The sequence below is a fragment of the Candidatus Pseudothioglobus sp. Uisw_041 genome (assembly GCF_048087625.1).
Classification (GTDB): domain Bacteria; phylum Pseudomonadota; class Gammaproteobacteria; order PS1; family Pseudothioglobaceae; genus Pseudothioglobus.
Map to the genome: position 1 here is coordinate 1498310 of NZ_CP159805.1, position 115343 is coordinate 1613652.

Consider the following 115343-nt stretch of genomic DNA (forward strand, 5'->3'; position numbering starts at 1 on the left):
CATGGCATTTAGGTGCAGCTATGCTTTGTGTTGGTGGTTATTGGTTTTGGTTCTTTATAAGAGTTGATGTTGCGGCTGAAGGTAATAAGTGGTACAGAGTAATTAGGGCAGACTTATTTGTTCTATCGCTCTTAGCTATGTCTACTTTTGCGCTCCTATGGTCTTACATGCAGTCCAATGGAATTAATATCTGGCAAACTCTATTTTTTGGCCTATTCATTGGGGCTAGCACTGTTCTATTTGGTGGTGTCTTATGGTCAAAATTTGCCCACATGTTTTATAAGCCTGCTGCAGCTTTTCAAAAACGAGTTACTAAAGCTGACGGTTCAAGAGAGAACCTTCCAGAACCTGCTGATATGCCAAAGAAATTTGGCCTTGGAATTGAGCGCGAAGCTCCAAGACATTACTAATAATAACTAATTTTCGGAGAAAATATTATGCCAACTTTTGTATACATGACTAGATGCGATGGCTGTGGACACTGTGTAGATATCTGTCCATCTGACATTATGCACATCGACAAGACTATTCGACGTGCGGTCAATATTGAGCCAAACTTTTGCTGGGAGTGTTACTCGTGTGTTAAAGCATGCCCTCAAAATGCAATTGATGTAAGAGGTTATGCTGACTTTGCTCCAATGGGCCATAGCGTAAGAGTTCTTCGTGAAGAAGAAAAAGGAACTATCTCTTGGAAAATTAAATTTAGAGATGGTCGTGAGAAAAACTTTGTTTCTCCAATTACTACGCAACCATGGGGTGAAAAAATTCCAAAACTTGCGGACTTAGAAGTTCCTGATCAAGCAGCACTTGATTCACAACTTTTATGTTTTGAGCCAGATGCTCTTAACATTGAAACTGGATTACCCGTAATAAATAAAGATAAGCTAAAAGAGGGAGTTTACTACTAATGGCTAAGAGAAAAACTGTTTGGGAAGACTGCGATATATTAGTTGTTGGTGGTGGTATGGCTGGAACTGGTGCTTCTTATGAGGCTAGATATTGGGGCCGTGATATGAGAATTATATGTGCCGAAAAAGCAAACATTGATCGAAGTGGTGCAGTAGCTCAAGGCCTTTATGCGATCAACTGCTATATGGGAATGCAGTGGGATGAAAACCAACCCGAAGACCATGTTCGGTATGCACGTAATGACTTGATGGGATTAGTTCGTGAGGACCTTGCTTTTGATATGGCTCGACATGTTGACTCTGCCGTTCACAAATTTGAAGAATGGGGCCTACCCATTATGAGAAATGAGGAGACTGGTCGTTACCAGCGCGAAGGTAAATGGCAAATAATGATTCACGGTGAAAGCTACAAACCTATCGTTGCAGAAGCGGCACGCAAGTCAGTAGACAAAATTTATAACCGAATTATGATTACGCATCTTTTAATGGATGAGGCTAAGGAAAATAGAGTTGGTGGAGCAGTTGGCTTTAATTGCCGTACTGGTGATTATCATGTTTTCCGTGCCAAAGCAGTAATTGTAGGAGCAGGTGGTGCCTCTCATATCTTTAAGCCTCGTTCAGTAGGTGAAGGAATGGGAAGGACTTGGTATGCTCCATGGAGTAGTGGTTCAGCCTATGCGCTTCCAATTCAGGTAGGCGCTAAGATGACGCAGATGGAAAACCGTATTGTGTTAACCCGATTTAAAGATGGTTATGGGCCAGTTGGTGCATATTTTCTCCACCTCAAAACATATACTCAAAATACTTACGGTGAAGAGTACGAATCTAAGTGGTATGAACACACTAAAGCTATGGTTGGTGAATATATTGATCATACTCCGACGCCTACATGTTTACGAAATCATGCGTTTATAGAAGAAGTTAAAGCTGGTAGAGGACCAATTCACATGGTCACCATGGAAGCTTTTCAAGATCCGCATCTAGAAGTCATTGGATGGGAAAACTTCCTAGGAATGACTGTAGGTCAAGCAGTTGTTTGGGCTTCTCAAAATATTGATCCTAAATATACTAATCCTGAACTAACTACATCTGAACCTTACGTAATGGGCTCTCATGCTACTTGTTCTGGTGCATGGGTCAGTGGACCTGAAGATATTTCCCCGCCTGAGTATTTCTGGGGATACAACCGAATGCTAACTGTTGAAGGCCTCTTTGGTGCTGGTGATACTGTTGGAGGAACTGCCCATAAATTTTCCTCAGGCTCGTTTACTGAAGGCAGAATAGCTGCAAAAGCAGCCGTTAAATATATTCAAGATATGGGTGATGACAAGATTCAAGTTAGCAACAAACAGTGTGATGATCTGAAAGAGATTATTTATAAACCATTAGAAAACTATACAGTGGGTCGTAATGAAATTACTGCTGGTACAGTATCGCCAAGTTATATATTGCCTATTCAAGGACTCCAACGTCTTGAGAAAATTATGGATGAATATTGTGGTGGTATTGGTGTTAACTATATGACGAATGGAAACCTACTTACAAAATGTATTGAGCTCTTAGAAATATTGCAAGAAGATCTAGAGCATATAGGTGCTGAAGATCTTCATCAGCTTATGCGTGGATGGGAATTAAGACATCGCACAATTACTTCAGAATGTGTTGCACAGCATACGTTATTTCGTGAAGAAACGCGCTGGCCAGGTTATTACTATAGAGGCGATCACATGAAATTAGATGATGAGAATTGGCATTGCCTAACTGTTTCTAGACGTGATCCAAAAACTGCTAAATGGACTATGGAAAAAGCGCCACTTTATCATATAGTTGATTAATCAGATTTAAAGTATCTTGAAGTGGGGTCTCAATTTGTGGCCCCAATAATAATGCTATTAGATTATCATACAATCCAAACTTAAAAACTACAAGGTGAACTAAATGAATCTTCTTGAGAAAACTAATGAAGAAATACTTGAAATTGCAGATCCTTTGATGGATGAGTTAGTTACATCATCGAATAAACGAGATTACCTGGGCTTTATTAAACACTTTTCAAAAGAAATGTTGATGGGTGCAAATGAGATTGAAATGGGTAAGCAGTGGACAAAAAATAAAATGTTATCAAGCTTATCTGTTGAAAGAGAGTTCTTAGGCTGCCTTAGAAGAGGCGATCATGTTTCAATTCTATATAAGCAAACTAGTGATGAAGTTCCTGGAGAATTTTTAGGTCGACTTGTTCTAGGTATTCAGGACTCTGAAGTCAAAATATTTGGTGCAACTATTTTTTAATACTTCTTTAAATTATTGAATTCGAATCTGAATACTCAATCTATTACACTATTACAAATATGAGCGAAACAATCTCCATAAACAAATTTGTTGAACTAACTTATAGAATCATAGATCAATCTAATGGTGAAGTTATAGAACAGGTCGAAGAGCCATTAGGGTATGTTCAAGGAGATAATTCATTATTATTCAATCAGGTAACCAAAGAGCTTGAAGGCAAATGTGTTGGTGATGAAGTAGAGATTTTGCTGAAAGCAGAAGATGCCTTTGGAAAAAAGGCTGATGAACTAATTTTTACAGATGATATCAATAATGTTCCAGTGGAATATAGATTTATTGGAGCATCCGTTACTATGCAAAATGATAAAGGTGGCACTAAAGATTTCATAGTTTCAAGTATCGAAGACGGAAAACTCACAATTGATGGTAATCACCCTCTTGCAGGCAAAGATATTATTTTTTATGTGGAGATTTTATCAATTCGTGAAGCAACCGCTGATGAAATCATTGAGGGTGGAAAGTTAGATTAAGAAAAAATATCGTCATAGATATATTGCTCAATATTCCATTCTTTTTGACTTTCAATAGTCAGCGTTAGACATCTTGCAGCCCCATAATTTCGAATTTTTCCAGCAGAACCTGGATTTATAACCCAAGGTGTTTGCTGTTTATCAATAACTTGTTTGTGAGTATGTCCGTATATGATGACCTTTGAATCTGGGTAAGTAGCCCTCAAAGAATCATGACTTGGCTGAACATGTCCATGTAAATGGCCATGCTCTATTGCTATGCTGCCTCCAGGAAACTCTACTAACTCAACCTCACCAAAAGAAGATATATGCTGATCATTGTTACCCTTTACGGCAATCATTTTTTGCTTTGGGTTTAATGCAGACAAAGAACTTTCATCTATGATATCCCCTGCATGAATGACAAAGTCACAATCATTCATGAGATCTATTACTTCTGGATGGATTGCTCCGTGAGTATCTGACAGGATGCCAATTTTTATCACTATTGGAGTGACTTTAATCTCAATCGAAGCGCATTAAGTTTGATAAAGCCCTCAGCATCTTTCTGATCATATGCACCACCGTCATCTTCAAAGGTTGCAATTTTTTCACTAAATAAGCTATTATCTGATTTACGGCCAACTACTGAAGTATTACCTTTATAAAGTTTCAGTCTTACTATCCCACTAACAGTTTCTTGCGAGGCATCAATTGCTGCTTGCAGCATTTCACGCTCTGGTGCAAACCAAAAACCATTATAAATAAGCTTGGCGTACTTTGGCATTAACTCATCTTTAAGGTGTGCAGCTTCTCTGTCTAAAGTAAGTGATTCGATAGCACGATGAGCTCTTAACATAATCGTACCAGCGGGTGTTTCATAACATCCACGAGATTTCATGCCAACAAAACGATTCTCTACAATATCAAGCCTACCAATCCCATGCGCACCACCTAGTTTGTTGAGTTCTTCCATGACTTGAGCTGGCGACATTGATTCACCATTTATAGCAATGATGTCGCCTTTTTCATAAGTTAACTCAATATATTCAGCGCGATCTGGAGCCTCTTCAGGGGAGACTGTCCAGCGCCACATTTCATCCTCTGCTTCCTGCCATGGATCCTCAAGCAAGTCACCCTCATAAGAAATATGAAGTAAGTTAGCATCCATTGAGTATGGTGATTTCTTTGATTGCTTTTTATAGTCTACTTCAATATTATGCTCTTCAGCATATTTCATTAAGCTCTCACGTGAAGATAGATCCCATTCACGCCAAGGTGCAATAATTTTAATTTCTGCATTCATAGCATATGCACTTAGTTCAAACCTTACTTGATCATTGCCTTTTCCTGTTGCTCCATGAGAGATTGCATCTGCACCAACTTCTTTGGCAATTTCAACCAGCCGCTTAGAGATTAAAGGTCGTGCAATAGACGTGCCTAAAAGATACTCCCCTTCATAAATAGCATTTGCTCGAAACATTGGAAAAACAAAATCACGTGCAAACTCTTCACGTAAATCTTCGATATAAATTTCCTTTATCCCCATGGCTTTAGCTTTAAGACGAGCTGGTTCAACTTCTTCACCCTGACCAATATCTGCTGTAAAGGTTACTACTTCACAATCATATGTTTCCTGTAACCATTTAGCAATAATGCTAGTATCTAATCCACCCGAGTATGCTAATACGACTTTATTCATTATTTTTCTATGTAGTTAAATTCTTTTTTATAAAGCACTTCATTTTCAGAAGTAACGACTTCGACTATCCATTTTCCTGTCCAGGTATGCCAAAGATTTTTTGATGACCAAACCCTCCAACGAGGGCCTTTAATATCAAAAATAACATCGGCCATCACTTTATTATTATATATCCAGCGATGCTTAACACTTGTACCTTGAAGATTACGAATGTTTGTAAAAAAATAGATTTTACCCAAAGAATTGTCAAGCTCTCCAACAATATTAAAGGGCTCTCTGTCTACAATCTCTGTCGCAAATTCTGCATTAGAAATATTTTGATGTGGCCATTCATTTGCAAATACATTAGAAAATAAAAATACACTGAGCATTAATACGGTTAATTTTTTCATTTAGTCCACCCAATTTATAATATGTTCAAATAAAAGATCTTTTGAAACTTCATTATCTCTATACGTTCTTCCTCTTACAGAAATACCTGCCAAATGAACACTATTCTTATCCCCACTTATTAGTGGGTGCCACATAGGTAACTCTTTCCCTTCGTATAGAAGTCGATATGCACATGTACTTGGAAGCCAATTAAACTTTTTTCCCCAATCTGGCTTAATACTTAAGCAGTCTGGAACATATTTCTGACGGTTGTCGTAGTGTGGACAAGAGCACTCCTCTTCATCTAAATAATGACAGGCGACATCTGTAAAGTAGATCTTTCCAGAATCCTCATCTTCCAGCTTATGTAAGCAGCATCTTCCACAGCCATCACAGAGCGACTCCCACTCCTTAGAACTCATCTGAGATAAAGTTTTATTTTTCCAGAAAGGTTTATCTAAATTTTCCAAAGTTTTTTATCAATTACCATTGCTAGTCGATACAATAATTATAAACTTATTGAAGAAAATAATCTTTCAATTCCAATAGCTACGCCAGAACAATGTGGAAGGCCAACTTTTATATCTCTCAAAAACTCCTCATCAACTAATAACTTTTTCTTTTCAATCATTTTTCTTTTATATAACTCGTTATTGAATCGATCTCGATATTCATCAGCAGATTGTATTTCTTCATAACCATTAGCAATTTCAATACCATTTATATACAATTCAAAGCGATGGGCGATAGGGCCATCAATTTTTGCAAGTGCTGACTGCTCTTTAGGGTAATCATAAATAAAGCAAATAGGGATTTGACTTATCTTTGGCTCAATGAGATGCACAAAAAGAAGGGTTTGAAGATCCTCAATCCAGTCATAATCTGAATTTAAACCTAATGAATTTGCAATTTTCTTTAGGTCTTCCAGATCAGCATTTAATATATCAATATTGCCATACTCAAAAAAAGCTTGTGCGTATGATATTTTAATTGCAGCATCAGTCTTCCCAAGCATTTTTAGTAAATCTATAATTTCGTCAACCAAAGAATGCATATCGAAATCAATACGGTAGAACTCCAGCATTGTAAATTCGTTAGAGTTATTACTCCCATATTCATTATCTCTATATACTTGGCAAATTTGAAATATATCTCCGCTTCCTTTGGATAAAAGTCGCTTCATTTCTAACTCAGGAGATGTATGTAAATATAGATCAGTTGGCCTAGAGATATCACGATTAACTTTCATTTCAATGCTATCAATATAGACATCGGTTGAAGGATAGAACAAAAGGGAAGGAGTTTTTACTTCAGTGACCTTACGAGAATAAAAAAATTCCCTAATTTTTATGATTAAATCTTGATAATGAACTAGATTTTTTTTTACTTTGGACATGTCAGCCTATATTAGGCGCGACCTGAATACTCATTTGTTCTAGTATCAACTTTGACCTTATCTCCAATACCAACAAACAAAGGAACCTGAACGACCACACCGGTATTTAAGGTTGCTGGTTTACCACCAGTTCCAGCTGTATCTCCTTTAAGGCCAGGGTCTGTATCGATCACTTCTAATATAACTTGAATTGGAGGAACGACTGTAATTGGATTATTATTCCACAAGGTCACAGTACAAATATCTTGCTCCACTAAATAGTCTACAGCACTTCCCATTGACTCTTCACTCAAGTCATATTGCTCAAATGATTCAGGCTCCATAAAATGCCATTTTTCACCATCACTATAAAGGTACTGCATTTCTAACTCCATAACATCGGCGCCCTCAAGTGACTCACCTGATTTATATGTCTTCTCAAGAGTTTTACCTGTAATAAGATCTTTAAATTTAACTCGATTAAAGGCCTGTCCTTTTCCAGGCTTTACAATTTCATTATTGACAATTGAACATGGATTACCATCGAGAATCAATTTCAAACCGTTTTTAAACTGGCTAGTATTGTAATTCATATTTTTTTTAATCCTAAAGTTTTAAGGGAAAAGGCATAAATTTATAAATGAATATTTTAATAAGTTATAAAAGAAATATATTCATAATTTAAAAATTTGAAATAAAGACAACAAACGAAGAATGTTAAAATACCCTTCCACATATTTTAACCCTAATGTTTTAATTATATGCATATACATGAACACCAGGCAAAAGGCTTATTTAAGAAACATAATATTAAAGTTCCTGAATTTATTGTTGTTTCAAATAGTAATGAAACTCAATCTGCTTGTGAGAAACTTGGCGGCTCAATTTGGGTTGTTAAAGCTCAAGTTCATGCTGGAGGCAGGGGAAAAGGTGGAGGTGTTATTGTATGCAGTAAAGTGCAGGATGCAGTTGATGCCAGTAAAAAATTAATAGGTACTAATTTAATTACTCCGCAGACTGATGCAAATGGTCAACCTATTAATGAAGTCATTATTGAGGCTGGTCAAGATATTTCTAAAGAGTTGTACTTGGGACTTCTTGTTGATCGTGCTACAGAAAATATCACAATTCTCGCTTCAACAGAAGGTGGAATGGATATCGAAAAAGTTGCCTCAGAAACGCCTGATAAAATTATTAAACAAAAAATTAATCCTCTAGGTAAATTATCAGTCGAAGAATGTGTCAATGTTGCTAAAAAACTTGGGCTAGATTTATCACTTCACGATGAGTTTGCTTCGACACTTCTTGGACTTTATGCTATTTTTACTGAGCATGATGCCAACCTTATTGAAATAAACCCACTTATTATTACTGGTCAAAATGAAATCATGGCTCTTGATGGTAAAATTGATTTTGATGATAATGCTCTCTATAGAAATCAATCAATTGCTAATCTAAGAGATATTGCACAAGAAGATGAAAAAGAAAGAAGTGCTAGCGAACATCAATTAAATTATATCTCTCTAGATGGCTCTGTGGGCTGTATGGTAAATGGTGCTGGATTAGCAATGGCGACAATGGATTTGATAGAATATCATGGTGGATCACCAGCTAACTTTTTAGATGTAGGCGGAGGCACAACTGCCGATAGAGTAGCAATAGCTTTTGAAATAATTCAAAGTGAAGAAAATGTTAAATCTATTTTAGTAAATATTTTTGGTGGTATAGTGCGCTGTGATCTTATTGCAAATGGTATTTTACAAGCAATAGAGAAAGTAGGATTAACGCTTCCAATTATTGTAAGACTCGAAGGAACAAATGCACAAGAAGGCCTTCAAATTCTTAATAAAAGTAACTTTAATATCATTACTGAGGCTGACTTAACTAAGGCTGCTAAACAAGCTGTGGAGATGGCCAAATGAGTGTCCTAATTAACAAAGAAACCAAAGTAATCTGTCAAGGTTTTACTGGCAAGCAAGGTACGTTTCATTCTGAACAATCCATTGCATATGGAACAAAATTTGTCGGTGGCGTAACGCCTGGCAAAGGTGGACAAACCCACTTGGAAAAACCAGTCTTCAATTCTGTTGCACAAGCTATGGCTGAAACAGGAGCTAATGCCACAATGATTTATGTGCCGCCAAGGTTTGCATTTGCCTCTATAGTCGAAGCGATTGAAGCTGAGATGCCCGTAATTGCATGCATAACTGAAGGCATTCCTGTCCAAGATATGATTAAAATTAAAGCCATTATCGCAGGCAGTAAATCAACATTAATTGGACCAAACTGCCCAGGGGTAATAACTCCAGATGAATGTAAACTTGGCATTATGCCGGGTAATATCCACAAGAGTGGTTCAGTTGGAATTGTCTCTCGTTCAGGAACGTTAACCTATGAAGCAGTTCACCAAACTACTCTAGCAGGACTTGGTCAAAGCACTTGTATTGGTATTGGTGGTGATCCTGTTCAAGGAATGAATTTTATTGACTGCCTTAAATTGTTTGAAAAAGATGATGACACGCATTCAATTGTTATGGTCGGTGAGATTGGTGGGAATGCTGAAGAAGAGGCTGCGGAGTATATTAAGTCAAATATTTCTAAACCTGTTATATCATATATTGCTGGACTTACCGCTCCCAAAGGAAAAAGAATGGGTCATGCAGGCGCAGTAATAAGTGGTGGGTCTGGGGATGCTAAAAGTAAAATTCAAGCACTAGAAAATGCCGGAGTAAGTGTTGCACCCACCCCAGCATTAATGGGACAAACTTTGCTTGAAGCTCTCTAAAAATATAATGTCTTTTCTTTCAGTCAATTAAATGAAAGTGATTAGAAATAGTAGGTTTGCAGTTTCAGTAATTTTTGCTATTAACGGTGTTGTATTTGGAACATGGGCATCTCGAATTCCAGAAATTTCAGATTTTCATAACTTATCGCCCGCTGCTTTAGGTTTATTAATATTTCTTCTAGGTTTATCAGCTATTGTAGCATTTTCAGTTTTTGGGAGAGCTGCAGATCGTTATGGGGCATCAACTGTAACAAAGAGAACCACTTGCCTATTAATACCTCTTACGCTTATCTTTATAGCTTTTGCAAACTCAATATGGATGCTTGTAGCAGCGATCATTTTCTTTGGAGCAATCCATGGGGGTGATGATGTAGCCATGAACGCCTGGGCTGCGGAAGTTGAGCGTAAAAATAATCATCCATTAATGTCGTCTTTTCATGCAATGTGGAGCTTGGGAGCTGGCCTTGGTGCAGGTTCAGGAGTATTGACTGCTTACTATAAAATTGGAATGCCAGTGCATTTTACAATTACTTCAATTATAATTTTCTTGGTTATGCTTACTGTTGTAACTATCCCTTTCAACTCTGAAAAGAAAGAAAAAGACAGTAAAGATCCATTTATCTCTATTCCAAAGGGAGCCTTGCTTCCTGTCGCTCTTATTACTTTTTTTGCCTCATTAGGAGAGGGTATGGTTGCAGATTGGAGTGCTATTTTCCTTAGAAGTGTTGCAGATCTTTCGAATGGCAGTGCGGCTATAGGATTTACTGTTTTTTCTGTTTGTATGTTTGCAATGAGACTTATGGGTGACAAAATTGCTTTAAAGTTTGGCGCCTCTAAAACAGCACGTTATTCTGGATTATTTGCTTTAGTAGGCTCTTTAATTGTACTAACATTTAAGACACTCGTACCATTAATGATTGGCTTTGGCCTAATAGGGCTAGGCATTGCTGTTATCATTCCTCTAGCATTTTCTCGTGCTGGTAAAGACAAAGAAATATCTCAGGGCACTGCAATTGCCAGTATTGCGACGCTTGGATATGGAGGTATGCTACTTGGCCCATTATTTGTAGGCCTTATTGCTGAAGCAACTTCAATTAAAACCGGCTTTCTACTGTTACCAATTTTAGCTTTCTTAATTTTTTTGCTTTCAAAGCATCTCTCTATTAAATCACTCTGATTTTTTCTCCAAAAGCATTGCGTCGCCATAGCTAAAAAAACGATATTTTTCTTTAATAGCATGGCTATAAGTCTCAAACATTTCCTCAAAACCTATAAAAGCACTCACTAACATTAAGAGTGAAGATTTTGGTAAATGAAAATTTGTAATCATAGCATCTACTATTTGAAACTTAAATCCTGGGTAAATAAAAATATCTGTATCTCCCTTTTGGTACTTTAGGCTTCCATTAACTGAAGCTGACTCTAAGGCTCTTACAGCTGTGGTGCCAACCGCAATTATTCTCCCACCAAGCGCCTTTGCTTGCTCTATCTTATCTATTGTTTCAGTAGAAATTTCATAATACTCACTGTGCATTTTATGACTCTCAATATCCTCAACTTTAACAGGCTGAAAAGTTCCTGCCCCAACATGTAAAGTTAAAAATGTATGATTGATACCTTGATGTTCAAGGCTAGATAACAACATCTCATCAAAATGAAGTCCTGCAGTAGGAGCTGCAACTGCACCATCATTTTTAGCATATACTGTCTGATACCTGCTCTGGTCTTCTTTAGAGTCCTCTCTATTAATATATGGTGGCAAAGGGATATGCCCAATTTCATTAAGTACATTTAGAATAGAATCTGACTCAAAGTTAACCTTATAAATACCATCGTTTTTATCACATATCTTGATGCGGCTTTTATTTTCAAGGACTAAATAAGTACCAATTTTTGGAGATCTACTTGACTTAATCATTACTAACGCTTCGTGATCATTAATCAATCTCTCAACTAGAACTTCAACCTTACCTCCAGAATCTTTATGTCCAAATAATCGAGCCGCTATAACTTTTGTATCATTAAGAACTAGTAAGTCATTTGGTTTGAGAAAATTACCCAATTGAGAAAAAGTAGAGTCATCAATTATATCTCTTAGCACTAGTAACCTTGAATCAGTCCTACTTGAACTAGGGTATTGAGCAATTAAAGACTTTGGTAGGTCAAAATCAAAATCACTTAGCTTCATTGTCTACCTTTAAGGCATTAACTCGACTCATTGCTGCCTCAATTTTTTCTTTCTGAATCTTGTCTTTTGCCATTTTCTCCTTCAGAGCAATCATCCTTGCCTCCAGTAGATCAGACCTTTCCTGTTTGTTTCTTTCTAAACGCACTTCACGGAACTCAAATCTCCTTCTAGCCTTTTCTCTTTGGTCACTCTCTTGGTTTTGTTTTTTATACAGCTCATTATAGAATTGATAATAATTAACAAAAGGAATTTCAAAATTTGGCTTAATATCAATCATATCAATACAATCTACTGGGCAAACTGGTAGGCATAAATCACAGCCAGTACACTCTTCAGCAACAACTTGCGTCATAACTTTTGATGAGCCTATAAAAGCATCCACTGGACAGGCTTTAATACACAAGGTGCATCCAATGCAGACTTTTTCATCAACCAAGGCAATTTGCTTTGGCTTTGTTTCACCATGTGCTTCATTTAAAAGAAGAGCTTCAACACCTAGAAGCTCGGCTAAAGCATCAATCCCTTCCTGTCCTCCTGGAGGACATTGGTTAATTTCAGCATCACCATTTGCTATTGCCTCAGCGTATGGCCTGCAACCTTCAAAATCACACTGTGTACATTGGGTTTGAGGCAAGATAGCATCTATTTGATCAACTAACGAGCTCCCTTTGATCTTAGCAGTATATCCTAAGCCAATATTGATTAAAAAATTCTCGTTCATATGGCTGGTAATTTTAAACTAAATATAGTTTATAGTCTTTACTGACTATGAAAGTTACGCTTGAAAAAAGGAAACTTCAAAGACTTACGCAGTATATATTTTTTGCTTTCTTAACAGAACTTGAAAGGTAAAGTTTTTACTTAAAGACTGTCATTCATATTAGGCCTAATAGAGCGTGGACTCAAGATTCAACAAAAGCACGCTCAATAACGAAGTGGCCTGGCTCCACATTACGAGCCTCAATAAAGCCCTTAGATTCAAGCATATCTACTAACTCCTTAAGCATGCTAGGGCTTCCACAAATCATAAATCGATCGTCTACTAAATTGGGCTGAGGCTGCTTCAAATCTAAAAACAACTTACCACAACTCATCAGGGTAGTTAGGCGGCCATTATTTTTAAAGGGCTCACGGGTTACTGTAGGATAGTAAACCAGTTTCTCCCTTACTATTTCCCCAATATATTCATCATTTGGCAAAACATTTTCAATGTAATCAGAGTAGGCCAGCTCAGAAACTTCACGCACACCATGAGCCAAGATAACCCTGTCGAATTGGTCATAGATTTCTGGATCTTTAATGATGCTCATAAATGGCGCCAAACCTGTTCCAGTACAAAGTAAGTAAAGGTAGCGTCCAGGAAGCATATTGTCTGGAATTAAGGTTCCTGTGGACTTCTTGCCCACTAGAACTTCATCGCCTACAGCAAGGTTTTGCAGCTTGGAGGTAAGAGCGCCATCTTGTACTTTAATACTATAGAACTCAAGTTCATTCTCATAGTTAGCACTAGCAATACTATAGGCGCGCATCAATGGCTTACCATCAGAAGGAAGACCAATCATTGTAAAGTGGCCATTCTTAAAACGATAGCCTGGGTCACGAGTAGTACGAAAGCTAAATAATGTGTCATTCCAGTGATGGACATGAGTCACTCTTTCAGTTATCAATGTCGACATACATTCCCTCTTTGGCTTATTAATTGCATAGCTTTTTTGTATATAAAATTTGGGTAAATTATACTATTAATCTAGTATTTTTGCTGAAGCCCTGAATTGTTTGCAGCCTCTTGATAACAAATACTAAACCCATTGGCGTAATCTTCTTCATTCAATCCTATATAAGAGTCAAGCAATACATAACTTGTAACTCCAGATCTAATCATAAATTGCAATTGATCTAGGTGGGCATTAATACCAATAACTTCACCTAAAAATTGCCATCTCTTTCTTAATAAATAAGCCTGAGAATAGCCTCTACCATCATCAAAATTATTAAAATCAAGAACTATTAACTCTAAAGAATCAAGGTAATCTTTGATTAAAAAAACATCGTCTGAAGGCGCAATAATAACCCCTACAGAGAGTTTTGATAACTTCTCAATATTTTCAATCCATTCTTGAAAAGAAACAAGGTCAACACTTTCATAATCTTTGTTTAGTATGCTCTCTATTTGACAAGCTTCACCCATATACCTTCTCCTTAAATGGAGCAATACCTATTCTTTTAAAGACATCAGTAAATCTCTCCTGATTTGATCGATGTTTTAGGAATACATTAACAATAGTTTCTACAGCATCAACAATATTTTCACCACTTACTGATGGTCCTAGTTTCTTTCCAATAACAGTTTCATGCAGCGTCTCTCCTGCTAAAGTTATTTGATAATACTCTTCACCATTTTTTTGCATACCCAATAAGCCTATATCCGCTATATGGTGATGGGCACAGGAGTTTTCACATCCAGAGATATTAATATTTAAATCGCCAATGTCGAGTAGCTTTTTCATATCATTAAAACGCTCCTGCACTCTAGTAGCTATCGGGATAGAAACAGCCTTAGCTAAATCACAATAGTCTCTGCCAGGGCATGCTACTATCTGGGCTAGGGTGCCTTGATGCGGACTAGCTAAACCATATTTTTCAAGAGACCGCCATAAGTTATAAACCTGATCTTTTCTGACATAAGGAAAAACGATTGTTTGCCTTTTAGTCGTTCTAAGTTCACCTGAGCTGTACCTCTCAGCTAAGTCTGCAAGCTGCCTCATCTGCTCAGAGGTTGCATCACCAGGAGCTGCACCTAACTTTGTAAGCGATATATTAACAATACTGAAACCATCAACTTTATGCCTACGAACATTATTTTTCTTCCAAATACTATAATTAAAATCAACTTTTTCTTTAAAGCCGTCTAAACCTATCGGCCTAATTGGCAAAGCAAAGTCTTTTTTTAGTTGCTCTAATTCAACTAGATTTAATTTTAACTTTGAATCATTTCTAGTTTGCTGCCAGTCTTCATCAACTAACCGAGAAAACTCCTCCGCTCCAAGCTCACGAACTAAAAACTTGATTCGCAACTTTTTTTGATGATCACGGCGACCTTTTAAATTGTAAATTCTCATGGTAGATTCAAGATAACTAAGAATATCTTCAACCTCAATAAATGATGCAGTCTCTGCTGCAATCATAGCCGCCGCTCCAAGCCCGCCACCAACAAAAACACTAAAGCCCAATTGGTCTTTGCTATTTCTAACGAGCCTTAAACCAAGATCATGAATTCTTAATGCAGTTTCATCTAGTTTTGCTCCATTTATAGCAATTTTAAATTTCCCAGGTAGCCATGAAAACTCTGGATGAAGATTAAACCAGCGTCGTATTAATTCACAGTAAGGTCTTGCGTCCTCAATTTCACCCTCTGTTAAGCCAGATAAGGGGTCAGCCGTTATATTCCTTGTAGCTTTTCCACTTGTTTGGATTGCATGAAGGCCAGCATCTGAAAGCTCACGAAGTAAATTAGCAATTTCAGGAAGCTCTATCCAATTGAATTGAATATTTTGTCGGGTTGTGAAGTGTCCAAAACCTCTATCGTATTTGTCTGCCACATTGGCAAGAGACCAAAGCTGCTCAGAACTAAGAGTGCCATATGGTATAGCGACTCTAAGCATATGAGCATGAAGCTCCATATAAAGTCCATTCCTAAGCCTAAGACTTCTAAACTTAGCATCATCCAAGTCGCCAGCTAAATGGCGCTTTAATTGTTTCTCAAATTGATCAACTCGCTCAACTAGAAATTTACTGTCTTCGGTGCTATATTGGTACATTAAACTATTTCTTTAAAATATGATGGGTATTATAGTAAAATATTCTATATTCTTAAGAATTAATATACAAAAAAGAATATTATTATAAATATAATTATAAATATAGTATATTATTTTAAATAATATGAATAACAGATAAAATTATGGATACTATTGACATCAAATTACTAGAACTTCTCCAGCATAATGCAGAACTAACCATTCAGGAGCTTTCAAAGGAAGTTCACTTATCAACCACTCCATGCTGGAAAAGAATTAATCAATTAAAAAATAATGGTTACATTAATAAAACAGTCTCACTGGTAGATCGAAAAAGAGTTGGCGCCAACGTAACTGCAATGGTTTCTATCAAAGTCAACAATCACAATCAAGAAAGAATTAGTATTTTCTCCAAAACCATTCAAGATATTCCTGAAGTTATTGAGTGCTATCGTATGAGTGGTGAGACAGATTATCTTCTTAAAGTTGTGGTAAGCGACATTGAGAGTTATGACGCTTTCTATAAAAATTTAATTGAAAAAGTTCAATTTCTTAAAGTTACTTCAAATTTTGCAATCGAAGAAATTAAAAGCACCACTGAAATACCATTAACTAAACTAGGAAAGTAATCCAAAAAAAATTGATTAAAGGACTATAACTTTCAGCAGTCCAACCATACAAACTATTATAAGCACACCACCCATCCAGCGCTTAAATTTTGCATCACTTTTAATCATTCTTTCATGCATTCTAAGTCCAATAAAATGACCTAGAGCAGCTACTGGAATTAGCATTAAAGAAAACCGCCAATCTATATATACGCCAACAGCCATGAAGGCCACCATCTTTATTGAAACTAGAAAAAACCATAAAACAAACAAGGTATTTCTTAGTTTCTTCAAATCTATATGGTTCATATAAACTGCAACTAGAAGGACTCCTCCCATTAAGGAAGTGCCTGATAAATAACCACCAAAAAATAAAAGTAAATTATTTACCCAAGTCTTTTTAGAGATTATTTGGCTATTATTTATCCAAGTTAATGAATATAGAATTGTAATTAAATACACAATTAAAGTCATTACATTTGGTGGAAGACTTAAAAGACCTATCACACCAATAATTTTTGCTGGAAGTATCCATGGTAGAGATTTCTTCAGATATTGCCAGTCAACCTGTCTTAAGGAATTTGAAAGAGTGATGCTAGAAAAAAATAATAAATGAATCCCAATTATTGGCAGCCAATCTATTGGAGAGCCTCCAATGAGCATTAAAATTGGGAGGCCTAGAACAGCGCCTCCAAAACCAAGACCAGTCCTAACAAACCCAATCCAAGTAAATATTATGGCAATCATTAATAACTCTAAGGGTGAAAAGATCATTAATTTAAGAAGGAGTTAATAGAAGAAAATAATTGTAATTACAAAGTAATTACATAGATTTAATTACGTCTGCTAAGTAATTTGCAGATTCAGTTGCTAGCTCTAAATCATTGCACTCAACCATCACTCGAACTAAAGCCTCTGTCCCTGATTTTCTGATTAGAATTCGCCCCTTATCTGATAACTTAGATTCAGTCAGGTTTATTGCATCAACTAGATTAGAATTATTTTTTACATTTATATCAGTTTCAGTTTTGATATTTATAAGAACTTGAGGATACTTTGTCATCTTACTCTTAAGATCATAAAGGTTTTTTTGTGACTTGGAAACAACCTCTAATATCTGTAAAGCTGCTATTATTGCATCACCCGAAGTTGACTTATTTAAACAAATAATATGCCCAGAGCCCTCACCACCAAGAATAGCATCATTATTTATTAACTTGTCCATGACATGCCTGTCACCAACATCTGCCTCAATAAAAGTAAGTTCAAGCTCTCCCAGAGCTTTTCTCATACCTAGATTAGTCATCTTTGTCCCAACAACTGTATCGGATTTAAGTTGGCCATTGTTTTTCCAGGCATTTGCAATGATATAAACAAGTTCATCACCATCAACTTTCTCGCCTAAATGATCAACCATTATTAACCTATCACCATCGCCATCAAAAGCAATTCCAAGATCGGCATTTTGTTTTAAAACTTCTTGTTGGAGCTGATTTGTATCTGTTGCTCCACAGTTTCGATTAATGTTATAACCATCAGGATTGTTATTAATCATTATGGTTGAGGCGCCTAATTCTTTAAAAACATCTTCGGCAATATGATAAGTTGCGCCGTTGGCACAATCAATTATAATTTTTAAATTTGATAGATCACATTCTTTATCAAATGTTGATTTACAAAACTCAATATATCTACCTAGTGCTTGTCCATATCTCTTTGCTTTTCCAATTGATGCAGAATCTACACTAACCATGGGTTTCGAAATTTTCTCTTCTATTGCTTTTTGCACTTTGTCACTAAACTTTACGCCTTTACTTGAGAAGAATTTGACGCCATTATCTTGGTATGGATTATGTGATGCACTTATGACAACGCCTGCAGACGCTCCAAATGCCTGAGTCAGGTATGCAATTGCTGGAGAAGGCATAGGTCCAAGCATGCCCACATTGACTCCAGCTGATAAAAAGCCAGCTTCAAGCGCAGATTCAAATAAATATCCTGAAACCCTTGTATCTTTTCCAATAATTACACTTGCAGTACCGCCTTCAGTTTCACGCAAAACCGAGCCTACAGCCCAGCCAACTTTTAACAAAAAATCTGCAGTTATAGGGGCTACTCCAACCTCTCCTCTAATTCCATCAGTACCAAAAAAATTATTCAAAACTACTCCCTAAAATTTTGTATTTGTTCCCATACTGTGAGCGCATCCTTTGTCTCTGAAACATCATGAACTCTAATAATATCTGCACCATTCTCAGCTGCAATTAGCGCAGCAGTGACGCTTCCAATGAGTCGCGAGTCAACATCTTTATCTCCTAATAAGGCTCCAATCATTGACTTCCTTGAGAGTCCAGCTAGAATTGAAACTCCAAAATCATGGAACTCAGAAAGATTCTTTAGTAAGGCTATATTATGACCTAAGTTCTTACCAAAGCCAAACCCTGGATCAATGGTGATAGAACCTAGCTGAATTCCTGCGTTTTCACATGCCGCGATTCGCTCGTGAAAGAATTTTTTAACATCATCGACAACATTGTCATACGATGGGTTGGCTTGCATAGTCCTAGGAGTGCCTTGCATATGCATTAGACAGACATCAGCTCGCAACTCAGCTGCCATCTCGAGAGCGCCATCTGCTCTCAATGCATTAACATCATTAATGATGCTTGCTCCTGCAGAAAAGGCCTCCTTCATAACAATAGGTTTAGAGGTATCAATTGATATTGGCACATCTATACTGCCGCTCAAAGCTTCAATTACAGGCATAACCCGCTTTAATTCATCTTCAGGAGAAACTGCAGGCGCACCTGGTCTCGTTGACTCACCACCAATGTCAATAATTCCTGCGCCTTCTTCAACCATTAATTGGGCCTGAGTAACTGCACTAACTGAATCTAAGAACAAGCCTCCATCAGAAAAGGAGTCCGGTGTAATATTCAAAACGCCCATGATGATTGGCTGATTTACCATCATCACATCCTTCACTTATGCAAACTGCTCAGTACTTCCGTCGGCTTCTGGCTTCTTATCTGTAGATGGATTTGCGCTCTCAGTTTCTCCACTTCCAGTTCCAAGCTCAGATGAGGCCTCCTCTGAATCTATTACTTCGGCGGGCTCTCGCATTGGAATTCTCGCCATTAAGTCATCAATCTGATTCGTGTCAATTGTCTCAAATTCAACAAGTGCTGCAGCCATTGCATCCAGTATATCTCTGTTATCTTCAAGAATTTTGTAGGCTAAAGAGTAATTAGTATCTATTATTTTTCGTATCTCACTATCTACCTTAGTAAAAGTTTCATCTGAAATATGCTTATGTTTTGTGACTTGGCGCCCCAAAAATACTTCGCCCTCCTCTTCTCCATAAGACATTGGTCCCATGACGCTTGACATGCCCCATAACTTTACCATTTTATGAGCAATATCTGTTGCACGCTCAATATCATTACTAGCTCCAGTAGTTACCGCATCTTCTCCAAATACTATCTCTTCTGCAATACGACCACCAAACAATGATGCAACTTGGCAATTAAGCTTTCTTTTTGAAATACTATAACTATCTTTTTTAGGTAGGAACATAGTTACACCTAGAGCCCTACCTCTAGGAATAATACTTACTTTATAAACTGGATCATGCTCAGGAACTAGCCTTCCAACAATCGCGTGCCCAGCCTCATGAAAAGCTGTCATTTCCTTTTCAGAAGCATCCATAACCATTCCTTTGCGCTCTGAACCCATCATAATTTTATCTTTCGCTTTTTCAAACTCACCCATTCCTACTAATTCTTTACTCAGGCCTGCAGTAATTAGTGCAGCTTCATTTGTCAAATTAGCTAAATCAGCGCCTGAAAATCCAGGGGTACCTCTTGCAATGTCAATTGATTTAACATTTTTTGCAATTGGTAATTTTCTCATGTGTACTTTTAAAATAGCATCACGACCATTAATGTCAGGTAATCCAACAGTCACTGTTCTGTCAAACCTTCCGGGCCTTAATAAAGCTGGATCTAAAACATCAGGCCTATTAGTTGCCGCAACAACAATAATACCTTCTGATCCCTCAAAACCATCCATTTCAACCAACATTTGGTTAAGCGTTTGCTCACGTTCATCGTGTCCGCCGCCCATTCCCGCACCACGCTGACGACCTACAGCATCAATCTCATCAATAAAGATAATACAAGGTGCATTTTTTTTAGCTTGTTCAAACATATCTCGGACTCTAGAGGCTCCAACACCAACGAACATCTCCACAAAGTCAGAACCAGAAATGAAAAAGAAAGGAACATCTGCCTCACCAGCAACGGCTTTAGCTAATAATGTTTTACCGGTTCCTGGAGGGCCAACCATAAGAACACCTTTCGGGATTCTTCCGCCAACTTTAGTAAATTTTCCAGGATCAGAAAGAAAGTCAACAAGTTCGCTCACTTCTTCTTTAGCCTCTTCAACGCCAGCAACATCCTCAAAGGTGACGTGCGATTCATCTTTTGTAATTAGGCGCGCTTTAGACTTTCCAAATGACATTGGATTATTTTTTCCACCCATTGCACCACCTGCGCCTTTCATTGTGTAGATAATGACACCAATTAGTAATAGTATTGGTGCGAGTGAAATGAGTAGCTGCTTTATAAAACTTTCTCTTGCAGGAGGCGTAGCTTGAACTGAAACGCCATTATTTAGAAGGTCTCCCATTAGCCCAAGGTCCCCTGGACTGTATGTTTCAAATTTTTCACCAATTGCTGTAACACCGCTAATATTACTACCAGCTATCTTCACACTAGAAACGTTGCCTTGCTTCACATTTTGGATAAATTGAGAATAGCTTATCTCGTTTGTTTCATCCGCAACATTAAACTGACCAAAAAGAGAGGCAAGTACACTGCCTAGGACCAACCATAGTAAAATATTTTTATACATATTATTAACTTTAACCTGAATTAGAAATGTAAATATACCCTATTGATTCTTTATATATAGGTTTTGATAGCATTTTTCAAGGTTTAATCAATATATTTTATAACTATGACATAATGACAATCTGTAGGTTAAAAATTAATTAGTTACATTATTTCTTACCCTGTTTTCTTAAAAGCATGAACATTAAATCCGAACAACTCCAAAATCACCTCTCAAACCAGCCTGCATCCCTTTATTTTGCTTTTGGTGCTGAAATACTTCTAGTTGAGCAATCTCTAACGACTATAAAAAATAATGCTAAAAAGCGGGGATTTAATGAGCGCTTTAGATTTGATATTGACGGTAATTTCGCTTGGGATACTATCTTTAATTTGATTTCTAGCCCTTCACTTTTTGCAGACAAGCGGATCATCGAGTGTCGACTTACAACAGGAAAGATTGGAGTCAAAGGCTCTAAAGCACTTTCTGAACTTACCGATAACCTTCCAGAAGATATTATGCTAATCATCTCTTCTGGAAAACTAGATCTGGCGCAGCAAAAAAGTAAATGGTTTAAAGCTCTGGATAAAAAAGGGGTTATTATTCAGCATTGGGAGGTTCAAAGCGACCAACTTGTTGGCTGGATTGTTAAGCATATGTCCCAGCTTGGCCTTAGCTCAAGCAATGAAATTGCAAATGCGATAGCTTACTGTACTGAAGGAAATCTTCTTGCTACTATGCAGGAGATACAAAAGCTTCAAATTGCATATCCAGATGGAAATATAAATCTAGATGAATATTTAAGTCAAATTGATCAGCAATCTCAGTACACAGTTTTCGGAATGATTGATGCAGCACTCAAAGGTGACACGGAAAAAGTAAATAAAATTTTCAGCTTACTGGTTGATGATTCAACGCCACCAGTCATTTTAATTTCATCGCTCTACCGTGAAATAAAAAGCTTAGTTACAATGTCAATCGAACTTAAAACAAATCAAACAATCGATACAATTCTTAATAATCATAGGGTTTGGCAGAAAAGAAAGCCATTGATATCAATTGCCCTTAAAAAACATAGTTATCAGCAGCTACAAAAACTTCTTTTAGCACTCGGGCGTATTGACCGCTCTGTCAAAGGCATGGATAATCTTAAAGTTTACGATGAACTACAATCCGTAGTCATCACTTTATCGGGGAAAAATAGTGGGCTCAATAGCTAAATTAATATCTAACATAGGTCAAAAAGCCCTAATTGCTTCCAACACTCTGCGCATCGCCAACACAGATACAAAAAATAATGCATTACTTAATATTGCTGCTGCGATTCAAGAGAATAAGCAAGCTATTCTTGATGCAAATTCTTTAGATATAAAAATTGCCAAAAAAAATAATATTGACTCTGCACTTTTGGATAGGCTAATGCTTAATGATGATAGGCTTGAAAGCGTTGTGGAAGGTCTCAATCAAATCATCTTATTGAACGATCCTATTGGCGAGGTTTCTGATTTAAAGACTAGGCCAAGCGGAATTAAAATTGGAAAGATGATGGTGCCGCTTGGCGTTATAGGGATGATCTATGAGTCACGCCCTAACGTCACTATTGATGCAGCCGCTCTTTGTATTAAATCTGGAAATGCAGTCATCCTAAGAGGTGGCTCTGAAGCAATCAACTCGAACATGGCTTTTTACAATTGCATTAAACAAGGACTAAAGCAAGCTGGCCTCAACCCACACTCTGTGCAGCTCATCGAAGTCACTGATCGTGAAGCGGTTACTGAGCTTGTTAAAGCCAGCGACTATGTTGATGCTATTATTCCAAGGGGCGGTAAGGGGCTTATAAAAAATGTCAGTAGTAATGCTAGAGTCCCAGTTATTAAGCATCTTGATGGCGTTTGTCATACCTACCTAGATATTGATGCTGACCCGCAAAAAGGAATTGACATTGCATTCAACGGAAAAACACGCCGGTATGGAGTTTGCAATGCAACTGAGACACTTCTTGTGCATGAGGGATTTGATACAAAAGCACTATCAACACTCATAGAGCTCTATAACGAAAAAGAAGTTGAAATACGTGGATGTGAAAAATCACAAAAACTATACAGTGCTATCAAAAAAGCCTCAGAAGATGACTGGTATGAGGAGTATCTTGGCCCAATCCTCTCAATGAAAATTGTTGAATCGGTTGATGAGGCTATTTCTCATATCAACAAATATGGCTCAGCTCATACCGATGCGATCGTAACTGACAATGATGCAAATTCAAAAAAATTCCTCTCTGAAGTTGATTCATCCTCTGTCATGGTGAATGCATCAACTGGTTTTGCTGATGGTTTTGAATATGGACTAGGCGCAGAAATTGGAATAAGTACTGGTAAATTTCATGTCAGAGGTCCAGTCGGACTTGAGGGCCTGACATCACAAAAATATATCGTCATAGGTGACGGACAAATAAGGCCATAGAGAGCATATGCAATGACAATCAAAGAGATGCTAGCAATTATTCAACGAGGAACTGAAGAAATTCTGCCCTTAGATGAGCTAAAGAAAAAACTTGAAAAAAATAAACCATTAAGAGTCAAACTAGGAATGGACCCAACAGCTCCAGATCTTCATCTTGGGCACACAGTTGTCATTAACAAGATGAAACAACTACAGGACCTTGGTCATGAAATTATTTTCTTAATTGGTGACTTTACTGGCATGATTGGAGACCCAACTGGAAAAAATGTCACTCGGAAGGCGCTAACTAAAAGTGAAGTTTTAGAAAATGCTAAAAGTTATGAGGATCAGGTTTTTAAGATTCTTGACAAGGATAAAACAAAGATAGCCTTTAACTCTGAGTGGATGGGTAAGATGAGTTCATCAGAAATGATTTCTCTTGCATCAAAACATACTGTTGCTAGGATGCTTGAGCGTGATGACTTTTCCAAACGTTATAAATCAGGCCAACCAATTTCAATACATGAGTTTTTATATCCACTAGTTCAAGGATTTGACTCTGTTGCACTTCAGGCTGATATTGAGCTTGGGGGCTCTGATCAAAAATTTAATCTACTAGTTGGTAGAGACCTTCAAAAGCAAGCAAATATGGAGCCTCAGGTTATTCTTACTATGCCAATATTAGAGGGGCTTGACGGCGTTCAAAAGATGAGCAAATCTCTTGATAACTATATTGGTATTGACGAACCTGCAGACAGTATGTTTGGCAAATTGATGTCGATTTCAGATGAGCTCATGTGGAAATACCTCGAGCTTTTAAGCTTTGAATCAATGGAAACAATCGAATCCTGGAAACAAGAAGTTGTGGATGGTGAAAATCCAAGAAACATTAAGTTTCGCCTTGCTCAAGAAATTATTACGCGCTTTCATGATAGTAATCAAGCCAAAAAAGCACAGCAAAACTTTATTGACCGATTTGCAAAGAATCAAATTCCAGATGAGATGGATGAGTTCACTTTCTCACAAGGAACTAAGATTGCAAACCTACTTAAAGACTCTCACCTTGTATCGTCAACATCCGAAGCATTTCGAATGATTAAACAGGGCGCTGCAAAAATGGATGGTGAGAAGATAAGTGACAAAGATTTAACGCCCGTTACTGGAACATCAATCTACCAAGTAGGTAAAAGAAAGTTTGCTAGAGTTACAATTAGCTAATTTACATTAATCAAGAGTATAATATAGCTATCTGGGGATGACATGGCTTCGACGAGGAGTTGGATTTCAAGGATGCATGTCGAGGACAAAGATTGCTCGTAAAAACGTTCTTTAAATAATAGTTGCAAACGAAAACAACTACGCTTTAGCAGCATAATGCTAACCGTTACTTGAGAGTCGTCTGTACTTTTTGGATAACGGTCGCTTACAGACTCGCCACTATTATTATTTTAGGATAATAGGGTTAAAACCTAATCTAAAATCGCTTTCTACATCCCTGTTGGTCGGGTGGTAAAAAGTTAACTCAATAGACCTTTACTAAGCATGTAGACTTCTTGACTGAAAGTTTTCGGACGGGGGTTCAATTCCCCCCATCTCCACCAAACATTATATCTGCAATACTTATTAATAGTTAGCCTGGTTCAATGAACCTCTCCTGAAAGGATAAGTATTAGTATTTTATGCTCATATCCATTATTTGGAGCCAGGCTCCTTCTACTATAAAAAACGATCAATTGATAATGCTTTAATTTCAGCTAAATTTTGCTCACCTTCTATTAAGCTACATAATAAATTAGCTGATGTTGCTGCATGAGTTAATCCATAATGACCATGACCACAATTATAAAAAACCCTGTCTATTTTTAGAGATTTAGAGATAACTGGCACAGAGTCTGGAGTTGAAGGGCGACTTCCCATCCAATAATTTGCATTTTCTACATTTAGCCCTGGAAACAAATCCTGGCTAATGCGAGCAATAGAATTGAAATAATTTGGATTTGCTGGTCTACTAAGATGGGCATATTCGGCCCACCCACCAATTCGAAGTCCACTTGCTAAACTTGTTGCAACAATACCTCGATCTGCAAATACAATTGGTATGTCAATATCAATATTTGATAAAGGAATTGTTAAGTTATATCCTCGCTCTGCTGTCATTGGTAAAAAGTCACCTAAAGATTTTGCTAAAGAAACAGAATTAATGCCTGCTGCAATAACTACTGCATCATATTTACTATTTCCTTTGTCAAAATTAATTAAGATGGAATTAAATTTTTCACCAACACTATTAACTCGCTCCTGGCGAAAGGTAACTCCATTGATTTTTGCTGAATCAGCAAGACCCCGAACTATGTCTATTGGCTCACTTACTTTAGCCCAATGATGAGACAAATATGCATACTTAAATTTATCATTAATAGTTGGAGTAATTTTAGCTATTTTCTTAGCATTTAATACTTCGCTACTAAAACCTCGAGAACTTCTTTCATCCCAACTTTTGATGCTTTTATTAAAGCTCAGCTCATTATCATAGATGAATGCACATCCATTTTGCTCAATCTTTTCGGCGATATTACAATACTCTAATAATTCTTTAGTGTCTCTAATAGAGTTATGACAAAGATAGCTTAATGCATCTGTTGCCCTTTTGAAGCGATTTACATTTGAGGTAAGTAAAAACCGCCAAAACCAGGGAATTTGTGGCCAAAAATCTTTAAGTGGTACTTTTAATGGCGCATCAGAGTCCGTGAGCATTTTTAATGCCTTCCAATGAATTCCAGGTGTACTCAAAGGAAAAATATCAGAAGCTCCAATATGGCCTGCATTTGCTTTTGATGACCCACCTTCTCCTGGATAATAAGGATCAAATACAGTAACTTCGTAGCCCTTCCGATTAAGGGCACATGCACTTGCCATACCTACAACACCTGCCCCTATTATCGCCACTGAAGAGCCTGGAGATATTTGTGCGTTTGGCACTATCTATTACTAGCTAAGTAAATCAAAAGCGTCGCCCCAACAATCTGAAACTTTATAGCCTAATGGGTATGGGTCACTGGGGTCTACTCCTACCTGATGAATTCCATGAATCCAGCCCCGACCAGAGATTCTTGGAAGGATACCACTCTTTCCAGCAATAGTCTTCTTAGCAACTATCTCAACTTGGAACTCACTATCGATGATTGATCTTGCTTTAAGGCTCTGACCAACTTTAACTTGACCTCGGGCCGCCATTACAGCAAGACGAGCAGAATTACCAGTGCCGCAAGGAGAGCGATCAATTCGACCTGGTGGAAGAATTGTTGCACCCTTCATTACGCCGTCATCATCATGCCCAACAAACATTGTGTAAGAAATGTCTTTTAAGTCTTTAAGCTCAGGATGTCTTATATCCAGCTGATTATTGACCGCCCTATGAATCCTGGTCCCTATATCAACAAATTGACGGGCATTTTCTGGCAAAATTTTCAAATCAAACTGGGCAGGGTCTATTAATGCATAAAAAATACCGCCAAAAGCAATATCAACACTTACTGTACCTAATCCCTCTACTTCAATAATCACATCAAGTTGATCTGCGTATGAAGGCGTCATATCTAAAGTCACTCTCTCGCATTTTCCATTACTACATTCTGCACTTGCACGAACAAGTCCTGCAGGAGTATCAATTGTAATAATAGTCTCAGGCTCCTTCATCTCTATCATTCCAGTTTCAAGTAGAACTGTTACAAGGCAAATACTGTTTGATCCTGACATGGCATGAGCCTTGTCACCTTGCAAGATCAAAAAACCTATATCCGCTTCTTTATTTGGAGCATCAAAAATGAGATTTGTAGACATTTGAGCATAACCACGGGGCTCAAATACTAAAAAACGACGCAAACTATCGTCTACTTCATTGATATAATTCATTTTTTCCAGCATAGTGTTACCTGGAATATCTATTACCCCACTAGTAACTATTCGACCCACCTCTCCTTCTGCATGAGCCTCAACCATAGTTATAGTTTTTTTCCAGCGCATTATCTAAGGGCTTTTAATAAAAGTAATTTCATTGTTTAATTGGCCATGTATCTGAAAGGCGATATCCTCTAGGCCAAGGGTCCTCAGGATCAAGGATAAGCTGATGAGTTCCAGTAATCCAAGCCCTTCCCCGAATTGAAGGAATAATAGCCTTCTTTTTACCCACCATAGTCTCCTCAACTATACTGCAATCAAAGCGAGAATCAAGAATTGAACGACCAATCATGCGGTCTCCTTTTTGAAGCTCACCTTTTGCATAAAGAACTGCCATACGAGCAGAGCAACCAGTTCCGCAAGGTGAGCGATCTAATTTACCTGGGTCTATCACAACACTATTGCGACTAACTTTTACACCTTCTTCTTCAAATAAAGGAAGTGCAAGCTCGCAAAATGAAATATGCCTCCAGTCAGAATTAGTCGGGTGATTAAACTCAAGCTGTAGATTAGCAGCGGCAGTTATTTTTGAACCAATTTCAGCTAAATCTTTAGCCTCATCAGGCTTAATTTCAAAGCCAAGTTCAGCAGCATTTACAATAACAAAGCTATCTCCTCCATAGGCAGTATCGACCTTAAGAGAGCCCAAGCCTTCAACTTCAATATTTACATCTAGCTGGTCAGCAAAAGAAGCTACATTCTGAACCTCTATACTTTTAGCTTTCCCATTTTCACAATATGCCTTTACTGGAACTAGTCCTCCTGGAGCTTCAAGGACAAACTCAGTAATCGGCTCTCTCATCTCAATCATTCCTGTATCAAGTAAAACAGTTGAAACACAAATCGAATTTGAACCAGACATTGGTGGTGTATGTTCAGGCTCCATCACTATAAAACCTTGATGAGCATTTGGATTTTGTGCTGGCACTAATAGGTTCACATGTTTAAAAACGCCGCCCCTTGGCTCATTTAAAACAAATTGACGCAATTTTTGATCTTGATTAATCCACAGCGCCTTATCCCAAAGACTATCACCCTTAGGTGGAGCGACGCCTCCAACAATCACATTTCCTACTTCACCTTCTGCATGACAGGAAACTATATGAATCAACTTACTGCTTTTCATTAAATTTCCTCACTAATATCAATCCATAAAGTTTTAGTCTCAGTATATTGATCATGGGCCATAAGTGAATTATCACGACCACCAAACCCTGATAGCTTATAGCCACCAAAAGGGGTTGATATATCACCTTCTCCATAACAATTTACAGAAACAGTACCCGCTTGAAGAGCTCTGCCGTATTTATGAGCCTTAGTCACACTGGAAGTAAATAATGATGCTTGAAGTCCATAACATGTATCATTTGCAAGATTGATGGCTTCTTCATCACTATCAACAGTCATCATTACAAATACAGGGCCAAAAACCTCTTCTTTAGCAATTATCATTTCTGCACTAACTCCAGTAAAGAGGGTAGGCTCAATAAACAATCCTTCTCCTAAATTAATTGCATTACCGCCTTCAATTAATACAGCTCCTTCACTTTTAGCTACCTCAATGTAACCCAAAATCTTGTCGTATTGCTCTTTAGAGATTATTGCCCCCAACTGGTTGTCTGGATCTAAAGGGTCACCTGTATGCCAATCTTTCATTTTCTCTCTGACCTTTTCAAGCAATGAATCTTTCAAACTCTTATGAACTATTAGGCGAGAATTAGCAGTACAATTCTGTCCCATATTCCAAAGAGCAGCAAAAACAATATGCTCAGCAACACCATCAAGATTATTGGCATCAGAAAGAACTACAGCAGGATTTTTACCACCACACTCAAGAATAATTTTCTTTAAATTACTTTGTCCTGAAAATTCTAAAAATAATCGTCCTACTTCAGTTGACCCCGTGAAAGAAATTGCATCAATATCTAAATGTCTCCCCATTGGCTCACCAACATCTGGTCCCTCACCAGGGAGGACGTTGAGAACTCCTGGGGGAATTCCAGCTTCAGTTGCCAGTTCAGCAACTCTAAGTGCAGTCATTGATGTTTGTTCTGCTGGCTTAACAATAACGCTATTACCACCAGCGAGTGCTGGGGCAATTTTCCAAGCCAGCATCATTAAAGGAAAGTTCCAAGGTAGCACACAACCAACAACACCTAATGGCTCACGTGTAATGAGGCCAACAGCATCCACATTCGCTGGTGAGATTTGATCATACATTTTATCTATAGCCTCGGCATGCCACTGAATAGTGACTATCGTTTCAGGAAGATCAGTAAGTTCACACTCACTAATAGGCTTTCCACTTTCTAAACTTTCAAGCACTGCAAGCTCTGTTTTATTCTCCTCAATAAGTTGAGCTAACTTCAATAAAACTGCCTTACGTTCGCTAGGATATTTATTAGCCCACTCACCAGAATTAAAAGCATCTCGTGAAACTTTAACAGCATAATTAACGTCAGAATCATCACAGGCCGAAATATTAGTAATAACAGATCCAGTTGCAGGATTAATTGACTCCATAACCCTTCCAGCTTTTGATTTCTGGAATCTTCCATTTATAAATGGATCTGTTGGAAACTGTATTTTCGCAGCAATATCTATATAATCATTTTTACTAAGAAGGCTTGACATTTTTTACTCCTATTAATTTAGAATTGAGTGAAGCGAAGCACGAGTATTGTCTATTACACTAATCATATCCTTTTTAAGGGCGTCGTCAATTGGAAGCAGAGGCAATCTAACCTTTCCACCAGGACGACCCTGCTGTTCACACCCGAGCTTAACACATTGCAGGAATTTACCACCTTGCTCCAATGTCTTCATAAGAGGCATAAAAACACTCATAAGAGCTCTTCCTTTCTCAAAATCAGACTGTTTTCCAAGTATATCCATTAATTGGACACACTCTGATGGGAAAAAATTAGCTGTAGCGCATACCCAAGATTTTGCCCCCCAAGCTGCAAACTCAAGAACTTGCTCTTCACCACCAACAACTAACTCAATTGAAGGATAGTTATTCGATAATAACGGAAGCCTAGAATAGTCACCACTTGACTCTTTTATTGCAGCAACCAGAGTATTTTTTGCGACTATGGATAGAAAATCCTCACCCATCTCAACACCAGTTCTTCCAGGGTAGTTATAAAGCATAATTGGTAATTCTGTAGCTTTAGCTATTGTAATAACATGATGTGCTAACTCTTCTTCTGAAGGTAAAGAATATGGTGGAGCGGCGACTAAAAGTGATTTAGCGCCTGCATCAACTGCTGCCATAGAAATATCGAGGCACTCATCAACTCGGATATCATTCACTCCTGCCATAAATTCAACTCGATTATTAATACGCTCTGCTGCAAATTTAAATTGCTGAATACGCTCCTCTTTCGAAAGCGCATAAAACTCACCAGTTGATCCACCAACTATAACTCCAGCAACACCATTTTCAATTTGCCAATCTATTACTTCTGCGTATACATCCCAGTCAATTTCGCCATTACTTGCAAAAGGGGTAATAATAGGTGTGTAAATTCCTTCAAATCTCATTTTAGACTCTCCTTATAAATTATTTATTTTGAAAATAATATACTATATTTAACTTTAAGCGATACTTTGTAATCAATTTAAAAGTTTCAATTAAATAGAAAAATGTAAATAGAAAAATTGAACTTCCATTTTTAAATTAAAAGTGATAAGATATTGCCAGCATTGGATTACTCAGATGAGCAACTCAGTGTTATATTTAAAATTAATAGGAGAAATATATGACAATGTTTTCTAAAACATTAGTGTCGCTTACTACTGCAGCTTTGCTGCTTACAGGCGCAACTACAGCTTCTGCAGATAAACTAGATGATGTTATTGATGCTGGAGTTCTAAGATGTGGAGTAGTTCTAGACTTTCCACCAATTGGCTACCGTGATGCAAACAATGAGCCTGCGGGTTTTGATGTTGATTACTGTAAAGACCTTGCAGCTGCATTAGAGGTTGATCATGAAATTATTGCAATTACTTGGGCTGAACGTCTACCATTAATTGTTACTAATCGTGGTGACGTTGTATTTGGAGGTACTTCAGATACTTTATCTCGTGCTAAGACAGTTGGTTTTACAATCCCTTATGCTATTTATTATGCTCAAGCTATTGTTGGAGCTGACAGTGGCATTGTTACTGTCGAAGATATGTATGACAAGAAAATTGCTGCTGCTATTGGAACTGTCCCCGAACAGGAATGGTTAAAGATAGCTAAAGAACTTGGAATTGAAGGCAATTATCAAGGCTATCAATCTGAGAATGAAGTATTCTTAGCTGTGGCTCAAGGAAAAGCTCATGCTGGTATTACTACCAATACAACAGTATTACCAATAACTCAGCAATTTGATACAGTTATTGCTGGTCCTCGTATGCCATGGGGCACTGACTATACTTCTGTAGTTGGTCCGCGTATGGATGTTACTTGGCTTAACTACCTTAACCTTTTTGTAACGCAGCAAGTTCGTTCTGGTCGTTACCAAGAGCTTTGGGGTAAGTATGTTGGTGGCGAAGCGCCTGAATTACGTATTCCTGGTGTTTACTACTAATAGTTAATTTTAATATGGCCGGCTTGCCGGCCATTTTTTTTAAAGTCATTTATGGATTATAATTTCCATTGGAGACCAGTCTTCAAGACCCTTCCTGATTTATTACAATCAGCAGTATTAACTTTGGAAGTTGCAATTCTTTCAATGATTTTGGGCATATTATTTGGACTAGCACTCTCTCTCATAAGAATTAACATGACAGGACCATTAAAATGGTTTGCTGTTTCTTGGATTGAGTTAGCTCGAAATACTCCAGCACTATTACAATTATTTTTCTTTGGATTTGGACTTGGTGCATTTGGAATTCACTTTAGTCCATTCCTTATAGTATTGATGGGCTTAACATTTAATAATGCTGGTTATTTAGCTGAAAATTTTCGTGGTGGATTTAATGCTATTCCAGATACCCAAATAAAAGCCTCTCTTAGTTTAGGAATGAACAGTTTCCAAACTTATACTAGAATTATCATTCCTCAAGTTCTGCGAATTGTTTACCATCCTATGACCAACCAAATGGTTTGGGCAGTTTTAATGTCCTCCTTAGGTATGTTAGTTGGATTTCGTGAGCTATCAGGAGAAACACAATTCTTTGCATCTAAAACTTATCGAATTTTCGAATATTTTGCAGTTACTGCAGTAATTTACTACGTTCTTGTTAAAATTATTCTTGGTGTATCAAGATTAATAGCAAATCGTCTTTTTAAATACTAAGCGTCTATTAATGGAATCAGCAGCAACTTATTTTTCTGGATTCAGCCCTAATGATTTATGGTTTCTTGGTGAAGCGGCTTTAAGGACTCTATGGATTTCTTTTTGGGCAATCAGTATTGGATCTATTTTTGGAATATTTCTAGGTTTAGCTCTCAGTGTATCAAGATTATTAGCATTTACGCTTGGAACAATTCTAGATATTTTTCGCTCAGTTCCACTAATTATTCAACTAGTTTTATTTTTTAATTTTGCACCAATTATTGGCCTCAGACTTAATCCCTTTGAAGCAGGATTAATTGTTCTTACTGTATATACCTCAGCCTATGTTGCAAACGTAGCTAGAGCTGGAATTGAGGCAGTTGGAATCCCAATGAGGCGAGCAGCACGAAGTTTAGGTATGAATTATTGGCAAGATTTGCGCTATGTTGTTTGGCCAATTGGTCTTCGTGCTGTATTACCTGCTTGGGTTGGAGTTGCACTAGGGGTTTTAAAGGATAGTGCACTAGTATCAATACTTGGATATGTAGAGCTTTTAAAGGCCTCCCAAATACTTATGACTCGAACCCAAGAAGCTATCCTCGTACTATCGATTGCTGGTGCCTTCTATTTTGCTTTATCTTATCCAATTTCTTATTATGCTACTCGACTTGAACAAAGGTGGTCTGAATGATTAAAATTACTAACCTACATAAACAATACGGTGAACTTGAAGTATTAAAGGGCATTGATCTTGAAGTACCAAAAGGAGAAGTCTTAAGTGTGATAGGCTCCTCAGGCTCAGGTAAATCAACATTACTTTACTGTATTAATGGGCTTGAACCCATTCAAAAAGGGCAAATCATCGTAGATGATATTGATGTTCATGCAGGTGATACAAACCTTAACTCAGTTCGCCAAAATATGGGTATGGTGTTCCAACAATGGAACAGCTTTCCTCATTTAACAGTCCTTGAAAATGTAGCCCTAGCTCCTAAAATAGTCAGTAAGCTATCTAAATCGGATGCACTAGAAGTTGCTGAAAAGCAACTCCGTCACGTTGGTCTGGGTGATAAGCTTTCGCAATACCCTTCTGCATTATCAGGTGGGCAGCAGCAACGTCTTGCTATTGCACGAGCACTAGCAATGGAGCCTAAATGCATGTTATTTGATGAAGCAACATCTGCTCTTGACCCTGAGCTTGTTGGAGAGGTTCTTGACACTATTAGACTTCTTGCTGATGAAGGAATGACGATGATTTGTGTGACCCATGAAATGGGATTTGCTCGTGAGGTCTCTGATAGGGTAGCATTTTTTCATGAAGGTAAGATTGAAGAAATAAACCAAGCTGAAAAACTATTTGGATCTCCAAAATCTAAATATCTACAAAAGTTTCTATCAAAAGTTAAAACATAGAACTATTAACTACTTACCGGAGTTTATCGATGGAAAAACGTTCCAATAACGAGGCCATTATTTTTGTACAAAATAATGTGGAAGGTGATGTTGTAGTTTGTAATGAAGGGGTGAGTTTCTGGGGCGGAGTTGATCCTGACACAGGAGTAATTATTGATATTCATCATCCTAATTGTGGAGAGCAGCTTTCTGGAAAAATTGTATTAATGCCAACTTCTCGAGGGTCATGCAGTGGAAGTGGGGTATTGCTGCAGCTTGCGCAAAATGGAAATGCACCAGCTGCACTTATATTTAGAGAAACTGAAGATATTTTAACTCTTGGGGCAATGATTGCTGAAAGACTGTTTAACAAAAAAATTGCCATATTACGTCTGAAGCCAAACATTTATAATTTATTATCTTTACAGAAATCTGCAAAAATTGATAATCTCAAATTATATTTCTCAAGTACTTTAATTAAGTTATTTCAGCCTGATTTAAGTAGAGTCTACTTGAATAATTCAGATAAAAAAATGTTGGCTGGCAATCATGGTAAAGCCACAAAAATTGCAATGGAAATATTATGTTTGATGGCTTCTTCTCAAAATGCTGATAAATTAATCGATGTTTCTAGAGGTCATATTGATGGTTGTATCTTAGCGCATGATGCTAATCTCAATTTTGCAGAAAAAATGCTGGATATGGGTGCACGTGTTATTATTCCAACTACAATGAATGCAATCTCAGTAGATAGGGATAATTGGAAATCACAAGGTGTAGCTCCTGAACTGGGTAATAAAGCTAGCCGACTTGCTGATGCATATGTCAAAATGGGTGCTCATCCTACATTTACATGTGCGCCTTATCTTTTAAGTGAAAAACCAATTAGAGACGAAGTTATTGGATGGTCTGAGTCAAATGCTGTTGTTTATGCAAATTCTGTAATTGGAGCTCGCACCCAGAAGCATCCAGATTATTTAGATTTATTCATAGCAATGACTGGGCGTACTCCGAATACTGGTGTTTATTTAGAAGAGAATCGAAAGCCTAACTGTGAAATTAGAATATCATTACCTTCGAAATTTGATGAGTCTATCTGGCCAATGATAGGTTGGCTGGCTGGCTATAAATCACCAAATGGAATTCCAGTATTAATTGGCCTTGAAGATATTTCACTGACTAATGATGATTTAAAAGCTTTATGTGCAGCATTTGGTACAACATCTGCATCTCCAATGCTACATATTAAAGGGCATACGCCAGAAGGTGAATTGCCAAGCACTGAAGATGCTATTTCTACAACTATAATGCCTAATGATTTGTTAAATTTGTGGCAAAAATTCAATACTGGAATTAACAAGATAGATCTAGTTGCTATTGGGAGTCCGCATGCATCTTCTGCTGAGTGTATGAAGTTTTTGAAATTGTTATTGGAAAAAAATCAAACTGTTATTGTTCCAACTATTTTGACTGTTGGGCGAGAAACTCTTACAATATTAAGAGATCATGGGAGTTTAAATCAACTTTCAAAATTAGGAGTTCAGGTTGTCCCTGATATTTGTTGGTGCTCAATAACTGAACCAGTTTTCCCATCAATGACACAATCATTAATTACTAATTCTGGTAAATACGCTCACTATGGTGAGGGTTTGACAGGACGAAATATACGGTTTGGAAGTTTGAATGACTGTGCAATAGCTGCTTTAAGTGGTTTTGTTAATGATGAGCTACCTAATTGGTTGAATTCTTCCACTTAAAATGTTTTTTTGAAATCTTAAAGATCCATGTTAAGCTAAATAAGTTTTTATCAACTTGAACTAAAGTCCAAACTTCGTTTGATGTGAGAGAGGGGCTGTATAAGCAATATCTTGGTTTCTTATGAAGCAGGTTAAATTACATATGATTTTCAACGCCCAGACAATAAGTCCAATCCTCCTTAGGATAGTAACGCCTTATTAATTCATAAATATCATTCTGAGCATCAGTAATCATGTCAATGTAATCTTCAGCATTGATAATGTTTTGGTTTTAAAAAGATCATTGCACTGTTTTTTTGATGGGCGCAACTCATTATCAGCATAGACTATACCAATAAGACTAAAAGACAGTAAAAAAAGTAAGAGTAGTTTTTTTTTCATTGATTCTCTAATAGTAAAACTCTATTGTTGAGACTGAGACATCAGATGTGAAATTACGGCCATAAGCTGCAATAGCTAAGCTTCTTATATTTTTAGCATCTAACTTTGAGGCATTGTAGCGCTTACGTTCGAATGTATTAAAAGGCAAGTCAATCATTTTCCAATCAGAATCAGCTTGAAAGGTGGCAGAATAAAAGTCTCCATAATAAGCCATATCATTAGTTATTATATGGATATCATAAGTTTCACCATTGCCTCTTACGTTGAGACGAACGCCCTGAAGATTTTTGCCATCTTTTTCAGAAATTGCAAATGAAATTCCTGTGCGTAATTGAATAACGCCGCCATAATTCCTTGTACTTACATTACCTGTAAGTCTTGCATAATACATTTCTCCATCTTGCTCAAGAGTAACTTTACCAACAGAAACACCGCCCATCACTTGATCACTAATGTATTGCCAGTATCTTCCGCTATCGGCATTGAATGGATATGAAAGGTCTTCAACAGCAATCGCTTTTGAGTTAATAGTAATCATAGCTATTAAGGATAAAAAATAACTTATTTTTGAAATCTTTAACGAATTTTTAAACATATCAAATCCTAGACTAATAACGTTGACAATGAATCCACCAATAACTTTGCATTGTCCTGAGTAAAAACCAAAGGAGGTTTAATTTTAATAACATTATTATGTGGCCCATCAGTACTGAGAAGTATACCAAGTTCTTTCATTTTATCAGTAATCAACTTTGCCTTTTCTGTTGAAGGCTTCAGCGTTTTTCTGTCTTCAACCAATTCGATTCCAATAAACAATCCAGCGCCTCGAACATCACCAATCAATGAAAATTTATCTTTTAATAAAGACAACTCTGAGAACAAATAATTTCCTACATTTAGGGCATTCTGCTGCAACCTCTCCTGTTCGATTACATTGAGAACAGAGAGTCCAATTGCACAAGAAACTGGGTTGCCACCAAAAGAATTGAAATACTCCATGCCATTATTAAAGACGCTTGCTATTTCAGCCGAGGTTACAACAGCTGCTATAGGGTGCCCGTTACCCAGCGGTTTGCCAATTGTGACGATGTCTGGGATGACTTCTTGTGTCTCAAACCCCCAATAGGCAGAGCCCACTCTGCCCAAACCCACCTGAACCTCATCACTGATACAAACTCCAGAGGACGCCCTTATCCATTTATACGACTCCGCTAAAAAATCATTTGGTAACGGAATTTGCCCACCACAACCTAATATCGATTCAGCGATAAAGGTTGAACCCTCTCCCTGCTTATTAATTGCCTCCAGAACCGCATGGGCATATTGTTTTCCCGCCGTTTTTGGGTTATTAAATTCACCCCTGAATAAGTCTGGCATAGGAACAACTTCAACATGTTTTGGCTTTCCCTGCCCACCCTTACTATTAAATTTATAAGGACTGATATTGATTAAAGAGTCGGTATTTCCATGATAGGCGTTATCTAGGACAATTGTGCTATCACTGCCGGTATATGCTCTAGCCATTCTCAAAGCCAGCTCGTTCGCCTCACTACCCGAATTTACAAAATAACAAATGGCCAAGGGTTTGGGTAATTTACTGCAAAGCTTCTCAGCCAACTCAACAATATTATCATGCAGGTAGCGAGTGTTAGTATTTAATAGCTGATTCTGCTCGTGAGCCGCCTGGATAACTGCTGGATGGCAATGCCCAACATGACTAATATTATTAACACAATCCAAATACTCTTTACCTTTTTCATCATACAAATATTGCCCCTTCCCTCTGAGTATTTTTAGTGGCTCTGAATAAGCCAGAGAGAGTGACGGACCCAGGTGTTTTTTTCTCAACTTCAATGTATTTTTTTTGGATTTCATTTTTTAATATATTTTAAAATTACTTAATTCTTTGTCAGCAAAAATTTTTAGAAATGTCCATGCATATGGCTCAGTAACAGAAATATACTTGTTTTCAGGAAATAGTTTTTTTCGGTAGCTCGCTGTTACCACGGTAAAACACGCGCGTACACAAACAAGATGAATGAGTGAATCAATTTCTTCATCTCTTAATGGATAAACTGATTGAAATCCCTGCACAACTGACTTGATCTTCGTCTCAGGCTCTGTTTCTTCTAGAATAAGATAAGTGATGGCAACCGCTAATTCGCTTGCTAAAAAAGTATGCGCCATATCACCAAAATCAATAACGCCAGATATGTGGCCATTATCATTTAGGAGTACATTGTGATCATTGCCATCATTATGAATATACTGAGTGCGTAAATATTTTTCATTCGGCACAATTTTTAACTGATAATTTGCAATAAAATGACGCACTACAGCTTTATCAGACTCACTCTCAATACAGTCTAAATGACTTGTCAAAAATTCAATATTTCTAACATCCCATATCCATTTACACTTTAAATCCGGATAACTAAACTCTCGAAAAGCAACGTCTAACTTACCCATAAATGCGCCAAATTCTTCCAATAAGAAAGACTCAGGACTCTCAATGTCCTTTATAAAGTGTCCTGCTAAAAAAGATTGTAAGCGAATAAAACAGCCATTATGCCGACTAATAAATTTACCACCTACAGTCTGAATCGTACTTGGTACTTGTATGGATGAATCAAAGTTGGCGATATGCTTCAAACTAGCGACCTGTAGCTTAATGAGCTCAACATCCTCCACCGGATTTGAAATCTTTAATACAAATTCCTTGCCATCTTCACGTTTCAAATAAAAATTCTGATCTCGCTCACTATCCAAGACTTTAACTGAGACTTCAAAACCGTATAAAGTTTTTGCTATTTGGTGGGCTTCAGATGGGCTAAATCTTGATGGGGGCGAGGATATAACAGACATAAGTATTAAGTTACCAAAAAAAGTAAAACTAGTAAAGCTGAATAAAAGCTGACAATTGTATCAAACTCTAGCCATGGGCTTTATTTTTTTATAGTGCATAAAAATAGAGTCAATATTCTAAAGATTATTTTGTGTAATATAATTCTAATATGAGATTTGCACTTTTAAATAATGAACGTATTGAATCAACTAAAGGAGTCAAAGGTTTCTGCTCTTATTGTGGCTCTGAACTAATTGCAAAATGGAGTGAGATGAAATGATTAAAAAATATAACAAGGAGATGAGATTCATCACTTCTAAGGCAATTGCTCATAGCACAATAGTAGAACTAAAAAACGAACTAGAGACAGTTAAACATACTGTGGATTATTGGTTTGGTATGTTTAAGAACAGGGCGTTTGGTGAGATTAAAGATGGCAATCTTTCTTATGCAAAGTGGAGAGATATCTATTTTAAGAATGATTGGCTAGAAGTGCCAGAGTACAGATGTTTTTGTAACCCAAAAGGTGTAAGTACTTCTGATGATTGGGCGGCCTATGAACTGGATAAATCATATCTAATTATCTGGAAGAAATGGTATCAGTACCACGAGAGATGGAAGTTCAGAATAGCCAAACTAGAAAGTGAGAGGTTTGATATTCGCAGAATTGAAGAACTGACCGACACGACAATTAATGAATGTCTATTAGCCATTCTAGGACTGAGCCCATCTATTATTGGTAAGACAGGATTTGAAAAGTTTAGTTTTGGAGAGAGGTTATTTGAAATAAAAGATATCAAATATCAAGACTACAAAGGTAACAACCTTACTATCAACACCAGAATATATGCCAACAATGGTTTTGGACATATCGAATGGCGTCTCAGACAGAAGGAGGAATATGTTTTGCTTGAAAGATTAGCAACAAGAGGTCAGCCTTCAAACTTTTCAGACTTTATACGCTCGGAGAAATTTCTTAAATGGGCATATGAATATGGATATCTAATGGAAAGAGTATTAAAGATTAGAAACATTAACGACAGCCCTTGGGGAGAGGATTTTGCACTTAAACTTTATCAAGAGTTAATAAACAGTGGATATATTAAAGGTAAGTTTGAATATATGTGGGAGCGAGAAGATGGCATGTCAGAATCCTCGCTTCATTACCTTGCCAATGAGCTTTTAAACGCTGACCTTATTCCATCAAAACACCACTTTACTAGTATTGAAAAGTATATTGAATATAGCTCTCCAAAGCCTTTAAGAAAACAATATAACGAGAACAATGAAACAACGAGTTATGCTGAAAAGACTCCTTTTTTAGCAGAATCTGACTTAATTGACAAAGCTATTACAAAACTAGAATTAGACAGAGATAATAAACTAAAGGAAAAATAAACTACCGGTAAATGGACTATTGCATTTAGCCTAGCTAGAATATATTAATAATAAAACTCAACTGATGAAACTGATAAATCAGATTTGAAATCACGGCCATAAGCCACAATACCAAAGGTCTTTATATCTTTAGCTCTTATGTTTGAGTCTATATTATCTTTGAGCTTCTTAAATTTATTAAAAGGTATTTCAACTGTTTCCCAGTTTGGGCTTGTATCAAATGTAGCAATTTTATAGCTAGTAGGAAGCCTATAAAAGATAGTAGTCTGAATAAAAATATGATATTTTTCTCCATTACCTTTAACTTCTAGACGGATGCCTTTAAGTTTTTTTCCTTCTTTATTTGAATTATGAAGTAGTTTGAACATCAATGGTTTATTGGACAGTGATGTTGTGGTACGTAATTGAATAAAGCCACCATTGTTATCAGTGCGAACATTCCCAGAGAGCCTTATAAAAACCTTGTCTGCATCTTGCTCAAGTGAGACCTGACCCTCGGAGACTCCTCCCATTACTTGGTCACTATAATATCTCCAGTCGTTTACGTTGTCTGGAGTGAATGGAAAGCTAAGGACCTCCTCATTAGCAGAGGCTATTGTTGTAAAAGTAAACAACATTAGAAGTAGTAGTTTTTTCATAATTCAATTATAAAGAGCAGGAGAAGATTGGGAGTTTTTTTGATAAATATTTATGATACTAGGAAAATTCAAACTTTTTTTGATGTACTAGAGAGTTATCCAGTAGTAATCTTTTATGTTGTCTAAAATATAACTATAAATTTATATAACCTCTAAAGATTTAATGTAACACTGATGAAGATAGTCAAAAAACAAAGTATTGCAATCATTGGTGGCGGCGCAAGCGGAATTTTTGCTTCGCTTCGATGCGCAGAAGTTGCGAAAGCAGAAAAAATTAATGTTGACATTCATGTATTTGAAGGCTCCTCCAAACTTCTAAAAAAAGTTCGAATTTCTGGAGGTGGTCGTTGCAATGTAACTCACCATATATTTGAGGTTAACGATTTCTGTTTAAACTATCCACGAGGTCGTAAAGAACTACTCTCGCCTTTCCAAAATTTTCAAGCATCGGATACAGTTGATTGGTTTGAAAAAAGAGGTGTTGAACTTAAATACGAATCTGATGGCCGTATGTTTCCAGTGACAGATAACTCTGAAACTATTATTGACTGCTTTATGCAAGAAGCCAACAAACATGGAATTAAATTATTGAATAAGATGAATGTCAAAAGTCTGAAAAAACTAGACAATGGCAAAATATCCTTATTCATCAATGAGGACGAGTCTTTCATTGCTGATTCAGTATTAATTGCAACTGGCAGCATGCCAGGCGGTTACCGACTTGCTCAAAATCTTGGTCATTCAACTACAGAAATTGCGCCTTCACTTTTTACTTTTAAAATTGAAGATGCGATTCTCAAAGACATATCAGGAACCTCCTTTCCTCGAGCTTCTTTATCTCTTAAAATTGATGGCGCAAAACCGTTTAAGCAAAGTGGCCCACTTTTAATTACTCACTGGGGGCTAAGCGGTCCTGCACTACTAAAACTTTCAGCATGGGCTGCGCGAGAAATGATGCATACCAACTACAAGGCAAAGCTAATTGTCAACTGGCTCGGTATTGGCCATCATAATGATGCTGAAAAACTCCTTAGAACTATTAAGAGTAATAATACAAAGGCTTCAGTAGGTAACGCTTATCCAAATGATCTAACGAAACGGTTTTGGCTCCAACTTCTGATTAAGTGTGGAATTTCAAAAGAAAAAAACTGGTCAGAAATCAGTAAGAAAGAATTAAATCTTATTCTAAATAATTTATTTTGCTGTGAGCTTGATGTACTTGGAAAAAGCCGCTTTAAAGAAGAGTTTGTTGAGTGTGGCGGGATAAACCTAAAAGAAATTAACTTTAAAACCATGGAAAGTAAAATCTGCTCTGGGCTTTATTTTTCTGGAGAAGTTATGGATATTGATGGCATAACTGGTGGCTTTAACTTTCAAAGTGCGTGGACTTCAGGATGGATCGCTGGGAATCATATGGCTCAAACTAAGATTAAAGCTTGATCCTTTAATATCTATATCCTATTTTTTGATACAAAAGCTTCCGCGCAATCACCAATAATCTCTGAGAGAAGTGAGCAATCTTCCAGTGAAAAAGTGAGTGGCAATCGGAGATCAAAAAGGCCAGAAAGGATCTCATCAGAGCGTTCTAGACTCTGTTGTTTCACATATTTCCAACTCTTATGATTACTTGTAAATCCGTTTGGATTATCGCTGCCAAACCATTTTATCTCAACCCCACGCTCCTTATTAATTACCAGGAATCTGGCGGCATCAGCCTTCGAGATGCCAGGCAGCCTAAACTGAATTGAGCTCCCCACATAACTCTCCTCAATAGGGCGCTCAGGAAGTTCAACTCCTTTGATCTTTTTGAGGCTTCTCTCAACTAACTGGTAACGCTCATTCCAGCGCTTAATATTTTTTTCAAGAGATTTTAATTGTGGCCTAAGAATAGCAGCCCTGAGATTATCCATACGGCCTGAATAGTTTGGAGTCTGCAATCGAATATCTACAAATACTTCTTTATCAGGTGCAGCACCATGCCTCTCATAGAGCATATAAGACCCTGAAAGAATAATAGCACGCGCCATGAATTCTGCATCATTCGAAGTCAGTAATCCCCCTTCACCTGAATTTAAATGCTTATAAGTTTGGGTACTAAAACAGCCAGCAAGTCCAAAATTACCACTCCTTTTATCACCCCATTTTGCCCCCATTGTATGGGCACAATCTTCAATTAAAATCAAGCCATTATCTTCAACAATTTGCATCAATTTATTCATATCGACTAGATGCCCCCTCATATGAGATATGAGTAAAAAGCGAGCCTTACTTGATATGGCTTTCCTTGAAAGGTCCTCTAAATCAAGAACAAGATTTTCATTGATTTCTATGAAAATAGGTTCACCACCTGCATTAGAAATTGAGCCTGGAACTGGCGCAAGGGTATACATATTAGTCAAAACTTTTTCACCAGCCTTAAGTCCCGCAGCCTTAAGAGAGACGCTCATCGCATAACCACCAGATGCACAAGCAAGACAGTAACGACTTCCTTGAAAATTAGCGAAGTCTTGCTCTAATAGTGATGCTTCAGAAAACTCTTCACCAATTGAGTTGTATCGATGAAGCCTTCCCGACTTCAGAACCTCCACAGCGGCATCAATCGCCTCTTGACTAATAGGTTCTTGTTGAGTGAAGGGCCTTGAAAATACTTTTGAAGTCATTATTGCTAGTAGCCATTTGAATATTAAATAAGAAATCAAATAATATACAAAATCCTCGTCTTAAAGATAATATTTTCTAATACTTCACTAAAATAGGAGCCAAACAAACCTTATAATTTGCTATATGAAGAACACGCCCCCAGTCGTAATTGTTGCCATTATTGTTGCCATAGTCGTAATACTTGTTCAGTACTTATTTATTTACTAACTGCTAGAGGTCCGGCGTCAACGATTGCTTTATCAACATCAAACTTTTTAAAGTTTTCTGCAAATAGATTCGCGAGTTTTATAGATTCACTATCATAACTTGATTTATCTTCCCATGTATCACGGGGGTTAAGGTAAGCCTCATCAACCCCTGGAATAGATTTAGGAATATCAAGATTTAAGTAGTCGAGGTGTGTCACTTTTGATTTAAGAAGGGCGCCGCTTTGACAAGCAGAAACTATTGCGCGAGTTACAGGAATAGGGAATCTTGATCCTGAGCCTCCTGGAGCTCCTGAACCACCCGTCCATCCAGTATTAACTAAATAGACTTGTGTATCAAATTCTGCAAGTCGTTTAATTAATAAATTGGCATAACTGCTTGCATTTCGAGGCATAAATGGGGCCCCAAAACACGATGAGAATGCTGGATTAATTCCGGCCTCTGCACCAAGCTCTGTTGAGCCAACGCGCGCTGTATAACCAGACAAGAAGTGATAGGCAGCAGACTCTTTAGTTAAGATTGAAACTGGAGGAAGCACACCTGAAACATCACAAGTTAAGAAAATAACAACTTTGGGCTCGCCTGCAGCATTTTTTTCAACGCGTTTTTCAACGTGCTCTAATGGGTATGAGCAGCGACCATTTTCTGATATGGAGGTATCATCATAATCTGCATGCTTATCTGCATCTACTTTGACGTTTTCAACTATTGCGCCATGACGAATAGCATCCCAAATAATGGGTTCATTTTTCTTAGAAAGGTTGATTGTTTTCGCATAACAGCCCCCCTCAATATTAAATACTGAACCTTTAGCCCAGCCATGCTCATCGTCACCAATAAGGTAACGCTCGGGATCTGCAGAAAGGGTTGTCTTGCCAGTTCCTGAGAGGCCAAAAAATAATGCTGTATCGCCATTTTCTCCCACATTTGCTGAGCAGTGCATTGGCAGAACATCCTTTTCAGGTAGCAAATAGTTTTGCACTGAAAACATTGCTTTCTTCATTTCGCCTGCATAACGCATGCCAGCTAACAATACTTTTCTTTGTGCAAAGTTAATAATAACAACTCCGTCTGAATTGGTTCCATCACGTTCAGGATTGCACTCAAAAGATGCGACATTTAAAATCATCCAGACTGGTTTATCTTTAGGATTATATGTTTCGGGCTTAATAAACATATTTCTACCAAATAAGCCTTGCCAAGCAGTTTCAGTATTGACTTCAACTGGAAGGTAGTAGGATTCATGCGCTCCAACATGAAGGTGGGACAGAAAATGATCTTTTTGAGATAAGTGTTCACTCACTCTAGTCCATAGTTTATTGAACTTTTCTTCTGAAAAAGGCCTGTTAACATCACCCCAGTCAACTGAATTAGAAGTTGCAGAATTATCAACAATAAAACGATCATTTGGACTTCGACCAGATCGCTTGCCTGTTGTGATAAGCAAAGCTCCAGTATCTGTTAATATTCCCTCATTAAGAGATAATGATTTTTCAATCAGTTCAGATGGGGACAAGTTTTTTAGAATCATTTTATTTATTCCAGATTTGATAGTGATTACTGCTACAGTATTCAAAAAATGAATTATCACATAAAAATTATTCTAGCATTGCATAAATGTTTCACATAATGAAACTTCTTTTAACCCATTATATAGTTTATTTTAAACTTAAAAAGAACTCATCAATATGTGGGAAATTTGTACTAATTAATTCTTTCAGATTAAGGCTTAATTAAAAAATAGATAACTTTTTTATGTTTTATCCTTTAAAGATAACGTAAGTTCAAATTTAGCAACGACATCAGGAGATAGTGAAGGAACAGTAGCTTCAATATTCAATTTATAACTATGCCTCTCACCTGAACTTGCAGCAGTTTTTACCAGCTCTTTAATTGCCAAACCATCTCTGCATATAAAGTGAACATCACCCTCAGGACGTTTTAGAAAATCAGCCTTAAAATCTTTAAATATTAAAGCTATGTTTCGTCCACTTTCTTGAATTGGATCCATCGCTAAAAAGCCGCCAGTAATATCTGCACCAACTGCTAAAACACCAAAATACATACTTCCTAAGTGGTTTTTAGTTCTTCGCTTAAGAGGGATTCTAATTTCAATCTTTTCATCCGTATGCTCAATAACCTTTGGGCGACAATACCAAATCATTGGTACTTTAGTTATCCCAAATAAGCGTATTAATCGATTTGTTTTAAGTGCTCTTGAAATCATAATTGTATTAACTTTTCCTATTTATACTGTGTAGTCATCAACAATTGAGCATTGTGCACTTACCGCAGTAGCTGTTAATTTATCGACTCCTTTTGATGGCCATCTAATAATGTCAGCAAAGTAAAAACTTCCATATGAGTACTCAAAGCTGTCGCCATAAAACTGCTCACCATTATTTGAAAAATCTGTAACAACCAACTCAAGGCCCTTGAAATAGTTTTCATCCATTCCAAATTGTATAGAACTCTTCTCAGTAATTCTAAATTTAAATTTCTGAGGAATATAGTTAACAAGGCCGTCCTCTTTTAACTCAACTGCTTGAATCATCTCACAGTAGTAAAGGTCACCAGCTGCTGATAGAGCAGGAAAAGACAAACAATTAATAATCACAAACAAGATAATTTTTTTCATTTTTACTCTAATTTTTCAGCGTTGAGTTTAGCGACTACAAACCTTAACGTGATATTGTATATTTAGTTTTATATCGAAAGTAAATAATTTTTTAAGCAATATATAAAGTGAGAATTCATATATATGATATAATATATCTCTCATTAATTTTTTTCACTAAAAGATTAATTAAAAGTTTTTTTATACGTATTTCAAGGAGCAAGAATGATTCAGTTTATAGTTCATGATGAAGATGATTCCGTTGGTGTTGTTACCGTCGAAGGATTAAAAGCAAACGACACTCTAAGTGGTTGGATAATGGACCAGGATGTTTTGATAGATATCAAAATTAATCAAGATATTCCAATTGGGCATAAGTTAGCTATTAAGAATTTAAATGAGGATGACACTGTCATCAAGTATGGTGTAGATATTGGTAGAACAATTTCAAAGATTGCTGTAGGTGATCATCTTCATGTTCATAACGTAAAAACTAAGAGGTGGTAATGATAAATTTAAATCAAAAAATCTATGGATATCGTCGCGAAAACAATAGAGTAGGAATTCGTAACCACGTTATTATCTTGCCAGTTGATGATATTTCAAATGCTGCTTGTGAAGCAGTTTCTAACAATATTAAAGGCACGATAGCCCTTCCTCATCCCTACGGTAGACTTCAGTTTGGTGAAGATTTAGATCTACATTTTAGGACCATGATTGGTACGGGAGCAAATCCAAATGTTGCCGCAGTAGTGGTTATTGGAATTGAGCCAGACTGGACGCAAAAAATCGTTGATGGAATTGCTGCAACGGGTAAGCCAGTTCAAGGTTTTTCTATTGAGAAAAAAGGTGACATACAAACTATCGCTGACGCTTCAAAAGCGGCTTATGATATGGTTCATTTCGCAACAGGACTTCAAAGAGAGTCATGTGACCTAAGTGAAATCTGGGTATCAACTAAATGCGGGGAATCAGACACTACTTCGGGCTTTGGGTCAAACCCAACAGTTGGTAATGCGTTCGATAAGTTATATGAAATGGACAGTACTTTACTTTTTGGTGAAACATCTGAAATTACAGGTGGAGAACATTTAGTTAAAGCTAGATGTGCTAATGATGCTGTTGCTGAAAAATTTATGTTTATGTTTAATCGTTATCAAGATATGATTGAGCGCTTTAAGACAGATGACCTATCTGATTCACAGCCTACTAAAGGAAATATTGAAGGTGGTCTAACTACGATCGAAGAAAAGGCATTAGGCAACATACAAAAGATTGGGAAAAAATGTGTCGTTGACGGCGTTTTAGATAAAGCAGAAATGCCTACAAGTAAGGGCCTATGGTTTATGGACTCTTCTTCTGCAGCTGCAGAAATGGTTACATTATGCGCAGCCTCTGGATATGTAGCTCACCTATTCCCTACTGGACAAGGAAATATTATTGGTAATCCAATTCTCCCTGTTATTAAAGTTTGTGCAAATCCAAGAACAGTTAGAACGATGTCAGAGCATGTGGATGTTGATGTAACTGGTTTATTAAAGCGTGATATCAATATGGATCAAGCTGGCGATATGCTTCTTGAAAGCCTTATTCACACTTCAAACGGAAGAATGACTGCTGCAGAAATATTAGGGCATCAAGAGTTTGTATTAACGCGTTTATATGAAAGCGCCTAACTATTAATAAACGAGAAGAATATGATCTACTTAAAAAAAGCTGATAAATCAGCAGCATCAAATGTACTAGAAGCACAAAAAGTGGTTCATGACATGCTTGCTAATATAGATAAAGATGGGGAACAAGCAGTTAGAAACTACGCAGAAAAACTAGATGGATGGTCTGGTGAGATTTTGCTCTCAGATTCTGAAATTGATAATATTATCTCTGACGTCCCTCAAAATGTTAAGGATGATATAGATTTTGCATGTCAGCAAGTTTATGAGTTTGCAAAGGCTCAACGTGATTCTATAGAAGAGTTTCATACCAAAAATAATGGCGTTGAGGCTGGTCAAAGACTACTTCCAGTAAATGTTGCTGGATGTTATGTTCCAACCGGACGTTACGCACATATTGCATCTGCATATATGAGTATTGCTACAGCTAAAGCTGCTGGCGTGCCTTGCATTATTGCATGCTCAACACCCTATCAAGGTAAAAGTATTCATCCGTATGTTCTGTATGCAATGAAGACTGCTGGAGCTGATCATGTTATGACTTTAGGTGGTGTACAAGCAATAGCAAGTATGGCTCATGGACTATTTACTGGAAAAAAAGCTGACATCATTGTGGGCCCTGGAAATAAATTTGTAGCAGAGGCAAAAAGAACGCTCTTTGGACAAGTTGGCATTGATGTATTTGCTGGTCCATCAGAAGTTGCAGTGATTGCTGATGAGCACGCCGATGCTGATGTTGTTGCAATTGATCTTGTGGGTCAAATGGAACATGGCCACGAGTCACCGGGCTGGCTATTTACAACATCTAAAGAATTAGCTGAAAAAGTAATGGAGTTGGTACCAGAGTATATTGAAAAACTTCCACCAACTGCAAAAGATGCAGCATTCTGTGCATGGAGAGACTATGGTGAAGTTATGCTATGTGAGTCTCGTGAAGAGGTTGTAAAGATATCAGATGAATACGCAGCAGAGCACCTTGAAGTTCAGTGTGAAGATCTTGATTGGTGGCTGGACAACTTAACATGTTATGGATCTCTATTTCTAGGTGAAGAGACAACAGTGACTTTCGGAGATAAAGCTTCTGGCCCTAACCATATTCTTCCTACAAAGGCAGCTGGTCGTTATTCTGGAGGCCTTTCTGCTCATAAATTCTTAAAGGTTTTAACTTGGCAGCGTATGGACAAAGAATCTACACGTCAAATTGCCCAAGCATCTTCTAGAATCTCTCGATTAGAGGGAATGGAAGGACACGCAAGAGCCTCGGATGTTAGGCTAAGTAAATATTTTCCAGATGAAACGTTTGACCTAGGCGCACCTGTATTAGAATAGCTTTATGAACTTATCAGATTTCTCACTAGAAAATAAAGTAGCGCTAATAACTGGTGGTACAAGTGGGGTGGGAAAAATGATGGCACTTGCGCTTGCTCGTGCAGGCGCATTTGTTTGGATTGCAAGCAGTCGAAGCAATGCAGAAGAAGCCCTTCAAGAGATAAAAGATCAAGGCTGCAAAGGCGCCTTCATCCAAGCGGATGTCACATCAACTGCCGACCTTAAAAATTTGGTAACTCAAATCTCTAAAGAGTCTGGAAAAATTGACATTTTAGTAAATGCTGCTGGAATAAATCTTAGAACATCTGCTGAAGAGTTAACACTCGAAGAATGGCAGAAGACTATTGACATTAACTTAACTGCCCCTTTCTACTTAAGCAAGCTTGTTGCCGAATCAATGACTAAAAATAATTGGGGACGAATTATAAATATCGCCTCTCTTCAATCCCTTAGGGCATTTGATAACAGCATTCCATATGGTGCAAGCAAAGGTGGCATTATGCAGCTTACTCGAGCCTTAGCTCAGGCCTATTCAAAGAATGGGGTATTAGTCAATGCAATTGCTCCAGGATTTTTTAGAACAAATCTCACGGAGTCATTATTTCAAGATCCTGAGAAATTAAAGAATTTAGCAGCAAAAACAATGATGGATCGCAACGGAGAAGAAAAAGACATTTTTGGTATTAGTGTTTTCTTGTGCAGTGATGCAAACTCATATGTCACCGGTCAGACAATATTTTTAGATGGAGGGTTTTCAGCAGCATGATTAATAAAATGCAAGCGGTAGTATACACAGCGCCGAATGAAATGACTTTTTATAGTGAATACAAGCCAACGCAAATTGACCGTGATGATGATGTTTTATTGCGCATTGAGTCCGTTGGAATTTGTGGGTCTGATATGCACGCATATCATGGCAAAGACCCAAGAAGAAACCCTGGCTTAATACTGGGCCATGAATTTTGTGGCGAAATAGTTGAAGGCATTCATAAGGGTCAAAAAGTAACAGGTAATCCTTTGATTACTTGCGGAAAATGTGAATACTGCCTTCAGGGTAGAGACAACCTTTGTAGTGATAGAGATATGATTGGAATGAGTAGGCAGGGCGCTTTTGCTCAATACATGACCATACCAGATCAATGCCTAGTTCATGCGCCTAGCACTATGAATTCAAACCATGTGGCCTTAACTGAGCCCGCGGCAACTGTGGTTCATGCTGTAAATCTTGCCATAGAAAATTCATTCAAGCCTATAAGCGATTGCCACGTTTTAGTTATAGGTGCTGGTGCTATTGGCCTTTTAACAGCTCTGTTACTTAAATCCCATGGCGTTAAAATGCAGGTACTTGAAACCAACATGGCTAGGCACCCTTGCGTTAAAGACCATGTTGGCGTTATTGCCATTAACCCATTAACAGATTCAGTCAAAGACAGCGCATTCGATGTTGTAATTGACTGTGTTGGAAGTGAAAAGACAAATGCTCTTTCTATTGCCTCAGTCAAAGCAGGAGGTACTGTAGTTAATGTAGGCCTTCTTAGCTGGACTACGAATATTGACATACGAAAAATTACACTTCAAGAAGTGAAGCTAGTTGGTTGTTATACCTACAACATGGAGGACTTTAGGTCTGCCTTGAAGTCTATTGAAAATGGAGATTTTGGTGACTTATCATGGATAGAGGAGATGCCTCTGTCTGAAACTGATTTGGCATTTAAGAGTCTTCACAATGGTACAATGGCCTCAGCTAAGGTTATCCTGAAACCTCATTTTTAACAACTTACACATTTTATGAGTATTACTGATCTCCAATTTAACATAGATAGGGACAGTAAGACTCCTATGTGGCTCCAAATAAGGAATGAGTTATTTAATTGCCTTTACCGTGATGAGTTAAGGCCAGGCCAACTAATTCCAAATGAGAAAACACTTGTTGAGCTATTTAATGTTTCAATTGGAACGGTTAGAAAGGCAGTAGGTGCATTAGAAAAAGAAGGCTTCCTTATTCGAAAACAGGGTTTAGGAACTTTTGTCTTTCAGCATGATAAAAGCACTTTCCATTTTGCGTATTTTCATTTTGCATTAAATGGAACTGATGAGATATCCTACCCAGATGTAGAGTTCATTTCTTTTGAAACAAAAAAAGCCACTAAATATGAAGCAAAAATATTAAATATTTCTCCTGGGAGTAATGTTTATCAAATATTTAATAAGCTAGGTATCAACAAAAAAAATTATATTGTTGATAGAATAGTCATCTCTCAAGCTAAATTTCCAATGCTAACTGAAGAGATTTTTAAAAACCGAGCTAATACAATATACAACCTATATCAAAATAAATTCAACATATTTATAACAAACTGCTCAGAGAAATTAAAAGCAACTTCTGCAGATAAAACAGTATCCGCTCTTCTCAATGTTAAGTTGGATTCGCCCATTCTTCGGATAGAGAGAATCGGTCAAACATATCATAACGAGACTATTGAGCTAAGAATATCATTCGTTCATACCGATGACATCGACTACGTCAATACGCAAAACAGCACTTTCGGCGACACGTTCTAAGAAGAAGGAAGTCCGCAATACATAAATATTTTATGTATCAAAATTTTAGGTGCATACAATTCTATAGAGCTCTAATTACCCATAAAGGTATGTTGGTAGCCATAGAACAATTTGTGGGAATATAATAATTAATGCTAATCCAACAACCTGAATAGCCATAAATTGCATCATGCCTTTATAGATGTCTGATAAGTCCCATTCTGGCGCCACCCCCTTGAGAAAGTAGGCAGACAATGCAACAGGCGGCGAAAGCCAAGCAGTCTGAAGATTGACAGCCACAAGGATTCCAAACCAAGTTAAGTTAAATCCTAATTGCTCAATTAGAGGCAAAACAATTGGAATAATAATTAGTACAATTGGTACCCACTCTAATGGCCACGCTAATAAAAATATTAAGGCCATAACTATCAACAATATAGCTGTTGGTGGAAGATCAAGCAGCATTAATGCCTCAGTAATCATTGTTGGCGTTCCTAGTCGGGAAAAAACTGAGCCAAAGAAGTTTGAAGCACAAACTAAAATCATAATTAACGTTGTAATTTCAAGAGTCTTTAGTAAAGCCTCTTGAAAAACTTTAAAATTTAATTTTCGGTAGGCAAGTGTTAAAAATATCGCACCCACTGCTCCCATTGCAGCACCTTCTGTAGGTGTTGCTAGGCCAGCCAATATACTTCCTAAGGATGAGCCAACTAAAAGAACAGGCGGAACAAGGCCTTTAAAAAACTCAATCCACACCTCTCTCATAGAGTCAGGAATTAAATCTTCAGGAACAACTGGGCCCAATGATGGATTTAAGTGACATCTAATAAGCGTATAGCCTGTATAGAGAGCTGCCAACATTAAACCAGGCATAATTGCAGCAGCAAATAAATCGGTTACTGGAACATTTAGAATAGGTCCCATAACAACTAACATAATACTTGGCGGTATCAATATACCTAGAGTACCACCAGCAGTAATTGTACCTGCCGCCAACTGAACATCATAGCCAGCTCTATTCATCGTCTTAGCTGACATAATTCCTAAAATCGTAACTGATGCTCCCACAATTCCTGTTGCAGCTCCAAAGATTACTGAAACAAAAAGAACGGCTACAAATAAAGAGCCTTTAGTTCTAGCAAGAGCCATCTGAACTGATGAAAATAATCTTTCCATCAAGTTGGCTTTCTCCATGAGAATTCCCATAAAGGTAAATAGTGGGATTGCTGCAAGGGTTTGCTCAAGCATACTTCCAGAAAACTGGAAGGTCATTAAGTAAAAAACAAGATCTCCAAAGCCTAAATAGCCAAAGAAAACTCCTAAGAAAATTAGTGTAAATGAAATTGGGAAGCCAATAAAAATGGCAAATAGCATTGTTAAAATTAATAATATGCCTAGCACTTCTGGAGTCATGGCCATCTCCTATTTTTTACCGCATACACGCACTTAAGTGTCTCGGAAACTCCTTGAATTATTAGAAGAACAAGGCCTATAAACAAAACACTCTTGATTGGGTACAAAAGAGGCATCCAGGAAGTGTCCATACCTCTTTCCATTATCGACCAAGACTTATAAGCATATTTGTAACATGCCCATGAAGCGCCAATCAATCCAGGGAAATAAAATAATATATATAAAGTTAAGTCTATTGTTGCTTGGGTCTTAACAGACCAATTTCGATACATAAAGTCTGCTCTAATATGAATGCCCTTTGAAAGTGCATAACCAGCACCAAGCATAAACATAGCTCCTGCAAACATTCTACTAATATCGTATGCCCACATTGTTGGAGAGCCAAAGAAGTGTCTTCCCACAACCTCAATAAACATGGCAGTGAATACTGGAACAGTAAGCCAACATGCTAACTGACCAACTCTGAGACTGAAGAGATCAATACTGAGAATTATTTTTGCCATCAATTTTGGCATATCATCAGGCATCAAACCGTTATATGATCTACCCTCTGCAATCATTTCATCAGTAATATCTAATTGTCCAATATCTTCCTCTTCCGACATAATATGTACCTAATAATTTTATGAAAAAAATCTTAAACTATTCTAACAACACTAAAGAGTTTAAAAAATAAGAACTAGTTTATTAAGGCATTTGCTGGCTCAGGAAAAAGGATAGCCTGAACCAGCTAAGCCGTCTTACTTTTACAAAAAAAAGTTGCCAACAGTACTCTGTTGGCAACTTAGCTTACAAGTCTAACGATGAATCTTTACTTTAAAGTCTTCGTAAAAGCTAAACCTAACTTAGCGTTAGAAGACTGAGCTCCTGACCAGAAAGGTACAGCTTTTTCAGCAAAATCTCTCTGTGATGCCCATACTTCAGCAAAGAATGCATTTTCATCAGCATTCTTTTGAAGTTGTGCTTGCGCAGCAGCCATAAACTCTACGAAGTAGTCTTCTGGCGTATCCATTAGAATAACGCCTTGCTCTAGCAAGTCTGCCATTGCAATACCGTTTGCATAGATACGATTTGACATAGAGTCAAGTCTTGCTGCTCTTGCAGCAACATGAATAGCATGCTGGTCACGATCAGAGATCTTATCCCACACATCACCATTAATATACATATCTGCATTCACAACGTTCTGGTGAAGTCCTTGTAAGTAGTAATACTTAAGAACTTTTTGGAAACCAAAGTCTCTGTCCGGCTCTGGGCAACACCATTCTGCTGCGTCAATTACGCCTTTCTCAAGTGCAGGCAGAATATCACCACCACCCATAGCTACAGCTGCAACACCAATATCTTTATAAACTTGACCTGGGAGTCCTGGAGGCGCACGGAATCTTAATTTACGGAAGTCATCCATACTATTGATTGGCTCTTTAAACCAACCCAGCGCTTCAGGACCAACCGGTTGAAGCATCAAACCAACAACATTTAGGTCCATCTCGTCCCATAGTTGATCGTATAACTCTTTACCACCCGCACTGTGGAACCAAGAAAGCCATGCGATATTATCAATACCAAGGCCAGCTCCAGCAATTGGTGAGCCAAACAGCATTGCTGCAGGGTGCTTACCAGACCAGTAGTGAGTCCATGCAAATCCACCATCAATTAGACCGGCGTCTACAGCATCGATAAGGTCAGCATTAGGAACAACAGAACCACCTGGAAGAACTTCCATTGTTACCCTACCATCAGTCAAGGCAGCAACATCTTCAGCAAAATCTCTGACATACCCAACTTCACTTCCAGTCGAGTTCAATACAGATTGAATTTTTAAATTGACCGCCATAGCGCTTGAACTTGCAGTAAGCAATGCTATAGATGTCAAAAGTACAACTTTATTTTTAAACATAAAATCTCCTAATTTATCTAAATAAATAAAAAACTACTTTGATTTGCAATAAATATAAAACACACCTAAAGCATTTAATCAAACTTGAGTATACATCAATTGATATATATGTTTATATTCATTTTAAAAAAAAAGAAGTAAATTAAGCTATATAATTTATGCAGCAATACAACATCTCAATTCTTCTTATAATTTTAATAATTTACTAGTAATTACCAATGAATGAAAAATATGATTACATTGTTGTAGGTGCTGGTTCAGCAGGCTGCCTCTTAGCCAATAGACTTTCAGCAAACCCTAATAATAGTGTTTTATTAATTGAAGCTGGCCGCAAGGATGACAATCTTTGGCTTCATGTCCCAGTTGGTTATTTTAAAACTATGAATAATCCAAAGTTTGATTGGATGTACAAACTAGAAAAAGATAAAGGACTAAACAATAGAAGAATAGACTGGCCAAGAGGTAAAGTTCTTGGTGGCTCTAGTGCACTAAATGGATTGTTATATATTCGTGGTGATAGGCATGACTATGATAATTGGAAAGATTTAGGTAATAAAGGTTGGGGCTATGATGATGTGCTTCCATACTTTAAAAAGTTCGAATGCCAAGAAAATGGAGAAAATAAATACCATGGAGTTGATGGCGAATTAAAAGTGTCCAACCTCAGACTTAGAAGAAAAATTGCTGATCTATTCATTAAAGCATCTGAAGAAATAGGCATACCTTACAATCCTGATTGCAATGGAGAAAAGCAGGAAGGTGTCGGCTATTTTCAGCAAACCTCATTTAAGGGCTTTCGAAAAAGCTCCTACAGGTCATTTCTAAATGGAAAAATCAGAAGTAGAAAAAATTTAACAATCATCACAAATACTCAGGTTAGTAAACTTGTCTTCTCTGATAAAAAAGTAATAGGCGTTGATTGCATGCAAAGCAATGATCAACCAGATAAAACTATTAATGCTCACCATGAAGTCATTTTATCTGCTGGCGCAATTAGCTCGCCTCAAATATTACAGTTGTCAGGAATTGGAGATGAAAAAAATCTAACAAAACTTGGAGTTAAGGTTATTCACGATAACCCTGCAGTAGGTAAAAATCTTCAAGATCATTTACAAGTAAGGATGGTTTTTAAAACAAATACTAGAACCTTAAATGATGAACTAAATACATGGTGGAAAAAAGCCTTAATTGGAATGCAATATGCACTTTTTAGAACAGGGCCATTAACCCTCAGTGCCAGCCAAGTTTACATTTTTACTAATACATCCTTAGATGGATCAAGGCCAAATATACAATTTCATATGCAGCCACTAAGCGCAGATAAGCCAGGAGATGGGGTTCATCCTTTTTCTGCATTTACAATGTCTATTTGTAATCTTAGGCCTCAGAGCAGAGGTGAGGTCACTATAAATTCAAAGAATCCAGAAGATCTTCCTAAAATTATTCCAAATTATCTATCCACACAGAGTGATCAAAAAATAGCAATTGAGTCAATAAAGGTGGCCAGAAAAATTGCAAATGCCAGCCCACTTAAGCAACATATTCTTGATGAGTTTGTTCCTGGAGGCTCATTAGTTTCTGATGAAGATTTACTTGAGGCTGCAAAAAACAATAGCCAGAGTATTTATCACCCAGTTGGAACATGCAAGATGGGTAATGATAAAAACAGCGTAGTCGATGACCAGCTTAAAGTATATGGCGTTAAAGGTTTAAGAGTTGTTGATGCTTCGATTATGCCAGAGCTAGTCTCAGGGAACACTAACGCGCCCACTATGATGATTGCAGAAAAAGCAGCTGAAATGATACTTAGTGACAACAAAGTCAGTTTGACTAAGTAGGTGCATTTGTGTATTGTTAACCCTATTTTAAATTCAATATAATGCCCTCCTCATTTTCCGATTTTCGTAGAAGCGAATTATTTAAACCAGCAATTATTGTTCCAACTGTAATCATGCTGGTTTTTTCAATATTTAATCTGACAGCCCCCTCAGATCCCGCTCGAATTTCATCATCCTTCGAACTAGGTATTATTAATGAAGATGTTGGCCCTTTCCCATTAATTTCAACAAAGGCCATTAAAGGACTTTCTAAAAGCCTTCCTTTTAGAGTGACTCTTCTTAAAGATTCTGATGCCGCAAAAGATGCCCTTTTAAAAGGTAAAGTGTCTTCAGTAATTACTTTTCCTGAAGATTTTTCTCAGCTTGCTCTTAGTAATAAAAACCTATCAATCGGAGTATTAAACTCTCAGCATTTAACAATTGCAGAAACGCAAATAGCCGGTCAGCTCCCAACGATTGTCCAAATTACGCTGTCAAATTTTGTTTCAAATCTGCGTGCCTCAAAGCTAAATAACAAATCATCCAATTCAGGCATGCTAGTAACTACAAATGTAGAAACAATATTTAAAGCAAAAAGTTTAGCCTCACTCCCTGCTCCCTTTGTAATGAGCTTTACAACTTGGATGGCTTCAATGGTTGGAGCAATTCTTTTATTTCTGGGAACGCGTCAAATGGCATTTCTTAACAGGGCTTATGTACGAACTATTGTTCCAATTATGACTATGGGATTTGCCAGCTTTGCTTTAGCAACAGTTGTTACATTAACAACACTTCAATGGGAAGTATTTTTAATGGCATGGTTAAGTGTATGGCTAGTTAGTGTTTGTTTAACTTGGCTATTTCTTGGGATCTTCGAAATTATTGGGCTTTCAGCCTTGCTAATTATTCTTCCTTTAGTTCAGTATCAATCTGTACTAAGTGGATCAGTTGCGCCCGTAAGCGCAGCGCCTGACTGGCTTGAACGCATTGGAACAGCGGTACCTTTTGATGCTATCGGCGCAGCCTATAGGGCTATCATTTTTGGCTCAGATGCAAGCTTGCCATTCATATGGCTATTAAGTGCAGCTCTAATAGGTATTGTCCTCAGCTGGGGATCTGCCATCTTCAAAGGCCGAATGAGAAGGCGCTGGTAATAGCTATATACAGTTAGTTAGCTAGACTGTTAATATCGGCCTTATACCTTGCAAGTTGTGTGCGTAACTTTTGGTCTTGCTTATCGTTTCTAGAATTTAATATTGCCACTAATAGATGCTGAATTAAATCAGTATTGAAGGCATATGTCGATTGGTAATTATCAGCAACCAAGTCATCGCTATGAGTTATCTTTTTCAGCCTTTCTTCCCAGCCTTGTTCTCTTTGAAGGATTAAGCTAAGCTTTTCATTGAATGCTTTTCGACTCTGAATGCGCTCAGCATCAACCCTCCTCATTTCTTTACTTGTAATTTTTACTAAATCAAGCTGCTCTTTAGTCAGTGAACCCATAAAGCGCCTTAAGTTCTTACGGAGGCTTTTGTAACTGTCACTTTGATACACCTGATCGTTACGAACTAGCAATTTTTTTTCACTCTGAGTAGTTTTAGTTTTTAAAACTTGAATAAATTTTGTGATTTGCTCATCTGATAACTCTCTAGCAAGAGGAGTTGCCCACATGATCATTTGATCCTCTAGACGAAACCAAGACTCTTCAACATTATGAGTAATCAGGGCAATGCTCTCTAGATCTACCTCATCATTTATAGCCAGCTCTAAGTCACCAATAATTTGTGCATATTTTGGCATTTCTTCCACTCTATGCCACTGAAAAAAAGGCGTTAAAAGCTCATCTAAGTATTTTTTTTGATCACGATCAAGATCAACATAACTTTGTAGATACCATGGAAAAAGATTATCGAACTGATTATAAATAAAAGTAATTGAACTGCACCCTCCTAAAAAGAGTACCAAAATTAATGCAGCTTTTTTAAGTGTCTGTTTCATTATTTAAACTAGTTTTCCTAATTATCAAAAAAATATAATTAACCTAATTTTCCCTATCTATTTAAAAAAAATATAGATCTATGCTTAAATCACTGCTTGACAATAAATAATCGCCAATTTAAATGAGCAATAAAATTCACAATAAAAATATTGAAAGCGAAACTGTAATAACCTCGCCTATTGAATTAAAGAAAACTATTCCAGTAAGTGACAAAGGTAAAGAGAACATTTTAACTAGCAGAAAAACTGTGGACAACATTTTTTCAGGAAAAGATGAAAGACTGATGGTAATTGTTGGTCCTTGCTCGATTCATGACATTGGAGCTGCCAAGGAGTACGCCCTTAAACTCAAATCCCTTCAAGAGGAAGTTAAAGAATCAGTCTTCTTAGTCATGAGGGTATATTTTGAAAAACCAAGAACAACGGTTGGCTGGAAAGGATTAATTAGTGACCCAGATATGGACAATTCACTTGACGTTGAAAAAGGGCTCCGTCAAGGAAGAGAATTTTTAGCATGGCTAGCTGATGAAGGCATACCCTCTGCAACTGAAGCGCTTAATCCAATCACTCCTCAATATTTAGGTGATCTTATTTCTTGGTGTGCAATTGGAGCAAGAACAACTGAATCTCAAACTCATCGTGAAATGTCAAGTGGACTCTCTATGACTGTTGGTTTTAAAAATGGTACTGATGGAAATCTTAACATGGCAATCAATGCTATTAAAGCGTGCTCATCTCCTCAAAGCTTTTTAGGTATTAATGATGAAGGTCAGATTTCAACTTTTAAGGCAATGGGAAATAAATCATCTCACATTATTCTTAGGGGTGGCATTAAGCCTAATTACTATAAGGATGATGTTATTGAATGTGAAAATCTTCTTAAAGAAAGTGGCCTTGCCGCAAGGATTATGATTGACTGCTCACATGACAATTCAAATCAAGATTATAGAAATCAAGGCAAGGTAATTGAAGACATAACTAACCAAATATCTGCTGGAAATAAGTCAATTTTTGGCTTAATGCTAGAGAGCAATTTATTCTCTGGAAAACAAAAAATATTAGATAACCAAGATCAAATGCAGTATGGAGTATCAGTCACTGACGGATGTATTGACTGGCTAGAGACTTATAAAATTATTAAACAACTAGCAAAAAACTATCTTAAAAAATTAATCCTAAGTTCAACAAAATAAAATAATTTATTACTGGCCCAATAAACTGATTACTTTACTAGCGGTTGCCTTTAAATCTGGAATAACTTTTTTCATAATAGCTATTCTGTCAAAAAGCTCGGGATCTGACTCAAGTGTGGATCGCAGTGAATTGCCAAAACTCTTTCGAAGAACAGTACCCACATTGAACTTAGCAACTTGGCGCAAAGACAGCGTTTGGATGTCTTTATCTTCTAATCCACTTGTCCCATGAATTACTAATGGCAAGTTTAGCGCTTTCTCAAGCTCGTTAAAGCGCTCTAAATCTATTTCTACAGTTCCACTTTCCAAGCGGTGAACATTTCCTATTGAGATTGCAAGTGCATCTGGCTGCCCCTGTTGCTCCATCATAAGAGCATCAGTAACCTCAGTTAATGCAGATTTAATATGATCACGGCCACTTGCATAAGGAACCGACCCTACTTCAGCCTCTACTGATACTCCTTTTGGGTGAGCATAGTCAACCACATCTCGTATTAAAGAGATGTTTTCAGAGATTGGCAATTGAGATCCATCAAACATTACAGATGTAAATCCAGCATCAATTGCTTCTTTAACTGCATCAACCTCATAGGTATGATCAAGATGCAAACAAACAGGTGCCTTGGATTTTTCAGCCATAGGTCTCAACATACCAACAATCTCTTCCATTGTCATAAATTGACGCATATCAAGATTAATGGATAAAATTACAGAAGCATTACGAGCTTCTGCAGAATCAACAACCGCACGCGCATCTTCATAACCAAAGACATTGAAGCAGGCCACAGCATAGTTTTTATCTTGAGCTGGTAAAAGAATATCTTTAAGATTAGTAATCATATTTTATTTAAATTTATTAAGCATGTCTTGCATACCAGGAATAGTTTCCAACTGATAAGCATAATCTTTCTGATAATTCATATGTAATGGGCGCTGAGTTTCTCCAGCCAAAATCGTGAAATAATACATCTCAAATCCAGGAGCTGCGACGCAGGGGTGGTAGCCTTTATCAAAGATAAATGTTGAGCCATCCCGTATATGATAGACGGGGCCAAAGTCCTGCCCATCTGGGGTCAAAAACTGTGCACCAAAGCCATTAGATGGATTAAAACGAAAATTATAAACTTCATTGTGTCGACTCTCATCAGGAAGTACGTCTACTTCATGTTTATGGGGTGGAAATCCTGACCAGCCTCCTGCTCCTACTGTAAATAGCTCACTAACCAACAATTTACCGACCTTACCTGCCGGTTCTTTACCTAGAATATGTTTGATTTTGCGATGTGTCTTAGTGTCATCAGATCCATACTGAACTTTATCAATATCCTCTTGCCTTATAACAAAAGCCTCATGGGTTTGATTATGCTTTGCTCCAGAAATGAACACTTCCACTTCATTACTGATGCAAATTAACGTTGCTTCGCAGTTAACGGGGACATAAACACCTTCAGGATCACCTTCCCAAATATGATGTCGCTTGCCAACCTCTTGGAACACTTGGCCCTGAACCTGCACATCAACGCTTCCAGTAGCGGGAACAATACATGATTCATAATCAGTTAGTTGATAAGTATATGATTCTCCAGCACTCAATTTAATGATATTAAAATAGCATAGAGGGACTACTTCATTATTACAATCTACGATTGCCTTATTTTTGTTGTTATGTTGAGGGATATGCATATTTAACTCCAAATTGTTTTTGGTTTAATTGTTGTATTTTTTTGTAACAACTCAATTTCTTCCATTTTTGGCATAGCGCTGGCACAGCCTTGTTTGGATACTACCAAAGCTGCAGCAGCGCTCCCAGATTCAATAGCTAGTTGCCAGTCTCCAAAAGACATATAATTTATTATCACATTACCTAAAAAGGCATCACCAGAACCGTATGGTTTAAGCGCAGGTAAATTATAAATTCCAGCATCAAGCCGATCTTTACCAAAAAAAAGACTACAGCCACTCTTGCCCCGTTTAAGAATCATTACCTGATTGCTTGAAACACATTGTTTAACCTGTATATTTATATCTTCTTGAAGGATTTTAAATTCTTCTTCGTTGCCAACTAATACATTTGTTAATTCTGCAGCCTCTTGATAAACAAAACGGGTAGTTTTCTGATCAGGCCAGTTCCATGCCCTGTAATCTAGATCTAGCCATACTTTGCAGTCATTTTTTTGAGCATGAACCATCATTTTCAAAGTTTGTTTTCGTGAATCAGCTTCAATTAAGCTGGTGCCAGTTATTATTAGATTTTGGCTTTGAGTAATTGCAAGTTTTACATCTTCATTACAGACAATTTGTAAATCAGCAGGATTATTACGATATATTACTACTTCGCAGTCCTCTTGTCGCACTTCAGCAATTGCTAAACTAGTCCTCTCATTACCATAAGTTGTTTGCATCATCTGCAAATCAATACCTTCAATTTCAAGACGCAGCCGAACAAATTCACCAACTGGATCGTCAGACAAGGCAGAGATAAGACCTACTTTACCACCTGCACGCTTCATAGCTATTGCAATGTTCGCCCCAGAACCGCCCACATCACTAGCAAATAATTCTGCATCGCGAGTTTTACTGCCTACAGGCTGTGGATATAGATCAAGGCCGGCTCGTCCCACGACCAAGGCATCATATAATCGATTTTCTTTATATTGCATCATGTGATAGATTTATTTCAGACATCCAGCCACTTTCCAGTCATTGCAGAACGGTCAATTGCATCCATGACTTTTTCGATTTTTAAACCGTCGGCAAAGTTTGGCCATACTGGCTGACCCGTTTCAATTGAATCAAGTAAATGTTTAAGCTCACAAACCTTTACATCAATAAAGCCAAGACTGTGGCCTGCATTGGGTAAAAACGCATCATATGGTGGTTGCGCTGGGCCACTCAATATTGTTTTAAAGCCCTCCTGTCTTGGATCATCACTTCTTGTATAAAGCTTAACTTCATTTAAACGCTCTTGGTCATGACAAATCATGCCTTGAGAGCCATGTATTTCCCAACTTAATCCACATTTTCTTCCCCATGCTACTCGACTAACACGCAATGTTCCCTTGATTCCACTCTCAAAGTGAGCCAATGCGGTACAGACATCATCGTTATCAACTGGCAATGTTTGTCCTGGATTCTCTGGATCCGAACGCTCCTTATGGACTGTATCGTAATCTCCCACTAGTCGAGTTATTGAACTACCCGTCATATAGTGAGCCATACTAACCAAATGACACATAACATCAGCATTTGCACCAGAGCCAGAAGCTTCACGATTCATACGCCATGAATGAGGTCTATCTGGATCAGCTTCATTATCAACATCATAAATCCCATGAAATCCAATTACTCGCCCTATAGCGCCTTCTTCAATGAGCTCTCTAGCGCTTTGAACAGCAGGATTTTGAGTATAGTTGTAGCCTAAGATAGTTTGTGCATTGCTAGCTTCAGCAGCTGCGAGCATAGCTTCAGAGTCTGCTAAATTAGTTGACATAGGCTTTTCACACCAAACATGCTTACCAAGTTTGAGGGCAGCTACTGAAATTTCTTTATGAAGCGAATTGGGAACACATACTGAAATCAACTGGACCTTTGGATCATTGACCACATCCATCCAATCAGAGGTGCAACGAGAGAATCCCATTTCAGTTCGCATCACTTCAGCTCTTTCAGAGTTGTAATCACAAATCATCTCCAAACTAGGCCGTAAGCCATCACCAAAAACACTCCCAGCTGCTGCATAAGCAATAGAATGGGCTTTGCCCATAAAAGCAGTACCAATAACTCCTACACCAATAGTTTTCATTCTCTTTCCTCTATTTGAATTCCAAATTTTTCACAGTAACTTTTAATATTTTTATACCCCATTGTCACATAAGTTAATGGGTGGGCCTTAGCCGGGTCTTGCTCTGCCTCTACAACTACCCAGCCACTGAAGTTGGCTTCGCCCACCATTTTAAATAGCTCAGAAAAATTAAAATCACCGTCTCCAGGAACTGTATAAACCCCACTCAAAACTGAGTTTAAAAAACTTGAATCAGTATCTAGCGAGTGGTTTAATATTTCCCCTCGAACATCTTTACAGTGAATATGCATAACTCTATCGTTGTGTTTTTTATAAACTTCTAAAGGATCAGCACCAGCATAAATTAAATGACCAGTATCAAATACTAAACCAAGATCAGTAGTTGTCATAGACATTAGCTTGTCTATTTCTTCTTCAATTTGAACAACTGTTCCCATGTGATGATGATAAGCAAGCTTCATTCCATTCGACAAAGTATATTTAGCTAGCCGACTCAACTTTTCAGTCCACTCTTCCCATTGACCATCATCAAGGATAGGGCGTTTTGAGAGTGGCGAACTAATATCTCCATGAACACAAGAGTCCATTTCACAATAAACAATTACTTCCGTCCCCATATCTTTAAGAAGATTCATGTGTGGTGTTATTCTTTCTATCTCATCTTCAAGACTGTCCGCTAACAAGCCCCCACAAAACCAACTAGAAACTACGTCCATACTATATTTATCAAATAATGGTCGTAGTATTTCCGAATCCTTAGGCCACTTACCTCCTAATTCAAATCCACGATAACCGGCTTGTTTTCCCTCTGTTAAGCAATGCTCTACTGAAGTATCTTTGCCCAGTTCAGGCATATCATCGTTAGTCCATGAAATCGGACTAACACCAATTTTTACACTCATCTTACTTCTCCAAATTATTGTTAATATTATTTAATCAGCAAGTCTAAATTGCTGAAGTTCCAAAAGCTTTAAATTAAATTCCTCTAGACTAACTAAATCTAGAAGCGATTGCTTAGTAAGTTCAAACATGCTCATGCCCTGCAACTTAGAGTTTGAATTTTGATCATAGTCAAGGTTTGTAGGAAATGCATAGCCATCTGTCGCGCAAATAAGGACATTCTCAATTAGTTTTTCTGAAAGAGTTTTTTTAATTGAATGCTCCAGTAGGAATGGGTAAATATGCTTAAGAATTTTAATGTAATTTATACTCTCCATAGTCTTACCAAAAGGAGATGAAATTTGTAAAAGGTTGCCGATCCTATGAAAGTCATTTGAAGTGTTGGAACCAGCTCCATGCAATAAAGCAGGATTAAAAAAAATACCATCGCCTTTATTCATTTGATTTTGAACTGCATTCGTATTAAAAAATTCAGTACATGCATCGTCTCTCCATGCAAGGTAACCTAAGTCGAAGTGGTGCGAATAGGGCAAAACAATCGTGGGCCCAGTTTCTAAAGGCATGTCGGTGTGCGCGACCCCACCTTGGAGAGTTAAATAGTTTGAAAGACGGTGAGCTGAAATAGGAAACAGCTCAACAACTTTATTTTCTTGAAACCCTAAATGATAATCACGGTGTGGTTTTTGCATTTCACCGCCAGGTCTTACAATATTAACTTGCGCAGTCATTTGAGAATTTGGCCCACACCAGGACTCGGCAACTAACTTTAAAATATCATTTGAATAGTAACTAATAAATGCATCAGGATCCTCCAACGCAACTTTTTGAAAACTATTCCATATCCTTGTATTTGTTCCAGAAGCAAAATGATCATTGCTAGTTCCAATCTCTTTTTGAGTAATTTTCTCAAAAATCCTATTGCTCTGATCTAAAACTTCATGTTCATAAAGATTGCGAATAACAAAAACACCTGGGCCACTTTCTAAGGCATGAAATAACTCAGTTTTTAGTTCTTTTTCTTTTTCTTTATTTCCAATAAATGAAGTAAAGTTTTTTGCATCATAAACGACCACATTATTTATAACTGATTCGGATAATGGGTAGTCCTTTTTTAAAGTTTTTTGAGAGCAGACTTTCTTTAGGTCATCATAATTTATATCAGACTCACTGAAAAAAACTTGGCTATTAGTTGATTTTAAAGCTTCTTTGTTCATATTTAATAAGGCTGTTGTTTTTTCCCTTTCTTATAAGAGTTATAGACTTCATCGCCATTTTTATTTGACGAAACCTCAGGAACGGCAACCTCCCACCAGCATCCACCTTCTGGACTTATTTTATGAGAATCAGTCACTAAGCTAATAAGATAAGATTTTGAAGATAAACGGGCACGTTCCAGAGCTGAAGCTAATTCATTAATATTTTCAATATGTTCAGAGCTCGCTCCTAAAGACTGCGCATGAAGCGCAAAATTGACATTTGGATGGCCGTCATCAATACTTTCACAATCCTTCAATAAATTATTAAATGATCGGTTTCCAGTTGCATTTTGCAGTCGATTAATACAAGAAAAACCTCGATTATCTAAAACAACTACAATTATTTTTTGTCCTAACATTACGCTTGTTGCTAATTCTGAATTAAGCATCAAATATGACCCATCTCCTACAAGAACAATTACTTCTCGCTCAGGCTCAGCCATTTTTACACCCAGACCGCCAGCTATTTCATAGCCCATACAAGAAAATCCATACTCCGCATGATAGCCGCCCGTTTGCTCAGTCCTCCAAAGCTTGTGAAGTTCACCAGGAAGACTTCCTGCAGCACAAACAACTATATCTGTCGCCTTTCCATTTCGCTTTAACTCTCCCAAAACTTGGGCGTCAGTTGGCAGTGAATCCATAGTTTTAGATATGCTCTTTATTGAAGTTATTTCATCGTAATAGTTATTCCATTTACTGCTTTCTTTATTCGCTAAGTCTTTCCATTCTTGACTCGCTTTCCAATCAGATAGCTTCATATCTAATTGTTGAATTCCAAGCTTTGCATCGCCCCATAATGGCAATGCATTGTGTTTTATTGCATCAAAACGGGCTACATTTAATTGCACTATAGTTGTGCTGGAAAATAACGCTCTGGAGCCAGAATTGAAATCATTTAAGCGTGTACCAATTGCCAAAACTAAATCTGCCTGTTTAGCCATATTATTTGCTGCATTTGATCCGGTAACCCCAATAGCACCAACATAGCTAGAGTGGTCCCAAGCCAAGGCACCTTTTCCAGCAGATGTCTCTGCAACTGGTATTTGGTGTTGTTTGGCAAAATTTTGTAAGTCCTCACAGGCCTTAGCATAATGAACTCCTCCACCTGCAATTATTAAAGGTTTTTTTGATTTAATTAACAACTCTATTGCATGGTCTAATTCAGCATCATCAAGTTTAATCTGGCGAATTGAGTGAGTTTTTTGAGTAAAGAATTCTTCAGGATAATCGAATGCTTCAGCCTGCACATCTTGAGGTAAAGATAAAGTTACTGGGCCACAATTTTCTGGGTCTAGCAGTGTTTGAATTGCCACAGGTAAACTATTAATTATTTGCTCAGGCCTCATAATTCGATCAAAATATCGACTAACTGGCCTGAAGCAATCATTAACGCTAACTGTAGGGTCTGAGAAATCTTCTAGTTGTTGAAGAACAGGATCTGGAGTGCGGCTTGCAAAATAATCACCAGGCAACAATAACACTGGCAGTCTATTTACATGGGCTAATGCTGCAGATGTAATCATATTAGTTGCGCCAGGTCCAATTGAACTTGTACAAGCCATCATTCTTTGTCTATTATTAGCCTTTGCATAAGCAATTGCTGAATGAACCATTCCTTGTTCACTATGGCCACGAAATGTAGGAAGCCACTCTTCAAACTCTGACAATGCCTGACCCATTCCAGCAACATTGCCATGTCCAAAAATAGCAAAAACTCCAGCAAATAATGGATGTATTTCATCGTCAATCTCTATATATTGGGCTGATAAATATCTAACGATAGCCTGTGACATTGTTAGTCTGACTGTTTTCATGGTCTTTACTCCTCTCTATATTTTTTCCAAGATTTAATTAGTTCTATGTAATTATTGGACACTAAATCAATCAACTCTTGATCACTTATCTTTTTTTTCATCCACTGTTTGGCTGGCTCATAAAAAATTGTCCTACCAACAGTAAAACCTTTGCAAATTTTATGTTTTGAGGCATCCTCAAAAGAACTTTTTACAGCATCCATAGATGCTGATTGACCTAATAATAACACACCTTCACAGTGCGCATCATTTTGTAATATCACATCGCTCACTTGCTCCCATGACTTGTCTTTCAGTGCTGGCAATTTCCACCAATCCGGTTTGATATCAAGACCATAAAGCCTATTTAGTATTTGTGGAATAGTTGATTCATCCTCTTCCAAGTCTCCAGGTAGAATAATCTCTAATAACAATTGATGTCCACTTTGAATACAAGCAGAATTGAGCTCTATAATTTTCGATTCTTGCTTTAACCTCAATTCAATAGGATCATTGATATGATAAAACATCAGGCACTTTACAACATGCGTAAGTGGCCAAGACTGGAGTTTTGATCCAATCGATCCTCCTCCCTCAAACTCTAAAGGACAAGAGCCTGGAAGCTCCACAGGCCTTCCAATCCACCATGACTTTTCAGCAATAGAGTGAAGCGCTTCTTCACCATAAGTGTCATCGATTAAAACACCCACACTATTCTCATCAATATTGCTTCTCTTAATAGTCTCTTCAATAGAATTCAAAAATAAATTTTTTAGCTTAACTACTCGCTTAGGGCTCTCTCCACAATCAATTGCTAGGTCATAGAGCTGCTTACGATGATCAAAAGCGAAGCCAAAAATCTCAGATCGAGCAATACTTCTTGAACTAACTCTATGAAGATGATTAAGCTCTTTGTCTTGACTTGGATCTGGAATATTATGCGCATTATCTAGATAATAAAAAAGCTCTTGCTCACTTGGAATCGCTGGCGCACAACCATGTCTAGAGACTACTAAAGCTCCAGATGCATTTGCATAATTGGCACTTTTTTCAAGACTTTCATTTCTTAAATAACCACGCAAAAATCCAGACATGAAAGCATCGCCAGCACCCAGAACATTTAATATGTCTACTTTATTACCTTTGATAACTTCAAATTCACCTGAGTTATTTGGAATATCACTACTAATTACTGTGCACCCCAATGGTCCAAGTTTTAAAACAATAATAGCATCACTTACCTCTCGAACTTTCTTTAAAGCAGTGACTGTATCCTCACTTCCACCAGCAATATGTATCTCCTCTTCAGTGCCCACAATTACATCACAAGACGGTAGTATAGTTTGTATGTGCTTACTTACATCAGCGCTTGCAATAAAACGAGACTCCCCATCACCCAGTCCTGTTAAACCCCATAAAACAGGCCGATAATCGATGTCTACAATTACCTGAGTGCCCCCTGCTTTAGCGAACTCAATAGCCTTCATACTTGTCTTGTATGTATTGTCAGAAGAAAAGTGTGTCCCTGTAATTAAAAGCGCTTTACTGCTAGCGATGAATTCGGCTGAAAAGTCTTTTATGTCAACTGCCATATCGGCGCAATCGTTTCGATAAAAAATAAGCGGGAAAGTGTCTTTATTTTGTATACCTAGGATAACTAAAGCTGTTAATCGATCTTTGTCTGTGACAACATGCGAAACATCAACGCCGACACTTGCTAATTCATTCCGCACAAATCTTCCCATATGCTCATCACCAACTCTGCAGATCATTGCAGACTTTAGCCCAAGTTTTGAAGAGCCATAAGCAATATTTGCAGAAGAGCCTCCAAGATATTTTGCGAAACTTCCCATACCTTCAAGAGTAGATCCAATTTGTTGCCCGTATAAATCTACTGCAGCGCGCCCTAGGCAAATAACATCAAGTGCTTTCATTATTTATCTAACATCCATTGATGATCGGGGTGATTTTTAAAAATCCATTGACGTTTTGGGCCCGCCATTACATTTAAATAGTAAGAATCATACCCATATGGAACGCCAACAGGATGGTATCCACATGGAACTAATACAACACATTTATCTTCTACTGCCATAGTTTCATCAATAGACAAATCATCAGTATAGACACGTTGGAAAACAAAACCCTGTGATGGGTTAATCCGATGATAATAGGTTTCCTCAAGATAAGTTTCAACGGGAATGTTGTCTGAGTCATGTTTATGCGGAGGGTAGCTTGACCAATTACCAGCAGGCGTTTTAACTTCAACAACCAAAAGGCTATCAGCCTCATCTTGTTCTGGCAAGATATTACAAATAGACCTTGTATTAGCTCCTTCTCCCCGCACCTCATTAGTCATTTCTTCAGGTTTTATATGTCTTACAGGATAATTACCAAAACCAGGCGCAGCTGCAATTGCAAGTTCAATCTTAGTTAATGCTTTAATGGTTATTTTATGATTATTAGGCACGTATAACGCATGAGGTTTTTTATCTTCAAAGACGCTCATTCTATCGCCAAGATTATAAAACTCTACATCTTCTACAGTAATATCGGCCTTCCCAGATAAAATTACCAGGCATAGCTCATTATCGACTTCTGTCAAATTTAAAGTTTGCGAGGGCTCCAGCTCATAAGCTTTAAATCCAACAAAATCCCAATTTGCTGATTTTGGAGTAATGTCTTGATAACAACCATTTGAACTTAATTTAGGGCGAGATAAAAGTGACATATTTAATTTCCTTGTTGATGATAGCCAATTGATATACATATAGCCTGAACGAGACACATTGTGGCCCCTAAAGACCTAAAAGTATGAATTTCTGCCTCGTGAATGCTAAATAAAAAATCTGCTAAATGAGCAATAGGATTGAGTTCTGTATCGGTCAGCAAAATTACCTTAGCTTTTGAATTTTTTGCCTCTTTAACCGCTTCTGTTGTCATCGTATTGTAAGGATTATAAGTAATTGCAATGAATACTGTTTTGTCATCAAGCCAATTTGAAAGGTTCTCCACTTCATTTACATCATTAGCAATACGACATCGTATACCGAGATTGTTTAACATGTAATAAAAGTAATTTGCTACAGGTTGGGCTCGATTTGTACCGCACAAAATTACTTCTCTAGCATCACACAATGCCTTCACTGTTTCTTCTATTAACTGAACATCTATTTGCTCAGAAAGTAATTCTGTAGCAACAATATTGCGACTCGTAATTTCTTTAAAGATATTTGAACTATTTGTAGACACATTTGTTTCAGTAACTTTTTTCACGTCCGTGATGCGTTGTCGATAGTTAATAGGAGATTGTGAAATTTTGACCTTAAACAGATCTTGTAGTTCAGCAAAACCACTAAAACCAAAATGCTTTGCAAAGCGGACTAAGGTTGAAGGGTACACTCCAATTTCTGAAGCAATAACCGCCAAGGTATTTATTGCAAGGTTTTGTGGCTGATCAATTACATAGAAAGCAATCAACTTCATTTTTTTGCTTAATCTTGGATAGCTTTCTTGAAGCAAGCTATTTAAATCATTAATATCTTGTGGAGGCATTCTATTAAAAATCTATAAATTAATTGAGTTGCCACTTTGGAGTGACTCTTTAGCAGCTTCAGCAATTTTTAACGCAAGAACCCCATCAGAAATATTAACACTAGGCTGAGTACCAGACTGAAATGATTCCATAAAATGCACTAGTTCATTGTGGAAGGCTTTTCCATATCTTTCTAAAAAAAAGTGTTGGTTTTTGGTCTGCTTAATTCCAGATGAGTTACTTAAAATAACACTATCTTCAAGGACATTTTTTACTTGAAGCATGCCTGTCTCTCCAAAAGCTTCAATTCTCTGATCATAACCAAAGGAGGCTTGTCGACCATTAATAATAGTAACTATTGCCCCCTTATTCATATTCATTATTACACTTGCTGTATCAACATCTCCCTGCTTAGCAATATCATCATTTGCAGCATTAGCAGAAACATAGATACTTCTTGGAGTGTCATTAAGAATCCAACACGCCATATCAAAATCATGGATCATCATATCGTGAAATAAACCACCGGACCCTTCGATATAGTCCATTGAAGGTGGCTCAGGATCATGAGAAGTTATTATTAAAGACTGAATTAAACCAATTACATTTGCATCAACTTTATTTTTTAAACTAACCATATGAGGATCAAAACGTCTATTAAATCCTAACATACATACAATACCACTTTCTTCAACAGCTTTAGCGCACGCCAATGCTCTATCAAGACTTAGATCTATAGGTTTTTCACAAAAAACAGGCTTACCAACTTTCGCGCATTTTTCTATAAGGTCTGCATGGGTAGAAGTACTGCTAGCAATAATAAAAGCATCTATTTCATTATTTTCGAATGCCTCATCCATTGAAAGAGTGATAGCATTGTATTTATTCGCAAGCTTTTCGGCAGACTCTTGATGAAAATCTACAACAGAGTGGAGATTAGCGTTTTCATCACTGGCTATCGCGATAGCATGAACTGCTCCTATACGACCGGCACCAATTAGACATATTTTCATAATTAACCTCTATTTTTTTAATACTGATAATTCTTTATTACCAGACATCATGGCTTGTAATTCTTGGAAATCAATTTCACCTGCTTTAGCAGTACCTAGAGTCTCACCTCGAGATAAAACCGTAAACTTATCCCCCACTGCCAAAGCGTGGGAAACATTATGAGAAATAAATACTACCGCAACACCTTTTTCTCGAACCCTTTCAATAGTTTTTAGCACATTTGAGGTTTGATAAACTCCTAGGGCTGAAGTTGGCTCATCAAGTATCAATATTTTGGCGCCAAAAAATACAGCACGGGCAATAGCAACAGTTTGCCTTTCGCCCCCAGACAGAGTCCCAATTGATTGAGTAGGGTCACGCAATTGAATTCCCATTTTGTCCATTTCAGTCATCAAAATTGAGTTGCATTTCTCAAAATCCATGACAGTGATTGGGCCCACTTTTTTTGTCAATTCTCTACCAAGCCAAAAATTTCGAGAAACCGACATTAATGGAATTAAAGCCAAGTCTTGATAAACCGTTGCAATGCCAGCATCAATTGCATCTCGAGGGTTATTAATTTCAGTCTCTTTTCCGTTAATATTGATCTGGCCACTTGTTGGCTGATGAACGCCAGACATGATTTTAATAAATGTAGATTTTCCTGCTCCGTTATCACCCAATAAACAATGACATTCTCCAGCATTAATAGAGATTGAAACCCCTTTTAGAGCATCTACATTTCCGAAGCTCTTATGGATATCTTTAAGTTCCATTAACGGTAAATCACTCATCATTTTGCCCCAGTAATTAATTTACGAACGTGAGTATTAAGAATCACCGCTAACAATAGAAGAACACCTAAGAACACTCTAAACAAAGAACTCTCTACTCCAATAAAAAATAAGCCTTGTTGAACTACTCCAAATATGACTGCTCCTAGTGCAGCTCCAATAACTGAACCGTAGCCACCCGTTAATAAAGCGCCGCCTATAACAACTGAAATAATCGCCTCAAACTCTTTTAGAATTCCTCTATCCGCTGAAGCTGAACCAAACTCAATAACCTGGGTGGTTGCAAATACAGTCGCACAAAAAGCTGTAAAGACAAACATCAATATTTTAACTCTGTTTACTGGGACACCTATATGACGAGCAGCTTGTGCATCACCGCCTGAGGCATAGATCCAGTTACCAAACCGAGTTTTTGTTAATAAAAAATGTGCAAAAATAACGAGTCCTATAGCCCAAACCATCATCATTGGGATACCCGATACAACTGGCTGACCAGCCTTTGTGCCAGCGACAAACGTTTGAATTATGCCTTGCTCAGCAAGCCAGTCAAATACGCCTGTAAATATCTTGCCACCAAAAATTGGTGCTAACCAGTCATTTTCAGCGACCTCTGTAACTCCACCAATAATGGTTTTTTTCGTACTTATGATTGCAATAAAGATTGTCATGCCTCGCAGGATATATAAAAATGCAAGACTCACAATAAAAGAAGGTAAATTTGTTTTGACTGTAATGTAGCCAATTAATGCACCTATAGACATCGAAACAACGAATGCTATAAGGATACTAAGCCATACTGGCCAACCCCAAACTACTGAGGTCACTGCTATGACAATTCCGGCAAAACCAATCATTGACCCTACTGATAGATCAAATTCTCCAGCGATCATGAGAAGGCAAGCGCCAACAGCAATAATGATAAACTGTGAAGACACGATTCCCCAATTCATAGAGCCTTCTAATGAAAACATCCCCGTATCTCGGGCTACTAAAAAAAAGAATAGAAAAACTAATACAACTCCAACAATTGCACCTAAGTCAGGACGAAGTAATGCGACACTAAATTTGGAACGAATTAATGAAATTTTTTTTTCAATTGTAGACATGATTTGATCCTATTGGTTTATCCAAAATAGTTAAATTTGAACTTTAAACCTGATAAAGATAAAAAAAATGCTACCCACCAATTTAAGATTATGGTGGATAGCACGTTAATAAACTAAATTAACTATTAACGGTAAACGCCTGCATATTTTTCAACTAAGCTAATATTACTCTTAGTGATAAATCCAGGGCCAGAGTTAATTGCACCAGAAGGCCATACGCCATATCTTGACAAGTTAGTCAACATTACAACTGGAAGATATCCTTGTAAGTACGGCTGTTGATCAATAGCGAAAGAAATAACATCTGCTTTAACAGCAGCTGCAATCTCACCAGAAAGATCAAAAGTACCAAAATAAATATCGCCCGAACGACCCATATCATCTAAAGCTGAAAGCGTTGGATGAGCAGAAGTTGGACCTAAAGTAAGAATTGCATCTGTATCAGGATTTGATCTAAGATGAGCCATAACTTTATTTTTTATTTCTGTTGGATCTTGTCCAGAGTCAATCATTTGATTTCCAAGATCTACACCAAGAGCATCTGCATAGCCCTGGCAACGATCAACTGATACCGGGTTTGTGAAGAAGTGATTAACGCATAAAAACTTTGTTGCTCCAGCAGCTTTTGCTCTCTTACCAGCACCAAAACCAGCATCATACTCAGGCTGACCAATGTGCGCTAATGCTCCTAGCATTTCAGATTGCTCACGAGTACCAGAGTTAATTGTTACAACTGGGATTCCTTTTGCTATAGCTGAAGTAATTGGTCCTTTTAGGACGTCATAATCAGCAATCGTAACAATAATACCATCAGGGTTGCTTGCAGCAGCCTGCTCAACGATACGTGCCATATCAGCAAGATCTCCTGTAGTTGGGTTACGATAATCAACATCGACACCCATTTGCTCACCAGCAATTTCAATTGCATTTTTAATTGTATTCCACCATGAATCAGAATCTGGTGCATGGCTAATTAGTACAAACTTTTCACCATCTGCCATCGCTGCCGTACTTCCCACAGTTGTTCCGAAAAGAACAAAAACTGAAAGAAATAGACTTGAGACATATTTATTAATTTTCAACATAATTTTGTATCTCCTTTCTATAAGTTTTTTTGAAGTCACGATTGACCCCAATATTGAAGGATTTTTAGAACTTCAATATTTGGAGTATACATGAAGAGATATATGTTTTCTAATATTTAGAAAATAGAACATATGTTTCATGGCATGAAAGGCGTTCAATTCTATACTCAACTTAAAACTATTACCTCAAGGCGACCTTCTGAGATAAGAAAAGGCGCATAATTTCATTTTGAAAGCGGTAAGGATGAATAATTAATAACGGTAAATTTAGCTTCGTATAGGCGCTTTAACCCTGCAATAAAAAAACAATTGACAGTGCTTTGATTTAGTATCAAAATGTGATTTATAGTTCAACTCAAATCACTATTATGACAAGAAGAAAATCAGGTGGAAGAGAAGCAAGAATTGCACTAAGAAGTGCCCCGCTAGCAGAAGAAAAAAAGCCTGTTTTACCGGGTGAGATTGGTGGAAGATATAAACCCCTTAGTGACAAACAAGTTATTGATATTGAAGCTAATATTTTTCGAATTCTAGAAGAAATTGGATTTGGTGATGCCACTCCCCACTGTATTAAAACTTGCGTTGCTTTTGGCGCTATTCTTGGAGATGATGGTAGATTAAGAATGCCAAAAAAAGTAGTTGAAAAAGCCATGAACCTTTCACAGCGAAATCTCACTCTTCATGGGCAATCCCCAAAACATGATTTAGATTTAAGTGGCTCAAGAGTTCACTTCTCAACTGCTGGCGCTGCAGTTCTTATTGCCGACCCTGAGAACAACGAGTATCGAGAATCTGAAAGTCAAGATCTATACGATATGGCTAGAATTGCAGATCAGTGTGAACACATTCATATGTTTCAACGAACTTGTGTTTTGAGAGACATTGCTAGTCCCCGTGAGATGGATCAAAACTCAGTTTATTGTGTGGCAATGGGAACTGAGAAGCATTTAGGCGCAAGCTTTACAGAAGCTCAGCACGTAACTGATGCGCTTGAAATGCTTCATATTATTGCTGGAAGTGAAGAAAAATGGCGTGAAAGGCCATTTTTAAGCATGAGTAATTGCCATGTAGTGCCTCCAATGAAATTTGCAGAAGAGTCTTTAGAATGTGTTCGTGTTGGCGTTGAAGGTGGCATGCCAATATTACTTCTATCAGCAGGTCAAGCTGGGGCAACAGCGCCTCCTCTTCTTCCTGGTGTTGTGTCCCAGGCTTGGGCTGAATGTCTTGGCGGACTGGTATATGTGAATGCCATCAAACCAGGTGCACCGGCAATTCTTGGAACTTGGCCTTTTGTGTCTGACTTAAGAACTGGATCAATGTGTGGAGGCTCTCCAGAACAAGGATTAATTTCAGCAGCTTGTGCGCAGATGGGCAACTTTTTAAACCTACCAACTGGAACGCCTGCAGGAATGACAGACTCTAAATTCCCAGATTTTCAAGCGGGGTCAGAAAGAGCATCTACTCATGCAGTCACAGCAATTGCTGGCGCTAATATAATTTATGAATCCGCTGGAATGTATGCAAGTCTTTTAGGTACATGTCCTGAAAGTTTGCTGATGGATAATGATTTATTGGGCGCGTCAATGAGAATGACAAAAGGGTTCAGCGATGATAGTGAAGAGTCTCTTTGTTTTGAAACGATTAAAGATGTTTGTTTGAATGATAAAGCTCACTATCTTGGATCAGATTTAACAATTAGCGTTATGCAAAGTGAGTATATCTTTCCTGATTTAAGTGATAGGGACAGTCCAAATGATTGGGCTGACATGGGTAAACCTGTGCTACTAGAAAAAGCAATCAAACAAAAAAAAGAAATACTATCGGAGCATTTTCCAAGTCATATTAGCGATGAAGTTGATCAAAAAATACGCAAAAAATTTAATATTAAATTAAGCAGAAAAGATATTGGCCGTAAACCTCTTAAAAATAAATAATTAATATGAAATCACATGCTCAAGTAGTAGTAATTGGCGGTGGATCACTAGGGGTTAACCTCATGTACCATCTTACTCAAGAAGGCTGGACTGATGTTGTCCTTGTTGAAAAGGGTGAACTCACAAGCGGTTCTACATGGCATGCAGCAGGCCTATGTCCAAACTTTAATGGCAACCATACCCTTTCAAGTATTCATGAATACACAATAAAACTTTACGATGAGATCTTGCCAGAAAAAACTGGTCTTGACTCCTCATTTCATAAAACTGGCTCACTAAGGGTTGGATATGACAAGGTTGAAGAGCAGTGGTTTAATAATATTTTGAGTAAGGCAAATCACATTGGCTGTGAAATGCATTTTGTTTCGAAAGAAGAGGCCTCTATCATCAATCCAATGATGAACTTTGATAAAGCCAGAAGTATTTTATATACACCCAATGATGGCCATGTAGATCCTACAACGGTAGTCACTCAATTAGCACAACTTGGGAAAAAAGCAGGTGCTGAAGTTAGTAACTTTAATCGAGTGATTGATATCAATATCCTTCCAAGTGGTGAGTATGAAGTTGTTACTGAGTTAGGAAAAATTATTGCTCAACATGTAGTTAATGCTGGTGGTTGCTTCTCACCGCAGGTAGGCGCCATGGTTGGCTCTTATGTGCCGCTGGTTAACTTACAGCATCAGTATTTAATTACTGATAACCATCCTGATATTGCAGCGCTTTCTAAAGAATTGCCCGTAACTCGAGATTCTATTGCGGCTTCCTATATTAGGCAAGAGGGGAGTGGTTTTTTAATTGGTCCTTACGAAACAAGAGGTTCTAAACCATGGGCACTTGATGGTGTAGATTGGTCATTTGATAGGGAACTCTTTGAGGGTGATCTTGAAAGATTAATGCCTTGGTTAGAAAGATGCATGGATATTGTTCCATTATTTAAAGAAGTTGGAATTAGTACAGTGATCAATGGCCTCATTACTCACACACCTGATGATAATCTTCTTGTTGGACCCGCGAAAGGACTCAAAAACTTTTGGAATCTTTGTGGCGCAAGTATTGGAATTGCACAGGGCGGTATTGGTAAATATCTAGCTCAGTGGATGGTTCATGGTCAGACTGAACTCAATATGGCTTCGCTTGATAGTCGTCGCTTTGACAAATGGGCTGATAAAACATACTGCACTACGCGTGCTATTGAATCGTATGAAAGAATGTACTCATTTGCCTCTCCAAATGAAAATCGTCCTCATGGACGGCCTATAAGAGTTAGCGCTTTGCACACTTTATTGAGTCAAAAGGGAGCTATTCATACTGTTAATACTGGCTATGAAAAGCCTTCTTGGTTCACAACCGATGAAATCAGAAATGAAACTTTAACGTGGGCCCATAGTGAAGCTCATGATGCAGTATTACAAGAGTGTAGTGCTGTTCAAAATGCCTGCGGAATAACTGATATTAGCGGAACTGCAAAATTTAGAATTACTGGTAAGGATGCTTTTAAATTTCTAGATAATTTATCCTGCAATACATTACCTTCAAAAGATGGCAGAATTGGATTAACTCTTTTTCATGCACCGAAGGGTGGAATAAGGGCAGAGCAAACAATTAGCCGTATCAGTAATGAAGAGTTTCTTCTAATGGGCGCTATAGGATCTGAAGTTAAAGACTACCAATGGCTGGAGTGGCACTCAGATGACTTTGATATCACAATAGAAAATTTAACTGAGGAATGGGGTGGGCTTCTCTTGACTGGCCCTGAAGCAAGAAATATTTTAGGTCAATGCACTCAAGAAGATCTCAGCAACACTGGATTTTCTTGGCTAAGCTGTAAAACAATTAAGATCGATTCTGCAAATGTCTTTGCAATGAGAGTTTCCTATGCTGGTGAATTAGGATGGGAGCTTCATATGCCAAGCTGGCAAATTATATCAATCTATGAGTCTTTATTTGAGATGGGATCGACCTTTGGATTAAGAGATTTTGGCGGGCAGGCCTTTAATAGCATGCGCTTAGAAAAAATGTACAGGGCTTATGGTGCTGAATTTACTGAAGAAATTTCAGCCTTAGAAGCTGGCATGGATCGATTTCTTGACTTGAGTCGTGAATTCATTGGCTCTAAAAATATCTGTCAAAGACAAATTGATGGAATTAAGACCAAGTTAGCATACCTCATATTTGATGATGATATTCCAGCCGAGTGTTTTGGAAATGAAGCAGTTTTTGAAGGAGATAAGCTCAGTGGAATTATAACTAGTGGCGCTTATGGCTTCAGGGTTGGCCATAGTGTGGCCTTTGCTTATTTAGAGCCAAACCTTTGTGAAGAGGGAGTTAAGCTAAGTGTTGAAACCTCTTTAGGCAGTCGTAGTTGTCATGTCTCAATGAGGGCAGCCTATGATGATAGCAGTGAAAAACTTCGTTCATAAATTCACAACTCGATTAAAATGCCTTTGAAATTACTGTTGAAACACCAAGCCAAGCAATGAGTATGAGTGAGCAAAATAAACTAAGGCAGATTAAAAGTCCATGCGTGAGTATTTGTAAATACAATGAAAATAATTTTTGTATTGGTTGCAATCGTCATATGAATGAAATATTTGATTGGTTTGACTTTACAGATGAAATGCGCACTGCAATTATGAAGGATTTATTGACTCGTGATATTAGCGCAAGTCCTCAATAAAAAATAGTTAGAAATAAAAAAGGCTAAAACCAACACCAATCATTATTCCTCCAAAAATCCTATTCACCCTCAAGGCAATTATTTGACTACTTATTAGTTGCCTTAATTTTTTTCCTAGAACACCAATAAATACCAAACCAAGCAACAGTGAAATGGCAACAGTGGCTACGATTTTCAATCCATAAGCTAAACTTACTTGATTAAGATCAATCAGAGAAGGAAGGACTGATAAATAGAAAATCATTACCTTTGGATTAGTTCCAGCCAAGAGGAAACCAGTCAGTAATTCTTTCAAATGGGATTGGGCTGAAACTTCATTATCCATACTGAATTTTCCAGCTGTCCATTGAGAATAGCCCAAATAAAATAAATAACAGGCTCCAAAATATTGGACCGCATTTGTAACAGGTGTAATCAAATCAGCTAGAGCATTTAAAGAAAAAATAACAATGGTTAAATATGACAAATCACCAAGCGTCATTCCAACTGAAAAAAATATTGCTGAGGCTAGCCCTCTCGAAGTAGAAATAGAAAGAAGCGCCAGAGTTCCCGGACCAGGGGTTACTGCAAAAACAAAAAGAGTAAAACCAAGGACTAAAAAAATATTTATTTCCATAATCCCCTACCTAGAGGGCAAGAAAGCTTTCAGCTTCAAATCAATTAAAACAAATAAGGCAGATACAGCCAAAATAATCCCTATAATATTTTTTAAGTTTAGTGCTTCTTGAAAAAAAATTGCCCCAAAAGCAATTGCAAAAAATGGTGAAAGTAAACTAAACACCGAGGTTTTTTTAGATCCTATAACTCTTATTCCGGTATAGTAAACTGCAGTAATAGCAGTACCAGCTACAACTGAAACAAAAAGAATATTGATCCAGAAAATATAGTCCATATCCATTAAAGTTACGAGAAGACTTGTATCATAAGAATAAACCCAATCGATCATAAAGCCAAATAGGCTTATATAAAAGTTAAAAGCCAATACATGCATATTTTTCATATAGGCGCCAATAATAGTTACAGCTGCATAAGCCAAAGCTGCCAAAACAAAATAGAGATTACCTCCACTGATTAATAGTGCCAAGTTAGATTGATCAAAATTCATCATCAAAAGAACACCAATTGTGCCCACCAGTAATGCGGCCCAGTCCTTAATAAGTGGCTTAGATTTCTTTGAAAATATCATAAAGATATAGACAAATATTGGAATCAAAACAGTAACTAATGCAGCCCCTAGGCCCGCAGCGCCCCTCTGCATCCCCATAAAATAAAACCGATAGTTACTAATCATAAAGATGGCAATAACGAGTGATAACACTAGATTAAACAAACTAATTTTGATAGATATTTTCATCCATATCAGAAGTGGGATAGTTGCAAGAACAGATAAAAATAACCTATAAACTACTAGTTCATCTTCGCCGATATAAAAGGAAAGATACTTTGTTGAGATACCTGATAATGCCCACACAATTGGAACAAGAATCATTATAAATGTCATGTTTTTTTCAGATTGAAACATTATTTTCCCAAGTCATATTAGTAGAGGCCCACAAAACAGCCAACCAAAATCATCGTAATACCGGTAACCTCATTCACGCGTTTGATAATCACTGGATTTTCAATATGTTTTCTTAATCGAAGCCCTAGGATGTTTGCTAGAGTGAGAACGAAGAATACTGTAATACCAATAACTGTAACTACTTTTATTTCAGTTGCAACTGTCAAATTATTTAAATCAATAAAGATTGGTAGAAAAGATAAATAAAAAATAATGGTCTTAGGGTTAGTAACCCCAACAATAAATCCTGCTAATAAAAGCTTTAGTATTGAACTTTTTTTACTTGTTTGTTCGAAGCTAACCCCTCTTGACCTATACTGCTGGTAGCCAATATATATCAAATATGAAGCTCCTAAAATTTTAACGTACAGCATGCTATCACTAATTAGGCCTGCTATGGCATTGAGTGCTAGCATTGCAAGTATGACATAAATGATATCACCAACAGTATGTCCAATTGAAAGCCACATAGCAGGAATAGGGCCATATCTTGTAGAAATTGCCAGCACTGCAAATAGGCCAGGTCCTGGCGAAATTGCATAAACAAATGTAGCAAACGTTAAAGAAAGTAGGGTCAGTAAATCCATTGCAAGATTATAAACATTGCATCTGCTATAATTATCATTAAATTTTGAACGACCATTAAGCGTATTAAATGAACTTAAACTATCTTGATTTTGAACAACCAATAGCTGAACTTGAAGAAAAAATTGATGCCCTAGAGAGCATTAAAGATGATGCCGATATTGCTAAAGAAATGGAGTCACTTAAAGCAAAAAGTGAACTGTTAACAAAGAAAATTTTTTCATCACTAACTGATTGGCAGGTTTCACAGCTAGCAAGACATCCTCAAAGGCTATATACCTTAGACTATATTGATAAAATCTTTGATGAGTTTACTGAGCTTTGTGGGGATCGAGCCTATGCAAATGATCACTCATTGATTGGTGGAATTGCAAAAATTGATGACCTCACATTTATGTTTATTGGGCAGCAAAAAGGCCGCTCAACAAAAGAAAAGATTTTTCATAACTTCGGCATGACAAGGCCTGAAGGTTATCGCAAAGCCCTTAGACTAATGAAGATGGCTGAAAAGTTCTCACTTCCAGTAATTACTTTTATAGACACCCCTGGAGCCTATCCAGGAATTGGCGCTGAAGAGCGGGGACAAAGTGAAGCGATTGCTAGAAACTTATTCGAAATGTCTACCTTAAAAACACCAATCTTATCTGTGGTGATCGGTGAAGGTGGCTCAGGCGGTGCGCTTGCAATTGGCCTTTGTGACACTATGATGATGTTTGAATACAGCATTTATTCTGTTATCTCTCCAGAAGGTTGTGCCTCAATACTCTATAAAGACGCCTCTAAAGCACCAATTGCTGCAGAGTCACTTAAACTAACAAGTAAGCATTTAAAAAAACATAAATTAATTGAAAAAGTAATACCTGAACCTCTTGGCGGAATTCATAGAGACCCTGAAAAGGCTTCTGTATTTCTCAAAAAAGCCCTGATTAAAGAGCTAACTAATCTAATTGTCTTGCCTATTGATAAACTTATTGAGAATAGACATGAAAAACTACTAGGCTTTGGAAGATTTAGCGAATAAAGACGAATACTTAACTGGCAAGAAAATTGTCGTTGCCTTAAGTGGTGGCATTGACTCAGTTGTTCTTCTCCACTTTTTAAATAAACATTATCCTGGTAACGTTCGAGCTATTCATATAAACCACAACCTTTCTAAATACAGCGATGAATGGTGCACTTTTTGTGAAAGAATATGTAATTCAGCCAAAATCGAGTTTAAATATATAAGTATAAATCTTGAAAAATCTTCTAATATCGAAGAAAATGCTCGTAAAAAACGCTATCTTTCATTAACATCTGCATTAAGATTGGGTGAGATTCTTTGTACTGCACATCACCAAGAAGACCAGGCTGAAACTTTCTTACTACAATTATTTAGAGGCAGTGGAGTTGCTGGCCTTGCCTCAATGCCAAAAATAAAAAGTATTGAAGAGTCAGAGCTTTATCGTCCATTTCTGAGTATTTCAAAACAAAAAATCATAGACTATGCTTCAAAAAATCATCTCGAATGGATAGAAGATGATAGCAACCTAGATACTAATTTTAAAAGAAACCTATTAAGAATTGAATTTCTACCAAAGCTATCAAGCGCATTTAATGGGCTTATTAAGAATGTTTCAAGGAGCGCTTCGCATCAGGCAGAGGCATTGAGGCTGATGCAAGACTTGGCTGAACTTGATATTAAAAATTTTGAATTACTGATCAATAACAAAATTCAAGTTAGCTCATTAATTCAACTGCCAAAACGAAGAATGGTTAACGTGCTTCGTTATTATATTGCCAATCTAGGCTTTCTATTGCCTTCTAATAAAGTTCTAAATGAGCTTATCTCTTCATTGAGTGCAAAAAATGATGCTAATGTAATCTTAAAATGGCATCACTATGAAGTTAGGCGATACAATGGTGAGTTGTATTTTTTTGATGAGAATATTAAGTCTTCAAACTTACTATGTCCCTATTACGAATCATTAAAAAACCTTCCTAATTTTGAAATCCGTTTTCGTTTAGAAGGTCAACGGATAAAAGTTAAAGGGAAAAGTCATTCACAATCTCTTAAAAAAGTACTGCAGGAATCAAACATCCCTCCATGGGAAAGAGATAAATTAAGAATGTATTATGTAGATGGCTCTTTACGAGCCATGGAAACCCTCGGTAAAATTACTGAAGCTTAAATACTATTAACCAAACTAATTATTGTTAAAATCCTGACTTAAGGCGTCTTGTGATTCCGAATTCAAAATAATTTCATAATCATAATGGGTATGAGAAACGCCAACCTTGACTGGCACTCCTGAGCCAAACTCTTTAACCATACCTGGATCAAATTCAAAACGCATAAAGTGAACAGCTGAGGTTTTAACCTCTGTCTCTCTATCCATGTCTTCATTACAAATAGCAAACACTTTGTCATGATTTCCAACTTGAAAATAGATGCTTCTTTCAAGGCCAATTAATTTAGATAATGCAACTGCTCGCTCCTCAACATTAGTATATTCAATCATCATAGTAGCCTTCAAGTTTGAGCCTTCAGGTACCAGTGAGTTATATACATCGAGCTCTTCTTGAATACCATCAGCCTCAAAAATTTTCTCTATACGAAGCATCTCTTGGATCTGAAACTGGACTGTTTTCTTGTTTTCAAACAACATCCTTACATGCTCTCCAAGATTAACCTCTCTGAGCTTTTTTATTTGAATAGTATCTGAACGAATACCTGAACGTTTTTCTGCGTATTCTTCAAGAGAGAATAAGTCTTGTCTTGTTAGCATTTAATTAACCTCATTTTTATTATAAATCATAAGCCATTTTCACCAAGCTAATTGGATGAATGGATTCTATATCTTGCGTAGCAATATGCGCAACATGGTTACCAGCCATAACGCAGTCACTAACAACCAAATCGGTTGTGTCAGTTATTTTTTTTGCAACTGGCATTCCAATTTGCACAGAGTAAGTATGCGTATCTTTTCTGACTCCATATGTACCGTCATGTCCAGAACATCTTTCTGCAATATTTACATCTAGATCTGGAATTAAGCCCAGAATTCTTTTAGTATGTGAGCCAATGTTTTGCACTCTTTGATGACAAGCAATTTGATAAAGTACTTCTTTATCAATTGGCTTAAAATTACCATCAAACTGATTACTTTCTTTTAAAAATGATAGATATTCGAAGGGGTCATAAAATGCTTTAGATATTGCCATAATATCTTCATTTTCAGAAATTATCATTGGCAATTCATTTTTAAACATTAAGACACATGAAGGTATTGGCGCGATTAATTTATAACCATCATTAACTAACTTTATAAGTGGTGTTATATTTTCATTCGCATACTTAACCACAGCTTCAAGATCGCCAAGTTCCATCTTGGGCATACCACAACACTGAGTTTTTTTAATGAGTTTTACTTCTACACCGTTATGCCTAAGAACATCGACTAAATCAATAACAGTTTGAGGGTCATTATATTCACCATAACAAGTACCAAAAATTGCTACCTTGAATTTACTTGTAGAATTATCTTCTACAAAAATTTTGGAAAGTTTTTTGGTATGGTATTTTGGAACAACAGCATCAACGTGAACACCTAAAACTTTTTCGGTTACCTTTCTCATTGTTTTGTTGCTATTAGACCAATTAACAATTGGTGAGATCACTGGCATAGATGCAACAGAACCTACTTTTTGTGGTGATGTTAAGATCTTATGAGATAGTTTTGTTTCGCCTTTTTTAAATTGAATTGCTTTTGCGCGAAGCATTAGATGTGGGAAATCAACATTGAAGTCATGCGGCGGAACATAAGGGCATTTTGCCACGAAACATAAATCACATAAATAGCATTGGTCAACCACTTTCTTATAGTCTGCTTTATCAACGCCATCAACCTCAAATGTTTGAGACTCATCAATCAAGTCAAAGAGTGTTGGAAAAGACTTGCAAAGGCTCACACAACGTCTACAACCATGACAGATATCAAAAACTCTTTCTAATTCTGTATTGAGAGAATCTTCATTATAAAAATCTTCATCTTTCCAATTTAGAGGGTGGCGAGTTGGTGCCTCTAAATTACCTTCTTTAAATTTAGACATATATACCTAGGATTTGTTGCCATAAGCTAAGCCTATGGCAACGAAGTTTTTATAAGCTATCTAGTGCTTTTTGGTAACGATTTGCATGAGAACGTTCAGCTTTAGCTAAAGTTTCAAACCATTCAGCAATTTCATCAAAACCCTCATCTCTTGCTGTTTTGGCCATACCTGGATACATATCAGTGTATTCATGAGTTTCTCCATGAACAGCGCTTTCAAGCATCTCTTTTACTTCTTTAGCAGGCATATCTGTCCCTGGATCACCAACACCACCTTCAATGAGATGCTCCATATGACCATGAGCATGGCCAGTTTCACCTTCAGCAGTTGATCTAAATAACGCAGCCATATCTGGCTCACCAAGAACATCACATTGGTTTGCAAAATATAAGTAGCGTCTATTTGCCTGAGACTCTCCAGCAAATGCATCCTTTAAACTTTGTTCTGTTTTACTTCCGCTTAATGACATAACTTCCTCCGATTGGTTAAACGAGCCATCATCATACCAGTACTTTATATATAAATAAATTGAATAAATGTGTATATAATATCCGTAAAAGACGAATAAAAAAAATGACACCTTCACTAAAAAACTTACAGTATTTAGTTGCACTAAAAAAAACTAATCACTTTTCCAAAGCTGCAAATGATTGCTTTGTTAGCGCTTCGACATTCAGCGCAGGAATATCAAAACTTGAAAGCGACTTAGGAGTTCTGCTTGTTGAGAGAGACAATAAAAACGTTCACTTTACAGCAACTGGGAATCGAGTTGTAAAACAAGCTCTATTAGTGATGGCTGAGATTAATGTCTTATTAAGTACTGCAAAGTTAGATTTTTTTGATTCTGAAGTTACCATTGGAGTAATACCTACGATTTCTCCCTATATTCTGCCAAATTTCTTATCTAACTTAAGCAAGCTTTATCCAAAACTTAAGGTTTCTTTTAAGGAAGATACAAGTGAAAATTTACTTATGCAACTAGAGCAAGCTAAGATTGACTTTGCCATATTTGCTTTTCCATATGAATTGCCCAACTTTATTGAAAGCTTTCAAGTCTTTTCTGACCCAATTTATTTTATTCAACATAAAAAACGCAAATCTAAAGTAATTGATAATGGGTCACTGCTAATGCTCGAACAGGGTCACTGCTTGAGGTCACATATATTGCAAAATAATAAAATTTCAAATCAACATATTTCTGGCTTTTCTTGTACCAGTATTCCAACACTTGTTGCTATGGTCGATACAGATATTGGCGTGAGTTTTCTACCCAAAATGGCAATCGATTTTGGTATACTTAAGCATTATCCCAATATATCCATTGACATGAATTCAACCAAGGCAAAACGAGATATTGGAGTTATCTATAGAAAAAATAATCAGCAAGAAGAAGGCATCAAAAAACTCGCAGGGCTTTTAATCAATTCTTAGTTTTGCCTAATGGTAAGGGTTACTAATCCCCAGAGTCTTTAAAAAATCAATTTCAATAGACTCCATTTTATTAGCAGATTCAAGATCTGTATGGTCATGCCCTACCAAGTGAAGAATTCCATGTATCGCCATATGAGTCAAATGATCTGAAAACGTTTTATCTCCAACTAGCGCCTCTTCTCTTACCACATCAGCACAAATAACAACATCACCTAATATTGGCTCTCCAATTTCCTCAGGAATATCGCTTTGAAAAGATAGCACATTAGTTACTTGGTTTTTAGCTCGGTACTCTTTATTAAGAACTTGAATCTCAACAGGTGAAACTATGCGAATGAGCAACTCACTTTCTTTAATCCCTGCTTCACTCATAAATTTTTGGCAAACTAACCCAAGCTTGTCTTCATCTATATTTATATCGTTAATGATGTTTTGAATAACTACCATGGCTAATTTATATTGCTAAAATACTTATTTTATCCCTAAAACATTTTACTTTGAGTCAAATCATAGAAGTTGCCATTCCAGTGCCCTTACACAATACATTTGATTACGTTTGTAATCAAGAAGTAAGCGTAGGAGCCAGAGTTAAAGTTCCATTTGGTCCAAAAAAAGTTATAGGAATTGTACTTTCTCTAAAAGATAAAAGTGAGTTTGGTAAACTTCGGGCTATCGAAGAAGTAATTGATACTGAAGCATTATTATCCAAAGAAATTCTTGATTTTTTATTCTGGTCAGCCAACTACTACCATCATCCAGTTGGTGAAGTTCTTGCTAATGCCCTTCCAAAAAACCTGAGACTTGGAAAGCCTGCAATTATTAAGAAACCAACTGAAATAAATAATGCAGTCACACCGAGATCCTTCAAACCAACATCTGAACAACAAAATGCAGTTAATGAAGTTCTTAAATATGAAAATACCTTCCATGGATTCCTACTTCAAGGAGTCACAGGAAGTGGAAAAACTGAGGTTTATCTCAATCTTACTGAAAAACTTATAAAGGATGGGAAGCAAGTTCTTGTTCTAGTCCCTGAAATTGGATTAACACCTCAAATGATCGCGCGCTTTGAAGAAAGAATAAATGAAAGAGTTGTTGCTGTTCACTCACAACTTAATGAAACCCAAAAACAAGACGCCTATCTATTGGCTAAAAATGGAGAAGCAAAAGTTATCTTAGGCACTCGTTCTGCTATCTTTACTCCAATCCCTAAACTTGGATTAGTTATCGTGGATGAGGAGCATGATGGCTCCTTTAAACAGCAATCGAGCTTCCGCTATTCTGCTCGAGATCTAAGCTTTATGCGCGCCAAATTTGAAAATATTCCTCTGATTTTAGGAACTGCAACACCCTCGCTTGAGACCTTAAAAAATGTTGCTGACAAAAAACTGACGCGACTTACTTTGACCACTCGCCCTGGTGAAGCAATTATGCCAATTGTTAACTTAATTGATATGAGGAGCCAGCCTTCAGAAGCCCTATCAATACCTCTAGTTTCTAAAATAAAAAAATACTTAGAAGACGATAAACAGGTCATGCTCTTTATTAATCGTCGGGGCTATGCGCCAGTTTACTATTGCACTGAATGCGACTGGCAATCTGAATGCACCAATTGTGACTCAAAGCTTGTCTACCATCGCAATATTAATCGACTTAAATGTCATCATTGTGGTCTCGAAAAGTCACCAGAATCCTCTTGCCCCTCTTGCAATAGTCAAAGCCTGAAAATACTAGGTTATGGAACAGAAAGGTTGGAAGAAAATCTTGAGTCATATTTTCCCAATTCTGATGTAATTAGAATTGATAGAGACACAACAAGAAAGAAAAAAGCATTTACGTTGCATTTAGAAAAAATAAACTCTGGGAAGCCTTGCATTATTGTTGGCACTCAAATGTTAGCAAAAGGACATGACTTCTCTAATTTAGCATTTGTTGGTATTTTAGATGTAGATGCTGGCCTCATGTCGCTAGACTATCGAGCGACAGAGCAATTAGCACAATTACTTATTCAAGTTTCAGGAAGGTGTGGAAGAGGAGAATATAGAGGAGAAGTTAATATTCAAACTCGCTACCCCCATCATCCTATCTTTAAGTTTGTAAGAGATTCACAATATATTGAGTACGCAAAAACCTTGTTACTAGAGCGAGAGGAGGCACAACTCCCTCCATATGCTCATCAAGCACTAATTTGCGCAAATTCTAAAAATAAAAATGAAGCTGAAAAATTTTTAACTGAAGTGGCTCAATTAATCAATAATATTGATATAGAATCAATCGAAATTTGGGGACCTGTACCTGGTGTTATTGAGAAGAAGTCAAATTATTACTATTTCAATTTATATTTACAATCTAAAGATAGAGTTCAGCTTCATAGGTTAATTAAAACCTTTTATAAGCATATTGAGACAATCAAGGTGAGCTCATCAGTTCGCTGGTTTATTGATATTGATCCAATTGAATAGTCAATATAACTTTTTCCTAAAGGCTTTCAGCCACATCTTTCATTGCATCAGTAATTTGAAGTAACTCTTGATCAGTTATTATAAAAGGTGGCATCGTGTAGAGTAGTTTGCCATAAGGTCTAAGCCAAATTCCACAGTCAATTAACTGCTCTTGGGTTCTCTTCATATCAAGAGGCTCATTAAACTCTACAACGCCTATTGCCCCAATGACTCTAACGTCAAATATAGATTTATGTTTCTTTAAAGCTAGTAATTGAGATGAAAGAATGTCTTGAATCTCTGAGATTCTTTTTTTCCAGTTGCTACTAAGAAGTAAATCAATACTAGCATTCGCCGCTGAACAGGATAAAGGATTTGCCATAAAAGTAGGCCCATGCATTAATACGCCAACTGTAGTAGAGACTTTTTCGGAAGTTATTGCGGCTGCCATAGTCATATAGCCACCAGTTAAAGCCTTACCTATACAAAGAATATCAGGAGAAATATTTGCATGATTGCAACCAAAGAGTTCTCCTGTTCGGCCAAAACCTGTCGCTATTTCATCTACAATCAATAAGACCTCATAATCATCACATAAAGATCTAACGCCTTTGAGATAATCAGCATCATAAATATTCATTCCACCAGCCCCTTGAACAATGGGCTCAAGAATAATTGCTGCAATATTATTATGACTTTCTTTAAGTCTTGACTCTAAATCTAAAAGAGCTTCAGCGCTTTTCCCTGACTTGGGCTGAGTTACAAAGTAATGTTTTGGAAGTACACCACTAAACAAATGGTGCATGCCATTATTTGGGTCACACACACTCATCGCTCCAAAAGTATCACCATGGTAACCACCTCTAGGGGTTACAAAATGTGACTTTTCTTTTTTTCCTTTATTTTGCCAATACTGCAAAGCCATCTTAAGAGAAACTTCTACAGAAACAGAGCCAGAATCAGCAAAAAAAACTTTATCAAGCCCTTGAGGAGTTATTTTTATGAGTTTTTCACATAAGTCAATAGCAGGTTGGTGAGTAAGCCCTCCAAACATTACGTGAGATACAGCATCAATCTGAGCCTTCATTGCCCTATTTATGAAAGGATTATTGTAACCATGAATCATTGACCACCAGCTACTCATACCATCAATAACACGAGTTCCATTTTTAAAGTTAAGATAAACCCCATCTGCAGTATCAACCAGATAAGTAGGCACCTTATTTGGTATCGTAGCATAAGGATGCCAAATATGATTATCATCAATACTCATTAAAGGCACTCTCTTAACTGCGTCATAGAATCGATTACAAGATCAGGGCTTTCATCTAATATGTTATTACCATGATTGTAGCCATATGACATACAAATTATATCAAATCCAGCTGCTCTAGCAGCCTTTACATCACTTACAGAGTCTCCCAACATAAGGCATTCTTTTGGATCTATATTAAAAAAACTAGCGCCATGAAGAAGCGGTAAAGGGTCTGGTTTTTTCTTTTTCAAAGTATCACCAGAAATGACTATCTTAAAGTAATCATAGATATTTAATGATTTTAGTAATGGGTGAGTAAACTGCTCTGCTTTATTAGTAACACAGCCTAAAAGATAATTCTTAGATTGTAAATAATCTAATCCCTCTTTAACCCCATCATATAAGTTTGACCTTATTGCTGAATTTTCAGCATACAGATCTAAAAAAATTGGATACGCGGTTTCGAATACTTCTCGACTTGGCTTAAGATCCAAATCTCCAGTCAAAGCTCGCTCTACTAATCTAGGAACACCATTTCCAACCCAATGTCTAACCCTTGACTCTCCTCTTATCGGCATACCAAGCTGAATCATCATCTCGTCAACACAGTAGGCAAGGTCAGGGACACTATCAACTAGAGTTCCATCAACATCAATCAATATTAGTTTTGGCTGAAATTTTTTCATTAATGTTCTTTATTTATTGCAAGTTTGGTAGAATTGATTTAAGCATTTATAACTAATATATTTTATATGGAAAACAAAACAGTCATTGGATTTATTGGAGCTGGAAATATGGCGTATGCACTGATTAAAGGCCTCCTAAGTAATGGCTTTGATGCTAAAAATATAAATGTAAGCGACTCTAATGAAGAGCTTCTTATCAACCGTCATTCTGAACTTAAAATCACAACATATTCTGATAATAACTCTTTACTAGATAATAGTGATATTGTTGTTTTTGCAGTAAAGCCTCAAGTACTCTCGATAGTTTGCCTTCAATTAAAAAATAAAGTTAAACCAAACCACCTTTTTGTCTCTATCGTAGCCGGAATTAGGGGTAATGATATTAATCGTTGGTTAGGAGGTAATTTTGCTCTCGTAAGAACAATGCCTAATACACCTGCACTATTTCAAAGTGGCGTTACAGGTCTTTTTGCAAATAATTTAGTCAGCAATCAACAAAAAGAATTAGTAACTTCAATCTTATCGTCTGTGGGCGAATGTTTCTGGGTAGATGATGAGAAATTAATTGATGCAATTACTGCCATATCTGGAAGTGGGCCGGCTTATTTTTTTCTATTGATGCAATCAATTACTCAAGCAGCAACTGCTCTTGGTTTAGATGAAAAAACTGCAAACTCTTTAAGTATTCAAACTAGTTTAGGTGCAAGCCTAATGGCAACTAAGAGTGGCAAAGATTCAAAGACACTTAGGAAAGAAGTTACTTCCCCCAATGGAACAACCCAAGCAGCTATTGAAAGCTTTCAAGATCAAAACTTTGAGGGAATAGTTGCAGCAGCTACAAGGGCTGCTTATGACCGAGCCCGGGAACTTAGTAATGACCTAGGTGATGTTGAGTAAAAAAAGAAAATTAAAAATATTTTCAGCTACCCCATAAAAGCTGCATATTAGCTATAGCAACTAGTGATGCAGTTTCAGTCCTTAAAACTCGTTTCCCTAATAAGAGTGGCTTAAATCCGGCATTTGTTGAATCAGCAACTTCTTGATCCGTTAATCCTCCCTCTGGTCCAATGAGAATTGTTGCACTTGAGTACTCAGGCATTTGAGCAAGACTTATATTTGCACGATGATGCAGAACAAAGCCATTATGATTTTGATTGCCAAGCAATTCACTGAGTAAAGTAGGTTGGCAGATATTAACAATTACGGCTCGTCCAGATTGCTCACATGCATGGTTTGCTATCTTTTGCCAATGCTCTATTTTTTTTTGAGCTCGGTCACCTTTTAATCTAACTACACTGCGCTCTAGTTGCATTGGGATAATACTTGTTACACCCAATTCTATGGATTTTTGAATTAAAAAATCCATTTTTTCGCCTTTAGCAATCCCCTGCGCTAGCGTTAAATTTAGCTTGGATTCAGAATCATTTTTTAACTTTGAAACAATACTAATGCTGGTTATTTTTTTTAACCTTTGAACTTTTGCGTCGTAATCAAAACCATCACCATTAAATATAGTGATATTTTTACCATCTGGAAAACGCAAAACTTTGTTAAGATGATGGCTATTATCTTTACTTAACTCAATACTATTGCCCAGAGATAGAGCAGTATTTTGATAAAGTCGTATCTTTTTCATGGTATCTTTCTTGGGTTATTTATCAATGAATTAATGTACCTAACAAAATGATACATAAAAAAAGAAGAGAAGAGTTGTTAAGCATACTAGGAGATGATGCAGTAGTAATTGTATCTACAAATAGTGAACAAAAAAGAAATAGTGATGTCAACTACCCCTTTCGACCAGACAGCAGTTTTTGGTATCTTACTGGTTTTATAGAGCCTGATGCAATCGCAGTTTTCTCTAAAAATAATTACAGCATTTTTTTAAGGCCCAAAGATAAAACTCAGGAAATCTGGAATGGAGTGAGACTTGGAGTTGATCTTGCACCTGAAACTTTATTAGTCGACTATGCTTATGATATTAATACTTTTACAGATGAAATTAAGAAACTCATAAATAAAGAATCTTCTTTATATTTTGATCAGCCAACTTCTGATGGCTGGAAAAATAGAGCAAGTACTAATATTCTTAATAAAACTATTGTTTCAATTTTTAGTAGCAGTATTCAACCTTTAAACCCATATTTGTCAGAAATGAGGATTATTAAAGATGCTTCTGAAGTAAAAAATATGCAAACCGCAGCAGATCTTGCTTCAAAAGCACATATGAAGGCTATGGTAAAAACTCAGCCCGGACTTTATGAGTACAACATTGCTGCTGAATTTGACTCCGTATTCAAAAACGAAAACTCAGAACATTCTTACCCTCCAATTGTCGCAGGCGGAGAAAATGCTTGCATACTTCATTACAATGAAAACAATAAATTATTAAATGATGGTGACCTTCTTCTCATAGATGCTGGCTGTGAAATTCTTGGTTATGCATCTGATATTACAAGAACCTTTCCAGTTAATGGAAAGTTTAGTAACCCTCAAAAAGAAATATACGAAATTGTTTTAAATGCCCAGATTCAGGCTATCGCTTCAATTATTCCAGGTGGAGATGTAAATAAGCCTCATGAAATTGCATGTGAAATTATTTCAAGGGGGCTTATGAAGCTAGGGATAATGGATGATATAAGTAATTTAAGAAAATTCTATATGCATGGAACAGGCCATTGGTTAGGTTTAGATGTTCATGATGTTGGAGCTAAAGAAATTGACAATTCTTTTCGAAAATTTGAAGTAGGCATGGTAACAACAGTGGAGCCTGGAATCTACATCCGCAAGGATGATAAAATTGATCCAAAATACTGGAATATTGGAATCAGGATCGAAGACGATGTTCTAGTTACTATTGATGGAAACCATGTTCTATCTGAAGCAGCTATTAAAAATGTAGATGATATTGAATATCTAATGAGCCAAAGCTAACCATGAATATAAATCAAGCCATTAAAGCTGTTATTTCAAAAAAAGATCTAAATGAAGGTGAAATGCTTGATGTCATGAATAGCATTATGACTGGCCAAACAACGGATGCACAGATTGGTGCTTTTTTAATTGGCTTATCCATGAAAGGCGAAACAATTGAAGAAATTACTGCCAGTGCAAAGGTAATGCGCTCACTGGCAACTTCGGTTGAATTAAGAAGCACTGAGTACCTTGTAGATACTTGTGGAACAGGTGGAGATGGTCTAGGATTGTTTAATATATCGACTGCCTCTGCCTTTGTTGTTGCAGCTGCAGGTGGAAAGGTTGCTAAGCATGGTAATCGTTCCATTTCATCAAAATCTGGAAGTGCAGATGTTCTGGAGGCAGCTGGAATAAATCTTAACTTAAGCCCCGAAGTCATTAGCGAATGTATTGAAAAAATAGGCGTTGGATTTATGTTTGCACCTGCACATCATAATGCAATGAAACATGCAATTGGTCCGCGTAGAGAACTGGCAGTCAGAACTATATTTAATGTTTTAGGCCCCCTTACTAATCCAGCTAAAGCCCCTAATCAAGTTATTGGAGTTTATGACAGAAACCTAGTTGAGCCAATCGCTAACGTCCTAAAAAGCCTTAAATCTCGACATGTTATGGTAGTTCATTCTGCAGATGGACTTGATGAATTTTCTGTAGCTGATAAAACCTTTGTAGCTGAATTATATAATGATGAAGTCTCAACCTATAGTGTTCATCCAGATGACTTTGGTTTAAAGCTAGGTAACCTTAATGATATTAAAGCAGAAAATGCTGATGAGTCACTCTCTCTAATTTATGAAGCATTTTCTGGGCATAATGGTACTGCAAAAAATATCATTGCTTTAAATGCTGGAGCTGCTATTTATGTAAGTGGTCTCGAAGATACACTGAGCTTAGGGATTGAAAAAGCCTCCAAAGTATTATCAGATGGAAGTGCAAAAGAAAAACTTGAAGAATATATTGTCGCTAGTAATAATTAAATTAATTATGAATAAAAAAACTAATCTTATCTGGATAGACCTTGAAATGACGGGATTAATTCCTGAAAGTGATGTCATTATTGAGATAGCAACAGTAGTTACCGATGCCAATCTAAATGTAATAGAAGAGGGCCCTTCGTTAGCTATTCATCAAAATAGCGATCTACTTGATGGAATGGACGACTGGAACACAAATCAACATAATCAATCTGGACTTGTCCAAAGAGTAATAGAAAGCAAAGTTTCCACTGCTGAGGCAGAATCCCAAACCCTAGATTTTCTTATTAAATATGTCGACCAAGGCGCATCTCCCATGTGTGGGAATTCGATTTGTCAGGATAGAAGGTTTTTATATAACTACATGCCAAAACTAGAAAAGTTTTTTCACTATCGACATATCGACGTCTCCACATTAAAAGAATTAGCTGTTCGGTGGAAGCCAAGCATTATTTCTTCCACATATAAAAAATCTAGGCATTTAGCATTATCAGATGTTTACGACTCAATTGATGAATTAAAGCACTACAAAGAGCATTTCATTAAAGCTTAAATTGACTTACTTATCACCCGCTAAAATTAATTTATTTTTGCATGTAACCTCAAAAAGGTCTGATGGTTATCATAACATTCAGACCATTTTTCAACTTGTAGATTACTGTGATGAGATAAATATTAATTATAGAAGTGATGGATTAATTAGCCGAATTAGTGGCAATGAAAATATTTCAAAAGATCAGGACTTAACAATACGCAGCGCAACTCTCCTAAAAAAAATCACAGGATCAAAGGGTGGGGCAGATATTGCTATAGTAAAAAAAATACCTATAGGCGGTGGCTTAGGAGGTGGCAGCTCAAATGCAGCGACTGTCTTAATTGCTCTTAATAAGCTTTGGAATCTTAATTTACCTAAAGAAGAATTAGTAGATATTGGTCAAAATCTTGGTGCAGACGTTCCCGTATTTATTAATGGTCATAGCTCTTGGGGCGAAGGTACAGGTGAAATACTTACACCACTAAGCCTACCAAAATACTTTTATTTAATTGTTACAATTGGTAAACATATATCCACGAAAGAAATTTTCACACACAAAGCATTGACAATGTCTCCAGTACAAAGGAAAATAGCAGACTTTTCAATGGTATCTAATCCTCATAACGACTGCTTAGATGCTGCAATTCATTTAGAAGCTGATATAGAAGAGGCTATAGCTCATCTAGACTCAACTGATAACCACATCGGAATTGCAAGAATGACTGGAAGTGGATGTTGTGTTTTTGTAGCCTTTGAAAAAGAAAAAGATGCATCGATAGCAATTAATAAATTGCCATCAAAATGGACTGGTTTTATCGCAAAAGCGATTGATAAATCACCATTATATAATTGGGGTGTAGCCAAGTGGTAAGGCATCGGGTTTTGATCCCGTGTACCGATGGTTCGAATCCATCCGCCCCAGCCATATTATTTAAATTAACCAGCATAAGGTAAGAATCATGAATGAAAATGCATATCAATTTAACTTTAGTCAGCTTGATGGGGAAGAAATCTCTTTGAGCAAATTTAAAGGCAAAGCAATTTTAATTGTAAATACTGCAAGCTTCTGTGGTCTAACCTATCACTATTCTGGACTCGAAAAACTCTACCAAAAGTACAAAGAAAGAGGTTTAGTGATAATTGGCTTTCCTTGCAATCAATTTGGTAAACAAGAGCCTGGAACTTCTGAAGAAATCAAAGATTTTTGTAACCTAAATTATGACGTTACGTTTCTTATGTCAACAAAAGTTGATGTCAATGGTAAAAACGCTCATCCCCTGTTCAAATATTTAAAAAGCGAGTTGAAAGGAAAACTAAACGATAGCGTCAAATGGAATTTCAGTAAATTTCTAATTGATTGTGATGGTATACCCTTTAAACGTTTTAGTTCAACTGTTGAGCCGGAAGATATTGCAGCATCAATAGAGGAAGTACTATAAATCTCGATTCAATTACAAAACTATTGTGCTTAGCCACGTAATTTGTTTGTATAATTGCATCCTACATCAATAAAAGTCTAATTGGATGTCTCTAGAAAGAATAAAGATCTTTAGCGGAAACGCAAATCCTGATCTCTCATCCGAAATTATTACTAATCTCAATATCACCCAAAGTAAGGCCTTTGTAGGACAATTTAGTGATGGTGAAGCTCAAGTTGAAATCCTTGATAATGTGCGTGGATGTGATGTGTTCGTTATTCAGCCAACCTGCGGCCCTTCATCGGCTGAAACTTTAATGGAGTTATTAATAATGGTTGATGCTCTGAGGCGCTCTTCTGCCGGAAAAATTACAGCAGTAGTTCCATATCTTGGCTACTCTAGACAAGATAGGCGCTCGAGACTAACTCGCGTTCCAATAACTGCAAAGCTTGTCGCTCAATTAATTGAAACGTCAGGTGTAGACCGCATATTGACAATGGACTTACATGCAGATCAGATTCAAGGCTTCTTCAATATTCCAATTGATAACATATATGCTCAACCTGTCCTTGTCAAAGATATTTTGGATCATAATTATCAAGATGTAGTCGTAGTATCTCCAGATGTTGGTGGAGTAGCTAGAGCAAGAGCAGCAGCAAAAAGAATTAATGACGCAGACCTTGCAATTATTGATAAAAGGCGTCCAGCACCAAACTTAGTTAAAGTCATGAATGTAATTGGTGATGTAGAAGGACGTACCTGCATTATGATTGATGACATGGTTGATACCGCCGGAACGCTCTGCCAAGCTGCTGAAATATTAAAAGAAAAGGGCGCAAAGAAAGTTGTTGCTTACGCAACCCATGCGGTTCTTTCTGGAGGTGCTATTGAAAATATATCAAACTCTAAGCTGGATGAATTGGTTATTACAAACACAATTCCATTAACGAATCATGCAAATAAATGCAACAAAATTAGGCAATTATCAATTGCAACAACTCTTGCAGACGTTATTCGAAGAATTAGTGATGAACAATCTATCAGTACAATTTTTGCAGATTCAGACTAATCCTAGGCCTCTATAGGGCTGAATTAATGGTATAAACAATCTCCTCTTTTAGGTATAATTTCCTCTCTGTTTTGAAAAAATCAAATTATGAAAACAACTACTGAAGCTCACAAAAAAGCCCTTAATAGTCTAATAACAATTGGAAAAGAACAAGGATACCTGACTTACTCAGAAATCAATGACCTCTTACCAGAAGACTTATTAACACCTGAACAGGTTGAGCCAATTGTAACAATCTTAGAAGAAATGGACATATTGGTTGCTGATGAAGCGCCTGATGCTGATGAGTTAGTAATGAAGTCTGGTGGAAAAGCAGAATCTAGCTCTGCAGAGGTTGCAGTTGCTGCCCTAGCTGCCCTTGATTCAGAATTTGGAAGAACTACTGACCCTGTTAGAATGTATATGAGAGAAATGGGCGTAGTTGAACTTTTAGAGCAAAAAGACGAAGTCCGCATTGCTAAAGAAATTGAAGCAGGCGTTTATCAGATCTTACAGGCAATTTCTCTTTATCCTGAAATCTCTGACTATTTCTTCAAGGCCTACACAAGACTAGAAGAAGGCAAGTGTAAGATGACTGATGTAGTTATTGGTTACCAAGGAGATGCTGAAGAGTTCGAAGAAAAACAGGTACTTATTAAGGAAAAACAAGCCCTACTTGATGAAAAACAAGCACAGCTTGATGCAATGGAAACAGATGAGCTCTCAGAAGAGATTGATGAGGATGAAGAAGATTTTGATGAGTTAGAATATACTGGCCCTGATGAAGGAATGGTATATGAACGTTTTGATAAAATACAAAAATCTCATAAAAGCTATGTTAAATTATTTGAGAAAAATGGCTATCTTGATGATAAAACTGTTAAAGCTAGACAAAAATTTTCTAATTGCATCTCTGAACTAAGACTTGCACCAAAACTTGTTAGTACAATGATGGAGCTTGTTTCAAGTCGAGTAGATATGGTGAAAAAAGAAGAAAAGCTTATACGTCAAGTTTGCCTTGATGCTGGTATGAGTTCAGAGCTTTTTTATGCATCATTTCCAGGAAACGAAACGAATTTTGACTGGCTTAAATCTATTGATCTTGATAAAGCAACTCTAAAAGCATTAGAAAAAACTGAAAAAGAAATTTATTACTCACAAAAGAGTCTTTTAGAGCATGAACAAGCAATGAAGTTAACAATTGCAGAGCTTAAAGAAATTAACAAAAGGCTTCGAAAGGGTGACAGAAAGGCTAAAGTTGCCAAAAGTCAAATGATTGAAGCTAATTTAAGGCTTGTAATTTCTATTGCCAAAAAATATGCAAATCGTGGCCTTCAATTCCTAGACCTTATCCAAGAAGGAAACGTTGGGCTAATGAAGGCAGTAGACAAGTTTGAATATCGAAGGGGTTATAAATTTTCAACCTACGCAACTTGGTGGATCCGCCAAGCAATTACCAGATCAATTGCTGATCAAGCCCGAACTATTCGTATTCCAGTTCACATGATTGAAACTATCAACAAATTGAATCGAGTAAGACGTCAACTTCTTCAAAGATTTGGAAGGGAGGCGACGCCTGAAGAGCTTTCTGTTGAGATGGAATTACCAGAATATAAAATTAATAAAATACTTAAGATTGCTAAAGAGCCATTATCAATGGAGAACCCAGTTGGAGACGATGAAGATTCTACAATTGGTGATTTTATTGAAGATACAAACCTTTCTTCACCTGTGGAAGTAACAACTCGTGAAAGTCTTAAAGAAACTACTGGTGATCTTTTAGCTAACTTATCACCTCGTGAAGCAAAGGTTTTAAAAATGCGATTTGGAATAGACATGAGCACAGACCACACACTTGAAGAAGTGGGTAGACAGTTTGATGTTACTCGTGAAAGAATTCGCCAAATTGAAGCCAAAGCGCTTAGAAAGTTGAGGCATCCTTCTCGTGCACACAAACTTCAAAGTTTTTTAGAATAGTTTTTCTACGGGCCTATAGCTCAGCTGGTTAGAGCACTCGACTCATAATCGATTGGTCCTTGGTTCAAGTCCAAGTAGGCCCACCATATATATAAAAACCTAGTTTAATACTAGGTTTTTTATTGTGTAAATTAAAACTTATCATCGAGATATTTCGGTTCAATAACTGACTCGTTAATAATGCTATTATCATTTTTAATACTATAAGCCTTTGCATTTAATAAAGACGACACACAGCGCTCAAGCTTCCCATCTATAAAGTGGGCTGCAACACCATCATCACAGGCAATTCCAGGCTTCATGGTGCCATTTAAAATAGCTTTATGATATTCAGGTCGCCTTTGAATTTCAGTATCAAAATGTGGGCAGTTACTTCCTTGAAGAAAGCCTAAACAATCTAGTGGAAGCAATTTACCAGTCTTTGAATCAGTTAAGCCTTGCTCAAACCAACAAATAGATCCAGCACTTAGTCCAGCCATTATTGCCCCATTACACCAGGCCTCATGTAAAAACTTATCAAGGCCCCACTCTTTCCAAAGAACTAAAAGGTTTCTTGTATTACCGCCACCAACATAAAAAATATCTTTTTCTAAAACAAAATCTCTCAAGTTACCTTCTGGTGGACTAAATAAAGATAAATGGCTCGTTTCACAATTAAGCTTTTTATATGAAGAATAAAAACGCTTTTTATAACTCTCATCATCTCCACTTGCCGTAGGTATAAAACAAACTTTAGGATTCTTTTTGTCTGACAAAGACAATAAATACTTATCCAATTTAAGATTCTCTGGCTTAGAAGTAAATCCACCACCACCCATAGTTAATATCTGTTTTTTCATATTCTCAGCTTCACCTTATTAATAGAAATAAATTTTACTTAAGTTATCTTCTTAGTAAAAAATAAATACAACTGTCAATGATATAATTTGGCTTATGCTAGACACAATTCTTTCAGAACTAATAACTCTTACTGTTGAGGTAGGAAAAATTATTATGTCTCATCGCAAAAATTCAGGAAACTTCATCATGAAGAGTGACAATACCCCTGTAACTCAGGCTGATAAAGAATCAAATGAGTTAATCATAAATACTTTAAAAAAACTAACTCCTAACACACCAATACTATCTGAAGAATCATCTAACATCCCTTTTTCATCTCGAAAATCTTGGGATGAATATTGGCTAATCGACCCTTTAGATGGAACTCGTGACTTTATAGATGGCTCACCAGACTTTTGTATTAGCATCGCTCTTATTCGAAATCATTACCCAGATTTTGGTTTAATCTATTCGCCATTTCACAAAGTGCACTACTATCGGCTGCCAAGTCAATCATCAATAAAACTGGTTGGAAATAAACCTCATAAAATTTCTACAAAAAAACCTAATAGGTGGGAAAAAATCGTAGTGGGAAGATACTCAAATAACAATAAACCTCTTAAAAATCATCTTAGATCTAAAACAAATTTTGAAACTTTTAAGCTTGGAAGTGCGCTTAAATTTTGTTTAATTGCAGAAGGGGTTTATGATTGCTACCCTAAATTTGGGCGCTGCTCAGAATGGGATACTGCAGCTGGGGTATATATTCTTGAAGGCGCAGGTGGCACAGTTCTTGATTTAAATAATAAACCCTTAACTTATAATTTCAGAGAAGATAACCTAAGCCCAGCCTTTAAGGCAGTAGGGTATCAAGAAAATCTCAAAGATAGATCAACCGCAGCAACATCTTTTGTAACTGAGCCAATTGAAATATAGTCAACACCAGTCTCTGCATAACTAACAATATTTGTTTCATTCACTCCACCTGAGGCTTCAATTGGATATACACCTTGCGCAATTTTGACAGCCTCTTTAAGATCTATAAGACTAAAGTTATCACAAAGAACTCTCGTTATTCCCTTTATTGATAGTACAGAACGAAGCTGCTCCATAGTCTCTACTTCAACCACAATTGGTTTTTCAGGATATTTTTTAAGAGCTTTCTTTATGGATTTATCAAGGGAACCAATCGATAAAATATGATTTTCTTTTAGCATAATACAGTCATAAAGCCCCATCCTATGGTTCACACCACCACCACACTTAACAGCGTATTTTTGTGCTTTTCTTAAGCCCGGGATTGTCTTTCTTGTATCAAGTAATTGCGCCTTTGTTTTACCTATGAGGTTAACTAGATAGTTCGTTTTAGTTGACGTACCACTTAAAATTTGAAGAAAATTAAGTGCCGTTCTTTCTGCAGTAATGATTGCTCGAGATTTTCCTTTAATATTGCAAATAACTTCGCCAGGCTTAACCTCGTCACCATCCTTCAAATTCCATTTTATTTGAATGTCTTTATCAAGAGATAAAAAGCATAAGTCAAAATACTCTGTTCCACAGATAATCGCTCGATCTCTACAAATTATTTCAGCATTTATAATGACGTCATCAAGAAGGCTTGAAGATAGGTCTCCAGAACCTATATCTTCTGAAAGTGCTAACTCAACTATTTTTTTTAACTCTTTATCCATCTAAGAACTCAATGATTGCTTCGGCAGACTTAACACTTGCTTTTTGATTTAAAAGACCATGAATTTTTTCCAATTCTTTAACTAGTTTTGTATTATCTGATTCAATTAACTTCATAGCCTGTTCAAAAATGTTTTGACCATTTACGTCATTTTGAAGTAATTCAGGGACAATGTCTTTCCCTAAAATTTTATTTGGCAGTGAAACATTTTTAGTATTTAGTAAAGGCTTAACAATCTGATAACTTACCTTTGAAAGTTTATATACCACAACCATCGGCACAGCAAGTAATGCCACTTCTAAGGCTGCAGTTCCTGAGGCAACAATAACTAGATCAGAATTTTTAATCTTTTCATGTGCATCACCAGAACTTAGAACAATATCCAGTCCTTGAATCTTATCTTCTACCCAGTCCTTTAGACGTTCGTTTGCAAGTGACAAGCTAAATTGAATCTCAGGATCTTTTTACGCATCAATTTAGCAGCCGACAAAAGCTCAGGCAATAAAGTTTTAATTTCAGCCTCTCTTGATCCTGGCATTAATAAAACTTGCTTATTTGGCATATGATTTTTTCGAGGCTTTAATTTTTCAGCCAATGGATGTCCAACAAAAATAGCTTTTTGCTGATGAGTGCGATAAAAATCTACCTCAAATGGAAAAAGACAAAGCATTAAATCGGCTGACTTTTTAATTTTATGTATCCGATTTGCTCGCCATGCCCATACTGAAGGACTAACAAAATGAACCGTTTTAACTCCATTTTTTTTAAGTTTTCTTTCAATCTTAAAATTAAAATCAGGAGAATCAACTCCAATAAAAACATCAGGCCTATTGGATGAAAAGTATTGAATGATAGATCGTCTAAGCCTCAAAATAGTGGGCAGTTTCTTTAAAACTTCACTAAGGCCCATCACGTTGACTTGGTCAGTATGCCATAATCTTTTACATCCAGCAGCAGCCATCTTGTCACCTGCTAATCCTTCTATTTCATAATCAGGTCGGTACAACTTCAGTGCACTCACTAGTGATGATGCGACAAGGTCGCCAGAAGTTTCTGCAGCACTGATGGCAATTTTCATTTTATCTAAGCATTAACAGGATTTATCTAAAGCATTTTAATCTTTATGATCTTGGTAGAATAATATCAGGATTATCTTCAAAAGGCCTATAAATAACAATCACCCCTCCAATCACTTGAATTAGTTCAGCCTTAGAAAGCTCTATAATTTTATTAATAATCTTTAGTTTTTCTTCACGATCACTGATTCTTAACTTAATTTTAATCAGCTCATGCTTGAGCATTGTTGATTCCATTTCAGCAAGCACCGACTCACTTAATCCATGCTGACCAATCATTACAAAGGGCTTTAAGTCATGTGCCATAGAACGTAAATATTTTTTCTGGTTATTAGTTAGTTTCATTTTTTAATATCTTCTCATTTTTAAAAAGTGATTCAGTAGTTTCTCTCATTCGCACTAATTGATGCACAGAACCATCAACCATTACTTCCGCAACTCTTGGCCTAGAGTTATAGTTAGAGCTTAAAACAAATCCATATGCACCAGCGGTCATTAGTGCAATATAGTCTCCCTGCTTAAGAGTAAGACTTCTGCTCTTTGCCAAAAAATCTGCAGTCTCACATACAGGTCCAACTATGTCCCATGAATCCTTTATGCCTTTTGAATTATCTTCAATTGTAACCGCCTGATGATAGGAGCCATAAAGAGCAGGTCGAAGTAAATCATTCATTGCACCATCGACAATTGCAAATGATTTCAATTCATTCTGTTTTAAATATTCAACCTTGGTGACAAAGATTCCTGCATTCCCAACAATGGATCTACCAGGTTCTACCATAATCTTCAGATCACCAACTTTTTGAATTACTGAATGCATGTAATCATTAATACTTATAGGTGTTTCTTTGTCATAAGTCACCCCTACTCCACCACCAATATCGATATGATTTAAATAAATTTCCTCTTCTTCAAGCCTTGCTATAAGTTCGAGTGCTTTATCAAGAGCCTCTAAGAAAGGTGAAATGTCTGTAATTTGCGACCCTATATGGTAATCTAAACCAAAAACTTCAAGATGATCTGAAAGGTTTGTCTTTTTATACAAAGATAGAGCAATCTCAACGCTTACTCCAAACTTGTTTTCAGTTAAGCCTGTCGAGATATATGGATGAGTCTTTGCATCTACATTCGGGTTCACTCGAATAGATATTGGTGCATTCATCTTTAGTGAAGCCGCAACAGACTCAATTCGGTCTAACTCAGCTACTGATTCAACATTGAAGCAGTAAATTCCGTATTCAAGTGCCTTTTGAATCGCTTGCTCTGTTTTAGCAACTCCAGAGAATACACATTTTTTTGGATTACCACCTGCAGCAATTACTCTTTCAAGCTCACCAATTGAAACTATATCAAATCCTGAACCTAGGTTAGCAAGAACATTTAATACTGCCAAATTTGAGTTCGCCTTTACAGCATAACAAATTAAATGAGGATGCGAACCAAAGGATTTTTCAAACTGTTGCCAGTTAAACTCTATTTGACTTTTAGAATAAATGTAAAGGGGAGACCCATACGCGCCCATTAAGTCTGAAACAGGAACAGACTCGGCGTGTAATACTTTATTTTGAAAATAAAATGAATTCAATTAATTATATGTCTAGTAAGTGCTAGATGTTGACTCTCCAGAATCTATCTGGCCACCTTCATTCGAAGTTAAATCACCCATTCTGCCACATGCGGACAAAGTGAATACAAACGCTAGTAATACAACATATTTAAATAAAATTTTCATGGGACCTCTGATACTTTCTTTAATACTAGTATTTTACACAAAGGCCTTCAGCTGTTGTATAAACAAATCCCTAGGCATTTTGAATGCACCTAAACTTTCTAAATGATTGTTCTCAACTTGACAATCAATTAATTGATATGAGCTCTGTTTAAGTAAGTAAGCAAAAGCAACTTTTGATGCATTACTCACTAATGAGAACATAGACTCACCAAAGAAAACATCTCCCAAAGCAACACCATAAAGCCCACCAACAAGCTCTCCATTTTCATAAACTTCGTATGAATGGGCGTGGCCAGACTCATGAAGTTTACAATAAGCCTCAATCATTTCATCATTTATCCATGTACCAGATTGTCCTTGTCGCACAATTTTTTGACATTGAACTATGACATTTTTAAAGTCGGTATTAATACAAACCTCAAATTTAGAAGATTGAATGACTCTCTTCAAGCTCTTTGAAAGATGAAATTTTTCAGGTGTAATAACCATTCTTGGGTCAGGCGAATACCAAAGTATAGGTTCATCCTTGCCATACCAAGGAAAGATTCCTAATGAATAAGCTTTCAGTAATCTTTCAACGGACAAATTACCGCCAATTGCAATCAGTCCATTAGGCTCTGTTAGTGCAAGACTTAGTTTTGGAAATTCAGAGTTGTTTTCATCAAGCCAAAAAGAAGGTGGTATTTCGCTCACCCTTTATCGACCTCGAATAATCTCTCTTGCCATATACAAAGCAAGTATGCTTCGTGCTTCCGTTAAATCTTCATTATAGGTAAGCGTTTCTAGTTCAGATAGCTTATGAGGAACTATCTCTAGTGGTTCTGGCTCATCTCCTTCAGCCGACTCCTCATAAAGATCTTCAGCAAGAACAATATGAGTTGCATTTGATTGATAGCCTGGAGCAAGCGTAATGGTTTTAAGAAAAGTAAGCTTACGAGCACCATAACCAATCTCTTCTTTTAACTCTCTTCCAGCAGCTTCTATAGGAGTTTCGCCCTTATCAATCTTGCCTTTTGTTAGGCCTAGCTCATAGCGCTCAGTTCCACCAGAAAATTCATAAATCATTAGAACAGTATCATCATCAAGCATTGGAATAACCAAAACTGCACCATTTCCTCTAGACATTAACCTTTCATAAATTCGAGTCGCTCCATTTGAAAATTCAACATCCATAGACTCAAGATTGAAAATACGGCTTTGTGCAACAGTGTGAATATTTGTTAGTTTTGGCTTTTTTCGCATAGCAATATTATGCCATTGGTTTAGTGCAATTTAATAACAAAGATAAATTTAAGTAATTATTAATCTTGTAATAAAAAAGAAAATGTTAACATAGGGTTAATGGGCTTTAGTAGTCATTAAAAATAGCTTATAAGACTTTTATAAAACATATTGAAATTACAATATATTCGCTTTTGGGGCATAATAAATGAAAAAAAATACATCTGAAAGTCTCTTTGCAAGAGGCTCTAAAGTTTTGATAGAAGGAGTTTCATCAGCTTCTAGAGGGCCTGCAGCATTTGGCACAACCCCTAGATATATGTCTCATGGCGAGGGATCTAGATTATACGACGTAGATGGTAGAGAATATATAGACTGGATGATGGCATTTGGAGCTCTTCCATTAGGACATGCACATCCAAAAATTGTGACCACAGTTACAAAAGAAATTGCACGTGGAAGTCATTTTGCAACTGCTTTAGAAGTTGAAGTTGAAGTTGCAGAAATCTTAGTAAATTTACTGCCGCATGTTGATAAAGTAAGATTTGCTAACACAGGAACAGAAGCAGCTATGGCAGCAATTAGACTTGCACGAGGTCATACTGGGCGTCGAAAAATTATTAAATTTGAAGGTCACTATCATGGGTGGTGGGATGCTGTATTAATTAATAGCAACCCTCAGCCAATAACCTCGTTAGGGCATCCTAATTCTCCAATAAGAATTCCAGATAGTTCTGGGATGACAGAAGAAAGTTGGATGGATACCATTATTGTTCCATGGAATGATTTTGATGCACTAGAGAGAGCAATGGCTCTTCATGGCCGTGATGCTGCTTGTGTTGTGACTGAAGGAATTATGTCAAATATGGGCGTAATAGTACCAAAACCAGGGTACCTTAATAGAATTGAAGAGCTCTGCAATGAACATGGTGCCTTATTTTATTTAGATGAAACTGTTACAGGATTCAGGGTTGCTGCTGGTGGATGTGCTGAACTTTATGGCTTAAAGCCAGATATTGTTACTTATGGAAAAGCACTAGGCTCTGGGGTTCCCATGGCAGCGATTGGTGGATCTGACGAAATAATGTCTGGCCTTGAATGGGGAAAGGTTCTACATTTTGGGACACATAATGCAGGTCGATTAGCATTGCATATTTGTAAAACGATGCTTACAACAATGTTAGATGACAATCAGGCAGGTTTTGTCAAAATTAAAGATCTTGGCATTAAACTTAGAGAAGAAATCCAATCTATTTCTAAAAAAAATAATAAACATAAGATGGTTTGCCAAGGTGTGAATTCCATGTTTCAAATCTTCTTCACCGACCAAAAAGAAATCTCTAACTATCGTGACTTTTGTAGAAGTGTAGATCGTTTAAAATTTCGAAATTTTGCGTTGAGACTTTTTGATAAAGGAATTTATATGAATCCATCAGCTACATTACATTCATTATCCTCAATTGTCCATACAGAAAAGGACATTGAAGTTACTGCTCGTGCAATATCTGAAACGCTTGATGAAATGCCTTAAAAATGCCTAAAGCACTAAAGAAAATTGGAATACTTGGTGCTGGTCAACTTGCCGAATTTATTATCACTGGAATAGACAAGGTAAGTGCTCCTTTCGATTTTATGTTGTCACCAAGATCTCATGAAAGAGGATTAAAACTAAAAAATAAATTTAATTTAGAAATTGCAGAAAGTAATCAGCATCTCCTAGATAGCTGTGATATGGTATTTATCTGTTTGCCATCAAATAATTCACTCTCAATCTTAGGTGATCTAAATTTTCGAAAAGAAAATAGTATTTTATCTGCAATTGCAGGAATAACAAGAGCAGCAATCTGCAGAACAACTAACTGCAAGGCAGTTCACACTTCAATGATGCCAGGATATGCAAATGCATCTAATAAAGGACCCAGTCTTTTATTTCCAGAAAACTCTGAATGGCATGAATTTCTATCATTTTTAGGTCCCGTATTTGAGTGCAAAACAGAAAAAGAATTTAATGTTGCTGCAATTATTGGAGCCGTCTCAGGAGCAAGTTTTGTTCTCTTTGAAACTCTTTCAAAATGGTTTGAAAATAATAATTTATCTTCAAAATTTTCTCAAAACCTTCTTTTAGAAACCCTTAAAGGAAATATAGAAATTGCACTAGAGAGTGATGAAACTTTAAGTGAAATCATATCTAAAGTAGCAACACCTGGAGGAATTACTGAGAGCTTAGTTAATCAATTAGATCAAAAAGAAGCTTTATCATCATGGTTGGAAGGTATGGACACTATTCTAAATAATAATTCATCAAAAAAATAAAGTAATAAGCTTTCATTAAGTGAAGCAGTAATCATATTTTTTTGCACTACATGAATCTTAGTAATATCAAATTTTAATGTTATTTATTCAAGTCATTAAATAACATTAAAGCTGAAGTATCACTATAAGTATGGCCTTTATCCATTAAGTTAACATATCGATCATAAACTTCCTTGGTAAATTCTAGATTTGAATTATTAGAGCTCGATTGATCAATACAATAGCCCAAGTCTTTTACCATCCACTTAATAGCAAACCCAAAATCAAATTCTCTTTGATGCATTGTTTCAGCTCGATTTACCATTTGCCAAGATTGCGCTGCTCCTCCAGAGATTGCTGATAACAAACTATTCATATCAAGATTTTCAGCTTCTGCAAATAATAAGCCTTCAGACAAGCCTTGCAGTAAACCTGCAATACAAATCTGGTTTACCATTTTAGCAAGCTGCCCTTTTCCAGATTCGCCCATATAAGTAACATTTTGTGAATAGGTATTTATCAACTCTTCTGACGCATCAAGGACTCCTTTACTCCCACCTGCCATGACACTAAGAACTCCATTAATTGCTCCTGCCTCTCCACCACTAACTGGAGCATCTATAAATGACACTCCTTTTGCAGCTAAGGACTCATTTAAGTGCTTGGCTAATTTATAAGAGGTTGTAGTATGGTCAATAAAGATTGATCCTTTTTTAAGATGGGTAATCATCCCTTGTTCAGCAAATACAATTTCCATCATATCTTCATCTCTTCCAGTGCATGTAACAACAAAGTCGGCATCCATTACTGCCTCTTTAATTGAGCTGGAAACCTCGCACTCATAATCCTTACTCCATGCAGCAGCCTTTTGAGGAGAGCGATTAAATACTTTTAAATTAAATAGATTTGACTTAGATAGATGACCAGCCATAGGATAGCCCATAGTTCCAAGTCCAATAAACGCTACATTTTTTTTTATACCCATTAGATTCCTTGATTACTGGTTAATGTTATAAATCAGATTATACGATACTGCGTTTTAAACATATAATCAGATATAGTAAATATTTATCAAATAAAATTCTTTTAATATAAATAACCCTATTTTTTTATGACAAACCCAGATTATTGGCAAGATTCACTTAGCTATTTAACTAAGACTGATAAAGCCCTTGGAAATATTATTAGCCAATTCAAAGACTACTCTATTTCATCTCGAGGAAAAGCTTATGAAACCTTACTTCGCTCAATAGTTGGTCAACAAATATCTATTCAAGCAGCGTCAAGTGTTTGGAATAAAATAGTTGAATCAGTTAAAACTATTGAGCCCAATAAGGTTCTATTAACAAGTAGAGAAAATTTAAAGCTATGCGGCTTGTCCAAGCAAAAAATACAATATATTTATAACATTTCTGAACATTTTATTACTAACAATATTGAAAATAATGCATATTGGGAAGGACGAAGTTATCTTAGTATCTATGAAGAACTCATCACTATTAAAGGAATTGGCCCATGGACTGCAGAAATGTTTGGCATGTTTCACTTGCTAGAAAAAGATATTTTTCCACTGAAAGATGTTGGGGTTATAAGGGCTATGAACCAACTCTACAATAACGGCAAAAAACTTGATATAGATAAAATTATAGAAATTTCAGATACATGGCGCCCCTACAGGTCCGTTGCCTGTTGGTTTTTATGGCGATCTATTGATAGTGAAGAGGTGCTCTACTAAGACTCTATAGCCATAACAATTAAATCACCCATCTCCTCAGTTCCAACAACTTTATCTCCAGCTGCAGAAATATCCTTGGTTCTATAACCTTTATCCAGTACTTCGCTAACAGCTAAATTAATTTTATCAGCGAGCTCCACCTGATTAAGTGAGTACCTAAGCATCATTGAAACAGATAATATAGTTGCTAGTGGATTGGCAATATCTTTTCCAGCAATATCTGGTGCTGAACCATGGATAGGCTCATACATTCCAAAATTATTCTTATCAAGAGAAGCAGATGGAAGCATGCCAATTGACCCCGTGAGCATTGCGGCACAATCAGACAAAACATCCCCAAAAAGATTACTTGTAACCATAACGTCAAATTGCTTGGGATCTCTTACAAGCTGCATTGCTGCATTATCGACATACATATGGGAAAGAGTGACGTCTGGATAGCTTGATGAAACTTCTTCCATGACTTCTCTCCAGAGTTCAGAAACTTCAAGGACATTTGCCTTATCTACAGAGCAAAGACGCTTTCCTCTTTTTCGAGCAATTTGAAATGCAGAGTGACCAATCCGGGCTATTTCAGATTCATAGTAGGTTGCTGAGTTAATTCCAAAACGCTCTCCATCTCTTACTTCAATTCCTCTTGGTTCTCCAAAATAAATACCACTAACAAGTTCACGAACGATCATTAGGTCCAAGCCCGCTACAATTTCAGTTTTAAGACTCGAAGCACTTGCTAATTGTGGATAGAGAATTGCAGGCCTTAAATTAGAAAATAACTCAAGTTCAGATCGAATACCTAGTAGTCCTCGCTCTGGCCTTAAATCTCTTTCTAATGACTCCCATTTTGGTCCTCCAACAGCGCCTAATAGTATTGAGTCACAACTCTTAGCTGTCTTGATGGTTTCATCAGGCATAGGGGATCCAGTCTCATCATACGCAATTCCACCCAAAAGACCATGAACTAGCGACATACCCATTTCATGGTTAGCATTTAATGAGTTAATCACCTTAAGAGCTTGGGCTACAATTTCTGTACCAATACCATCACCTGGTAAAATTAATATTTTTGACATATTTGATTAGAAGTTAAAACTTTAATTAATGTATTTTACGCTGGCTCTATTGTATTGAATCTAAATTTCCACCATATCGAAATCTTCCTTACCAGAGCCACAAAGTGGGCAAACCCAATCACTAGGTATATCTTCCCATATAGTTCCAGGACTAATCCCTTCATCAGGAATTCCTTTAGTTTCATCATAAATCCAGCCGCACATATTACATTTATATTTTTTCATAATGATTTTAGAAGAGCTGTCAAGATAGCTAGGTAAGGCTTAACTAATAAAAAATTAAAAAATAATTATACATTTTTTAAGTCATTAATTGATAATCATAGTTAGAACAAATATAACTGGTATTAGTATTAATTAAGATAATCCAGTATAAAATATCTCAATGCTCAAAATTTATAATACGCTTACTAATCAAAAAGAAGACTTTTGTCCAATAGACCCAAACAATATTGGAATATATGTTTGTGGAATGACTGTTTATGATTTTTGTCATATGGGACATGCTAGAGTATTAGTTATGTTTGATGTCATTACGCGTCATATGAGGCGAAACTACCCAAACGTTCAATACATAAGAAATATTACTGATATTGATGACAAAATTATTAGTCGAGCAATAGAAAATAATGAGGATATCTACTCTCTGACAAATCGATTTATCGATGCTATGCATGAGGATGAAAAAGCGCTAGGAGTTCTCAGTCCTGATATTGAGCCTCGCGCTACTGACTCAATCGATCAAATGATAGATATGATTGAATTACTTTCAAAGAAAGGACTTGCCTACCAAGGCAAAAATGGTGATGTTTTTTATTCTGTTAGAAAATTTAAAGACTATGGCAAGCTTTCTGGGAAAAATTTAGATGATCTGGTAGCTGGTGCACGAGTAGATATTGAGAGTAATAAACAAGATCCTCTTGATTTTGTTCTCTGGAAAAAAGCAAAACCAAGTGAGCCCAAGTGGTCTTCTCCATGGGGAGAAGGAAGGCCAGGTTGGCATATAGAATGCTCAGCAATGTCGACTCACTTTATATCAAATCATTTTGATATTCATGGTGGTGGAATGGACTTAACATTTCCCCATCATGAAAATGAAATAGCCCAATCAGAGGGCGCTAATAATTGCAAATTTGTCAACACTTGGATGCATGTTGGATTCGTTAATATTAATGATGAAAAAATGAGTAAGTCGCTTAAAAATTTCTTTACTATTCGTGGTGTATTAGATAAATATGATGGTGAGACTCTTCGATATTTTCTTATAAGCAGCCATTATCGCTCCCCACTAAATTTTAGCGACACGAATATTGAAAGTGCAAAATCTGCATTAAAAAGACTTTATACTGCAACAAAAGGCTTTTCCTCTAGTAAAAAAATAGACGCTCAAGTAGGCAAGACTTTTGATTATGAAGATAGATTTGATGCCGCATTAAATGATGACTTTAATACTCCTATTGCATTAAGTATATTATTTGAAATTGCTAAGCAAGTAAATATTGAGCGCTCAAAGGATTCTGAGCACGCTGCATCTTTGGCTCAATTACTAAAAAAATTAGGCAACTACTTGGGTATCCTTGAATATGATGCTGAGGTTTACCTGCAACAAGGCTCAGAACTATCAGAGGCTGAAGTTACCATAAAAATAAATCAGAGGGATGAGGCTAGAGCCTCTAAAAACTTTGCAATGTCTGATCAAATTCGTGATGAACTTTTAACACTTGGTATTATTCTTGAAGATAGTATAGATGGCACATCCTGGCGAAGAAAATAAACTAAATTCCCACATTGATTGGAGTCAAATTGATACCATTTTGCTTGATCTAGATGGGACGCTCTTAGATTTAAACTTCGATCTACATTTTTGGCTTAAATATCTTCCAAAAGTTTATTCTGAAAAGCACAATATTAGCTTTGAGGATTCAAAAAATATAATAATTTCAATGCTTGATTCTCAAGAAGGCAAATTAACTTGGTATTGTTTAGACTACTG

At 36.9% G+C, this 115343-nt stretch carries 116 protein-coding genes, 2 tRNA genes, 1 other RNA gene and 1 pseudogene (2 of these 120 running past the window's edge); 52 read left to right on the forward strand and 68 right to left on the reverse strand.

Annotated elements, in window-relative coordinates; translation table 11 throughout:
- From ABXT44_RS07640 to ABXT44_RS07660, 5 genes are all read left to right on the forward strand, one after another.
- Positions 1-410, forward strand: partial view of an adenylyl-sulfate reductase gene (locus ABXT44_RS07640; RefSeq protein ID WP_416686660.1) — the 3' portion only. 385 nt of this gene lie to the left of the window's left edge; only the last 410 of its 795 coding nucleotides appear in the window; the start codon falls outside the window, past its left edge; it ends in the stop codon at positions 408-410.
- Positions 411-437: 27 nt separating this feature from the next.
- Positions 438-908 (forward strand): adenylyl-sulfate reductase subunit beta, encoded by a 471-nt coding sequence (gene aprB / locus ABXT44_RS07645; RefSeq protein WP_416651654.1) that lies wholly within the window; start codon positions 438-440, stop codon positions 906-908.
- On the forward strand, positions 908-2743 hold the full coding sequence (aprA, locus tag ABXT44_RS07650; protein ID WP_416686661.1) for an adenylyl-sulfate reductase subunit alpha: 1836 nt from the start codon (positions 908-910) through the stop codon (positions 2741-2743). The genes aprB and aprA overlap by 1 nt, the downstream gene beginning before the upstream one ends.
- Positions 2744-2846: 103 nt before the next feature.
- The gene (locus ABXT44_RS07655) at positions 2847-3197 is read left to right on the forward strand and encodes a hypothetical protein (protein ID WP_416686662.1); all 351 of its coding nucleotides are present in this window, start codon (positions 2847-2849) and stop codon (positions 3195-3197) included.
- 59 nt (positions 3198-3256) lie between these two features.
- A complete protein-coding gene (locus tag ABXT44_RS07660; RefSeq protein ID WP_416686664.1) occupies positions 3257-3727 on the forward strand; it encodes an FKBP-type peptidyl-prolyl cis-trans isomerase in 471 nt (156 codons plus the stop codon).
- Here the strand turns inward: ABXT44_RS07660 and ABXT44_RS07665 are convergent.
- Genes ABXT44_RS07665 through efp form a run of 6 tightly spaced genes read right to left on the reverse strand, consistent with a single transcriptional unit; the run spans position 3724 to position 7748 of the window.
- The gene (locus ABXT44_RS07665; RefSeq protein ID WP_416686666.1) at positions 3724-4212 is read right to left on the reverse strand and encodes a metallophosphoesterase family protein; all 489 of its coding nucleotides are present in this window, start codon (positions 4210-4212) and stop codon (positions 3724-3726) included. The genes ABXT44_RS07660 and ABXT44_RS07665 overlap by 4 nt on opposite strands.
- A complete protein-coding gene (locus tag ABXT44_RS07670; protein WP_416686668.1) occupies positions 4212-5408 on the reverse strand; it encodes an argininosuccinate synthase in 1197 nt (398 codons plus the stop codon). The genes ABXT44_RS07665 and ABXT44_RS07670 overlap by 1 nt, the downstream gene beginning before the upstream one ends.
- Complete coding sequence (locus ABXT44_RS07675; RefSeq protein WP_416651662.1) at positions 5408-5800, reverse strand: DUF2914 domain-containing protein; 393 nt, start codon at positions 5798-5800, stop codon at positions 5408-5410. Before ABXT44_RS07675 ends, ABXT44_RS07670 begins: the two co-directional genes overlap by 1 nt.
- Positions 5801-6250 (reverse strand): YcgN family cysteine cluster protein, encoded by a 450-nt coding sequence (locus ABXT44_RS07680; RefSeq protein WP_271537564.1) that lies wholly within the window; start codon positions 6248-6250, stop codon positions 5801-5803.
- A 38-nt stretch (positions 6251-6288) separates the two neighbouring features.
- Entirely contained in the window at positions 6289-7176 is an 888-nt protein-coding gene (epmA, locus tag ABXT44_RS07685; protein ID WP_416686669.1) for an EF-P lysine aminoacylase EpmA, read from the reverse strand.
- 11 nt (positions 7177-7187) lie between these two features.
- The gene (gene efp / locus ABXT44_RS07690) at positions 7188-7748 is read right to left on the reverse strand and encodes an elongation factor P (RefSeq protein WP_416686671.1); all 561 of its coding nucleotides are present in this window, start codon (positions 7746-7748) and stop codon (positions 7188-7190) included.
- 168 nt (positions 7749-7916) lie between these two features.
- On the opposite strand from efp, the gene sucC reads away from it, so the two are divergent.
- The 3 genes from sucC to ABXT44_RS07705 are packed head-to-tail and all read left to right on the forward strand — an operon-like array spanning position 7917 to position 11117.
- Positions 7917-9077, forward strand: a complete 1161-nt coding sequence (gene sucC / locus ABXT44_RS07695) for an ADP-forming succinate--CoA ligase subunit beta (protein ID WP_416686673.1) — start codon at positions 7917-7919, stop codon at positions 9075-9077.
- The gene (sucD, locus tag ABXT44_RS07700) at positions 9074-9940 is read left to right on the forward strand and encodes a succinate--CoA ligase subunit alpha (RefSeq protein ID WP_416651666.1); all 867 of its coding nucleotides are present in this window, start codon (positions 9074-9076) and stop codon (positions 9938-9940) included. The genes sucC and sucD overlap by 4 nt, the downstream gene beginning before the upstream one ends.
- A gap of 31 nt (positions 9941-9971) precedes the next feature.
- The gene (locus tag ABXT44_RS07705; protein ID WP_416686675.1) at positions 9972-11117 is read left to right on the forward strand and encodes an MFS transporter; all 1146 of its coding nucleotides are present in this window, start codon (positions 9972-9974) and stop codon (positions 11115-11117) included.
- Here the strand turns inward: ABXT44_RS07705 and queA are convergent.
- The 5 genes from queA to ABXT44_RS07730 all read right to left on the reverse strand — a co-directional run bounded on the left by queA (position 11109) and on the right by ABXT44_RS07730 (position 15946).
- Positions 11109-12128, reverse strand: coding sequence for a tRNA preQ1(34) S-adenosylmethionine ribosyltransferase-isomerase QueA (gene queA, locus ABXT44_RS07710; protein ID WP_416651669.1), 1020 nt, complete (start codon positions 12126-12128; stop codon positions 11109-11111). The genes ABXT44_RS07705 and queA overlap by 9 nt on opposite strands.
- Entirely contained in the window at positions 12115-12849 is a 735-nt protein-coding gene (locus ABXT44_RS07715; protein ID WP_416651670.1) for an RnfABCDGE type electron transport complex subunit B, read from the reverse strand. The genes queA and ABXT44_RS07715 overlap by 14 nt, the downstream gene beginning before the upstream one ends.
- 181 nt (positions 12850-13030) lie before the next feature.
- On the reverse strand, positions 13031-13804 hold the full coding sequence (locus tag ABXT44_RS07720; protein WP_416651671.1) for a ferredoxin--NADP reductase: 774 nt from the start codon (positions 13802-13804) through the stop codon (positions 13031-13033).
- 71 nt (positions 13805-13875) lie between these two features.
- Entirely contained in the window at positions 13876-14316 is a 441-nt protein-coding gene (locus ABXT44_RS07725; RefSeq protein ID WP_416651673.1) for a DUF934 domain-containing protein, read from the reverse strand.
- Positions 14309-15946 (reverse strand): nitrite/sulfite reductase, encoded by a 1638-nt coding sequence (locus tag ABXT44_RS07730; RefSeq protein ID WP_416686677.1) that lies wholly within the window; start codon positions 15944-15946, stop codon positions 14309-14311. The genes ABXT44_RS07725 and ABXT44_RS07730 overlap by 8 nt, the downstream gene beginning before the upstream one ends.
- A 143-nt stretch (positions 15947-16089) precedes the next feature.
- Between ABXT44_RS07730 and ABXT44_RS07735 the strand changes: the two genes are divergently transcribed.
- Complete coding sequence (locus ABXT44_RS07735) at positions 16090-16554, forward strand: Lrp/AsnC family transcriptional regulator (RefSeq protein WP_416686679.1); 465 nt, start codon at positions 16090-16092, stop codon at positions 16552-16554.
- 15 nt (positions 16555-16569) lie between these two features.
- Here ABXT44_RS07735 and ABXT44_RS07740 read toward each other — a convergent pair whose 3' ends face one another.
- From ABXT44_RS07740 to ftsH, 4 genes are read right to left on the reverse strand one after another with little or no spacing between them, the layout of a single operon-like run.
- Positions 16570-17307, reverse strand: coding sequence for a sulfite exporter TauE/SafE family protein (locus ABXT44_RS07740; protein ID WP_416686681.1), 738 nt, complete (start codon positions 17305-17307; stop codon positions 16570-16572).
- Between the two features lie 49 nt (positions 17308-17356).
- A complete protein-coding gene (gene glmM, locus ABXT44_RS07745) occupies positions 17357-18694 on the reverse strand; it encodes a phosphoglucosamine mutase (RefSeq protein ID WP_416686683.1) in 1338 nt (445 codons plus the stop codon).
- A 2-nt stretch (positions 18695-18696) separates the two neighbouring features.
- Positions 18697-19506 carry a dihydropteroate synthase gene (gene folP, locus ABXT44_RS07750; RefSeq protein WP_416686685.1) on the reverse strand — a complete coding sequence of 270 codons (810 nt, stop codon included), beginning with the start codon at positions 19504-19506 and terminating at the stop codon, positions 18697-18699.
- Between the two features lie 12 nt (positions 19507-19518).
- Positions 19519-21447, reverse strand: coding sequence for an ATP-dependent zinc metalloprotease FtsH (gene ftsH / locus ABXT44_RS07755; protein ID WP_416686687.1), 1929 nt, complete (start codon positions 21445-21447; stop codon positions 19519-19521).
- Positions 21448-21623: 176 nt separating this feature from the next.
- On the opposite strand from ftsH, the gene holA reads away from it, so the two are divergent.
- The 4 genes from holA to ssrA all read left to right on the forward strand — a co-directional run bounded on the left by holA (position 21624) and on the right by ssrA (position 25469).
- Positions 21624-22646, forward strand: coding sequence for a DNA polymerase III subunit delta (holA, locus tag ABXT44_RS07760; RefSeq protein ID WP_416686689.1), 1023 nt, complete (start codon positions 21624-21626; stop codon positions 22644-22646).
- Entirely contained in the window at positions 22630-23889 is a 1260-nt protein-coding gene (locus ABXT44_RS07765) for a glutamate-5-semialdehyde dehydrogenase (protein ID WP_416686690.1), read from the forward strand. Before holA ends, ABXT44_RS07765 begins: the two co-directional genes overlap by 17 nt.
- Positions 23890-23901: 12 nt before the next feature.
- On the forward strand, positions 23902-25086 hold the full coding sequence (tyrS, locus tag ABXT44_RS07770) for a tyrosine--tRNA ligase (protein ID WP_416686692.1): 1185 nt from the start codon (positions 23902-23904) through the stop codon (positions 25084-25086).
- Positions 25087-25119: 33 nt separating this feature from the next.
- Positions 25120-25469, forward strand: a transfer-messenger RNA (tmRNA) gene (gene ssrA, locus ABXT44_RS07775).
- 115 nt (positions 25470-25584) lie between these two features.
- On the opposite strand, the gene ABXT44_RS07780 is transcribed toward ssrA, so the two are convergent.
- The 5 genes from ABXT44_RS07780 to ABXT44_RS07800 are packed head-to-tail and all read right to left on the reverse strand — an operon-like array spanning position 25585 to position 31371.
- Entirely contained in the window at positions 25585-26847 is a 1263-nt protein-coding gene (locus ABXT44_RS07780; protein ID WP_416686693.1) for an NAD(P)/FAD-dependent oxidoreductase, read from the reverse strand.
- Positions 26848-26856: 9 nt separating this feature from the next.
- Positions 26857-27891 carry a proline racemase family protein gene (locus ABXT44_RS07785; protein WP_416686695.1) on the reverse strand — a complete coding sequence of 345 codons (1035 nt, stop codon included), beginning with the start codon at positions 27889-27891 and terminating at the stop codon, positions 26857-26859.
- Between the two features lie 28 nt (positions 27892-27919).
- A complete protein-coding gene (locus tag ABXT44_RS07790) occupies positions 27920-28951 on the reverse strand; it encodes a trans-3-hydroxy-L-proline dehydratase (RefSeq protein ID WP_416686697.1) in 1032 nt (343 codons plus the stop codon).
- Positions 28951-30459: an aldehyde dehydrogenase gene (locus ABXT44_RS07795; RefSeq protein WP_416686699.1), complete on the reverse strand. Its 1509-nt coding sequence runs from the start codon at positions 30457-30459 to the stop codon at positions 28951-28953. The genes ABXT44_RS07790 and ABXT44_RS07795 overlap by 1 nt, the downstream gene beginning before the upstream one ends.
- 12 nt (positions 30460-30471) lie before the next feature.
- On the reverse strand, positions 30472-31371 hold the full coding sequence (locus tag ABXT44_RS07800) for a dihydrodipicolinate synthase family protein (RefSeq protein ID WP_416686701.1): 900 nt from the start codon (positions 31369-31371) through the stop codon (positions 30472-30474).
- A gap of 218 nt (positions 31372-31589) precedes the next feature.
- Between ABXT44_RS07800 and ABXT44_RS07805 the strand changes: the two genes are divergently transcribed.
- Genes ABXT44_RS07805 through ABXT44_RS07825 form a run of 5 tightly spaced genes read left to right on the forward strand, consistent with a single transcriptional unit; the run spans position 31590 to position 36244 of the window.
- A complete protein-coding gene (locus ABXT44_RS07805) occupies positions 31590-32405 on the forward strand; it encodes a transporter substrate-binding domain-containing protein (protein ID WP_416686703.1) in 816 nt (271 codons plus the stop codon).
- A gap of 51 nt (positions 32406-32456) precedes the next feature.
- On the forward strand, positions 32457-33116 hold the full coding sequence (locus tag ABXT44_RS07810) for an amino acid ABC transporter permease (protein ID WP_416686705.1): 660 nt from the start codon (positions 32457-32459) through the stop codon (positions 33114-33116).
- A gap of 10 nt (positions 33117-33126) precedes the next feature.
- Entirely contained in the window at positions 33127-33786 is a 660-nt protein-coding gene (locus ABXT44_RS07815) for an amino acid ABC transporter permease (protein WP_416686707.1), read from the forward strand.
- Positions 33783-34508, forward strand: coding sequence for an amino acid ABC transporter ATP-binding protein (locus ABXT44_RS07820; RefSeq protein WP_416686709.1), 726 nt, complete (start codon positions 33783-33785; stop codon positions 34506-34508). Before ABXT44_RS07815 ends, ABXT44_RS07820 begins: the two co-directional genes overlap by 4 nt.
- Before the next feature lie 29 nt (positions 34509-34537).
- Positions 34538-36244, forward strand: coding sequence for an aconitase family protein (locus tag ABXT44_RS07825; RefSeq protein ID WP_416686711.1), 1707 nt, complete (start codon positions 34538-34540; stop codon positions 36242-36244).
- Between the two features lie 231 nt (positions 36245-36475).
- On the opposite strand, the gene ABXT44_RS07830 is transcribed toward ABXT44_RS07825, so the two are convergent.
- The 4 genes from ABXT44_RS07830 to ABXT44_RS07845 are packed head-to-tail and all read right to left on the reverse strand — an operon-like array spanning position 36476 to position 39490.
- The gene (locus ABXT44_RS07830; RefSeq protein ID WP_416686713.1) at positions 36476-36625 is read right to left on the reverse strand and encodes a hypothetical protein; all 150 of its coding nucleotides are present in this window, start codon (positions 36623-36625) and stop codon (positions 36476-36478) included.
- 7 nt (positions 36626-36632) lie between these two features.
- Complete coding sequence (locus tag ABXT44_RS07835) at positions 36633-37220, reverse strand: CIA30 family protein (protein ID WP_416686715.1); 588 nt, start codon at positions 37218-37220, stop codon at positions 36633-36635.
- An 8-nt stretch (positions 37221-37228) separates the two neighbouring features.
- Entirely contained in the window at positions 37229-38500 is a 1272-nt protein-coding gene (locus ABXT44_RS07840; protein ID WP_416686717.1) for an aminotransferase class III-fold pyridoxal phosphate-dependent enzyme, read from the reverse strand.
- Positions 38501-38503: 3 nt separating this feature from the next.
- Entirely contained in the window at positions 38504-39490 is a 987-nt protein-coding gene (locus ABXT44_RS07845; protein WP_416686719.1) for a phosphotransferase, read from the reverse strand.
- A gap of 256 nt (positions 39491-39746) precedes the next feature.
- On the opposite strand from ABXT44_RS07845, the gene ABXT44_RS07850 reads away from it, so the two are divergent.
- Positions 39747-40868 carry a hypothetical protein gene (locus ABXT44_RS07850; RefSeq protein WP_416686721.1) on the forward strand — a complete coding sequence of 374 codons (1122 nt, stop codon included), beginning with the start codon at positions 39747-39749 and terminating at the stop codon, positions 40866-40868.
- Between the two features lie 44 nt (positions 40869-40912).
- Here the strand turns inward: ABXT44_RS07850 and ABXT44_RS07855 are convergent, their stop codons facing one another.
- Positions 40913-41506, reverse strand: coding sequence for a CIA30 family protein (locus ABXT44_RS07855; protein WP_416686723.1), 594 nt, complete (start codon positions 41504-41506; stop codon positions 40913-40915).
- A gap of 174 nt (positions 41507-41680) precedes the next feature.
- Here ABXT44_RS07855 and ABXT44_RS07860 point away from each other — a divergent pair, with 174 nt between their 5' ends.
- Positions 41681-42946, forward strand: coding sequence for an NAD(P)/FAD-dependent oxidoreductase (locus tag ABXT44_RS07860; RefSeq protein ID WP_416686725.1), 1266 nt, complete (start codon positions 41681-41683; stop codon positions 42944-42946).
- Positions 42947-42957: 11 nt separating this feature from the next.
- On the opposite strand, the gene ABXT44_RS07865 is transcribed toward ABXT44_RS07860, so the two are convergent.
- The 4 genes from ABXT44_RS07865 to ABXT44_RS07880 form a co-directional block, all read right to left on the reverse strand.
- Positions 42958-44166 carry a DegT/DnrJ/EryC1/StrS family aminotransferase gene (locus tag ABXT44_RS07865; RefSeq protein ID WP_416686727.1) on the reverse strand — a complete coding sequence of 403 codons (1209 nt, stop codon included), beginning with the start codon at positions 44164-44166 and terminating at the stop codon, positions 42958-42960.
- Positions 44167-44363: 197 nt separating this feature from the next.
- Entirely contained in the window at positions 44364-45905 is a 1542-nt protein-coding gene (locus tag ABXT44_RS07870) for a phosphoenolpyruvate carboxykinase (protein WP_416686729.1), read from the reverse strand.
- Positions 45906-46127: 222 nt separating this feature from the next.
- Positions 46128-46601: a PaaI family thioesterase gene (locus tag ABXT44_RS07875; protein WP_416686731.1), complete on the reverse strand. Its 474-nt coding sequence runs from the start codon at positions 46599-46601 to the stop codon at positions 46128-46130.
- A gap of 21 nt (positions 46602-46622) precedes the next feature.
- Positions 46623-47012, reverse strand: coding sequence for a hypothetical protein (locus tag ABXT44_RS07880; RefSeq protein ID WP_271556731.1), 390 nt, complete (start codon positions 47010-47012; stop codon positions 46623-46625).
- A 204-nt stretch (positions 47013-47216) separates the two neighbouring features.
- Here ABXT44_RS07880 and ABXT44_RS07885 point away from each other — a divergent pair, with 204 nt between their 5' ends.
- Genes ABXT44_RS07885 through ABXT44_RS07910 form a run of 6 tightly spaced genes read left to right on the forward strand, consistent with a single transcriptional unit; the run spans position 47217 to position 52555 of the window.
- A complete protein-coding gene (locus ABXT44_RS07885; protein WP_416677793.1) occupies positions 47217-47498 on the forward strand; it encodes a UxaA family hydrolase in 282 nt (93 codons plus the stop codon).
- A complete protein-coding gene (locus ABXT44_RS07890; protein WP_416686733.1) occupies positions 47498-48667 on the forward strand; it encodes a UxaA family hydrolase in 1170 nt (389 codons plus the stop codon). Before ABXT44_RS07885 ends, ABXT44_RS07890 begins: the two co-directional genes overlap by 1 nt.
- A 21-nt stretch (positions 48668-48688) precedes the next feature.
- Positions 48689-49993 (forward strand): histidinol dehydrogenase, encoded by a 1305-nt coding sequence (gene hisD / locus ABXT44_RS07895; RefSeq protein WP_416686735.1) that lies wholly within the window; start codon positions 48689-48691, stop codon positions 49991-49993.
- A gap of 4 nt (positions 49994-49997) precedes the next feature.
- Entirely contained in the window at positions 49998-50759 is a 762-nt protein-coding gene (locus ABXT44_RS07900) for an SDR family NAD(P)-dependent oxidoreductase (RefSeq protein WP_416686737.1), read from the forward strand.
- Positions 50756-51766: an alcohol dehydrogenase catalytic domain-containing protein gene (locus ABXT44_RS07905; RefSeq protein WP_416677799.1), complete on the forward strand. Its 1011-nt coding sequence runs from the start codon at positions 50756-50758 to the stop codon at positions 51764-51766. The genes ABXT44_RS07900 and ABXT44_RS07905 overlap by 4 nt, the downstream gene beginning before the upstream one ends.
- Positions 51767-51781: 15 nt before the next feature.
- Entirely contained in the window at positions 51782-52555 is a 774-nt protein-coding gene (locus ABXT44_RS07910) for a GntR family transcriptional regulator (protein WP_416686739.1), read from the forward strand.
- Positions 52556-52630: 75 nt separating this feature from the next.
- On the opposite strand, the gene ABXT44_RS07915 is transcribed toward ABXT44_RS07910, so the two are convergent.
- The 3 genes from ABXT44_RS07915 to ABXT44_RS07925 all read right to left on the reverse strand — a co-directional run bounded on the left by ABXT44_RS07915 (position 52631) and on the right by ABXT44_RS07925 (position 55847).
- Positions 52631-53947 (reverse strand): TRAP transporter large permease, encoded by a 1317-nt coding sequence (locus ABXT44_RS07915; protein ID WP_416677801.1) that lies wholly within the window; start codon positions 53945-53947, stop codon positions 52631-52633.
- On the reverse strand, positions 53944-54552 hold the full coding sequence (locus ABXT44_RS07920) for a TRAP transporter small permease subunit (protein ID WP_271558733.1): 609 nt from the start codon (positions 54550-54552) through the stop codon (positions 53944-53946). The genes ABXT44_RS07915 and ABXT44_RS07920 overlap by 4 nt, the downstream gene beginning before the upstream one ends.
- Before the next feature lie 206 nt (positions 54553-54758).
- A complete protein-coding gene (locus ABXT44_RS07925; RefSeq protein WP_416677803.1) occupies positions 54759-55847 on the reverse strand; it encodes a TRAP transporter substrate-binding protein in 1089 nt (362 codons plus the stop codon).
- 218 nt (positions 55848-56065) lie between these two features.
- Here ABXT44_RS07925 and ABXT44_RS07930 point away from each other — a divergent pair, with 218 nt between their 5' ends.
- The gene (locus tag ABXT44_RS07930; protein ID WP_416686742.1) at positions 56066-57685 is read left to right on the forward strand and encodes a GMC family oxidoreductase; all 1620 of its coding nucleotides are present in this window, start codon (positions 56066-56068) and stop codon (positions 57683-57685) included.
- A gap of 41 nt (positions 57686-57726) precedes the next feature.
- Positions 57727-58818 carry an ABC transporter gene (locus ABXT44_RS07935; RefSeq protein WP_416686744.1) on the forward strand — a complete coding sequence of 364 codons (1092 nt, stop codon included), beginning with the start codon at positions 57727-57729 and terminating at the stop codon, positions 58816-58818.
- Positions 58819-58831: 13 nt separating this feature from the next.
- On the opposite strand, the gene ABXT44_RS07940 is transcribed toward ABXT44_RS07935, so the two are convergent.
- Positions 58832-59662 (reverse strand): DUF6279 family lipoprotein, encoded by an 831-nt coding sequence (locus ABXT44_RS07940; RefSeq protein ID WP_416686746.1) that lies wholly within the window; start codon positions 59660-59662, stop codon positions 58832-58834.
- Between the two features lie 122 nt (positions 59663-59784).
- Between ABXT44_RS07940 and ABXT44_RS07945 the strand changes: the two genes are divergently transcribed.
- Positions 59785-60855 (forward strand): 3-deoxy-7-phosphoheptulonate synthase, encoded by a 1071-nt coding sequence (locus ABXT44_RS07945; protein WP_416686748.1) that lies wholly within the window; start codon positions 59785-59787, stop codon positions 60853-60855.
- Positions 60856-60864: 9 nt separating this feature from the next.
- On the opposite strand, the gene ABXT44_RS07950 is transcribed toward ABXT44_RS07945, so the two are convergent.
- The 14 genes from ABXT44_RS07950 to ABXT44_RS08015 all read right to left on the reverse strand — a co-directional run bounded on the left by ABXT44_RS07950 (position 60865) and on the right by ABXT44_RS08015 (position 76122).
- Positions 60865-61695 (reverse strand): class II fructose-bisphosphate aldolase, encoded by an 831-nt coding sequence (locus ABXT44_RS07950; protein ID WP_416686750.1) that lies wholly within the window; start codon positions 61693-61695, stop codon positions 60865-60867.
- A 3-nt stretch (positions 61696-61698) separates the two neighbouring features.
- A complete protein-coding gene (locus tag ABXT44_RS07955) occupies positions 61699-62538 on the reverse strand; it encodes a 5-deoxy-glucuronate isomerase (RefSeq protein ID WP_416686752.1) in 840 nt (279 codons plus the stop codon).
- 2 nt (positions 62539-62540) lie between these two features.
- The gene (locus tag ABXT44_RS07960; protein WP_416686754.1) at positions 62541-63518 is read right to left on the reverse strand and encodes a PfkB family carbohydrate kinase; all 978 of its coding nucleotides are present in this window, start codon (positions 63516-63518) and stop codon (positions 62541-62543) included.
- 14 nt (positions 63519-63532) lie between these two features.
- Positions 63533-64657: a Gfo/Idh/MocA family protein gene (locus ABXT44_RS07965; protein WP_416686756.1), complete on the reverse strand. Its 1125-nt coding sequence runs from the start codon at positions 64655-64657 to the stop codon at positions 63533-63535.
- Complete coding sequence (iolE, locus tag ABXT44_RS07970) at positions 64654-65559, reverse strand: myo-inosose-2 dehydratase (RefSeq protein ID WP_416686757.1); 906 nt, start codon at positions 65557-65559, stop codon at positions 64654-64656. Before iolE ends, ABXT44_RS07965 begins: the two co-directional genes overlap by 4 nt.
- Positions 65560-65589: 30 nt before the next feature.
- Positions 65590-66771, reverse strand: a complete 1182-nt coding sequence (locus ABXT44_RS07975; RefSeq protein ID WP_416686759.1) for a phytanoyl-CoA dioxygenase family protein — start codon at positions 66769-66771, stop codon at positions 65590-65592.
- A 2-nt stretch (positions 66772-66773) separates the two neighbouring features.
- Positions 66774-68630, reverse strand: a complete 1857-nt coding sequence (iolD, locus tag ABXT44_RS07980) for a 3D-(3,5/4)-trihydroxycyclohexane-1,2-dione acylhydrolase (decyclizing) (protein WP_416686760.1) — start codon at positions 68628-68630, stop codon at positions 66774-66776.
- A gap of 5 nt (positions 68631-68635) precedes the next feature.
- The gene (locus tag ABXT44_RS07985; protein ID WP_416686761.1) at positions 68636-70543 is read right to left on the reverse strand and encodes a bifunctional 5-dehydro-2-deoxygluconokinase/5-dehydro-2-deoxyphosphogluconate aldolase; all 1908 of its coding nucleotides are present in this window, start codon (positions 70541-70543) and stop codon (positions 68636-68638) included.
- Positions 70543-71340 (reverse strand): 5-deoxy-glucuronate isomerase, encoded by a 798-nt coding sequence (gene iolB / locus ABXT44_RS07990; RefSeq protein ID WP_416686763.1) that lies wholly within the window; start codon positions 71338-71340, stop codon positions 70543-70545. Before iolB ends, ABXT44_RS07985 begins: the two co-directional genes overlap by 1 nt.
- A gap of 2 nt (positions 71341-71342) precedes the next feature.
- Entirely contained in the window at positions 71343-72164 is an 822-nt protein-coding gene (locus ABXT44_RS07995; RefSeq protein WP_416686765.1) for a MurR/RpiR family transcriptional regulator, read from the reverse strand.
- A 12-nt stretch (positions 72165-72176) separates the two neighbouring features.
- Positions 72177-73157 carry an inositol 2-dehydrogenase gene (gene iolG / locus ABXT44_RS08000; RefSeq protein ID WP_416686767.1) on the reverse strand — a complete coding sequence of 327 codons (981 nt, stop codon included), beginning with the start codon at positions 73155-73157 and terminating at the stop codon, positions 72177-72179.
- Positions 73158-73166: 9 nt separating this feature from the next.
- Complete coding sequence (locus ABXT44_RS08005; protein ID WP_416688468.1) at positions 73167-73931, reverse strand: ATP-binding cassette domain-containing protein; 765 nt, start codon at positions 73929-73931, stop codon at positions 73167-73169.
- On the reverse strand, positions 73931-75037 hold the full coding sequence (locus ABXT44_RS08010; protein WP_416686768.1) for an ABC transporter permease: 1107 nt from the start codon (positions 75035-75037) through the stop codon (positions 73931-73933). Before ABXT44_RS08010 ends, ABXT44_RS08005 begins: the two co-directional genes overlap by 1 nt.
- Before the next feature lie 125 nt (positions 75038-75162).
- A complete protein-coding gene (locus ABXT44_RS08015; RefSeq protein WP_416677827.1) occupies positions 75163-76122 on the reverse strand; it encodes a sugar ABC transporter substrate-binding protein in 960 nt (319 codons plus the stop codon).
- Positions 76123-76490: 368 nt separating this feature from the next.
- Between ABXT44_RS08015 and ABXT44_RS08020 the strand changes: the two genes are divergently transcribed.
- The 3 genes from ABXT44_RS08020 (at position 76491) to ABXT44_RS08030 (ending at position 80736) form a co-directional block, all read left to right on the forward strand.
- A complete protein-coding gene (locus ABXT44_RS08020) occupies positions 76491-78056 on the forward strand; it encodes a trimethylamine methyltransferase family protein (protein WP_416686770.1) in 1566 nt (521 codons plus the stop codon).
- A gap of 5 nt (positions 78057-78061) precedes the next feature.
- A complete protein-coding gene (locus tag ABXT44_RS08025; protein WP_416686772.1) occupies positions 78062-80479 on the forward strand; it encodes an FAD-dependent oxidoreductase in 2418 nt (805 codons plus the stop codon).
- A gap of 62 nt (positions 80480-80541) precedes the next feature.
- On the forward strand, positions 80542-80736 hold the full coding sequence (locus ABXT44_RS08030) for a DUF1289 domain-containing protein (protein WP_416686773.1): 195 nt from the start codon (positions 80542-80544) through the stop codon (positions 80734-80736).
- Positions 80737-80743: 7 nt separating this feature from the next.
- Here the strand turns inward: ABXT44_RS08030 and ABXT44_RS08035 are convergent, their stop codons facing one another.
- Genes ABXT44_RS08035 through ABXT44_RS08045 form a run of 3 tightly spaced genes read right to left on the reverse strand, consistent with a single transcriptional unit; the run spans position 80744 to position 82884 of the window.
- Positions 80744-81352 carry a LysE family translocator gene (locus ABXT44_RS08035; RefSeq protein WP_416686775.1) on the reverse strand — a complete coding sequence of 203 codons (609 nt, stop codon included), beginning with the start codon at positions 81350-81352 and terminating at the stop codon, positions 80744-80746.
- A 6-nt stretch (positions 81353-81358) separates the two neighbouring features.
- Complete coding sequence (locus ABXT44_RS08040; protein ID WP_416686777.1) at positions 81359-82258, reverse strand: DMT family transporter; 900 nt, start codon at positions 82256-82258, stop codon at positions 81359-81361.
- A 17-nt stretch (positions 82259-82275) separates the two neighbouring features.
- Positions 82276-82884, reverse strand: coding sequence for a LysE family translocator (locus tag ABXT44_RS08045; RefSeq protein ID WP_416686779.1), 609 nt, complete (start codon positions 82882-82884; stop codon positions 82276-82278).
- Between the two features lie 68 nt (positions 82885-82952).
- On the opposite strand from ABXT44_RS08045, the gene ABXT44_RS08050 reads away from it, so the two are divergent.
- Together ABXT44_RS08050 and tilS are read left to right on the forward strand one after the other, a co-directional pair.
- The gene (locus ABXT44_RS08050) at positions 82953-83903 is read left to right on the forward strand and encodes an acetyl-CoA carboxylase carboxyltransferase subunit alpha (RefSeq protein ID WP_416686780.1); all 951 of its coding nucleotides are present in this window, start codon (positions 82953-82955) and stop codon (positions 83901-83903) included.
- Positions 83884-85053: a tRNA lysidine(34) synthetase TilS gene (gene tilS / locus ABXT44_RS08055; protein WP_416686782.1), complete on the forward strand. Its 1170-nt coding sequence runs from the start codon at positions 83884-83886 to the stop codon at positions 85051-85053. The genes ABXT44_RS08050 and tilS overlap by 20 nt, the downstream gene beginning before the upstream one ends.
- A 15-nt stretch (positions 85054-85068) precedes the next feature.
- On the opposite strand, the gene ABXT44_RS08060 is transcribed toward tilS, so the two are convergent.
- From ABXT44_RS08060 to ABXT44_RS08070, 3 genes are read right to left on the reverse strand one after another with little or no spacing between them, the layout of a single operon-like run.
- Positions 85069-85650: a DUF3501 family protein gene (locus tag ABXT44_RS08060; protein WP_416686784.1), complete on the reverse strand. Its 582-nt coding sequence runs from the start codon at positions 85648-85650 to the stop codon at positions 85069-85071.
- A 19-nt stretch (positions 85651-85669) separates the two neighbouring features.
- The gene (locus ABXT44_RS08065) at positions 85670-86974 is read right to left on the reverse strand and encodes a heterodisulfide reductase-related iron-sulfur binding cluster (protein ID WP_416686786.1); all 1305 of its coding nucleotides are present in this window, start codon (positions 86972-86974) and stop codon (positions 85670-85672) included.
- Positions 86975-87023: 49 nt separating this feature from the next.
- The gene (locus tag ABXT44_RS08070; protein WP_416651770.1) at positions 87024-87443 is read right to left on the reverse strand and encodes a rubrerythrin family protein; all 420 of its coding nucleotides are present in this window, start codon (positions 87441-87443) and stop codon (positions 87024-87026) included.
- Between the two features lie 104 nt (positions 87444-87547).
- On the opposite strand from ABXT44_RS08070, the gene ABXT44_RS08075 reads away from it, so the two are divergent.
- On the forward strand, positions 87548-88405 hold the full coding sequence (locus ABXT44_RS08075) for a LysR substrate-binding domain-containing protein (RefSeq protein ID WP_416686788.1): 858 nt from the start codon (positions 87548-87550) through the stop codon (positions 88403-88405).
- Positions 88406-88411: 6 nt separating this feature from the next.
- On the opposite strand, the gene ybeY is transcribed toward ABXT44_RS08075, so the two are convergent.
- Positions 88412-88852 carry an rRNA maturation RNase YbeY gene (ybeY, locus tag ABXT44_RS08080; RefSeq protein ID WP_416651774.1) on the reverse strand — a complete coding sequence of 147 codons (441 nt, stop codon included), beginning with the start codon at positions 88850-88852 and terminating at the stop codon, positions 88412-88414.
- A 50-nt stretch (positions 88853-88902) separates the two neighbouring features.
- On the opposite strand from ybeY, the gene priA reads away from it, so the two are divergent.
- The gene (priA, locus tag ABXT44_RS08085) at positions 88903-90867 is read left to right on the forward strand and encodes a replication restart helicase PriA (protein ID WP_416686789.1); all 1965 of its coding nucleotides are present in this window, start codon (positions 88903-88905) and stop codon (positions 90865-90867) included.
- A 16-nt stretch (positions 90868-90883) separates the two neighbouring features.
- Here priA and bioA read toward each other — a convergent pair whose 3' ends face one another.
- Both bioA and ABXT44_RS08095 read right to left on the reverse strand, forming a co-directional pair.
- Positions 90884-92119, reverse strand: a complete 1236-nt coding sequence (gene bioA / locus ABXT44_RS08090) for an adenosylmethionine--8-amino-7-oxononanoate transaminase (protein ID WP_416686791.1) — start codon at positions 92117-92119, stop codon at positions 90884-90886.
- Positions 92119-92787: a phosphoglycolate phosphatase gene (locus tag ABXT44_RS08095; protein WP_416686792.1), complete on the reverse strand. Its 669-nt coding sequence runs from the start codon at positions 92785-92787 to the stop codon at positions 92119-92121. The genes bioA and ABXT44_RS08095 overlap by 1 nt, the downstream gene beginning before the upstream one ends.
- A 66-nt stretch (positions 92788-92853) precedes the next feature.
- Between ABXT44_RS08095 and proC the strand changes: the two genes are divergently transcribed.
- A complete protein-coding gene (gene proC, locus ABXT44_RS08100; RefSeq protein WP_416686794.1) occupies positions 92854-93684 on the forward strand; it encodes a pyrroline-5-carboxylate reductase in 831 nt (276 codons plus the stop codon).
- 22 nt (positions 93685-93706) lie between these two features.
- Here proC and ABXT44_RS08105 read toward each other — a convergent pair whose 3' ends face one another.
- Positions 93707-94423, reverse strand: a complete 717-nt coding sequence (locus tag ABXT44_RS08105; RefSeq protein ID WP_416686796.1) for a 16S rRNA (uracil(1498)-N(3))-methyltransferase — start codon at positions 94421-94423, stop codon at positions 93707-93709.
- A gap of 47 nt (positions 94424-94470) precedes the next feature.
- On the opposite strand from ABXT44_RS08105, the gene ABXT44_RS08110 reads away from it, so the two are divergent.
- The 9 genes from ABXT44_RS08110 (at position 94471) to ABXT44_RS08150 (ending at position 101801) form a co-directional block, all read left to right on the forward strand.
- Positions 94471-95721: an aminopeptidase P N-terminal domain-containing protein gene (locus ABXT44_RS08110; RefSeq protein ID WP_416686798.1), complete on the forward strand. Its 1251-nt coding sequence runs from the start codon at positions 94471-94473 to the stop codon at positions 95719-95721.
- Positions 95722-95723: 2 nt separating this feature from the next.
- The gene (gene trpD / locus ABXT44_RS08115) at positions 95724-96740 is read left to right on the forward strand and encodes an anthranilate phosphoribosyltransferase (protein WP_416686799.1); all 1017 of its coding nucleotides are present in this window, start codon (positions 95724-95726) and stop codon (positions 96738-96740) included.
- A gap of 7 nt (positions 96741-96747) precedes the next feature.
- Positions 96748-97290, forward strand: a complete 543-nt coding sequence (gene orn / locus ABXT44_RS08120; RefSeq protein WP_416677852.1) for an oligoribonuclease — start codon at positions 96748-96750, stop codon at positions 97288-97290.
- A 1-nt stretch (position 97291) separates the two neighbouring features.
- Entirely contained in the window at positions 97292-98143 is an 852-nt protein-coding gene (ispE, locus tag ABXT44_RS08125) for a 4-(cytidine 5'-diphospho)-2-C-methyl-D-erythritol kinase (protein ID WP_416686801.1), read from the forward strand.
- Positions 98123-98197 (forward strand) — tRNA-Gln (locus ABXT44_RS08130). Before ispE ends, ABXT44_RS08130 begins: the two co-directional genes overlap by 21 nt.
- A 34-nt stretch (positions 98198-98231) precedes the next feature.
- On the forward strand, positions 98232-98711 hold the full coding sequence (locus tag ABXT44_RS08135; RefSeq protein WP_416686803.1) for a glutathione peroxidase: 480 nt from the start codon (positions 98232-98234) through the stop codon (positions 98709-98711).
- A gap of 85 nt (positions 98712-98796) precedes the next feature.
- Positions 98797-99759 (forward strand): ribose-phosphate pyrophosphokinase, encoded by a 963-nt coding sequence (locus ABXT44_RS08140; RefSeq protein ID WP_416686805.1) that lies wholly within the window; start codon positions 98797-98799, stop codon positions 99757-99759.
- An 87-nt stretch (positions 99760-99846) separates the two neighbouring features.
- Positions 99847-101715 (forward strand): RNA polymerase sigma factor RpoD, encoded by a 1869-nt coding sequence (gene rpoD, locus ABXT44_RS08145; protein WP_271558704.1) that lies wholly within the window; start codon positions 99847-99849, stop codon positions 101713-101715.
- A 9-nt stretch (positions 101716-101724) separates the two neighbouring features.
- Positions 101725-101801, forward strand: a tRNA-Ile gene (locus tag ABXT44_RS08150).
- Between the two features lie 45 nt (positions 101802-101846).
- Here the strand turns inward: ABXT44_RS08150 and ABXT44_RS08155 are convergent.
- A complete protein-coding gene (locus tag ABXT44_RS08155; protein ID WP_271558703.1) occupies positions 101847-102554 on the reverse strand; it encodes a peptidase E in 708 nt (235 codons plus the stop codon).
- A gap of 94 nt (positions 102555-102648) precedes the next feature.
- Here ABXT44_RS08155 and cysQ point away from each other — a divergent pair, with 94 nt between their 5' ends.
- A complete protein-coding gene (gene cysQ / locus ABXT44_RS08160) occupies positions 102649-103470 on the forward strand; it encodes a 3'(2'),5'-bisphosphate nucleotidase CysQ (protein WP_416686807.1) in 822 nt (273 codons plus the stop codon).
- Here the strand turns inward: cysQ and nadC are convergent.
- The 7 genes and pseudogenes from nadC to nudE form a co-directional block, all read right to left on the reverse strand.
- The gene (nadC, locus tag ABXT44_RS08165; RefSeq protein WP_416686808.1) at positions 103404-104225 is read right to left on the reverse strand and encodes a carboxylating nicotinate-nucleotide diphosphorylase; all 822 of its coding nucleotides are present in this window, start codon (positions 104223-104225) and stop codon (positions 103404-103406) included. The genes cysQ and nadC overlap by 67 nt on opposite strands.
- Positions 104218-105302: pseudogene (gene lpxB / locus ABXT44_RS08170) on the reverse strand (lipid-A-disaccharide synthase). The gene nadC and the pseudogene lpxB overlap by 8 nt, the downstream one beginning before the upstream one ends.
- A 43-nt stretch (positions 105303-105345) precedes the next feature.
- Positions 105346-105645 carry a ribosome assembly RNA-binding protein YhbY gene (yhbY, locus tag ABXT44_RS08175; protein WP_416677863.1) on the reverse strand — a complete coding sequence of 100 codons (300 nt, stop codon included), beginning with the start codon at positions 105643-105645 and terminating at the stop codon, positions 105346-105348.
- On the reverse strand, positions 105632-106885 hold the full coding sequence (gene lysA, locus ABXT44_RS08180; RefSeq protein WP_416686809.1) for a diaminopimelate decarboxylase: 1254 nt from the start codon (positions 106883-106885) through the stop codon (positions 105632-105634). Before lysA ends, yhbY begins: the two co-directional genes overlap by 14 nt.
- 12 nt (positions 106886-106897) lie before the next feature.
- Positions 106898-107032 (reverse strand): LPS translocon maturation chaperone LptM, encoded by a 135-nt coding sequence (lptM, locus tag ABXT44_RS08185; RefSeq protein WP_416686811.1) that lies wholly within the window; start codon positions 107030-107032, stop codon positions 106898-106900.
- 33 nt (positions 107033-107065) lie between these two features.
- Positions 107066-107725, reverse strand: a complete 660-nt coding sequence (aat, locus tag ABXT44_RS08190; RefSeq protein WP_416686813.1) for a leucyl/phenylalanyl-tRNA--protein transferase — start codon at positions 107723-107725, stop codon at positions 107066-107068.
- Positions 107726-107728: 3 nt separating this feature from the next.
- On the reverse strand, positions 107729-108274 hold the full coding sequence (gene nudE, locus ABXT44_RS08195; protein ID WP_271558695.1) for an ADP compounds hydrolase NudE: 546 nt from the start codon (positions 108272-108274) through the stop codon (positions 107729-107731).
- A 187-nt stretch (positions 108275-108461) separates the two neighbouring features.
- Between nudE and ABXT44_RS08200 the strand changes: the two genes are divergently transcribed.
- Positions 108462-109784 carry an aspartate aminotransferase family protein gene (locus ABXT44_RS08200; RefSeq protein WP_416686815.1) on the forward strand — a complete coding sequence of 441 codons (1323 nt, stop codon included), beginning with the start codon at positions 108462-108464 and terminating at the stop codon, positions 109782-109784.
- A gap of 2 nt (positions 109785-109786) precedes the next feature.
- Positions 109787-110566: a pyrroline-5-carboxylate reductase dimerization domain-containing protein gene (locus tag ABXT44_RS08205; protein ID WP_416686817.1), complete on the forward strand. Its 780-nt coding sequence runs from the start codon at positions 109787-109789 to the stop codon at positions 110564-110566.
- Positions 110567-110645: 79 nt separating this feature from the next.
- Here the strand turns inward: ABXT44_RS08205 and ABXT44_RS08210 are convergent, their stop codons facing one another.
- Positions 110646-111530, reverse strand: coding sequence for an NAD(P)-dependent oxidoreductase (locus ABXT44_RS08210; protein WP_416686819.1), 885 nt, complete (start codon positions 111528-111530; stop codon positions 110646-110648).
- Positions 111531-111656: 126 nt separating this feature from the next.
- Here ABXT44_RS08210 and ABXT44_RS08215 point away from each other — a divergent pair, with 126 nt between their 5' ends.
- The gene (locus tag ABXT44_RS08215) at positions 111657-112280 is read left to right on the forward strand and encodes a DNA-3-methyladenine glycosylase family protein (protein ID WP_416686821.1); all 624 of its coding nucleotides are present in this window, start codon (positions 111657-111659) and stop codon (positions 112278-112280) included.
- Here ABXT44_RS08215 and leuB read toward each other — a convergent pair.
- On the reverse strand, positions 112277-113350 hold the full coding sequence (gene leuB, locus ABXT44_RS08220; protein ID WP_416686823.1) for a 3-isopropylmalate dehydrogenase: 1074 nt from the start codon (positions 113348-113350) through the stop codon (positions 112277-112279). The two genes, ABXT44_RS08215 and leuB, sit on opposite strands and share 4 nt — an antisense overlap.
- A gap of 60 nt (positions 113351-113410) precedes the next feature.
- Positions 113411-113575 carry a rubredoxin gene (rd, locus tag ABXT44_RS08225; RefSeq protein WP_416686825.1) on the reverse strand — a complete coding sequence of 55 codons (165 nt, stop codon included), beginning with the start codon at positions 113573-113575 and terminating at the stop codon, positions 113411-113413.
- 160 nt (positions 113576-113735) lie between these two features.
- On the opposite strand from rd, the gene cysS reads away from it, so the two are divergent.
- Together cysS and yrfG are read left to right on the forward strand one after the other, a co-directional pair.
- Positions 113736-115124 carry a cysteine--tRNA ligase gene (gene cysS, locus ABXT44_RS08230; RefSeq protein WP_416686827.1) on the forward strand — a complete coding sequence of 463 codons (1389 nt, stop codon included), beginning with the start codon at positions 113736-113738 and terminating at the stop codon, positions 115122-115124.
- Positions 115099-115343, forward strand: partial view of a GMP/IMP nucleotidase gene (gene yrfG / locus ABXT44_RS08235; protein WP_416686829.1) — the 5' portion only. Its footprint extends 442 nt past the window's final position; 245 of the gene's 687 nt are visible here — the first part of the coding sequence; its start codon is at positions 115099-115101; the stop codon falls past the right edge of the window. Before cysS ends, yrfG begins: the two co-directional genes overlap by 26 nt.

Bases quoted from the DNA above. Each gene is read 5' to 3' on its own strand.
- ABXT44_RS07955 (WP_416686752.1), bottom strand. From the start codon at position 62,538: ATGCATATCCCTCAACATAACAACAAAAATAAGGCAATCGTAGATTGT.
- ABXT44_RS07850 (WP_416686721.1), top strand. From the start codon at position 39,747: ATGATTAAAAAATATAACAAGGAGATGAGATTCATCACTTCTAAGGCA.
- hisD (WP_416686735.1), top strand. From the start codon at position 48,689: ATGATCTACTTAAAAAAAGCTGATAAATCAGCAGCATCAAATGTACTA.
- ABXT44_RS07925 (WP_416677803.1), bottom strand. From the start codon at position 55,847: ATGTTTAAAAATAAAGTTGTACTTTTGACATCTATAGCATTGCTTACT.
- ABXT44_RS07910 (WP_416686739.1), top strand. From the start codon at position 51,782: ATGAGTATTACTGATCTCCAATTTAACATAGATAGGGACAGTAAGACT.
- ABXT44_RS07875 (WP_416686731.1), bottom strand. From the start codon at position 46,601: ATGATTTCAAGAGCACTTAAAACAAATCGATTAATACGCTTATTTGGG.
- yhbY (WP_416677863.1), bottom strand. From the start codon at position 105,645: ATGAAACTAACTAATAACCAGAAAAAATATTTACGTTCTATGGCACAT.
- ABXT44_RS08075 (WP_416686788.1), top strand. From the start codon at position 87,548: ATGACACCTTCACTAAAAAACTTACAGTATTTAGTTGCACTAAAAAAA.
- ABXT44_RS08105 (WP_416686796.1), bottom strand. From the start codon at position 94,423: ATGAAAAAGATACGACTTTATCAAAATACTGCTCTATCTCTGGGCAAT.
- ABXT44_RS07920 (WP_271558733.1), bottom strand. From the start codon at position 54,552: ATGTCGGAAGAGGAAGATATTGGACAATTAGATATTACTGATGAAATG.
- ABXT44_RS07840 (WP_416686717.1), bottom strand. From the start codon at position 38,500: ATGAAATCCAAAAAAAATACATTGAAGTTGAGAAAAAAACACCTGGGT.
- ABXT44_RS07820 (WP_416686709.1), top strand. From the start codon at position 33,783: ATGATTAAAATTACTAACCTACATAAACAATACGGTGAACTTGAAGTA.
- nadC (WP_416686808.1), bottom strand. From the start codon at position 104,225: ATGGATAAAGAGTTAAAAAAAATAGTTGAGTTAGCACTTTCAGAAGAT.
- rpoD (WP_271558704.1), top strand. From the start codon at position 99,847: ATGAAAACAACTACTGAAGCTCACAAAAAAGCCCTTAATAGTCTAATA.
- ABXT44_RS07975 (WP_416686759.1), bottom strand. From the start codon at position 66,771: ATGAACAAAGAAGCTTTAAAATCAACTAATAGCCAAGTTTTTTTCAGT.
- ABXT44_RS08205 (WP_416686817.1), top strand. From the start codon at position 109,787: ATGCCTAAAGCACTAAAGAAAATTGGAATACTTGGTGCTGGTCAACTT.
- ABXT44_RS07965 (WP_416686756.1), bottom strand. From the start codon at position 64,657: ATGAAAACTATTGGTGTAGGAGTTATTGGTACTGCTTTTATGGGCAAA.
- ABXT44_RS08010 (WP_416686768.1), bottom strand. From the start codon at position 75,037: ATGTCTACAATTGAAAAAAAAATTTCATTAATTCGTTCCAAATTTAGT.
- ABXT44_RS08025 (WP_416686772.1), top strand. From the start codon at position 78,062: ATGAAATCACATGCTCAAGTAGTAGTAATTGGCGGTGGATCACTAGGG.
- ABXT44_RS07880 (WP_271556731.1), bottom strand. From the start codon at position 47,012: ATGAAAAAAATTATCTTGTTTGTGATTATTAATTGTTTGTCTTTTCCT.
- orn (WP_416677852.1), top strand. From the start codon at position 96,748: ATGAATAAAAAAACTAATCTTATCTGGATAGACCTTGAAATGACGGGA.
- ABXT44_RS07860 (WP_416686725.1), top strand. From the start codon at position 41,681: ATGAAGATAGTCAAAAAACAAAGTATTGCAATCATTGGTGGCGGCGCA.
- ABXT44_RS07675 (WP_416651662.1), bottom strand. From the start codon at position 5,800: ATGAAAAAATTAACCGTATTAATGCTCAGTGTATTTTTATTTTCTAAT.
- ABXT44_RS07995 (WP_416686765.1), bottom strand. From the start codon at position 72,164: ATGCCTCCACAAGATATTAATGATTTAAATAGCTTGCTTCAAGAAAGC.
- ABXT44_RS08005 (WP_416688468.1), bottom strand. From the start codon at position 73,931: ATGAGTGATTTACCGTTAATGGAACTTAAAGATATCCATAAGAGCTTC.
- ABXT44_RS08060 (WP_416686784.1), bottom strand. From the start codon at position 85,650: ATGCTAACAAGACAAGACTTATTCTCTCTTGAAGAATACGCAGAAAAA.
- ABXT44_RS07795 (WP_416686699.1), bottom strand. From the start codon at position 30,459: ATGTCAAGCCTTCTTAGTAAAAATGATTATATAGATATTGCTGCGAAA.
- ABXT44_RS07735 (WP_416686679.1), top strand. From the start codon at position 16,090: ATGGATACTATTGACATCAAATTACTAGAACTTCTCCAGCATAATGCA.
- efp (WP_416686671.1), bottom strand. From the start codon at position 7,748: ATGAATTACAATACTAGCCAGTTTAAAAACGGTTTGAAATTGATTCTC.
- ABXT44_RS07900 (WP_416686737.1), top strand. From the start codon at position 49,998: ATGAACTTATCAGATTTCTCACTAGAAAATAAAGTAGCGCTAATAACT.
- ABXT44_RS07825 (WP_416686711.1), top strand. From the start codon at position 34,538: ATGGAAAAACGTTCCAATAACGAGGCCATTATTTTTGTACAAAATAAT.
- ABXT44_RS08095 (WP_416686792.1), bottom strand. From the start codon at position 92,787: ATGAAAAAATTTCAGCCAAAACTAATATTGATTGATGTTGATGGAACT.
- ABXT44_RS07720 (WP_416651671.1), bottom strand. From the start codon at position 13,804: ATGTCGACATTGATAACTGAAAGAGTGACTCATGTCCATCACTGGAAT.
- iolG (WP_416686767.1), bottom strand. From the start codon at position 73,157: ATGAAAATATGTCTAATTGGTGCCGGTCGTATAGGAGCAGTTCATGCT.
- ABXT44_RS07885 (WP_416677793.1), top strand. From the start codon at position 47,217: ATGATTCAGTTTATAGTTCATGATGAAGATGATTCCGTTGGTGTTGTT.
- sucD (WP_416651666.1), top strand. From the start codon at position 9,074: ATGAGTGTCCTAATTAACAAAGAAACCAAAGTAATCTGTCAAGGTTTT.
- ABXT44_RS07890 (WP_416686733.1), top strand. From the start codon at position 47,498: ATGATAAATTTAAATCAAAAAATCTATGGATATCGTCGCGAAAACAAT.
- trpD (WP_416686799.1), top strand. From the start codon at position 95,724: ATGAATATAAATCAAGCCATTAAAGCTGTTATTTCAAAAAAAGATCTA.
- ABXT44_RS07660 (WP_416686664.1), top strand. From the start codon at position 3,257: ATGAGCGAAACAATCTCCATAAACAAATTTGTTGAACTAACTTATAGA.
- iolB (WP_416686763.1), bottom strand. From the start codon at position 71,340: ATGTCACTTTTATCTCGCCCTAAATTAAGTTCAAATGGTTGTTATCAA.
- proC (WP_416686794.1), top strand. From the start codon at position 92,854: ATGGAAAACAAAACAGTCATTGGATTTATTGGAGCTGGAAATATGGCG.
- ABXT44_RS08110 (WP_416686798.1), top strand. From the start codon at position 94,471: ATGATACATAAAAAAAGAAGAGAAGAGTTGTTAAGCATACTAGGAGAT.
- ABXT44_RS08020 (WP_416686770.1), top strand. From the start codon at position 76,491: ATGACAAGAAGAAAATCAGGTGGAAGAGAAGCAAGAATTGCACTAAGA.
- ABXT44_RS08135 (WP_416686803.1), top strand. From the start codon at position 98,232: ATGAATGAAAATGCATATCAATTTAACTTTAGTCAGCTTGATGGGGAA.
- ABXT44_RS08040 (WP_416686777.1), bottom strand. From the start codon at position 82,258: ATGTTTCAATCTGAAAAAAACATGACATTTATAATGATTCTTGTTCCA.
- ABXT44_RS08050 (WP_416686780.1), top strand. From the start codon at position 82,953: ATGAACTTAAACTATCTTGATTTTGAACAACCAATAGCTGAACTTGAA.
- ABXT44_RS07835 (WP_416686715.1), bottom strand. From the start codon at position 37,220: ATGTTTAAAAATTCGTTAAAGATTTCAAAAATAAGTTATTTTTTATCC.
- ABXT44_RS07905 (WP_416677799.1), top strand. From the start codon at position 50,756: ATGATTAATAAAATGCAAGCGGTAGTATACACAGCGCCGAATGAAATG.
- holA (WP_416686689.1), top strand. From the start codon at position 21,624: ATGAACATTAAATCCGAACAACTCCAAAATCACCTCTCAAACCAGCCT.
- ABXT44_RS07985 (WP_416686761.1), bottom strand. From the start codon at position 70,543: ATGAAAGCACTTGATGTTATTTGCCTAGGGCGCGCTGCAGTAGATTTA.
- aprA (WP_416686661.1), top strand. From the start codon at position 908: ATGGCTAAGAGAAAAACTGTTTGGGAAGACTGCGATATATTAGTTGTT.
- ABXT44_RS07940 (WP_416686746.1), bottom strand. From the start codon at position 59,662: ATGAAACAGACACTTAAAAAAGCTGCATTAATTTTGGTACTCTTTTTA.
- ABXT44_RS07790 (WP_416686697.1), bottom strand. From the start codon at position 28,951: ATGAAAAGCAGTAAGTTGATTCATATAGTTTCCTGTCATGCAGAAGGT.
- bioA (WP_416686791.1), bottom strand. From the start codon at position 92,119: ATGAGTATTGATGATAATCATATTTGGCATCCTTATGCTACGATACCA.
- ABXT44_RS07740 (WP_416686681.1), bottom strand. From the start codon at position 17,307: ATGATCTTTTCACCCTTAGAGTTATTAATGATTGCCATAATATTTACT.
- ABXT44_RS08140 (WP_416686805.1), top strand. From the start codon at position 98,797: ATGTCTCTAGAAAGAATAAAGATCTTTAGCGGAAACGCAAATCCTGAT.
- ABXT44_RS08215 (WP_416686821.1), top strand. From the start codon at position 111,657: ATGACAAACCCAGATTATTGGCAAGATTCACTTAGCTATTTAACTAAG.
- ABXT44_RS07950 (WP_416686750.1), bottom strand. From the start codon at position 61,695: ATGATTACTAATCTTAAAGATATTCTTTTACCAGCTCAAGATAAAAAC.
- lptM (WP_416686811.1), bottom strand. From the start codon at position 107,032: ATGAAAATTTTATTTAAATATGTTGTATTACTAGCGTTTGTATTCACT.
- ABXT44_RS07785 (WP_416686695.1), bottom strand. From the start codon at position 27,891: ATGCGCTGGAAAAAAACTATAACTATGGTTGAGGCTCATGCAGAAGGA.
- ABXT44_RS07815 (WP_416686707.1), top strand. From the start codon at position 33,127: ATGGAATCAGCAGCAACTTATTTTTCTGGATTCAGCCCTAATGATTTA.
- cysS (WP_416686827.1), top strand. From the start codon at position 113,736: ATGCTCAAAATTTATAATACGCTTACTAATCAAAAAGAAGACTTTTGT.
- iolE (WP_416686757.1), bottom strand. From the start codon at position 65,559: ATGAGTGTAAAAATTGGTGTTAGTCCGATTTCATGGACTAACGATGAT.
- ABXT44_RS07725 (WP_416651673.1), bottom strand. From the start codon at position 14,316: ATGGGTGAAGCTTGTCAAATAGAGAGCATACTAAACAAAGATTATGAA.
- cysQ (WP_416686807.1), top strand. From the start codon at position 102,649: ATGCTAGACACAATTCTTTCAGAACTAATAACTCTTACTGTTGAGGTA.
- ABXT44_RS07845 (WP_416686719.1), bottom strand. From the start codon at position 39,490: ATGTCTGTTATATCCTCGCCCCCATCAAGATTTAGCCCATCTGAAGCC.
- ABXT44_RS07670 (WP_416686668.1), bottom strand. From the start codon at position 5,408: ATGAATAAAGTCGTATTAGCATACTCGGGTGGATTAGATACTAGCATT.
- rd (WP_416686825.1), bottom strand. From the start codon at position 113,575: ATGAAAAAATATAAATGTAATATGTGCGGCTGGATTTATGATGAAACT.
- epmA (WP_416686669.1), bottom strand. From the start codon at position 7,176: ATGTCCAAAGTAAAAAAAAATCTAGTTCATTATCAAGATTTAATCATA.
- ABXT44_RS08210 (WP_416686819.1), bottom strand. From the start codon at position 111,530: ATGGGTATAAAAAAAAATGTAGCGTTTATTGGACTTGGAACTATGGGC.
- ABXT44_RS07945 (WP_416686748.1), top strand. From the start codon at position 59,785: ATGAGCAATAAAATTCACAATAAAAATATTGAAAGCGAAACTGTAATA.
- aprB (WP_416651654.1), top strand. From the start codon at position 438: ATGCCAACTTTTGTATACATGACTAGATGCGATGGCTGTGGACACTGT.
- ABXT44_RS07715 (WP_416651670.1), bottom strand. From the start codon at position 12,849: ATGAACGAGAATTTTTTAATCAATATTGGCTTAGGATATACTGCTAAG.
- ftsH (WP_416686687.1), bottom strand. From the start codon at position 21,447: ATGTATAAAAATATTTTACTATGGTTGGTCCTAGGCAGTGTACTTGCC.
- ABXT44_RS08200 (WP_416686815.1), top strand. From the start codon at position 108,462: ATGAAAAAAAATACATCTGAAAGTCTCTTTGCAAGAGGCTCTAAAGTT.
- queA (WP_416651669.1), bottom strand. From the start codon at position 12,128: ATGAAGCTAAGTGATTTTGATTTTGACCTACCAAAGTCTTTAATTGCT.
- ABXT44_RS08070 (WP_416651770.1), bottom strand. From the start codon at position 87,443: ATGTCATTAAGCGGAAGTAAAACAGAACAAAGTTTAAAGGATGCATTT.
- ABXT44_RS08065 (WP_416686786.1), bottom strand. From the start codon at position 86,974: ATGTCTAAATTTAAAGAAGGTAATTTAGAGGCACCAACTCGCCACCCT.
- ABXT44_RS07655 (WP_416686662.1), top strand. From the start codon at position 2,847: ATGAATCTTCTTGAGAAAACTAATGAAGAAATACTTGAAATTGCAGAT.
- ABXT44_RS07810 (WP_416686705.1), top strand. From the start codon at position 32,457: ATGGATTATAATTTCCATTGGAGACCAGTCTTCAAGACCCTTCCTGAT.
- nudE (WP_271558695.1), bottom strand. From the start codon at position 108,274: ATGCGAAAAAAGCCAAAACTAACAAATATTCACACTGTTGCACAAAGC.
- ABXT44_RS08015 (WP_416677827.1), bottom strand. From the start codon at position 76,122: ATGTTGAAAATTAATAAATATGTCTCAAGTCTATTTCTTTCAGTTTTT.
- ABXT44_RS07855 (WP_416686723.1), bottom strand. From the start codon at position 41,506: ATGAAAAAACTACTACTTCTAATGTTGTTTACTTTTACAACAATAGCC.
- ABXT44_RS08045 (WP_416686779.1), bottom strand. From the start codon at position 82,884: ATGGATTTACTGACCCTACTTTCTTTAACGTTTGCTACATTTGTTTAT.
- sucC (WP_416686673.1), top strand. From the start codon at position 7,917: ATGCATATACATGAACACCAGGCAAAAGGCTTATTTAAGAAACATAAT.
- leuB (WP_416686823.1), bottom strand. From the start codon at position 113,350: ATGTCAAAAATATTAATTTTACCAGGTGATGGTATTGGTACAGAAATT.
- ABXT44_RS07930 (WP_416686742.1), top strand. From the start codon at position 56,066: ATGAATGAAAAATATGATTACATTGTTGTAGGTGCTGGTTCAGCAGGC.
- ABXT44_RS07870 (WP_416686729.1), bottom strand. From the start codon at position 45,905: ATGATTCTAAAAAACTTGTCCCCATCTGAACTGATTGAAAAATCATTA.
- ABXT44_RS07935 (WP_416686744.1), top strand. From the start codon at position 57,727: ATGCCCTCCTCATTTTCCGATTTTCGTAGAAGCGAATTATTTAAACCA.
- ABXT44_RS07730 (WP_416686677.1), bottom strand. From the start codon at position 15,946: ATGTACCAATATAGCACCGAAGACAGTAAATTTCTAGTTGAGCGAGTT.
- iolD (WP_416686760.1), bottom strand. From the start codon at position 68,630: ATGAAAACAGTCAGACTAACAATGTCACAGGCTATCGTTAGATATTTA.
- ABXT44_RS07830 (WP_416686713.1), bottom strand. From the start codon at position 36,625: ATGAAAAAAAAACTACTCTTACTTTTTTTACTGTCTTTTAGTCTTATT.
- tyrS (WP_416686692.1), top strand. From the start codon at position 23,902: ATGACAATCAAAGAGATGCTAGCAATTATTCAACGAGGAACTGAAGAA.
- ABXT44_RS07915 (WP_416677801.1), bottom strand. From the start codon at position 53,947: ATGACTCCAGAAGTGCTAGGCATATTATTAATTTTAACAATGCTATTT.
- ABXT44_RS07805 (WP_416686703.1), top strand. From the start codon at position 31,590: ATGACAATGTTTTCTAAAACATTAGTGTCGCTTACTACTGCAGCTTTG.
- folP (WP_416686685.1), bottom strand. From the start codon at position 19,506: ATGATGGTAAATCAGCCAATCATCATGGGCGTTTTGAATATTACACCG.
- ABXT44_RS07800 (WP_416686701.1), bottom strand. From the start codon at position 31,371: ATGAGATTTGAAGGAATTTACACACCTATTATTACCCCTTTTGCAAGT.
- ybeY (WP_416651774.1), bottom strand. From the start codon at position 88,852: ATGGTAGTTATTCAAAACATCATTAACGATATAAATATAGATGAAGAC.
- ABXT44_RS07960 (WP_416686754.1), bottom strand. From the start codon at position 63,518: ATGATGCAATATAAAGAAAATCGATTATATGATGCCTTGGTCGTGGGA.
- ABXT44_RS08035 (WP_416686775.1), bottom strand. From the start codon at position 81,352: ATGGAAATAAATATTTTTTTAGTCCTTGGTTTTACTCTTTTTGTTTTT.
- ABXT44_RS08155 (WP_271558703.1), bottom strand. From the start codon at position 102,554: ATGAAAAAACAGATATTAACTATGGGTGGTGGTGGATTTACTTCTAAG.
- ABXT44_RS07865 (WP_416686727.1), bottom strand. From the start codon at position 44,166: ATGACTTCAAAAGTATTTTCAAGGCCCTTCACTCAACAAGAACCTATT.
- ABXT44_RS07705 (WP_416686675.1), top strand. From the start codon at position 9,972: ATGAAAGTGATTAGAAATAGTAGGTTTGCAGTTTCAGTAATTTTTGCT.
- ABXT44_RS08030 (WP_416686773.1), top strand. From the start codon at position 80,542: ATGAGTGAGCAAAATAAACTAAGGCAGATTAAAAGTCCATGCGTGAGT.